Here is an 87,678-nt window from a genome sequence, read left to right as displayed (position 1 = left end):
CGGCGGCTTCGCCGGTCCGCGCGGCGGCGGTCGTCCCGGCGGCGGCTTCGGTCCCCGCGCCGGCGGCGGTCGGGGCCGCGGCGGCACGCAGGGCGCCTTCGGCCGTCCGGGCGGGCGTCCGGCCCGGGGCCGCAAGTCCAAGAAGCAGCGGCGCCAAGAGTTCGTCGACAACATGCAGGCGCCGGCGATCGGCGGCGTGCAGGCCCCGCGGGGCGGCGGGAAGACCATCCGGCTGCCGCAGGGCGCGTCGCTGACCGACTTCGCCGAGAAGATCGGCGCCAACCCGGCCTCGCTGGTGCAGATCATGCTGCACCTGGGCAAGATGGTCACCGCGACCCAGTCGGTGAACGAGGACGACCTCAAGCTGCTGGGCATGGAGCTGGACTTCGACGTCCAGATCGTCAGCCCGGAGGACGAGGACCGCGAGCTGCTGGAGTCGTTCGACATCGAGTTCGGCGAGGACGAGGGCGACGAGGAGAACCTGCAGCCGCGTCCGCCCGTGGTGACCGTCATGGGTCACGTCGACCACGGCAAGACGAAGCTGCTGGACGCCATCCGGCACGCCAACGTCCAGGCGGGCGAGGCCGGCGGCATCACCCAGCACATCGGCGCCTACCAGGTCGAGACCGAGGTCGACGGCGAGCAGCGCAAGATCACCTTCATCGACACCCCGGGCCACGAGGCGTTCACCGCCATGCGCGCCCGCGGTGCCGACACCACCGACCTGGTGGTGCTGGTGGTCGCCGCCGACGACGGCGTCAAGCCGCAGACCACCGAGGCGATCGACCACGCCACCGCGGCGGGGGTGCCGATCGTGGTCGCGGTCAACAAGATCGACGTGCCCGGCGCCGACCCGCAGCGGGTGCGCGCCCAGCTGACCGAGTACGGCCTGGTCGCCGAGGAGTACGGCGGGCAGACCCTGTTCGTCGACGTGTCGGCCAAGCAGCGCACCAACATCGACGGGCTGCTCGAGGCGATCATCCTGACCGCCGACGCCGAGCTCGACCTGAAGGCCAACCCGGACATGGCCGCGCAGGGGACGGCCATCGAGGCCCACCTCGACCGCGGCCGGGGCGCCGTGGCGACCGTGCTGGTGCAGCGCGGCACGCTGAAGGTCGGCGACTCGATCGTGTGCGGCGTGGCGCACGGCCGCGTCCGGGCGATGCTCGACGAGAACGGCAACAACGTCCAGGAGGCGCCGCCGTCGCGTCCGGTGCAGGTGCTCGGCCTGACCGCCGTGCCCAGCGCGGGCGACAGCTTCCTGGTCGTCGACGACGACCGGGTGGCGCGGCAGATCGCCGACAAGCGCGAGGCGCGCAAGCGCAACGCCGAGCTGATGCGCACCCGCCGCAGCGTGTCCCTCGAGGACTTCATCAAGCAGGGCGAGCGGCAGGAGCTGCTGCTCATCCTCAAGGGCGACGTGTCCGGCTCGGTGGAGGCGCTGGAGGACTCGCTGCTGAAGATCGACGTCGGCGAGGAGGTCACCCTGCGGGTGATCCGCCGCGGCGTCGGCGCGATCACGCAGGACGACGTCAACCTGGCGCTGGCCTCCGACGGCGCGGTGATCATCGGCTTCAACGTGCGGGCCGAGCGCAACGCGCAGGAGATCGCCGACCGCGAGGGCGTGGACATCCGCTACTACTCGGTCATCTACCAGGCGATCGAGGAGGTCGAGGCGGCCCTCAAGGGCATGCTGAAGCCGGAGTTCGAGGAGGTCCAGCTCGGCACCGCGGAGATCCGCGAGATCTTCAAGGTGCCGCGGATCGGCAACGTGGCCGGGTCGATGGTCACCTCCGGCGTCGTCCAGCGCAACGCCAAGGCGCGGCTGGTCCGCGACGGCGTCGTGGTGGCCGACAACCTCTCCGTGGCGTCGCTGCGGCGGTTCAAGGACGACGCCGCCGAGGTCCGCGAGGGCTTCGAGTGCGGTATCGGCCTCGGCTACAACGACATCAAGATCGGCGACGTCATCGAGTGCTTCGAGATGCGGGAGAAGCCGCGCGACTGACGTCGGCGGCCGAGCCCGCGTCGCGAGGCGCGGACGGGCCGCGGGCCGTGGCGACACGGCCCGCGGCCCCGTCGCCGAAAATCGCGTGCCGGGACGCCGGGTGGATCTCTTAATCTGGCGTCATCACGGCCCCGGCCCGGTCGGCCGGGCCGCGCCGTCACCGCGACCGGTTCGGGCGCTCCCACGGGCGGGCGCTTGCGCCCCCGGCCCGCTCCGGACGCGCCGTCCCGCAGGGGACGGCCTCGACACCCCCGCGCCCCGCGGGGCATAGCGAAATCCCGAGGTGACCGACCAGGTGTACGTGGGTGCGCTGACGCTCGACCTGCTGCTCGGCGACGTGCGATCGCTCAAGGAGAAGCGCTCGGTCGTGCGTCCGATCATCGCCGAGGTGAACCGGCGCTTCCCCGCGGTGGCCGTCGCCGAGACCGGCGCGCTCGACCTGCACCGGCGGGCGGAGATCGCGGTCGCGGTGGTGTCGGCCACGGCGAGCAACTGCACGCAGGTGCTGGACTCCTGCGAGCGGCTCGTCGCGGGCCGTCCGGAGATCGAGCTGCTGTCGGCCAGGCGGCGGCTGTTCAACGACGAAGACTGAGCGGGGTGCGGGGGCGGACCACCGATCCCCGAGGCGGGGCGCGGGCGGAACCCCCGCGCCGCCCCGGTCTCGCCACAACCAGAGAGAAGGAGTGCGACCATGGCGGACGCAGCCCGGGCGCGCAAGCTCGCCGACCGCATCCAGCAGATCGTCGCGGAGATGCTGGAGCGGCGGATCAAGGACCCCCGGCTCGGCTTCGTGACCGTGACCGACACCCGCGTCACGGGCGACCTGCGCGACGCCACGGTCTACTACACCGTGTACGGCTCGGAGGGCGAGCGCAAGGAGACCGCGGCGGCGCTGGAGAGCGCCAAGGGCGTGATCCGCTCGGAGGTGGGCCGGCAGACCGGCGTCCGGCACACGCCCAGCATCACCTTCGTCCCGGACGCGGTGATCGAGAACGCCGCGCACATCGACGAGCTGCTCGCCAAGGCCCGCGCCAAGGACGCCGAGGTGGCCCGCGCGGCCCGGTCGGCCACTCCGGCGGGGGATGCCAACCCCTACCGCACGAGTGAGGTCGATGAGGAGCCCGACGCCACAGACGGCGGGGACGGCGGGGCGGGACACTCGTCAGATGACTGAACGGGACGGCAGGCGGCGCCCGAGGGCGTCCCGGACGCGGGCGGGGGCGCTGTGAACGGTTCGGAGCGAGGCGGTGCGGCGGGCCATCCGGCCGTGCTCGGTGCGGGTCCGCCGCCCCCGTGGCGGGGGCCGCAGGACGCGCCCGAGGCGGACGAGCCCGCCGCGGCCCCGGAGCCGTGGGCCGGCCAGTACGCCACGATGATCCGGTGCGTCGAGCGCTGGTGGGCCGGCGGCGACGGCCGCACCGAGACGGGCGGTGCTGAGACGGGCCGCACCGAGGCGGGCCGTGCTGAGACGGGTCACGCCGACGCGGAGCGCGCGGGCGGCGGCCGGTCGGACGAGGCGGCCCGCTGGTCCGGCCCGGACTGGGACCGCGCGGTCGAGCTGATCGCCAAGGTCGACGAGATCTGCCTGGCGTGCCATGTCACCCCCGACGGGGACGCGCTGGGGTCGATGCTGGCGCTGGCGCTGGCCCTGCGGGCGCTGGGCAAGCGGGTGCTGGCGTCGTTCGGCGAGCCGTTCACCGTGCCGGCGAGCCTGCGGTTCCTGCCCGGCCAGGAGCTGCTGGTCGAGCCCGGGCGGCTGCCCGCCGCCCCGCAGCTGATGATCGCGCTGGACACCGCGGCGGTGGACCGGCTGGGGTCGCTGGCGTCCCGGGCGCGCACCGCCGCGATGCTGATCGTCGTCGACCACCACGCGGCGGGCGGCGGGTTCGGCGGCTGCGGGCACGAGCAGGTGCGGCTGGTCGACCCGGACGCGGCGGCCACCGCGATGCTGGTGGACGAGCTGATCCGCCGGCTGGACGTCCCGCTCACCCGCGAGATCGCCCTCGGCCTGTACGCGGGCCTGGCCAGCGACACCGGCTCGTTCCGGTACCCCTGCACCACGCCCGGCGTGCACGCGATGGCGGGACGGCTGCTCGCCGCGGGCGTGCGCCCCGACGAGGTGAGCCGCGAGCTGTGGGACCGCGCGTCGTTCGGCTACCTGCAGGTGCTGGCGGGCGCCCTCGGCCGGGCGCGGCTGGACCGCGACGCCGCGGGCGGCCTCGGCCTGCTGTGGACGACGATCAGCCGGGCCGACCGGGTCGACCGCGGCGTGCGCTACGACCAGCTCGAAGGCGTGATCGACCAGTTGCGGCGAGCGGACGAGGCCGAGGTCGCGGTGGTGTGCAAGGAGACCGACGAGGGCGACTGGTACGTCTCCACCCGGTCGCGGGGCCGGGTGGACGTGGGCGGCGCCTGCGGCGCGCTCGGCGGGGGCGGGCACCGGACCGCCGCCGCGTTCACCGCGACGGGCGAGCCCGCCGACACCATCGACCGGCTGCGCGCCGTGCTGCGCGGCCCCGACACGGAGGAGCACGGGTGAGCGGCGGACAGGGGATCTCCGGGCTGGTCGTCGTCGACAAGCCCGCCGGCTGGACCAGCCACGACGTGGTGGGCCGCGTGCGGCGGCTGGCCCGCACCCGGCGGGTCGGGCACGCCGGCACCCTCGACCCGATGGCGACCGGCGTGCTGGTCGTCGGGGTGGGCAAGGCGACCCGGCTGCTCGGGCATCTGGCCCTGACGGAGAAGGAGTACGACGCCACCATCCGGCTCGGCCAGTCCACCGACACCGACGACGCGGAGGGGGAGGTCACCGCGACCGCCTCGGCGGCGGGGGTCACGGACGCCGCGCTGCGCGCCGGGATCGAGGCGCTGACCGGCGAGATCCGCCAGGTGCCGCCGCAGGTCAGCGCGATCAAGGTGGACGGCAGGCGCGCCTACGCGATGGCCCGGCGGGGCGAGCGGGTGGCGCTGGAGGCCCGGACGGTGACCGTGCACGCGTTCACCGTCACCGACGTGCGCCGCCACGGCGACCTGGTGGACGTGGACGCGTCCATCACCTGCTCGTCCGGCACCTACATCCGGGCGCTGGCCCGCGACCTGGGCGCCGCGCTGGGCTGCGGCGGCCACCTGACGGCGCTGCGCCGCACCCGCGTCGGCCCGTACGACCTGGCCATGGCGCGCACCCTGGACCGGCTCGCCGAGAAGCTGGAGATCCTGCCGATGGCGGAGGCGGTGGCGGCCGCGTTCCCGCGCCGCGAGGTGACGGCGGACGAGGCCCGCAAGGTCGTGCACGGCGGCCGGCTGCCCGCGGCGGGTCTCGGCCCGGGGCCGGTGGGGGTCTTCGCCTCGGACGGGACGCTGCTGGCGCTGGTGGAGGAGCGGGGCGGGGCCGCCAAGCCCCTGGCCGTCTTCGTTCCCTAGCGGACCCGGCGGACGACCCGGCGGTCATCGCCGCCGAGTAGACTCGTCGCGGTTTCGCAGGCGTCACCCGCGCCAGGGCCGCCCCCTCGGTCGTGCGGCGCGGCCGGTCATGGCAGTCTTGAGGCGACAGGAAAGTCCGGGCAGGCAGGTTCCGACGCAGGGGAGTGCAAGGTGCGGCGCTGGCATGGCCTCGAGGAGGTTCCCGCCGACTGGGGCAGATCGGTCGTCACCATCGGCGTGTTCGACGGCGTCCACCGCGGCCACCAGCGGATCGTCGGCCGGGCCGCCGAACTGGCCCGTGAGCGCGGGCTGCGGTCGGTGGTGATCACGTTCGATCCGCATCCCGACGAGGTCGTCCGGCCGGGCACCCACCCCCCGCTGCTGTCCACGACGCGGCGCCGCATCGAGCTGCTGGAGAGCCTGGGCACCGACGCCGTGGTCGTGGTGCCGTTCACGCTGGAGCTGTCCAAGGTGCCGCCGGACGAGTTCGTGCAGTCGGTGCTGGTGGACCGGCTGCACGCGGCGCACGTGATCGTCGGCGCGGACTTCCGGTTCGGCCACAAGGCCAAGGGCGACGTGGCGCTGCTGAAGGAGCTGGGGGAGAAGTACGACTTCACCGCCGAGGGCATGCCCCTGGTCGCCAACGGCGACACCATCTCCTCCACTTACATCCGCGCCCGGCTGGACGCGGGCGACGTCGAGGGCGCCGCGCACGCGCTGGGCCGTCCGCACCGGGTGGAGGGCGTGGTGGTGCGCGGCCACATGCGGGGGCGCGCGCTCGGGTTCCCCACCGCCAACCTGGAGACGCAGCCGCACACCGCGATCCCCAGCGACGGCGTCTACGCCGGGTGGCTGGTGTGCGACTCCGAGCGCTACCCGCGGTTCCGGTGGCCGGCCGCGATCTCCATCGGCACCAATCCGACGTTCGAGGGCGGCGGCGAGCGCACCGTCGAGGCGTACGCGCTGGACCGCGACGACCTCGACCTGTACGGCGAGCACATGGCCGTGGACTTCCAGGCCCGCCTGCGCGACACGCTGAAGTTCGACTCGGTCGACGCGCTGATCGAGCAGATGCACCGGGACGTCGCGCGCACCCGCGAGATCATCGCCGCCGCGGACCGGTAGGGCGGCGCGGCGGCGCCCGCCGGCGGGCGGCCGGCCGCACGGGACGAAGCCAGATGATCACCGTGCGTTCCGCGCGGTGGTCGTCGCACGTGCCGGACGTGGTACGGTGAAGAGTCGCCGGAAGCATACCGGCCAGCGGGCTGCACCCTCATGCGGCTCGCCCATGTTCCAGAACGCATCATGCGGACCCGGACGCCCGCTCGTCGGGATCTGCGGATGACGATCTCATCGAAGGAGCCACGTGCCGCTCGACAGCGCTACCAAGCAGAAGATCATCGCCGAGTTCGCGACCAGTGAGGGTGACACCGGTTCGCCGGAGGTCCAGGTCGCGCTGCTGACCAGGCGGATCAACGACCTCACCGAGCACCTGAAGGAGCACAAGCACGACCACCACAGCCGCCGCGGGCTGCTGCTGCTGGTCGGTCAGCGTCGCCGGCTCCTGAAGTACCTGCAGAACAAGGACATCAACCGCTACCGGCGGCTGATCGAGCGTCTCGGTCTGCGCCGCTAGGACGGCGGAGGGAGCGGCTCGCTCGGGGCCGCTCCCTCCGGCTTTTTCCCCGGCGGGGGTGAAACCGCCTCCGACGGGATAACTGAACACAGAAGAGAGCCTCGCGGACACTCCCTGGTGCGGGCCGGTCCTCGGTAGTGGCTCCCGGATCATGCCCTTCGCCGGAGGCGGGCGAAGGCGCACCACCAGATCATCGCGTGGGCTCCGATCCGGGCGCTTCGATCGAAGACCGGCACAGCGCGACATCCACGGGAACCGGGCTGCGAGGACGCACGAGAGCAAGGAGATTCCCGTGACCGAGATTTCCGTGAGCCAGAGCGCGCGCATGGAGGGGGCGCTCAGCTCCCAGGCCGTCATCGACAACGGCCCGCTCGGCACCCGCGTGGTCCGGTTCGAGACCGGTCGACTGGCCCGGCAGGCCACCGGTTCCGCCGTCGCCTACCTCGACGACGAGACGATGGTGCTGTCGGCCACCACCGTGTCCAAGAAGCCCAAGGAGGGCCTGGACTTCTTCCCGCTGACGGTGGACGTGGAGGAGCGGATGTACGCGGCCGGGCGCATCCCCGGCTCGTTCTTCCGCCGCGAGGGCCGCCCGTCCGAGGACGCCATCCTCACCTGCCGCCTGATCGACCGGCCGCTGCGCCCGTCGTTCGTCAAGGGGCTGCGCAACGAGATCCAGGTGGTGGCCACCGTCCTGGCGCTGCACCCCGAGCACCTGTACGACGTGGTGGCGATCAACGCGGCGTCGCTGTCCACCCAGCTGGCCGGGCTGCCGTTCTCCGGCCCGATCGGCGGCGTGCGGGTCGCGCTGATCGACGGCCGCTGGGTCGGCTTCCCCACGCACTCCGAGCTGGAGCGGGCCACGTTCGACATGGTGGTCGCCGGGCGGATGCTGGAGGACGGCGACGTCGCGATCATGATGGTGGAGGCCGAGTCCACCCGCGACACCCTGGCGCTGGTCGCCGAGGGCGCCGCCGCCCCGACCGAGGAGGCGGTGGCCGAGGGCCTGGAGGCCGCCAAGCCGTTCATCGCCGCCCTGTGCCGGGCGCAGTCGGAGCTGGCCGCCAAGGCCGCCAAGCCGGCCGTCGAGTACCCGCTGTTCCCCGACTACCAGGACGACGTGCTGGAGGCGGTCAACGCCACCGTGGCCGCCGAGCTGGCCGAGGCGCTGACCATCGCCGACAAGCAGACCCGCGAGAACCGTCTCGACGAGATCAAGGCGGCCGCGCTGGAGAAGCTGGCCCCCGACTTCGAGGGCCGGGAGCGGGAGATCCCCGCCGCGTTCCGCGCCGTCACCAAGCGGCTGGTCCGCGAGCGGATCATCCGCGACGGGGTGCGCATCGACGGCCGCGGCGTCAAGGACATCCGCCGGCTGTCGGCCGAGGCGCACGTGATCCCGCGGGTGCACGGCTCGGCGCTGTTCGAGCGCGGCGAGACCCAGATCCTGGGCGTGACGACGCTGAACATGCTCCGGATGGAGCAGACGATCGACACGCTCAACCCCGAGCGCACCAAGCGCTACATGCACCACTACAACTTCCCGCCGTACTCCACCGGCGAGGTCGGCCGGGTCGGCTCGCCCAAGCGCCGCGAGATCGGGCACGGCGCGCTGGCCGAGCGCGCCCTGATCCCGGTGCTGCCCAGCCGCGAGGAGTTCCCGTACGCGATCCGGCAGGTGTCGGAGGCGATCGGCTCCAACGGCTCCACCTCGATGGGCTCGGTGTGCGCGTCCACCATGTCGCTGCTGGACGCGGGCGTGCCGCTGAAGGCGATGGTGGCCGGCATCGCGATGGGCCTGATCCACGAGGACGGCGAGTACGTCACGCTGACCGACATCCTCGGCGCCGAGGACGCCTTCGGCGACATGGACTTCAAGGTCGCCGGCACCCGCGACCTGATCACGGCGCTGCAGCTGGACACCAAGCTGGACGGCATCCCCGCCCAGGTGCTGGCCGCCGCGCTGCGCCAGGCCCGCAGCGCCCGCCTGGCGATCCTGGACGTGATGGCCGAGGCGATCGAGGAGCCCGCGGAGATCAGCCCGAACGCGCCGCGCATCATCACCATCAAGGTCCCGGTCGACAAGATCGGCGAGGTGATCGGCCCCAAGGGCAAGATGATCAACTCGATCCAGGACGACACCGGCGCCGACATCACCATCGAGGACGACGGCACCATCTACGTCGGCGCGGTCGACGGCCCGTCCGCCGAGGCCGCCCGGCAGGCGATCAACGCGATCGCCAACCCGCACATGCCCGAGGTGGGCGAGCGGTACCTGGGCACGGTCGTCAAGATCACCGCGTTCGGCGCGTTCGTGTCGCTGCTGCCCGGCAAGGACGGCCTGCTGCACGTCTCGCAGATCCGCAAGCTGCACGGCGGCGCCCGGATCGAGAACGTCGAGGACGTCATCAAGGTCGGCGAGAAGATCCAGGTCGAGGTCACCGAGATCGACCAGCGCGGCAAGCTGTCGCTGGTGCCGGTCGAGGTGATCGAGCGCGAGGCGGCCGAGCGGGAGCAGGCCGCCGCCGAGGCGGCCGCCGAGCAGCCGGCCGAGGGCAAGAGCGCCGAGCAGGGCGACAACGGCGGCGCGTCCCAGTCCGAGGGCGGCCGGCGCCGTCCGCGCCGCCGCCGCACCCGCCGCGGCGGCAGCGGCGGCGACCGCAACACCTGACCTCCCCAGGCGAGCCCGCTGCGGACCTGATGACCGACCGGCCCACCCCATACGCTGGGGAGGGCCGGTCGGCCCCTTTTCGACCGGCGCGAGGCGCCGGACACCGTGCGACCCCGAGTGAATGCGAGCGACACGTGACCCTGGCGGCGAGAGCGCAGGAGCCCGGAACCACCCACGTCATCCACCCCGGCACCGACGGCTCCGGTCCGGTCAAACGGACCGTGCTGCCGGGGGGTCTGCGCGTGGTCACCGAGTCGATGCCGACGGTGCGTTCGGCGGCGTTCGGCATCTGGGCGGCCGTCGGCTCCCGGGACGAGGCCCCGGCGGACGCGGGCGCCAGCCACTATCTGGAGCACGTGCTGTTCAAGGGCACCCGCCGGCGGTCGGCGCTGGAGATCTCCGCCGCGATCGACGCGGTCGGCGGCGACCTGAACGCCTTCACCACCAAGGAGTACACCTGCTACTACGCGCGGGTCCTGGACGCGGACCTGCCGCTGGCCGCCGACGTGGTGTGCGACATGGTGGCGTCCTCGCTCAACCGGCCCGAGGACGTGGAGGCCGAGCGCGGCGTGATCCTCGAAGAGATCCACATGCGCGACGACGACCCCGGCGACCTGATCCACGACGAGTTCGCGCTCGCGCTGTACGGGGACCGGCCGCTGGGCCGCCCCATCCTGGGCACGGTCGAGTCGATCAACGCGCTGACCCGGGACCGCATCCACGCCTACTACCGCGAGCGCTACGTCCCGCCGAACCTGGTCGTCGCGGCGGCGGGCCGGGTCGACCACGACGAGGTCGTCCGGCTCGTCCAGGAGGGGTACGGCGACCGCCTCACCGGCGACGCGCCGCCCAGCCCGCCCCGGATCGGCGGCGAGCCCGCCCCGGTGTCGCCGACCGTGCGCGTGCTGGACAAGGACACCGAGCAGGCCCACATGGTGCTCGGCGGCGTCGGCGTCTCCCGCACCGACGAGCGCCGGTTCGCGCTCGGGGTGCTGAACGCGGCGCTCGGCGGCGGCATGTCCTCGCGGCTGTTCCAGGAGGTCCGGGAGAAGCGCGGCCTGGCGTACTCGGTCTACAGCTACACCTCCCAGTACGCCGACAGCGGCGTCTTCGGCGTGTACGCCGGATGCCAGCCCGGCAAGATCGACGAGGTGCTGTCCATCTGCCGGGACGAGGTCGCGGCCGTGGCCGAGCGCGGCCTGACCGACGAGGAGCTGGCCCGCGGCAAGGGGCAGCTGCGCGGCGGCATGGTGCTGGGCCTGGAGGACACCGGATCGCGGATGAGCCGCATCGCCAAGAGCGAGCTGGTGTACGAGTCGCTGCTGCCCGTCGACGAGGTGCTGGCCCGCATCGACGCCGTCACCCTCGACGACGTGCGGGCCGTCGCCCGCGACGTGCTGTCCGGCCCGCAGGCGCTCACCGTCATCGGCCCCTTCGGCGACCGCGGCTTCACCCTCTGACCGCGGCCCGCCGCGTCGGGCCGCGACGGGCGGCGCGGGTCGCCGCGCGCGGGCCGCGGGAACGCCGCGGACGGCGGCCTGAGATAGGCTCGGTGACCGGTTCGAACAGGAGGGAAATGTGATCAAAGTCGGGGTGCTGGGCGCACGCGGGCGCATGGGCGCCGAGGTGTGCCGGGCCGTCGAGAAGGCGGACGACATGGAGCTGGTGGCCGCCGTCGACCAGGGCGACGCGCGCGACCCGCTCGCCGCCGCGGACGTCGCGGTCGACTTCACCCATCCCGACGCGGTCATGGACAACGTGCGCTGGTGCGTCGAGCACGGCCTGCACGTGGTGGTGGGCACCACGGGCTTCGACGCGGCCCGGCTGGACACCGTGCGGTCGTGGCTGACCGCGCACGGCAAGGGAAACGTGCTCATCGCCCCCAACTTCGGCATCGGCGCCGTGCTGATGATGCACTTCGCGCAGAAGGCCGCCCCGTTCTTCGAGTCCGTCGAGATCGTCGAGCTGCACCACCCGAACAAGGCGGACGCGCCGAGCGGCACCGCGCACCGCACCGCCGAGCTGGTCGCCGCGGCGCGCGGCGAGGCGGGCACGGGCCCGTCGCCGGACGCCACCACGTCCGCGCTGCCGGGCGCCCGGGGCGCCGACGTCGACGGGGTGCGGGTGCACGCCGTCCGGCTGTCCGGCCTGATCGCCCACCAGGAGGTGCTGCTGGGCGGGCACGGCGAGGTGCTCACCGTCCGGCACGACGCGATGAACCGCGAGTCGTTCATGCCGGGCGTCCTGCTGGGGGTCCGTTCGGTCGCGAACCTTCCGGACCGTCTCACCGTCGGCATCGAGTCTCTGCTGGGGCTGTGACGCGACAACATCTGATCTTCGCGGGCGAGCCGTGGGACTACCTCGCCGAGGACGAGGCGATCGACCACGAGCATCCGGCGGTGCAGCTGGTCGCCTCGGAGCTGCGCACCGGTGACGACGTCGCCTACGCGCGCGCCGCGTTCGAGTTCGTCCGCGACCGGGTGAGCCACTCCCTCGACGCGCGCGACCGTCGCGTCACCTGGCGCGCCTCCGACGTGCTGGAGCAGCGGACGGGCCTGTGCTTCGCCAAGGCGCACGCCCTCGCGGCGCTGCTGCGGGCCGGGGGCGTCCAGGCGGGCCTGTGCTACCAGCGCCTTCGCGACGGCGACGGGTTCGTCCTGCACGGGCTGGCCGCGGCGCTGATCGACGACCGCTGGGTCCGGCTCGACCCGCGCGGCAACAAGCCCGGCGTCGACGTGCGGTTCTCCGCCGCCGAGGACTGCCTGGCCTACCGGCCCGACCCGTCCCGGGGCGAGGTCGACTACCTCACCGTCTACCCGGCGCCGCACCCCGCCGTCCTGGAGGCGCTGAAGAGCCACGACGACTGTGTCGCCATGTGCGAGAACGGGGGCCTGCCCTCCGGGCTGGACTGACGCGCTCCGCGGCTCCCGTACGGCCGCCCGCGGGCCGGGACCGCGGCCTCCATCGGTCCGCCGATGGGCGGGCCCGCGGGCGCCCGGCCGCCGCTAAGTCTGGGAGGACGGCGGAAGGGCGAAGCCGTGCTTGTGGAAGAGGGCGCGGGCGGTCGGCGACGTGAGCCAGGCGACGAAGGCGCTCGCCTCCTCGACGTGGTCGCCGTCCTTGACGGCGGCGGCCGGGTACGCGGCGGTGGCGTTCTGGGCCGCCGGGATCGGCACGCTGCTGGTGGCGATGCCGGCGGAGCGCAGGTCGGTGATGTAGACGAGCCCGGCGTCGGCCTCGCCGGTGCGGACGCGGTCGAGGACGGCGCGCGCGTTGATCTCCTCGGACGTCCACCGCACCCGCAGGCCGGCGCGGTCGAGGACCTGCCGCGCGTAGCGTCCGACCGGCGTGGACTCCGCGCCGATCGCGACGCGCAGCCCCGGCCGGGTCAGGCTGGACAGGCCGCGCAGGCGCCGGGGGTTGCCGGGGGCGACCGCGATGGTCAGCGAGTTGCGGGCGACGATGCGGCGGCGCCCGGTGAGGTAGGCGTCCACCTCGTTCATCGCCGCCTCGTCCGCGGTGATCAGCACGTCGCCGGTGTCGCGGTCCCGCAGCCGGGCCGCCATCTCCTGGGAGCCGCCGAAGACGGTCTCCAGCCGCACGTCCGGGCGGGTCTGGGTGTAGGCGGTGGCGAGCTCCCCGAGCACCTCGGTGAGCGACGAGGCGGCCAGCACGGTGAGCGTCCTGGGGCCGGACGGGCGGCCGCAGCCCCCCGCGACGCCCACCAGGCACAGCAGGACGAGGACGGCGCATGCGGCGCGCCGCCGCCGGCGGGGGGTATCGGGCATATGCCTTCATCTTAGGGATGGCTCCGGTTCGCGCCGGTGATTCGCCGCCGGTGTGTCAGAGCCCGCGGCTAGTGTGCGTGCCGACGGACGTGCTCGAGGCGTGCCGAGATTCCGCACGCGGCCGGACGCGTGCGCAGACGGACCTTTCCCTTCGGACGGAGGCGTGGATGTCGCTCGACCTGATGGAGATGCTGCCCGACGACTGGCGGCGTCGGCTGGCCCCGCTGCTGGACGACGACGCGATGCGCGAGCTGGGCGCCTTCGTCGCGGAGGAGTACGAGACCCGCACCGTGTATCCGCCGCGCGAGGACCTGTTCAACGCGTTCCGGCGCTGCCCGTTCGACCGGGCGCGGGTGCTGATCCTCGGCCAGGACCCCTACCACGGGGCCGGGCAGGCGCACGGGCTGAGCTTCAGCGTCCGCGAGGGCGTGCGGCTGCCGCCGTCGCTGCGCAACATCTTCAAGGAGCTGGCCGCCGACCTGGGCGTTCCCGTTCCCGCGTCCGGCGACCTGACGCCGTGGGCCGAGCAGGGGGTGCTGCTGCTCAACGCGGTCCTGACGGTGCGGGAGGGGCAGGCGGGCTCGCACGCGGGCAAGGGCTGGGAGGAGTTCACCGACGCCGCCATCCGCGCGCTGAACGACAAGACCGACCGGGTGGTGTTCGTGCTCTGGGGCGGGTACGCGCGCAAGAAGGCCCCGTTGGTCACGGGCGCCCACCACGTCGTGCTGGAGGCGGGGCACCCCAGCCCGCTGAGCGCCAAGAAGTTCTTCGGCAGCAGGCCGTTCAGCGCCGTCAACAAGGCCCTCGCCGACGCGGGACAGCCGGAGATCCGCTGGGAGCTGGTCGCGCGCGACCCGGCCTAGAGCGCCAGGCCGACGCCGAGGAGGGCGCCGAACGCCAGCTGCAGGCGGCCGGTCTGGCCCAGCACGGGGATGAGGGCCCGGCCGGTCGCGCCGCCCATCACGGCCTGCGCGGGCGGCACCGACAGCGGCGCGGCCAGCAGGGCGAGCAGGGCCCACGGGCGGGGGGCGGCGACGGCGAGCACGATCGTGAACGGCAGGGCGGTGCACGCCGCGTACAGCAGGCGGGTGCGGCGGTCGCCGAGGACGACGGCGAGGGTCCGCTTGCCGGACGCGGCGTCGGTGGGGATGTCGCGCAGGTTGTTGACGACCAGCAGCCCGCAGGCGAGCAGCCCGACGGGCACCGCCGCCGCCCACGCCTCCCACGGCAGGGTCTCGGTCTGCACGTACACGGTGCCGACGACGGCGACCAGCCCGAAGAACACGAACACCGACAGCTCGCCGAGCGCCCGGTACCCGTAGGGGTTCGAGCCGCCGGTGTAGAACCAGGCCGCCAGGATCGCGGCGGCGCCGACCAGCAGGAGCCACCAGGTGGTCGCCGCGGCCAGCGCCAGGCCGGCCACGGCGGCGGCGAGGAAGCAGCCCAGGGCGGCGGCCAGCACCTGGCGGGGCGAGGCGGCCCTGGAGCCGACGAGCCGCAGCGGCCCCACGCGCTCCTCGTCGGTGCCGCGGACGCCGTCGCTGTAGTCGTTGGCGTAGTTGACGCCGATCTGCAGGGACAGCGCGACGAACGCGGCGAGCAGGGCCCGCCACCACACGAACCCGTCCTGGCCGATCGCGACCCCTGTGCCGACGGCGACGGGGACGATGGAGGCGGGCAGGGTGCGGGGCCGGGATCCGGCGACCCATTGGGAGAGCGTGGCCACGGTGACCTCTGTTCGGGGACTCTTCTCGGGGACGCGGTGCGACGAGCGCGGGGTTTACCGCCTAGATTCTGGCCGATGCGGGCCGCCGCTTGCGCCCGGACCCCCGCCGCCCGGCCCCAGGCGCAGCGTCATCACCAGGCCCAGGGCGAGGACGGCGCCCGTCGCCAGCACGGCCCGTTGCGTCGCCGCGGCCAGGCTCTCGTCGGCGGCCTTCGCGACCGCGCCCATGCCCGGCGCGCCGTGCAGCTCGCGCGCGTACGTCCCGGCGCTGTGCCGCAGCTCGTGCACGATCGCCGCCTGCCGCGCCGCGGGCAGCGGGCCGTCCTGGAGCCGGTCGGCCATGGCGCCGCCGAGGGCGGTGGTGAACACGGCGCCGACGAACGCGATGCCCAGCGCGGCGCCGACCTGCCGGGACGTGGACTGGGTGCCGGCCGCCTGGCCCGCCAGCGGCGCCGGCACGTCCGCCAGCGACACGTTGGTGAGCTGCGCGGCGGTCAGGCCGAGCCCGAGCCCGTACAGCAGCATCCACGGCGCCAGGCCGAGGCCGCCGGTCGTCGGGCCGAGGACGGCCGCCAGCGCGGCGACGGCGGCGACCTCCAGGGCCAGGCCGAGCTGGACGACCCGGTGCGGGCCCCGCCGCCGCGCGAGCCGTCCGGCGGCGCCGCCCGCCAGGAAGGCGCCCGCCGCCAGCGGAAGGATCGCCAGGCTGATCTGCAGGGGCGCGCTGCCGTGCACGCCCAGCAGGAACAGCGGCAGCACGAACAGCAGGCCGAGCTCGCCCACGTTGACCAGCGCCAGGGCCAGGTTGCCGCGGCGGAATCCGGCGATCCGGAACAGGGCGAGGTCGAGCACCACCGGGCGGCCCGCGGCGGCCCGCGCGCGTTCCACCAGCACCAGGCCGGTGAGCAGCACCGCGGCCAGGCCCAGCATGATCGGGACGGGGGACAGCCCGGTCGCGGGCCACTCGATCGGGCCGGCGGAGAACGCGCGGGTCGCCGTCCACCAGCCGTAGTTCTGGCCTTCGATCAGCCCGCACACCAGCGCGCCGAGCCCCAGCACCGACAGCGCGCCGCCCGCCCAGTCGATGTCGCGCAGCGCGGCCGGCCGCCGGTCCGCGCCGCGCGCTCCGTCCGCGGCGTCCGGACGCGGCGCCCGGGTCTCCGGCATGAACAGCAGCGCCCCGGCGACCAGCGCGGCGCCGAACAGCAGGTTCACCCCGAACGCCCACCGCCAGTCCGCGGCGGACGCCACGGCGCCGCCCAGCAGCGGGCCGAGCGCGGCCATGCCGCTGATGAGCGAACCGTAGACGCCGAACGCCACGGCCCGGTGCCGTCCGGTGAACGCGGCGTGCACTGTCGACAAGGCGGCGGGCAGGATCATCGCGGCGCCCACGCCCTGCAGTCCGCGCGCGCCGATGAGCGCCGAGCCGTTCTGCGCCAGCGCGGCGGCGGCGCTCGCCGCCGTGAACACGCCCACGCCCGTGACGAACAGGCGCCGCCGGCCGTACAGGTCGCCCGCCCGGCCGAAGGGGATGAGCAGCGCCGCGAACACCAGCGCGTACACCGACGTCACCCACTCGGCGTCGGTGCCGGTGAGGCCGAGCCCCGCGATGATCTGCGGCAGCAGGACGCTGACGATCGTGGCGTCCACGACGATCAGCGCGACGCCCAGGCTGATCACGACCATGCCGAGCCAGCGGCGGCGGCCGGCCGTACGGGCCGACGGGGGCGCGGTCGGCGAGGTCAGAGGCATGGACATGGGCACGGCTTCCAACATAAGGGCGGGTCCGCGCGGGCCCGCACCGCCCCCGTGTTTACGGCTCCGCCCGCCCCCGCGGTTCGCGGATGTCGGTGTGCAGGCGGATCTGGCGGACGGGTTCGCCCATGTCGAGGGTGCGGGACGACCCGTCCGGCGCCCATCCGGCCGAGCCGAGGAACGTCCGCATCGCCTCGTCCGCCTCGAACACCCAGGTGATCAACGTTTCGGCGCCGTCCTCGCGCAGCAGGTCGACGGTGGCGGCGAGCAGGCGGCTGCCGTGCCCGGCTCCGGTGTGCGCGGGGTCGACCAGCAGCGTCAGCAGCTCGGCGGTGCCGGGGGCGGCGTCGGCGTCCTCGGCGGGGGCGTGCGCGGCGAACCCGACGACCAGGTCGAACGCCCCCGGCGGGCCGGGCGGCGGCCCTCCGGCGGACGAACCGGCGACCGCGACCAGCACCCGGTGCCGCGGGCTCGGCGGAGCGCTGATCGACTCCGCCCACCGCTCCCGCCACACGTCGCGGGCCGCCGGGCTGGTCACCTCGTCCAGCACCGCGCCGGGCAGCAGGTCGCGGTAGAACGCCCGCCAAGCGCGGACCTGGATGTCGGCGACGGCGGCCGCGTCCGTGCGGCGGGCGGGCCGGACGCCCACGTCGGCCATGAGGCTCCCGTCCTCTCGTCGAGCGTGACGCGGTCACGCTACCGGTCGCGCCGGGCGGGCGCGGCCGCGGCGGCGCGGCGGCGCGCCCGGTACGCGCGCGTCTTGGTGCGGTTGCCGCACACGCGCATCGAGCACCATGCGCGCGAGCGGTTCTTGGAGGTGTCCAGGAACGCCCACAGGCACGTGTCGTCCTGGCAGACCTTCAGCCGGGGCCAGGTGCCGTCGGCCGCCGACGCCGCGACCGCCGCCGCGACGCCCGCCAGCCCGGCCGCGACCCCGGAGCCGAGCGGCACGAGCACGGGCCGTCCCTCCGCCAGCGAGATCCGCAGCGGCAGCCGCGCCAGCGCCTCCTCCAGTTCCGGGGGCGACTGGGGGCGGGCGGCGGGGGAGTGGTGGGCGAGCATGGCGGCGCGCAGGCCCTCCCGCAGGACGGCGGCGGTCGCGACGTCCTGCTCGGTGGCATGGAGGCGGCCGCCTCCCGGGGGCAGCCCCTGGGCTTCGAGCCAGCGGGCCAGATCGTCGGGCGCGGCGATGTGGTCGACGCCCCGCTCGACGTCGAGCGTGTTGACGAAGTCCCGCAACAGCAGGGCGGGGCCGGATTCCGCGAGTCGCATCTCGGCCATCACCCTCTCCGTCTCCTCCCGCGACCCTACCAGCCGCGACACCGGTGTCCCGAGTTGATCGGTTGCGCCGTTGCGCGACACCGGCATACGGTGATGACCGGTGTCGACGAAGGAGGCGGACGGTGACCCCGACGGTGACCAACCTGGTGATCGACTGCGCCGATCCCGGCGCGCTGGCGGCGTTCTGGGGAGAGCTCTTGGACCTGAAGGTCGCCTCCCGCGAGGACGACTGGATCGACCTCGAAGGGCTCGGGTCGGGCGGTCCGGTGCTGTCTTTCCAGCGGGTCCCCGAGGGCAAGGCGGTCAAGAACCGCCTGCATCTGGACCTGGGGGTGCCGGACATCCGCGCCGCGGGCGAGCGCGCCCGGCGGCTGGGCGCGCGCCCGGCGGGCGAGCCGCTGGGCGACCCGGCGCGCCCGTTCCAGGTCTGGCACGACCCGGAGGGCAACGAGTTCTGCTTCGTCACCCACGAGGACGGGCCGCAGGACGGCTAGGAGGCGGCGCCGAGGACCGCGTCCAAGGCGGCGGCGAGGCGGCGGACGCCTTCGGCCAGCTCGGTCTCGGACGCGGCAGAGGCGTAGCTGAGCCGCAGGGACGGGCCGGACGGCTCGGCGGGGAAGAACGGCCGTCCGGCGCTGACGAGCACCCCGCCGCGCAGGGCAGCGTCGGCCAGCCCGACGTCGTTCACGCCGTCCGGCAGCCGCGCCCACAGGTGCATGCCGCCGGACGGCCGGGTGACCCGCAGGTCGGGCAGGTCGCGGGCGAGCGCGGCCAGCAGCGCGTCCCGCCGGGACTTCAGCGCGGCGCGGACGGCGCGCAGGTGGCGGGGCCAGCCCGGGGAGCTGACCAGTTCGAGCAGCGTCTCCTGGAGCGGGCGGGCCGGGAAGAAGTGCTCCACCACCTGGGTGGCGCGGATCCGCTCGGCGACCGGGCCGCGGGCGATGACGGCGCTGACCCGCAGGCTCGGCGCGGTCGCCTTGGTGAGCGAGGCGATGTGCACGACGCGGCCGTCGGCGTCCTGGGCGACCAGCGGCGGCGGCCCCGGTTCGATGCCCAGGTGCCGGGCGAAGTCGTCCTCGACCACGAACGCGCCCGCCGCCCGCGCCACCGCCAGCACCTGGGCGCGGCGCTCGGCGGCCAGCACCGCGCCGGTCGGGTTGTGGAAGGTCGGCTGGCAGTACAGCGCCCGGGCGCCGGTCATCGCGAACGCCTCGGCGAGCAGGTCGGGGCGCAGCCCGTCGGCGTCCACCGGGACCGGCACCGGGTGCAGCCCGCTCGCCCGCGCGACCGCGGTGGCGCCCACGTAGGTCGGCGACTCGACCAGCAGCGGCGCGCCCGGCGGCAGCAGCGCCCGCAGCACCGTCGCGATCGACTGCTGCCCGCCCGCGGTGATCAGCACGTCGCCGGGGGCGACGTCCCCGCCGACGGCGCGGGCGAACCAGGCGCGCAGCTGCGGCAGCCCGCCCAGCGGCGGCGCCTCCCAGGCGTCCGGGCGGCGCGCCGCGCGCGCCGCCGCCGCGGCGATCGCGCGCACCGGCTGCAGCGTCGGGTGCAGGTACCCGCCGCTGAGCGGCACCACGCCCTCCGGCGGGGCCTGCAGCAGCCACGCCACCCCGCCCGCCTCGATGGCGCGGTCCCCGAGCGCGACCGCCTGCCAGCCGTAATCGGCGGGCTCGGGCGCCTTGGCGGGGCGTTCGGCGACGTAGGTTCCGCTGCCCGGACGGGTGACCACGACGCCCTCGGCGGCCAGCAGCGCCAGCGCGCGCGCCACCGTGACCGGGCTGACCTTGTGGCGTTCGACCAGGGCGCGGCTGGACGGCAGCCGGTCGCCGGGACGCAGCCGGCGCGCCTCGGCGCGCAGCGCGTCGGCCAGAGCGGCCACACTGCTATCCTTATGCATGAGAGATGACGATAGCGCTACTGCACCCGCGCCGATAGCGTTGCACGGCCTCGGGCTGGCCGGGCTCGGCGTGCTGAGCTACTCGTTCACCTTCCCCGCCACCGCGTTCGCGCTGGAAGGGCTCCACCCGTACCTCATCGGCGTCGGACGCTCCGCCGTGGCGGCCGTCCTCGCCGCGCTCGTCCTGCTGGCGGTGCGCGCCCGTCCGCCCCGCCGCGGCCAGGTGCCCGCTCTGGCGGCGGTCGGCGGCGGAGTGATCTTCGGTTTCCCGGTGCTCAGCACCCTGGCCCTGGACCACGGCGCCTCGTCCGCGCACGCCGCCGTCGTGGTCGGCCTGCTGCCCGCCGCCACCGCCGTGGTCGCGGTGCTGCGCGCGGGGGAGCGACCCTCCCTGGCGTTCTGGCTGGCCTGCGGCGCCGGCGCCCTCTGCGTGACCGGCTTCGCGCTCGTCCGCGGCGCGGGCCGCTTCACCCCCGCCGACCTGCTGCTGTTCGGCGCGCTGGTCGCCGGCGCCGTCGGCTACGCCGAGGGCGGGCGGCTGGCCCGCGACATGGCGGGATGGCGGGTGATCTCCTGGGCCACGGTGCTCAGCGCCCCGATCAGCGTCCCGGTCACCGCGTACCTCCTCGTCACCACGCACCTCCAGTGGACGGTCCGCACCGCCAGCGGCTTCGGGTACGTGGCCCTGTTCTCCGCCTACCTGGGGTTCTTCGCCTGGTACGAGGGCCTGGCCCGGGCCGGCATCGCCCGCGCCAGCCAGGTGCAGCTCGCCCAGCCCGTCCTGACCGTCCTGTGGTCGGGCCTCCTCCTCGGCGAGCTGATCGACGCGTCGACCCTGCTGACCGCGGTCGCCGTCCTGGTCTGCGTGGCCCTCACCCAGCGCGCCCGCGTCGGCCCCGGACGCCCGTCAGGCCGCACCGTCGCCCCGCGCGATGACCTGCGCAACGAGAGGCCGAGCGTCACCTCACGGTGACCGCACCCGGCCTGAAGGGCTGGGGATGCAGCCCGTGTCGAATCGTCCGGCACGTTCGGAGGCGACGCCCACCGGGGTCGGGAGGCGGGGCGACGCCGCGCAGGCGCCGTCCAAGGGGGCGATCCGATCGAGACGGACCCTTTGACCGAGCCGGGGGCCGGTCGAAGGGCGTTCGCCGCATTCGGTGCGCTTTGGAGCACTTCGGCGGCCGCGCTACCGTGTGGGGCGGCGTTCCGACATACCGGCTGATCAGGGGCGGGGTCGAGGACCCGACCGGCGCGCCGCGGGGTCGGGGTCTGCGCCGAGAGGACGACCGGGAGCGGGCCGTCGTCGGGCGAGTCGGCCGCCGGCCGTCGAAGATCTTGGCGGCTGGGACGGCGCGCTTCATGTTCCAGAACGTACGTCTTCACCAGTTCACGACGGTCGCCGCCGAGCGGCGGCGTCGGGCCGGATCGGCACCGAGCGCACGGCGGAGCGAAGGGAATCGGGGGAGCAGGGCCGATGGGTGTTCAGCGGGCCGGAGGGCGGGACGGCGACCGCCTCAGCGAGTTGTCGGCCGAGTTCGCCGAGTGGCGGATCGGCAGGGGCGGGTCCGGGCACTGGTGGGCGGTCCGGGGCAACCGGCTCGTCCGGACCCCGGACGTGGAGGAGCTGCGCGCCCGGCTGCGGGAGCTCGGCGCCGCGATCGACCATGAGAACGGACAAATTTGACGAAGCTCGCAACGGTCGCGCCAGATGAGTCATCCGTGTTATCCGATCGAGTCCGGATAGTGGCCTGACTGGACCCGTATCACGTAAATCGCGTGCAAACATGTGCTTCAGAGAAGCCGTCGCCACGCGTACCCCCGAGCGTGTGGCGACGGCTTCGTCCACGTTCTGAGGCCGTCGTTCTGAGGCCGTCGTTCTGAGGCCGTCGGCGGCGCGGCCGCGCGCCCGCGGGCGCCGCGCGGCGCCGTGTCCGAAAGTCCCCGGTCGATCCCGCTTGCCAGCGAAGGGACCTGCGGGTCCACGGGGGTCCGCCGTAGCGGTACCGTTCGTTGCATGGCACCCAGCACAACGAGTGACGCACCGTTCGGGCGGCTGCTGACCGCGATGGTCACCCCCTTCCTGCCCGACGGCCGCGTCGACTACGACGGAGCCGCCCGGCTGGCGGCCCATCTGGTCGACGAGCAGCGCTGCGACGGTCTGGTCGTCAACGGCACGACCGGCGAATCGCCCACCACCGGCGATGCCGAGAAACAGCAACTGGTACGCACCGTGGTGGAGGCGGTCGGCGACCGCGCCGTGGTCGTCGCCGGTGCCGGGACCAACGACACCGCGCACAGCGTCGAGCTGGCCCGCCAGGCCGAGGAGGCCGGGGCCCACGGACTGCTGGTGGTCACGCCGTACTACAACAAGCCGCCGCAGGAGGGCCTGCTGCGGCACTTCACCGAGGTGGCCGACGCCACCGACCTGCCGGTGATGCTGTACGACATCCCGGGCCGCACCGGGGTGCCGATCCACACCGACACCCTGCTGCGCCTCGCCGAGCACCCGCGCATCCTGGCGGTCAAGGACGCCAAGGGCGACCTGTTCGCCGGGTCGCAGGTGATGGCCCGCACCTCGTTGGTGTTCTACTCCGGCGACGACGCCCTCAACCTGCCCTGGCTCGCGGTGGGCGCCGTCGGGTTCGTCAGCGTGATCGGCCACGTGGCGGGCGCCGATCTGCATGAGATGATCGAGGCCTACCGGGCCGGGGACCGGGAGCGGGCGCTGGCGATCCACCGCCGGCTGCTGCCCGTCGTCACCGCGATCATGACCCGTACGCAGGGCGCCATCGCCGTCAAGGCCGCGCTCAACCTGCTGGGCCTGCCCGGCGGCACCGTCCGCGCGCCGCTGGTGGACGCCTCGCCCGAGTTCGCGGCGCGCCTGCGGGAAGACCTGATGATTGGGGGAGTCAAAGTGCCGGAAGCCAGCGTTCCGGAGGTCGATGCGTGAGCCATCCGCACCCGGATCTGGCGCCGCCCCCGCCGTTGGCGGAGGGCGGGCTGCGTGTCGTCGCGCTCGGCGGGCTGGGCGAGATCGGCCGCAACATGACCGTCTTCGAGCACGACGGCCGGCTGCTGGTGGTCGACTGCGGCGTGCTGTTCCCGGAGACCGAGCAGCCGGGCGTCGACCTGATCCTGCCGGACTTCGAGTACATCCGCGGGCGGCTGGACGCGATCGACGCGCTCATCCTGACGCACGGCCATGAGGACCACATCGGCGCGGTCCCCTACCTGCTGCGCGAGCGGCCCGACATCCCCGTCGTCGGGTCGCGGCTGACGCTGGCGCTGCTGCAGGCCAAGCTCGCCGAGCACCGGATCAAGACCGTGCCGGTCGAGGTGGCGGAGGGCGACCGCCGCTCGTTCGGCCCCTTCGACTGCGAGTTCCTCGCCGTCAACCACTCCATCCCGGACGCGCTCGCCGTCGCGGTGCGCACCGCCGCCGGGCTGGTGCTGCACACCGGCGACTTCAAGATGGACCAGCTGCCGCTGGACGGGCGGCTGACCGACCTGCCGGGGTTCGCCCGGCTGGGCGCCGAGGGCATCGACCTGCTGATGTCGGACTCCACCAACGCCGAGGTCCCGGGGTTCGTCACCAGCGAGCGCAACATCGGCCCGGTGATCGACGACGTGTTCCGCACCGCGCAGGAGCGGATCATCGTGGCGTGCTTCGCCTCGCACGTGCACCGGGTGCAGCAGGTGCTGGACGCCGCGGTCGCCAACGGCCGCAAGGTGTGCTTCATCGGCCGGTCCATGGTGCGCAACATGGGCGTGGCGCGCGAGCTCGGGTACCTCACCGTGCCCGACGAGATCATGGTGGAGCAGAAGGAGATCGACAACGTGCCGCCCGACCGGCTGGTGCTGGTGTGCACCGGCTCGCAGGGCGAGCCGATGTCGGCGCTGTCGCGGATGGCCAACCGCGACCACCAGATCCGCGTCACCGAGCGCGACACGGTGGTGCTCGCGTCCTCGCTGATCCCCGGCAACGAGGAGTCGGTCAACCGGGTCATCAACGGGCTGACCCGGTGGGGCGCCCGCGTGGTGCACAAGGGCAACGCGCTGGTGCACGTGTCCGGCCACTCCTCGGCGGGCGAGCTGCTGTACGTGCTCAACGTCACCAAGCCCAGCAACTTCATGCCGATCCACGGCGAGTGGCGGCACCTGCGGGCGCACGCCAAGCTGGCGTCGCTGACCGGCGTGCCGGACGAGAACATCGTCATCGCCGAGGACGGCGTGGTGGTGGACCTGGTGGACGGCAAGGCCCGGATCGTCGGCGCGGTGCCCGCCGGCTACGTGTACGTGGACGGGCTGTCGGTGGGCGAGGTCACCGAGACGTCGCTGAAGGACCGGCGGATCCTCGGCGAGGAGGGGTTCGTCTCCATCGTGGTGGCGGTCGACTCCACCTCGGGCAAGCTGCTGGCCGGGCCGGAGATCCACGCGCGCGGCGCGGGCATCGTCGACGAGGACTTCGACGAGGTGCTCGACCGCATCGAGGCGGTGCTGCGGGACGCGGCCGCCGACGGCGTCAACGACTCCCACCAGCTCAGCCAGCTCATCCGCCGCACGGTCGGCAAATGGGTCAACGAGACCTACCGGCGCCGCCCGATGATCGTCCCGGTGGTCGTCGAGGTCTGACCGGGCCTCGCCCGACCGGGCGTCTGCCCGGCGCTGCCCCTGCGCGTGACCGCTGGGCCTGACGATGCAACACGCCGCCCGCGGAATCTGCGGAACGCGTGTGGTCCTTGGTTAGTCTCATCATCATGGCCACACGTGCGTCCGGGGGAGCGAGGGGGGCTGCTGGGCGTGGTCGAGCGGCCTCGGGGTCGTCGCGCACCCGGTCGGCCGCGGCGCGCAGACCCTCCGGTTCACCGGCTCCGCGCAAGCGCCCGGGCGGCGGCGCCAAGGGCGGCGGCGGCCGCGGGCCGGCGAGGCGCCCCCCGCAGAGGCCCGATCCGATCCCGCAGCTGTTCATCGGTCTTTTCAAACTGCTGTTCAAGCTTTACCACCTGCTGGCGGTCGCGGTCGGGTCGGTGTTCCGCGCGTACGGGCGCGGGGCCAGGGAGCTGGACGCCGAGCACCAGCGCGACGGGCTGGGACTGGCGCTGCTGGGCGGCGCCATCGTGCTCGCCTCGGTCACGTGGTGGCGGCCCGACGGCGTGGTGACCCGGGCCCTGGAGCAGGTGGTGCGCGGCGGGCTCGGCGTGGTGTGCATGGGCCTGCCGGTGCTTCTGGCGGTGCTGGCGTGGCGCGTGCTGCGCCACCCCGAGCACAACGACGAGAACCCGCGCATCGTCATCGGCATGACGGCGCTGGGCGTCGGGCTGCTCGGCATCCTGCACATCGCCGCGGGCGCCCCGTCCCCGGCCGACGACATGGCGGGCGTGCGGGAGGCGGGCGGCGTCGTCGGGTGGCTGGCCGCCGCGCCGCTGCGGGCCGCGCTCAGCGGCTGGGTGGCGGTGCCGCTGCTGCTCCTGCTGTCGGCGTTCGGCCTGCTGGTGGTCACGGCCACGCCGATCAACCGGGTGCCCGAGCGGCTGCGCGACCTGTGGGCGGTGGCGACGCTGCAGGGGCGTCCGGCGCGTCCCCGCCGGCGTCCCCCGGCCGAGGACGACCCCGGCGCGGACGACGAGGAGCGGCCGAAGGCGTCCAAGCCCGGGCGCCGCCGCCGCAAGCCGTCCCCGGGCGACGACGAGCTCGAGGTCGGCGAGCACTCCAAGCCCTACGACACCCCGGTCCTCGAGGACGCGCCGCGCAAGACCGCGTCGCCGCGCGACCTGGCCGACGACCTGTTCGCCCCGGACCCCTTCGCCCCGTCGGCGTCCGCGCCCTCGTCCGCGCCCTCGCCCGCGGCCGTCCCCGCCCCCCGGCCGGACCCCGAGACGGTGGTCGCCGAGCCGGCGCCCGAGCCCGCGACGGTCGAGGTGCCGGATCCGACGCCGGCGCCGCGCCGCGCCGAGCAGCTGCCGCTGTCGTCGTCCGGGGAGATCTACGAGCTGCCCGACCCGTCGCTGCTGCGGCCCGGCACCGCGGCCAAGCCGCGCACCAAGGCCAACGACATGGTGGTGCAGGCGCTCACCGAGGTGCTGGAGCAGTTCGACATCGACGCGCAGGTCACCGGGTTCACCCGCGGGCCGACGATCACGCGGTACGAGATCGAGCTGGGCCCGGCGGTGAAGGTGGAGAAGGTCACCGCGCTGACCAAGAACATCGCCTACGCGGTCAAGAGCGCGGACGTGCGGATCATCTCCCCGATCCCCGGCAAGTCCGCGATCGGCGTCGAGATCCCCAACGTCGACAAGGACATCGTCAGCCTGGGCGACGTGCTGCGCTCGCCCGCCGCCGTCAACGAGCACCACCCGATGATCGTGGGGCTGGGCAAGGACGTCGAGGGCCGCACGGTGGTGGCGAACCTGGCGAAGATGCCCCACATCCTCATCGCGGGCGCCACCGGCGCCGGAAAGTCGACCTGCATCAACGGGCTGATCACGTCGATTCTGATGCGGGCGACGCCGGACGAGGTGCGGATGATCCTGGTCGACCCCAAGCGGGTCGAGCTGACCATGTACCAGGGGATCCCGCACCTGATCACCCCGATCATCACCAACCCCAAGAAGGCCGCCGAGGCGCTGGAGTGGGTGGTCGGGGAGATGGACCGCCGCTACGACGACCTGGCCGCGTCCGGGTTCCGGCACATCGACGACTTCAACAAGGCGGTGCGGGCCGGACGGCTCACCGCGCCGCCCGGCAGCGAGCGCGTCTACCAGCCCTACCCGTACCTGCTGGTGATCGTGGACGAGCTGGCCGACCTGATGATGGTGGCGCCGCGCGACGTCGAGGACTCCATCGTCCGCATCACCCAGCTGGCCCGCGCCGCCGGGATCCACCTGGTGCTGGCCACCCAGCGGCCCAGCGTGGACGTGGTGACCGGCCTGATCAAGGCGAACGTGCCGTCGCGGCTGGCGTTCGCCACCTCCTCGCTGTCCGACAGCCGGGTCATCCTCGACCAGCCGGGCGCGGAGAAGCTGGTCGGCCAGGGCGACGCGCTGTTCCTGCCGATGGGCGCCAGCAAGCCCATGCGGATCCAGAACGCCTTCGTCTCCGAAAAGGAGATCCACGCGGTCGTCGACCACTGCAAGAAGCAGATGGAGCCGTCCTACCGCGAGGACGTCACCGAGGCGGCGGGCCCGAAAAAGCAGATCGACGAGGACATCGGCGACGACATGGACCTGCTGCTGCAGGCCGTCGAACTGGTCGTCAGCACGCAGTTCGGGTCGACGTCGATGCTGCAGCGCAAGCTGCGCGTCGGATTCGCCAAGGCGGGACGGCTCATGGACCTGATGGAAAGCCGCGGCATCGTCGGTCCCAGCGAAGGGTCAAAGGCCCGCGACGTTCTCACCAAACCGGACGAACTGCCCGAAGTGCTGGCGAAACTGCGCGGTGAATCCTGACCGCCGCGGATCCCGGACGACACCCGCCGGCGGCCGCGGGAGCGCGCAGACGATCGCCCCGCCCCGGGCGGTCGCGGCCGTTTATGATCACCATCCGTGTCCGCGATGATCCGCCGTGCGATCACCGCCGCGCACGGGCATGATCTTCGATGGGCGGGGGAGCGCCGCGACGACGCCTTCGATTCGGGCGCCCCATCGGCATGGCGGATTGATGCGAAATCTTGCCCAGTTTCGAACGTGTTGCCTGTCGCTCAGCGGGCATTGCGATTTCTAGACTGGTGTCACAGGAGTGTGGACACGGTCCATGGCGCGCTCTGAGGGAGGCCCGGCGTGAGCATTGGTGAGACCTTGGCGAGGGAGCGTCAGAAGGCCGGTCTCACCGTCACGCAAGTGAGTCTGCGAACGCGGATCCGGGAAACCGTGATCCGCGGCATCGAGCGTGACGACTTCAGCGCCTGCGGCGGCAACTTCTACGCCCGCGGGCACATCCGCAGCATCAGCAGGGTGATCGGCATCGATCCCGAACCGCTGGTGCAGGAGTTCGACGCCATGCACGGCGGAGCGCCCGCGCCGATCCCGGCGGCGACCGCGTTCGAACCGGAGAACCCCGTGCCGTTCCGCGAGCGGCGCGCGCCGAACTGGAGCGCGGCGATGGCGCTGGCCCTCGCCCTCGTCGTCATCTACGGCGTGTTCCAGGTGTTCAGCGGCGACTCCGCGCCCCGCACCGCCCGGCAGGTCGCCGGGGCCCCGGAGCAGCCGGTGGCCACGCCGTCCCCGACGCGCACGCAGCGGGCCGAGGACCCGGTGGCGGTCGCGCCGCGCAAGAACGTGCAGCTCGCGGTGCACGCGCACCGCACGACGTGGCTGAGCGTGCAGGGCGACAAGGGACGCAACCTGTTCAGCGGCACGCTGCGCCCGGGCCAGTCGCGCGAGTGGACGGCCAAGAAGAAGATCAGCATCATCATCGGCAACAGCTCCGGGGTGCGGCTGACCGTCAACGGCAAGGACCTCGGCACGCCCGACCAGAACGGCGGCGTGGTGCGGCTCAGCTTCACGCCCGACGATCCCGACGCGGCCTGAGCTTCCGGTGACGGGCCGAGGGCCCCGAGCGGTCTTCGCCGGGCCCTCGGCCCGTTACCGTTAGGGACATGTCGACACGCCGTACGGTCTCCCTCGTCACCCTCGGGTGCGCGCGCAACGAAGTGGACTCCGAAGAGCTCGCCGCCCGCCTGGAGCAGTCGGGGTGGGACCTGACCGACAACGCCGACGACGCCGACGTGGTCGTGGTGAACACCTGCGGCTTCATCGAGGCGGCCAAGAAGGACTCCATCGACACGCTGCTGGCCGCGCACGACTCGGGGGCCAAGGTCGTGGCGGCGGGCTGCATGGCCGAGCGGTACGGCAGGGAGCTGGCCGACGCGCTGCCCGAGGCGGACGCGGTGCTCGGCTTCGACGACTACGCGGCGATCGGCGACCGGCTGGACGACGTGCTCGCCGGGCGCCGGCTCACCCCGCACGCCCCGCGCGACCGCCGCACGCTGCTGCCGATCACGCCCGTGGAGCGGGCGGCGTCCGTCCCGAACGTCGCCGTCCCCGGGCACGGCGCGGTCGCCGAGGCGCCCGAGGGCGTCGGCCCCGCGTCCGGTCCGCGGGTGCTGCGGCGCCGGCTGGACGGCGGACCGGTCGCGCCGCTCAAGCTGGCGTCCGGCTGCGACCGCCGCTGCTCGTTCTGCGCGATCCCCGCCTTCCGCGGCGCGTACGTGTCGCGCCCCCCGGCCGAGGTGCTGGCGGAGGCGCGCTGGCTGGCCGAGCAGGGGGCGCGCGAGCTGGTGCTGGTCAGCGAGAACTCCACCTCCTACGGCAAGGACCTGGGCGACCTGCGCGCCCTGGAGAAGCTGCTGCCGCGGCTCGCCGCGGTCGACGGCGTCGCGCGGGTGCGCGTCAGCTACCTGCAGCCCGCCGAGCTGCGGCCCGGCCTGATCGAGACGATCTGCGGGACGCCGGGCGTGGCGCCGTACTTCGACCTGTCGTTCCAGCACGCCGCCGCTCCGGTGCTGCGCCGCATGCGCCGGTTCGGCGACCGGGAGCGCTTCCTGGAGCTGCTCGACCGGATCCGCGCGCTGGCGCCGGAGGCGGGCGTGCGGTCCAACTTCATCGTCGGGTTCCCCGGGGAGACCGACGACGACCTCGACGAGCTGGTCGCGTTCCTGAACGCGGCGCGGCTGGATGCGATCGGCGTGTTCGGGTACTCCGACGAGGACGGCACCGAGGCCGCGGCCCTGGACGGCAAGCTGCCGCCCGAGGAGGTCGCCGCCCGGGTGGAGGAGGTGTCGGCGTTGGCCGAGGAGCTGACCTCGCAGCGCGCCGAGGACCGCGTCGGGTCGCGGGTCGAGGTGCTGCTGGAAGAGGAGACGCCGGACGGCGCGTTCGAGGGACGCGCCGCGCATCAGGCGCCCGAGGTGGACGGCACGGTCGTCGTCCGCGGAGCCGCGGCCGCCGTCGGCGACGTCGTCGCGGCCACGGTGACCGGCAGCGAGGGCGTGGACCTCCTGGCGGACGTGTCATGATCCCCGGAGCCCCCGACCCGGTGGCGGGCCCGGCGGCGCCGGGCGGCCCGTCCGCTCCCGCCGGCCCCTCCGGCCCCCGCGTCAGCGTCTACAACATCGCCAACGGCCTGACGGTGCTGCGCATCCTCATGGTGCCGGTGTTCGTCTGGCTGCTGCTCCAGGACGGCACGGCCTGGCGGCTGGCGGCGTTCGCCGCGTTCGCGCTGGCCTCCGTCACCGACAAGATCGACGGCGATCTGGCGCGCAGCCGGGGCCTGGTCACCGACTTCGGCAAGATCGCCGATCCGATCGCCGACAAGGCGCTGACCGGAGCCGCGCTGATCGGGCTGTCGGCGCTCGGGGAGCTGTGGTGGTGGGTGACCGCCGTGATCCTCGTCCGGGAGATCGGCGTCACCGTCCTGCGGTTCGTGGTGATCCGGTACGGCGTGATCCCGGCGAGCAAGGGCGGCAAGCTGAAGACGCTGCTGCAGGTCGTCGCGATCGGCCTGTACATCCTGCCCGGTCCGTTCGACCCGGTGCGCTGGGCGGCCATGGGCGCCGCCGTGGCGGTCACGGTGGCGACGGGCGCGGACTACGTCGTCCGGGCATGGCGGCTGCGCCGCGACGCGCGGCCGGCGGCGCCGTGACGCCGCCGGAGCGGGTGTCGGGGCTGACATACGCGGAGGTGGGCGCCACCGCCCGCGGCGCCCTGCCCGGCGGCTACCGGCACCTGCGCCACCGCACCGTGATCGGATCGGGGCGGCACGTGCTGCGCGAGGCGGCGGACGCCGTCCTGGAGTTCTGGATGCACCGCGGGGCGGGCGTGCGCATCGAGGCCTCGGCGCGCCGGGCGGCGCCCGGCGTGTACGTCGAGTCGCGCATGGGCATCGGCCCGCTGAGCCTGTCGGCGCCGTGCCGCGTGGTGTGGGCCGAGGACGGCGAACGCCGCGCGGGCTTCGGCTACGGCACGCTGCCCGGCCATCCCGCGACGGGCGAGGAGTCGTTCGTCGTGGAACTGGACGACATGGACGACGTGTGGTTGGAGGTGACCTCCTTCAGCCGTCCGGCCGGAAGGCTGATGCGCGCCGCGGGCCCGCTCGCGCCGATGTTCCAACGGGTCTACGCCCACCGCCTCGGCACGACCCTGCGCCGCCTGGTCCGCTGAAGCGCAGTCCGCCCCGCGCGTTCGGCCGGCCAGGCCGCAGCACGCGCGGATGCACGATGCGCAGTGTCCGTCCGGCACAGACCCCACGTCCCAGAATGAGCCACGGGCATGCCGATACTGTGCTGCAGAGCTCTAGGAGACAAGCTCAACACCGTCGGCATGTGCCTGGCGGCCTTATCGCCAACCGCCTGTGTCAGCGTGATCCGGAGGCCCCGAGCAGCAGGACGACCGTGAGCTCGCGCGAGGTGAGGCGGCGGCCGAGCGAGCCGAACCGGGCCCGACCTTCAGGACCTGCTCATGATGAGGATGGTCGCCTCGGCGGGGTCGCCCTTCGGCACGCGCACCCGCACGTGTTCCGGCATCGCACCGTGGCGCGGCGCCCCGGCGAGGACGACCGTCCAGTCGCCGTTCGCGTCCTGCTCGGCTTGCTGGACGCGAACGCCGTCCGCCTCGTAGCCGTGCGCGAGGACCGCGGCCTTGGCGGCGTCCACGGCCTCGTCCCGGTCGAGGGACGCATTGCGGTCGTCCCCGCCGGTGCGACGCCGCCACCGGCGGTGCACGCTGCGGAACAACTCGACCACGGCGGCGTCGGCCCGGTTCCCGATGATCCCGCCGAGGGCGGCCACGCCGAGGTACGAGGCGGCGTGCACGGCGATTTCGAGCACCTCGGGCCGCGCGAACGCGGGGGCGCTGCGCTCGGGGTGCGGGAGGGACGGCGGACGCGGCGGCAAAACGGCATCGCACGTGACGCAACGCGGCGGCTCGCCCGTCCAGCGGGTGCCCCCGCACTCGGTGCAGGTCCGGATCGTTGCGGCACGGTCCTCGGACGGGGCGCGCAGCCGGGAGTCGTCAGGGACGTCGCGTCTCATACAGCGCAGCTTCCGACGCCCGGGCCGCCTCGGCAAGCGGATTAGCACTGTCACGGCGGGGTGGCCGTCACCGGCCTGCCGCCCCGGCGCGAGTAGATTCGTGCGTACCGCTGGGAGGAGGGGGCGATGCGGGTCGAGCTGCTCACGGTCGGGGACGAGCTGCTGCTCGGCGACACGGTCAACGGCAACGCCGCGTGGCTGGGACGGCGGCTGGCCGACCACGGCGTCGAGGTGACGCGCAGCGTGGTCGTCGGCGACGATCTGGACGAGATCGTCGAGGCGGTCACCGAGGCGCTCGACCGGGCGGACGCGGTCATCACCACGGGCGGCCTCGGCCCCACCAGCGACGATCTGACCCGCGACGCGCTGGCCAAGGCGGCGGGCGTGGCGGTCGTCCGCCATCCGGACCTGGAACGGCGGCTGCGGGAACGCGCGGCCGCCGCCGGACGCGAGCTGCGGCCGACGGCGCTGCGCATGGCGGACGTCCCCGAAGGCGCCGGGCTGCTGGCCAACTCGGCGGGCAGCGCCCCGGGCCTGCGGGTGGAGCTGCCGGGCGGGACGGTGTACGCGCTGCCCGGCGTCCCGTCCGAAATGCGCACGATCATGGAGGAGGTCGTGCTGCCCGAGCTGGCGGGCGCCCGCGGGCCCGCGCCGACGGCGCGCCGCATCCTGCGCACCGCCGGGCTCTGGGAGTCGGAGCTCGCCGAGGCGCTGGCCCCGGTGGAGGCGCTCGACGGCGTCGCGCTGGCGTACCTGCCCGCGCCGGCCGAGGTGCGGATCCGCGTCGCCGCCGCGCCGGACCGGCTGGACGACGTCGAACGGCGCGTGCGCGCGCTGCTCGGACCGGGCGCGGTCTACGGCGTGGACGACGAGACGCTGGACCGCGTCGTGCACCGCCTGCTGGCCGAGCGGTCGGCGACGGTGGCGGCGGCCGAGTCGCTGACCGGCGGGCTGATCGGCGCCGAGCTGAGCCGGATGCCCGGGGCGTCGGAGACGTTCGTCGGGGGAATGGTGACGTACTCCACGGCGTTGAAGGAGAAGGCGCTCGGCGTCCCGGCCGACCTGCTGGCCCGGCACGGCGCCGTGCATCCGGACGTGGCCGCGGCCATGGCGTCCGGCGTGCGGGAGCGCCTCGGCGCGACGTACGGCGTCGCGGTCACCGGCGTGGCGGGGCCCGATCCGCAGGACGGTCGACCGGTCGGCACCGTATATGCGGGGGTGGCCGGTCCCGAACGGCCGCCCCTGGTCATCGCGCCGCGGCTGCCCGTGCCCGGCGACGGCGCGCGGGCGCGCGAGGCGATCCGCGCGATGACCGTCGTGCACGCTCTTGAGCTGCTGCGACGAGTCCTGCTGGACCTGCCGGCCCAGCCCGGTGCGGATCCCGGCGGCGGCCGCGCTCGCGAAGATCGGGAAGTCTGAGGCTGATTACAGCGTTACGTTCCGAGCGAACACGAAATCCACGGTCTGCCACCCCCGCGTCCAAGCCGGGTACGGTGGAACCGTCAGTTGGTCCACACTGAGGGAGGGAGCGAGACGATGGTCCTGCTTCGCCAGCTGCTCGGTGACGTACTGCGGCAGCTGCGGCTGCGCCAGGGACGCACCCTCCGCGAGGTGTCCGCGGCGGCACGGGTTTCCCTCGGCTATCTCTCCGAGGTCGAGCGGGGACAGAAAGAAGCCTCTTCGGAACTGCTCTCCTCGATCTGCAAGGCCCTGGGGGTCCCGCTGTCGCACGTGCTACGCGAAGTCGCGGACCAACTGGCCTTGGCCGAGCTGCAGCACGAGCCGGTGCTGACGGGCGCACCGCCCGAGCACGAGCGCATCGCCGACGAGCGGATCCCGTCCGAACGCATCCCGGCCACCCCGGAGGAGATCACCGGCGAATTCCGCGCCGACATGGTCGCGGCCTGAGCGCGGACACGGCGGCCCGTCCCGGCCGCCCGCGCGGCCGTCGGCCGCGCCATCGCGCCATGTCCGCCTGCCCCGATGCCCGCGGGTGAGAGCGGGCGGCGTCGTCCGATGTGGGCGGGCTCACGGGTTAATCAGGCAATTATGGGCATCTTGGCTCTGTTGTCGCCGACAAAGGGCAACCACTCGGAAGGAGCCCGACATGGCAACGGTCAAGAGCCCGCTGAACGACGAAGCGCGTAAGATCACGGCGGAGGCGCTGCAGGGCGCCCTGATCGATCTGATCGATCTCTCGCTGTTCGCCAAGCAGGCCCACTGGAACCTCAACGGCCGCAACTTCAAGATCGTCCACGAGCACCTGGACGAGGTCGTGGAGCTGGCCCGCACGTACACCGACGAGGTGGCCGAGCGCGCCATCGCCCTCGGCATCAACCCCGACGGCCGGGTCCGCACCGTCGCCGACCGCACCCGCATCCCCCAGCTGGAGCCCGGGTACGTGGCCGACGACAAGGTGGTCGCCGCGGTGACCGACGTGCTGGCCCAGATGATCGAGCGGTTCCGTGAGCGGGTGCGCGCGACCGACGAGCCGGACCCGGTCACCCAGGACCTGCTCATCCAGGCCACCCGCGAGCTTGAGAAGCAGCACTGGATGTTCCAGGCCCAGGTGTGACGGCGGTGTCCGTGCCGCGACGGGCGCACGAGACCAGCGCGCGACGACGCCCCGGCCCGAGCGGCCGGGGCTGTGCGCTGGCGGGGCGCCTGTCGGCCGGACGGCCGTGAAGGCGCGGCGCCTCGAGGGACGCGCCGCCGAGAACTTCCCCGTGATCCCTCGCCCCTCACTCAGCCGTTTCCGCGTCGAAAAGCGCGCTCAGAAGCGTCTGACGGCACGTCAGCACGAAGTTCGTCGTCGATAGCGCGTCCCAACGCTGCCGAGCACGCCTCCACGATCCTCAGCTCGCTAGTCCTGCATTTCGTTCGGCCGGGTGTGGCGCAGTCGCGGCGCCGACGTCGATGTCGAGGTCGTCCCCGTGGCTGATGCTGTGGAGGTACGGGACGGGTCATGTGCCTCGCGTGAACCGATCGGCCGCATGAGGACAGCGGTGCCCTGGAGGTCGCCACCGCGGCAGCGCCGGGGAATGATGATCGCATGACTGCACTGGGCATGGTGTTCCGGCCGCAGGTGCCGCCGGAGCGGCTCCGAGACGTGGCGGTGGCCGCCGACGAGGCGGGACTCGAACAACTCTGGCTCTGGGAGGACTGCTTCTTCGAAAGCGGGATCGCTTCGGCCGCCGCAGCGTTGGCGTGGACGCGGCGGGTCCGCGTCGGAGTGGGGCTGCTGCCGGTGCCGTTGCGGAACGTCGCACTGGCGACGATGGAGGCCGCGACGCTGTACCGGCTGTTCCCTGGCCGCGTCGCGCTGGCGGTCGGGCACGGCGTGCAGGACTGGATGCAGCAGGTCGGCGCCCGCGCGGAGTCGCCGTTGACGCTGCTGCGCGAGCATCTGACGGCGATGCGGGCGCTGCTGCGCGGCGAACGGGTCACCACCCAGGGCCGGTACGTCCGCCTCGACGACGTCGCGCTCGACTGGCCGCCGCCCACGCCGCCCGCGCTCCTCGCCGGGGCGACGGGTCCGCGCACGCTGCGGCTCACCGGCGAGTGCGCCGACGGCACGGTGCTCACCGCCGACACCGGGCCGGACGCGCTGCGGCGGGCGCGCGAGCTGATCGAGGAGGGACGCAAGGCGGCGGGCCGCGACGGAGACCACGAGATCGTCGTCTACCTGCACGCCGCCACCGGGCCGGACGCGGCCGCGCGGCTGCGGGCCGAGTTCGACCGCGGGACGTGCCCGACGCCGTTCGGGGCGGCGGGCGACGCGGCCGCGATCGCCGAGGCGGTCGTGCGGCTGGCGGAGGCCGGCGCCGACACGGTCGTCCTGCAGCCCACGGCCGACGAGCCCGACCCCGTGGGGTTCGCGCGTTTCACCGCCGAGCAGGTCCGCCCGCTCGTCCCCTGACCTGGGCGGGTCACTCCTCGATGACGCGGACCTGGGCGCGGCCGCGGCAGCCGTCCGGCAGAGACGCGAACGCCGGGTAGCGGTCGTCGCCGGTGTCCAGGCCGCGCAGGCCGCCTCTGGCAGGACTCGGTGACCGGTGCAGCCGCCGCGTCACCGCAGGATCGACGCCGCGGCCGTCAGTTCGGGGTCGGAGTCCATCGGCACGGCACCACTCGATCGGCCGGACGCCCCGACACACAGGCGGCCACCCGTCCGGGGGACAGTGCCCGGCGGGCGCCGACCGCCCGAAGGGCGGTGCGCCGAACGCGGTGCCTCCGATGACGGCTACGGCGTGCCGGATGACGGGGCGGGCTGGCAACGGGGGCACCAGAAGGTGGCCCGCTCGCCCTGGCCGGAGCCCTGGGCAGCGCGTTCGATGCGGGTGCCGCAGCGGCGGCAGGGACGGCCCGCGCGGCCGTACACCCAGTGCTCGTGACCGGGTCGCCGGTCGCCGGTGGTGATGTGGCCGTAGCGGTCCTTGTTGGCGTCCAGCAGCCGGTGCGCCAGCTCCACCAGCCCCGGCAGGTCGGGCACGGCGCCGGTCGGCGTCCACGGGTGGACGCCGCGCAGGAACAGCACCTCGGACTTGTAGACGTTGCCGATCCCGGCGAGGCGGCTCTGATCGAGCAGGGCCTCGCCGATCGCCCGCGCGGGCTGCTCGCGCAGCCGCCGGACGGCCTCGGCGGCCGACTCCGCGCCCCACGCGGCGTCCAGCAGGTCAGGGCCGAGATGCCCGACGGCGCGGTCCTCCTCGGCGGTGCGCAGCAGCTCCACGACGCCGAGGGAGTAGCCGAGCGCCAGCCACTCGGCGTTGCCGAGGACGAGGCGGATGCGGTGGTCGCGCGGCACCGGCCCGGCCCGGCGCACCCGCCACACGCCGTCCATCATCAGGTGCGTGTGCACGGTGACGCCGCCGTCGACCCGCACCAGCAGGTGCTTGCCGCGCGCCACGGCCTCCAGGACCGTGCGGCCCCGCAGGTCGGCGGTCGCCAGCCGGGGCACCCGGAAGTCGCTGCGCGTCAGGGGACGCCCGGCGAGCGCCTCGTGCAGGCGCCGGGCGGTCTGCCAGACGACGTCGCCCTCGGGCATGGTGCGCCGCCCTTGCGGGCGTCCCTCAAATGAGGGACGGGCTCTCCCACGCGGCCGGGTCCTCGGTCAGCTTGCGCACCGGCTCGGGCAGCTCGCCCGACGCGATGTGGGCGAGGGTGACCCGCTCCAGGATGGCGCGCTCACTGGCGCGCAGCGCGATCCACACCTCCTGCAGCGAGCGGGCCGGCCCCTGGTAGCCGACGTGCTCGGGGCGCTCGCCCCGCACGCCGAGCAGCGGCCCGTCGATCGCGCGGATGATGTCGGCCAGGGAGATCTGGTCGGCGGGCCTGGCCAGCCAGTAGCCGCCTTCGGGGCCGCGCTGGCTGCGGACCAGGCCGGACCGGCGCAACTGGCCGAGGATGTTCTCCAGGAACTTGGGCGGGATCTGCTGCGCCTCGGCGAGCTGAACCGCTGTCACCGGGTGACTCCCGGCCACAGCCAGCTCCGCGGCGGCCCGCAGCGCGTAGTCGACCCGGGCGGACAATCGCATGTGAGCATTATCCCTTGCCGATCGGACTGGTTGGGTCATACCCCCGGTCCCGGTGCCCGCGAGCCGCGGAGACCGGGACGCCGAGAACGGTGATCGGGCAGGTCGGCGCCCATGCGCTCGGCTGCGGCACGTCCTCCCGCGCCTCCGCCGCGGCGGTCGCGGGAGGACGTGCCGCCGGTCAGGCGAGGCCGAGGAGCTCGGCGGCGGCCTGGGCGTTGGCGTGGGCGGCGCCGTAGGTGGCCAGGTGGACGGCGCCGTCCGGACGCCACACCGGCAGCCCCATCTCCACCACGACGGTGTCGGGACGCGCGGCCAGCAGCGCCCGGGTCAGGGCGCGCTGGCCCGCGTGGCGGTGCGCGTCGCGCAGCACGATCACCAGCCCCCGGCCGTCGGCGCGTTCGAGCACGGCCGTCGCCTCCTCCGCCGAGCCCTCGGCCTTGACCGCGTCCGGCGCCCAAGGGCCGAGCCCCCACGGCGTCGGGCCGACCGCGATGTTGCCGGTCGCGGCCACCTCCACGACCAGGGGGGCGCCCCCGTTGCCCCGCCAGTCCGGCAGCTCGCCGCCCGACACCCGCACGGCCCGGCGCGCGGCCTCCAGGCCGGTCGCGCGGTCGGCGGTGCCGGGAACCCGCTCGGCCAGCCAGTCCCGCAGCGCGCGGGTGCGCGCCGCCGCGTCCGCCAGCCGCTCCTCGGGCAGCCGCCCGCCGCGCACCGCCTCCACGATCGCCGCCAGCACGGCGCGCAGGCTGTCGTGGTACTCGCGCGACCCCAGGCACAGCAGGTCGGCGCCCGCGATGAGGGCCCGCACGGCCGCCTCGGGGATGCCGATCTCGCCGCTGGCGCCCTCCATGTCGAGCGCGTCGGTCACGATCACCCCGTCGTAGCCGAGCCGGCCCCGCAGCAGCCCGGTGATCGCGTCGGGGGAGAGCGTGGCGGGGATCCCGGCGGTGACCGCCGGGAGGTCCAGGTGCCCGGTCATCACCGCCCGCGTGCCCGCCTCGATCGCCGCGCGGAACGGCACCAGCTCCCGGCGCTCCAGCAGCTCCATGTCGGCGTCCACGATCGGCACGCCCAGGTGGGAGTCCTCGACGGTGGCGCCGTGGCCGGGGAAGTGCTTGGCGCACGCGGCCACACCGCCCTCCTGCGTGCCGGCCACGGCGGCCGCGGCGTGCCGGGCCACCAGCTCGGGATCGGAGCCGAACGAGCGGGTGCCGATGATCGGGTTGTCGGCCGCGGTGTTGACGTCCACCGACGGGGCGAAGTTGAGGTTCACCCCCACCTCGGCCAGCTCGGCGCCCAGCGACCGGTACACCCGGCGGGTCAGCTCCGGGTCGTCGACGGCGCCGAGCGCGGCGTTGCCCGGATACGGGCTGGCCGTCACGTGCCCGGTGAGGCGGGTGACGTCGCCGCCCTCCTCGTCGATGGTCACCAGCGGGTCGCCCGCCTTGCGCAGCTCCGCGGTGAGCGCGGCCAGCTCCTCGGTGCCCGGCACGTTGCCGTTGATGGCGAAGACGGTGACACCGCCCAGGCCCTTCTCCACCTCCTCCATCAGCCAGCGGGGCGGCAGCGCCCCGGGGAAGGCGGACAGCAGCGTGCCTCGCGCCAGCCGTTCGATCTCCGAGTCGCTCATCGACATCCCCCCGCTCGCTTCGTGGCGCTGTCCGGGCGCCGCCTTGCCTTCTCACCTGCTCGCCGGTCGTCGGCCCGGAGAGGGCCGTGCCCTTCCGGCTCGCCCATCTGTGTCTCCCGCTCGCCCGCGGGACGCTGTGGAGGCGTCGTCGTCCCTCCTCGCTCCTTCGTCACTGGTCGGTCCAGGCGGCGCGTCTCTTCGTCTCGCTCAGCCCTGTCTCCCGCTCACCTGGGGGACGCTGTGCAGGCGCCGTCGTCTCTCCTCGCTCCTTCGCCGCTCGTCGGTCCAGACGGCGCCGCGCACCTCCGGCTCGCTCACCCCTTCACCGCCCCGGCGGTCAGGCCCGCCACCATCCGGCGCTGGACCAGCAGGAAGAACGCGATGACCGGCAGGGTCAGCAGCGTGGAGGCGGCCATGATCGGCCCCCAGGCGTTGCCGCTGCGGCCGAAGAAGAACTGCAGCATGATCGGCAACGTGTACTTGTCCTGGTCGTCGAGGAAGGTGAAGGCGAAGATGAACTCGTTCCAGGCGGTGATGAACGAGAAGATGCTCGTCGCCACCAGCCCCGGCGCCACCAGCGGCAGCAGCACGGTGAAGAAGGTGCGGACCGGCCCGGCGCCGTCGATGGCCGCGGCGTCCTCCAGGTCGCGCGGCACCGCGGCGACGAACCCGCGCAGCATCCAGATCGCGAACGGCACCGCGAAGGCGATGTAGACCACCAGCAGCCCGGCCAGGCTGTCGAGCATGTTCAGCCGCTTGAGGTCCAGGAACAGCGGGATGACCAGCGCCTCGATCGGCACCATCTGCACCACCAGCAGCATGATCAGGAAGGTGGTGCGGAAGCGGAACCGGAACCGCGCCACCGCGGTGGCGGCCAGCAGCGCCAGCAGGCTCGACACCAGCACGGTGCCCAGCGCGAGCAGGGCGCTGTTGCGCAGGTACGCCCAGAACGGCACCTCGGCGATGCCGCCGTTCAGCACCAGGTCGAAGTGCTCGAGCGTGGGGTGCGCGGGCAGCGGCTTCGGCGTGGTGCTGAAGATCTCGGTGTTGGGCTTGAACGCCGTCGACACCATCCACAGCACCGGGAACACGGCGATCGCGAAGACCAGCAGCCCCGCGGCGTTCAACGCGATCTTGCGCAGGCCCTTCATTCCGTCTCCCCCTGCCGCACCATGACGCGCACGTACACGGCGGTGACGACCAGCAGGATCGCCGTCAGCACCAGCGCGATCGCCGACCCCATGCCGAGCTTGGGATTGAGCGACCCGAACGCCTCGGAGTAGGCGTACAGGGACAGGTTGAACGCGTCCCGGTTCGCCATCCCCGCCATGATGAAGAGCTGGGTGAACACCTTGAAGTCCCAGATCACGCTCATCACGACCAGCACCATGAAGATCGGCTTGAGCAGCGGGAAGGTGATCTTCCAGAACGCGCGCCACGGGCCCGCGCCGTCCACCCGCGCCGCCTCGTACAGCTCGCCCGGCAGGCTCTTGAGCCCCGCGAGCACCGAGACGGCCACGAACGGGCACGACTGCCACACCACGCACACCGTCAGCACGGTGTAGGTGGGCAGCGGGCTGGCGAACCAGTTGAAGTCGCTCCAGCCGCCGCCGACCAGCGCGTCCGGCAGCAGGTCCAGGAACCAGTTGACCAGTCCGCCGGTGGTGCCGAACAGCCAGGAGAAGATGATCGCTGCGGTGACCGGCGGGGTCGCCCACGCCACCATCACGCCGCCGGCGACGAACCGCGACATGCGCCGGCCGAGCCGGTTGAGCAGCAGGCCCGTCAGCGTGCCGAGCACGAGGGTGGCCGACACCGCCACGATCGCGAACAGCACGGTCTGCCGCAGCGTCTGCCAGAAGAACGGGTCGCCGAGGATCGCCTCGAAGTTCGCGGTGCCGACGTTCTCGGCGGGCTCGCCGCGCAGCTGCCGGTTGCCGACCTTCTGGAACGACATGATCCCGAGCTGGACCACCGGCCAGAACATCAGCACGGCGATGACGACGACGGTCGGCGCGATCAGCAGATAGGGGCCGTGGCGGCGGCCGGTTCGGCGGCGGCGCGGCCGCCGGGCCCGGCCGGAGGGTGCCTTCCGGCCGGGCGCCTTGCGCACCGCCGGGGCGGTGTCGATCATCGCGTCAGCTCCCGATCACGGGTTGAGCAGCGTGTTGGCCTGCTCGTTGGCCTTCTTCAGCTCCTCCGCGGCGGGGCGGCCCTGCATGATGGCCTTGACCGCGTTCGGCAGCACCTTCTTGGCCTGCTCGAACTCGCCCCAGCCCGCGCTCATCGGCGGGAACTTGGTGTTGCGCGCGATCTCGGTGAAGGCCGCCAGCGCGGGATTGCTGAAGCTGACGTCCGAGCGCATCGAGGAGAAGCCGCTGTAGTCGGCCCACGCCTTGGCGTTCTTGGCGTTGTTGAGGACGGTGATGTAGTCGAACGCCGCGTCCTTGGCCTTGCTGTCGGCCCACACCGCCAGGTCCGAGCCGCCCGCCATGACGGGCGCGTTGCCGCCGTTCTTGGCCGGGATGGGGAACACGCCCCACTTGTCGGCGTCCTTGTCGGAGATCTTCTTCATCTCCTTCAGCGCCCAGCTGCCGTCGATGTACATGCCGAGCTTGCCGAGCGCGAAGTCGCGCTGCGGGCCCTCCAGCTCGTTCTTGCCGATGTACTTGGCCGGGGCCACCTTCTCCTTGGTGACCAGCCCGGTGTAGTACTCGATGGCCTCGACGGCCTGCGGCTGGTCGAGCTTGCCGACGAACTTGCCGTTCTCCTTGACGGCGACCTCGCCGCCGTTGCCCCAGATGAAGCTGAGCAGCGCGTTGGTCTGGTCGCTGGGCGCGCCGATGCCGGGCACCTTCTTGGCGTCCTGGATCTTCTTGGCGGCGGCGGTCAGCTCGGCCCAGTTCTTCGGCGGCTGGATGTTCAGCTCCTCGAACCAGTCCTTGCGGTACCAGACGGCGCGCACGCCGCCGTACCACGGCACGGCGTAGGTCTTGCCGCCGGAGCGGTCGTTCTCCAGGGCGGTCTTGTTGAGCTTGTCGTGGTCGGCCCAGGACTCGAACCGGTCGGTGATGTCGGCGAGGCTGCCCTGCTCGATGTGGGACTGGACGTCGGTGTTGCCCAGCTCGGTGACGTCGGGGCCCTCGCCGCCCGCCGCGGCCTTCTGGAACGTGGTGGCAACTTGTGGCCAGGGCACGTACTTGACGACCACGTCCGTGTTCGGGTGCTTCTGTTTGAACTCGGCCTCGACGCCCTCCAGGAATTCCGTCTGCTCGGGCGTCCCGTCGCCCATCATCCAGACCTTGAGCTGAGCGGGGCTCTGACCTGCGCCGTCGCTGTCGTCGCTGCCTCCGCCGCAGGCCGCGGCGGCCAGGGCGAGCGCGGCCGTGGCGGCCGCTGCCTTGATGTACTTCACTGGGGGTCCTTTCCGGCTCAACCAGCGGGCGGGCCTGCTCGACGTGTCGCGGGGGATGCGGCGGAACCGGCGGGGAAACCCGTAGGGTCCCAGCCATGCCGCCGAATCGCCCTCGTGACACCCTGCTTCGGTCGGCGCTGTGGTGCGGCCTGGTCCGGCACCGGGGGCGGTCCGGCCGCTTGGGCGTAAACTAACAAGAAAGTTTCCTAAACAAAACCGTCTGTTAGCGGATTGAGACGTTGGAGGGTGGGCTGATGGCTGGGCGCCCGGGAACGCCGCGGCTGCTGCGCGAGCTGAACGACCGCGCCGCGCTCGAACTGCTGGTCACGCGGGGGCCGTTGACGCGTGCGCAGATCGGCGCGCATACCGGGTTGTCCAAGGTCACTGCATCACAGCTGCTGGCCAGATTGGAAGAGCGGGGGCTGGTGCAGGTGGTGGGCGAGCGCGCCGGGGGGCGCGGGCCGAACGCCGCGCTGTACGCCGTCGTGCCGTCCAGCGCTTACGTGGCGGGCATCGAGGTGGGCCCGGACGGGGCGACCGCCGCCGTCGCCGACATCACCGGCGAGGTCGCCGCCAAGGTCACCGTGGACCCCAACGGCGCCGACGACCCCGTCAAGACCGTGCACGACGCCGTGGTGCGGGCGTGCCGCTCGGCCAAGATCGCGCTGCGCCGCCTCACCGCGCTGGTCATCGGCACGCCCGGCGTCGTCGACCCGCGCACCGGCGACGTCAAGTTCGCCTTCGACCTGCCCGCCTGGCACGAGGGCGTGCTCGCCGCCCTGCAGACCGACCTGCGCCGCCCCGTCGCCATCGAGAACGACGTCAACCTCGCCGCCCTCGCCGAACGCGCCTACGGGGCCGCGCGGGGCGCCGACGACTTCGCCCTGATATGGCTGGGACGCGGCATCGGCCTGTCGGTCATGCTGGGCGGCCGCCTGCACCGGGGACGCTCCGGCGGCGCGGGCGAGCTCGGCTACCTTCCGGTGCCCGGGGCGCCCCTGCCGATGGGCTCGGCCCGCCGCGACAACGCCGAAGGCGTCACCACGTCCACCTCCTGGGGCATCCCGGCCCTGGCCGGGGGCTACGGCTCCCTGGTCAGCGCCGACGCGGTGCTCGACCTGGCCCGCTCGCACGGCCTGGACGAACCCACCGCAGTCGACTGCGTCCGCGTCGCCGCCGCCGACGAGGAGCGGGGCGGCGCGTTCCTCGACGAGCTCGCCGAACGCATCTCCTACGGCGTGACGTCGGTGAACATCGTCCTCGACCCCGGGCTGGTGGTGCTGTCGGGGCAGCTGGGCCGCGCCGGCGGGCGCCCGCTGGCCTCCCGCATCGAACGCGCCGTGGGCCGCTACAGCCCGACCCAGCCCACGGTGACCGTCACCGAGGTCGACGGCGACCCCGTGCTGCGCGGCGCCCTGCACGCCGCCCTGGAACGGGCCCGGGAAGAGGTGTTCTCCGCGCCCGCGGGGTGACGGCGGCGGCTTCCGGGGCCGCCGGGCCCGGGTGGGAGGCGCCTCCGCGCGGGACGGCCGCGGAGGCGCCGAAGGTCACCGTGCGGGACGGCGGACCGGCGGATGCTCCCGCCGCCGCCGGGGGTCCCGCAGGGCGCGGTCGAGAACGGTCTGACTGATGATCTGTCGCTTGCGCCGCTGCGCGGCGACCCACCGTGTCGTCGGTGTCATGTCGACTCCCCGTTCCGCGGTGACGCGGTTCTCGCGCCACCGCACCCCCTGCGTTTCGATGATCTCAGGAGGCCGGCCTCGGCGGATCCGCCGGAGGGAGGAGATCGCGCCCGATCCCGTCAGACCTTCCGCCGAGACGCCGTGAAACCCTGGGAGCACGGCCGCGGACGCCTTCCCGGCCGCGAGCTGATCAAGGAGACTCGTCGTCATGGCACTGCGCGACCGGCTGCGACGCCTCCTGCAGCGGCCCGGCACCGTCGACCTGCGGCCGTTCCAGGCCGTGGTCGCCGAGGCCGCCGCCCGCGAACCCGACGTCCGCGGCCTCACCGACGAAGCCCTCACCGCCGCCGCCCGCGCCCTCGACCCGGGGGACGACGCGTCGCTGTGCGCGCTGGGACGGGAGGCGGCGCGGCGCACGCTCGGCGAACGGCCGTACGACGTGCAGCTCCTCGGCACCCTCGGGCTGCTGTCCGGGCACGTGGTGGAGATGGCCACCGGCGAGGGCAAGACCCTCGCGGGCGCGCTCGCCGCCGCCGGACACGCCCTGCGCGGCCACCGGGTCCACGTCATGTCGGTCAACGACTACCTGGCGCGGCGCGACGCCGAATGGATGGGCCCGCTGTACGCGATGCTCGGCGTCTCGGTGGGCTGGGTGGGGCAGTCGTCCACCCCGGACGAGCGCCGCCGCGCCTACGCCGCCGACGTCACCTACGCCCCGGTCAGCGAGATCGGGTTCGACCTGCTGCGCGACCGGCTGGCCACCGACCCCGCCGACCTCCTCCTGCCCGCGCCCGGCGTCGCGCTGATCGACGAGGCGGACTCCGTGCTGGTGGACGAGGCGCGCGTGCCGCTCGTCCTGGCCGGCGCGACCGACGCGGCGGAGGCCGACCGCACCTTCGCCGAGCTGGCGCGGCGGCTGCGGCCCGGCCTGCACTACGCCGCCGACGACGAGGGCCGCAACGTCCAGCTGACGCCCGCCGGGGCCCGCGCCGTGGAGGAGGCGCTCGGCGGGATCGACCTGTACGCGCCCGAGAACCTGGACACGCTCACCGCCGTCAACGTGGCGCTGCACGCCGAGGTGCTGCTGCAGCGCGACGTCGACTACATCGTCCGCGACGGCGCGGTGAAGCTCATCAACGCCTCGCGCGGACGGGTGGCGCTGCTGCAGCGCTGGCCGGACGGCCTGCAGGCGGCGGTCGAGGCCAAGGAGGCCGTGGCGGCGTCCCCGAGCGGCGAGATCCTCGACTCGATCACCGTCCAGGAGCTGGTCGGCCGGTATCCGGTGCGCTGCGGCATGACCGGCACCGCCCTCGCCGTGGCCGAGCAGCTCCGCGAGTTCTACGACCTGGAGATCGCGGTGATCCCGCCCAACCGCCCGTGCGTGCGGGCGGACGAGCCGGACCGGCTGTACGCCACCGCCGCCGACAAGGAGGTCGCGATCGTCGACGAGATCGCCGCCGCGCACGCCGCCGGGCGTCCCGTGCTCGTCGGCACCCTCGACGTCGCCGAATCCGAACGGCTGGCCCGCTGCCTGGAGCGGTCCGGCCTGCCGTGCGTCGTCCTCAACGCCAAGAACGACGCCGAAGAGGCCGCGATCATCGCCCGCGCCGGGGCGTACGGCGCGATCACCGTCTCCACCCAGATGGCCGGACGCGGCACCGACATCCGCCTGGGCGGCGGCGCCCCGCCCGGGGCGGACCCGTCCGCCTCCCCGCCGCCGGTGTCCGAGGAGGAGCGCGAACGGGTCGCCGCCCTCGGCGGGCTGCTGGTGATCGGGACGGGCCGCCATTCCAGCAGCCGCCTGGACGACCAGCTGCGCGGCCGCGCCGGACGGCAGGGCGACCCGGGCGGCTCGGTGTTCTTCGCCAGCCTGGAGGACGACCTGGTCACCCGGTACGCGCCCGACGAGTCCCACGGCGGCCCCGTGGCGCCGGACGGCCGCGTGGACGACAAGAACGCGCGCTGGATCGTCGCCCACGCCCAGCGCGTCGCCGAAGGCGTGGACCTGGAGATCCACCGCAACACCTGGCGCTACCACCACCTCATCAGCCTGCAGCGCCGGGAGGTGCTCGCCGAACGCGACGAGGTCCTGCACGGCGACCGCGCCGACCGGGTGCTGGCGGAGCTGCGCCCCGAGCGGCACGCCGAGCTCGTCGCGGCGGTCGGCCCGGAGCGGGTCGCCGCCGCGGCCCGCCAGATCATGCTGTTCCACCTCGACCGCTGCTGGGCCGAGCACCTGGCCTTCCTCGCCGACCTGCGCGAGGGCATCCACCTGCGCTCGCTCGGACGCGGCCTGGACCCGCTGGTCGAGTTCCACCGCGAGGCCGTCCCGGCGGGCAAGCGCCTCCCAGAGCGGGCCCGGGAACGGGCGGCCGAGACCTTCGACGCCCTCGCCGTCGTCGACGGGGAGATCGACATGCCCGGGGCGGGACTGGTCCGGCCGTCCGCGACCTGGACCTACGTCGTCCACGACAACCCGTTCGGCTCCCTGGACGAACGCGCCTTCCGCGGCCTCGTCGCCATGTTCCGCCGCCGCTCCCGCTGACCCCGCGCACCCGCGCCGCTCGAGGCGCGGCCGGGCCAGCGGTCGCGACCCGCGCCGACGGCGTCCCACGTCGCGGGCGGCGCGGGTCAGGCGCGCAGGCGCAGCCCTCGCGGCGTCGGGTGGAACCCGGCGGCCTCCAGGGCGGCGGCCAGCGGCGAGCGGCTGATCGACTCGCCGTCCGCGCGTTCGACGGTCAGCCTGCCGAGCGCGCCCTCCCGGACCGCCAGGGCCAGCGCGTCCACCGCCGGCTGCAGCTCCCGCGGGTCGTCGGACCAGGTCAGCAGCGTGCGCCCGCCGCGTTCGACGTACAGGACGAGACGCCCCTCCACCAGCACCACCAGCGCGCCCGCCTTGCGGCCCGGCTTGTGCGCGCCGGGGGTCTCCCCGTCGCGTTCCGGCCACGGCAGCGCCGCCCCGTACGGGTTGGCCGGGTCGGCCGCCGCCAGCACGAGGGCCCGGGGGCCGTCCCCCGGCGCGGGCGTCTCCCACGGGTCGGCGGGCTCCCGCGGCCGCAGCGCCCGCAGCCGGTCGACCGCGCCGGGCAGCGCGAACTGGGCCGCGCCGAGGCCCTCCACGAAGTAGCCGCGGCGGCACCGTCCGCTCTCCTCGAACGCCCGCAGCACCGGGTACACCGCCGCGAACCCGCCCGGAGCGCGTTCGGCGGCCACCGCGCCCCTGACGACGACGCCGTACCGCTCCAGCAGGGCGTCGGCCAGCGCGTGCGCCCGGCGGGTGGCGTCGGTCTCCCGCTCGGGCAGCGCCCACCAGCGGCCCGCGACCGTCGGCGGGCCCGTGCGCGACGGCAGCACCGGACGGCCACGGCGGCGGGTGGCCCGCGCCCGGTGCGCCGGACGCCCCGACCCGAGGGACGCCCGCAGCGGCGCCAGGGTGTCGTTGGTCAGCAGCCCCGCCCACACCAGGTCCCACACGGCCGCGACGAGCTCTTGGTCGGACGCGGTGACCGCGGCGTTGACCCGGTCGGACAGGGTGCGGAAGAACAGCGCGCCGCCCTGCTCGGACGGGCCGAGGGCGTCCAGCACCGCCCGGTGCGGCGGCGTCAGGGTGATCGGCAGCGGCTCGGGCAGCAGCAGCGGCGCGGTGTCGGCCAGATGCAGCGACACCCACCCGTCGCCGCCCGGCAGCCCGCCCTGCCCGGCCCAGATCACCTCGCCCGCCGAGGTCAGCTCGTCCAGCATCGCGGGCGAGTACCCGGGGACCCGCGAGGGCAGCACCAGCGTCTCCAGCGCGGACGCCGGCACGGCCGCGCCCTGCAGCTGCTCGATCGCCTGCACCAGCGCGTCGATGCCGCGCAGCCGCGACCCGCCCGCGATGCCGTGCCAGGCGGGCAGGAACCGGCCCAGCGCCTCCGGCGGCGACGGCTCCACCTCGGCGCGCAGCCGCGCCAGCGACCGCCGCCGCAGCGTCCGCAGCACGCCGGTGTCGCACCACTCGCCCGTCGGCGGACCGGAGACCGCCTCCACGGGCAGGAACTCGCCCTCCACCACGCGTCCCTCGCCGGCCAGCCGCCGCAGCGCATCGGTCACCACGGCCACGCCGAGCCCGAACCGGGCGGCGACGTCGGCCGCCCGGAACGGGCCGTGCGTGCGCGCGTACCGGGACACCAGGTCCCCCAGCGGGTCGTCCACCGGCTCCAAGAACGCCTCGGGCACCCCCACCGGCGGCGGCACGCCCAGCGCGTCGCGCAGCCGCGCGGCGTCCTCGACCGCCGCCCAGCAGTCGCGCCCGGCGACCCGCACCCGGATCGCCCGCCGGCTCCGCTCCAGCTCCTCGGCCCACCGCGCCGCCCGATCGGCGTCGCGCTCGGGGTCGCGCTCGGGGTCGCCCTCGGGAACGTCCGTGCGCGCGGCGAGGTCGGCGGCGGTCAGGGGACCCAGGTCGCGCAGCAGGTCGGCGACGCCTTCCACGCCGCGGGCGCGGCGGTCGGGCGTCAGCCGCTGCAACGCGCGCTCGGTCTCGGCGACGACCTGCGGGTCCAGCAGCTCCCGCAGGTCGGCCTGGCCGAGCAGCTCCGACAGCAGCGCCGTGTCGAGCGCCAGCGCCTGGGCGCGGCGTTCGGCCAGCGGGGAGTCGCCCTCGTACATGAACGCGCCGACGTAGCGGAACAGCAGCGACCGGGCGAACGGCGACGGCTCGGGCGTCTCCACCTCCACCACCCGCGTCCTGCGGCCCGACAGGTCGCGCATCACCTGCGTCAGCCCCGGGACGTCGAACACGTCCTGCAGGCACTCGCGCATCGTCTCCAGCACGATGGGGAACGAGGGGTACTTGCTCGCCACCGCCAGCAGCTGCGCGGCCCGCTGCCGCTGCTGCCACAGCGGCATGCGCCGGTCGGGGCGGCGGCGCGGCAGCAGCAGCGACCGCGCCGCGCACTCGCGGAACCGCGCGGCGAACAGCGCCGACCCGCCCAGCTCGTCCACCACGGCGCGTTCGACGTCCTCGGGGTCGAACACGGCGAGGTCCGCGCCCGGCGGGTCGTCCATGTCGGGGATGCGGATCACGATGCCGTCGTCGGCGTGCATGGCCTGCGCGTCCACCCCGTACCGTTCGCGCAGGCGTCCCGCGATGGCCAGCGCCCACGGCGCGTGCACCCGCGCCCCCAGCGGCGAGTGCACCACCATGCGCCAGTCGCCGAGCTCGTCGCGGAACCGTTCGACGACGATCGTGCGGTCGTCGGGGACGTGCCCGGTCGCCTCCCGCTGCTCGGCCAGGTAGGACACCAGGTTGGCGGACGCCCACTCGTCCAGCCCGGCGGCCCGGACGCGGGCGCGGGCCTCGTCGGCGGGCATCCGGGCCAGCTCGCGGGTGAACGCGCCCAGGGCCCGCCCCAGCTCGGCGGGACGCCCGGGGGAGTCGCCGTGCCAGAACGGCAGTTTGCCCGGCTGTCCGGGGGCGGGGGAGACCAGCACCCGGTCGGGGGTGATGTCCTCGATGCGCCAGGAACTGGCCCCCAGTACGAACACGTCGCCGACCCGCGACTCGTACACCATCTCCTCGTCCAGCTCCCCGACCCGGGAGGACTTCTCGCCGACGAGGAACACGCCGAACAGGCCGCGGTCGGGAATCGTGCCCCCGCTGGTGACCGCGAGGCGTTGCGCCCCGGGGCGCGCGCGCAGCGTGCCGGTGACCCGGTCCCACACCAGGCGCGGCCGCAGCTCCCCGAACTCGTCGCTGGGGTAGCGTCCGGCCAGCATGTCCAGGGTCGCCTCCAGGGCCGAGCGGGGGAGCGCGGCGAACGGGGCGGCCCGCCTGACGACGGCCTCCAAATCGTCGACGGTCCACTCGTCCATGGCGACCATGGCGACGATCTGCTGGGCCAGCACGTCGAGCGGGTTGCGCGGATACCGCAGCTCCTCGATCTCCCCGCGCCGCATCCGCTCGGCCACCACGGCGGTCTGGAGGAGGTCGCCCCGGTACTTGGGGAAGATGACGCCCTTGGACACCGCGCCCACCTGGTGCCCGGCCCGTCCCACGCGCTGCAGCCCGCTGGCCACCGACGGCGGCGACTCCACCTGCACCACCAGGTCGACGGCGCCCATGTCGATGCCCAGCTCAAGACTGGACGTGGCGACGACCGCGGGCAGCCGCCCCTGCTTGAGCGCCTCCTCGATGCCGGCCCGCTCCTCCTTGGAGACCGAGCCGTGGTGAGCCCGCGCGACCTCCCTGGGCGCTCCCTGGGACACACCCGCCTGCGCCATCACGTCCGCAGGCATCCCCCGCGGCTTTTCGCCTTGCGTCCGGACTTCTTCCTGGCTTCCGTTGCCGGGCCAGGCTCGGCCTTGGCCGCCATCGGTGTCGTCCCCGGGGGCGCGGCCGTCGTCGCCGCCTGTCAACGCCCGCCGCACATCCTCCATGCTGAGGCGGCCCAGGCCGATGCCGCCGTTCTCGGACGGCACCTCGGCCTCGTGGTGGAGCGAGACGTCCTCCGGCGGGTGCAGGCGTTCGTACGCCAGTTCGTTGAGGCGGCCGCACAGGCGCTCGGCCAGGCGGCGGGAGTTGGCGAACACCAGGGTGGAGCGATGCGCCTCGATCAGGTCGAGCAGGCGGTCCTCCACGTGCGGCCAGATGCTGCGCCGCCGCGGGTCCGCGGCGCCGGAGACGTCCGCGGACTGCCCGATCTCGCCCATGTCCTCGACGGGGACGACGATGTCGAGGTCGAACTCCTTGTCGGCGGGCGGCTGCACGACCGTCGCGGGCCGGGTGCCGCCCAGGAACGCCGCCACCTCCTCCGCCGGCCGCACCGTCGCGGACAGGCCGATGCGCTGCGCCGGGCGCTCCAGCAGGGCGTCCAGGCGCTCCAGCGACAGCGCCAGATGCGCGCCGCGCTTGGTGCCGGCGACCGCGTGCACCTCGTCGACGATCACGGTGTCGACGCCGCGCAGCGCCTCGCGGGCCCGCGAGGTGAGGATCAGGAACAGCGACTCCGGCGTGGTGATCAGGATGTCCGGCGGCCGGACGGCGAGCCTGCGGCGCTCGTCGGCGGGCGTGTCGCCGGACCGGACCCCGACGCGGACCTCCGGCTCGGGCAGGCCCAGGCGGCGGGCGGCCTGCCGGATGCCGGTCAGCGGGGCCCGCAGGTTGCGTTCGACGTCCACGGCCAAGGCCTTCAGCGGGGACACGTAGAGCACCCGGCAGCGGCGCCGCGGGTCGGCGCGCTCGGCCGCCGGGGCGCCCGCGGCCAGCCGGTCCAGGGACCACAGGAACGCGGCCAGCGTCTTGCCCGAACCGGTGGGCGCCACGACCAGGGTGTGGTCGCCGCTCGAAATCGACTCCCACGCGCCCGCCTGCGCCGCGGTGGGCGCGGCGAACGCTCCGGTGAACCACGCGCGCGTGGCCGGGGAGAAGCGTTCGAGCACGTCAAAGGTCATGCAGCCATCCTGCCTCGCAGGACTGACAGCTCGCGCCCGAGTGGCCCCAGCCACCCTGCCCGGCGTCGTTCGGCGGGCGCCCGGACGTGCTCGGACAGGCCCCCTCGGGGGTCACCGAGCCGGTCGGCCGAGGCCCGGTCGGATAGCGTGGAGGGGTGCGCCTGACACAGTTCTGGGAGCGGATGAGCGAGCAGTTCGGCGAGACGTACGCGGAGAGCGTCGCCAAGGATTACGTCATGGCCGAACTGGGGGGCCGCACCATCGAGCAGGCCCTGGCCGACGGCGAGGACGCCAAGAAGGTCTGGCAGGCCGTCTGCGCGACGTTCGACGTCCCCCAGCACCTGCACTGACACCGGCCGCGCGCCCTCGGCGTCCTCGCCGCCGACCTCGCTCGAACGTCGGTGGCCCCGGTCGGATTCCGGCGCGGATCACCCGTAGACGGCCATGGCGGTGACCAGGCCGATCGCGACGTTGGCCACGCCGAGCAGGACCACGGCGGGCTCCAGCTTGGGCTCCTTCACGCAGCCGCGCACGTCCACCCCGACCAGGCGGTCGAAGACCAGCACGGCTATGGCCTGCGCGATGACGCCGACGCCGCCGAACACGGCCACCCGGATGAGCCCCTCCAGCAGGTCCCCGCCCGCCGAGTAGATGGACACGGCCACGATGAGGCCGATGCCGATCGTCGCCGCACAGGCCAGGAACGTCGCGTTGGGGCTGCGGTCGCGGCGGATGATGGAGATCAGCCGGCCGGGCGTGGTCCAGTCCACGATGTAGAAGCCCAGGACGAACAGGGCCAGGCCGACGGCGGCGTAGGCGAAGATCGCCCCGACGCCCTCGATGAGGATCTGCCCGAGTTCGTCGTCGAGCGCGAGTGACATCGTTCTCCTTACGGGGATTCGCTGATCCGGTTACAGGGGGATGCGGTGCGGCACGAAGGACGAGGTGTCGTCGGTGATGAGCCCGGCGGTCTCGCGGATGCCCAGCCCCGCCGACTCGTCATGGACGACCCACGCGCCGAGCACCGGACGCTGCCCGTCGAAGTCGGGCAGGGGGCAGAACTCCTGGAAGACGAACCCCTCTCGCCCGTACCTGCCCTCGGTGCGATGCTCGGTGCCGTCGGGCGTGACGATGCGCATGTTGGCGCCCTCCCGCCCCAGCAGCGGCTTCTGCACGTACGAGGTGAGGTCTGACGGCGTGTTGAGGTAGGCGGGCAGCAGATTGGGGTGGCCGGGGAACAGCTCCCACAGCAGCACCAGGAGCGCCTTGTTCGACAGCACCATCTTCCAGATGGGTTCGATCCACGCCGTGGTGGCGGGGACGTGCTCGCCGAACGGCTCGGCGACGATCCACTCCCAGGGGTACAGCTTGCAGAGCGTGCGGATCTCGTTGTCGTCCAGGTCGACGAACCGCCGGCCGACTGGGTCCCACCCGATGTCCTCCATGGCGAGCGCCACACCCGGCAGGCCCGCCTCTTGGGCGGTCTCCTGGATGTAGGCGATCGTCATGACCTCTTCGCCGGTCTCGTCGCCGTTGGTCCAGGCGAAGTGCACGGGACCCTTGGCCAGACCGGGCGCGATCTGCTTCCACCGGTCGACCAGGCGTTCATGGATGGAGTTCCACTGGTCGTCGCCGGGGAAGACGTCCTGGAGCCAATACCACTGGACGATGGAGCTCTCCACCAGCGAGGTGGGGGTGTCGGCGTTGTACTCCAGCAGCTTGGCGGGGCCCGTGCCGTCGTACCAGAGGTCGAACCGCCCGTACAGGTGCGGGTCCCGGCGGCGCCACGACTCCTCGATGAGAGGCGCCACCCGGTCGGGGATGCCGAGGACGTGGTAGCGGCCGGTCGTCACCACATGGTCCACCACCTCCAGGCACATGCGGTGCAGCTCCTCCACCACCTCCTCCAGGGCCAGCACCTCGTCCATCTCGAAGACGTAGTGCACGGACTCGTCCCAGTAGGGGCGGCTGAGGTTCTCGGGGTGGGCGGTCTTGTGGAAGGCCAGTCCCTGAGCCTCGATCCGGGCGGGCCAGTCGGGTCGGGGCGTCGAGCGGACGCGTCGCAACGTCAGCCTCCGCTGCGTCCGCTGCCGCCGAACCCGCCGCGGAGGGTCTTGCCGCTGCTGGTCTTGATCTTGCCCCTGCTCGGCGCGTAGCGGCTGCCCCCGGAGACATAGGTGCCGCCGGTGCTGCTGCCGCCGGAGTTGTAGCCGGAGTCGTCGGAGACGCGCTTGGGGCCGTAGTACCAGAAGTAGCGGCCGTAGTCGGGCGAGGTAAAGGGGTAGGTCCGCTCGCAGTAGTAGTCGGGAACGACCCTGTAACTGCCTGATCCGAGGGCCGTGAACGACAGGCGGTCGACGCAGTACGCCGTCGTCGTCTTGCCGCACGCCGCCAGCGTGAGCGATAGAGCGCTGACCATGCCGATCTTCACCGCCCGGGAGCTGAGCCGGGGCCGCGGGAGGTCCTGTTGGGGCATGGGACACGTCCTTACAAAAAGATCTGGGGGCTCTGCGACGGGGTGCCGCCTGGAAGGCCGGAGGCGCCCTCCGTCATGGGATCCGCATCGCGGAGCCACAGACTAAGGGTGTTCGATCGTGTGACGGAAGTGAGCGCCGTCCCGGTTCCACTGCGATCGACCCGTCGCGCACCGTGGCGAGGGCCTGCTCAGTCGGGAAGCGGCAGATGCGCGTACAGGTCCATCGGGTCGACCGTGGCGGGCAGGCCGCTCACCTGGCCGTCGCCCACCTCCACCACGCGCCACCGGCCGTCCTCGCGGCGCGCCAAGTCGGTGGTGATGAACCGGCACCCCAGGCTGCGCACGGCGGACGCCACCGCCTCGTAGTCCGGCGGCTCCGGCTCCACGTCAGGGGTGTCGGGATGCGGGCCCACCACCGCGGGCTCGCCGTCCACCCACCACACCCGCGCCTCGCCGGAGCCGTCGAACCGCTCGTACTCGCGCACCACGATCCCGCCCGCCAGCGCGTCGCCCTGCAGCGCCATCATCTTCTCGACGACCGAGCGCAGCTGCGTCGTGTTCTTCACGTCGGGCACGAAGCACGCCTGCTCCCACTCGTGCTTGCGGGACTTGACGTAGTCCTTGACGACGGCGGGCCCGGCCCGCAGGGGCCGTACCAGCTCGGCCAGGTCTCCCGGGTCCCCGTACGGCTCGACGGGCCGCCACACGCTGCGCGGGGTGAGGCCGGCGAACGTGTCGTGCCAGCCCGGCAGCTCGTGCGCGCGCCGGTAGTCGTCGGGGTGGGTGAGCAGCACGGCGCCCCGCTGCTTGAGCGCGGCGGCGAGGGCGGCGTACTCGGCGCTCGTCACCATCCACCCGCGGTACCAGACGGGCCCGAGGTCGTCGGGGACGGCCCGCACCGCTCCGTCGGCGTCGCCTCGTTGGAGGGCGTCGTGGTCGATGAGGGCGATCTCGCCGTAGTGGTCCCGTACGGCGGCGGCCTCGCGCGAGAAGTAGGGATCGACGCGCCGGGGGTGGAGCGGATCGACGCAGAAGAGAACGGTCAGCGTCATGGGCAAACCCTCCGTAACTGCGCCAGCGTACGGGCTCGGGGACGCGCGACGCACGGAGTTTCCCGGTCAAATCGCCACGCGATCCCATGATCGAACGGATGTTCGGTAAAGTGGGGCCCGCGTGCGGCGTTGTCCACACGTCGGCCGGCACCTCGAAACTGTCGGTGGCTCCCCGTAACGTCACCCGTGACACGGCCGGGGTCACCGGGCCGCGACAGCACCGGACAGACAAGGGGCACCTCTGATGGCAGCGAACGACCGGGAGAAGGCTCTCGAGACGGCACTGGCCCAGATCGAGCGGCAGTTCGGCAAGGGCTCGGTGATGCGGCTGGGCGACGAGGCCCGGGCACCGGTCGAGGTGGTGCCGACCGGGTCGATCTCCCTCGACATCGCCCTGGGCGTCGGCGGCCTGCCGCGCGGCCGCATCGTCGAGATCTACGGCCCCGAGGGCAGTGGCAAGACCTCCATCGCCCTGCACGCGGTGGCGAACGTGCAGAAGAAGGGCGGCATCGCCGCGTTCGTGGACGCCGAGCACGCCCTCGACCCCGAGTACGCCCGCAAGCTCGGCGTGGACATCGACGCCCTGCTGGTGTCCCAGCCCGACACCGGCGAGCAGGCGCTGGAGATCACCGACATGCTGATCCGGTCCGGCGCCATCGACATCGTGGTCATCGACTCGGTGGCCGCGCTGGTGCCGCGCGCCGAGATCGAGGGCGAGATGGGCGACAGCCACGTCGGCCTGCAGGCCCGGCTGATGTCGCAGGCGCTGCGCAAGCTCACCGGTGCGATCAACTCGACCAAGACCACCGCCATCTTCATCAACCAGCTGCGCGAGAAGGTCGGCGTGATGTTCGGCTCGCCCGAGACCACCACCGGCGGCCGGGCGCTGAAGTTCTACGCCTCCGTCCGCCTGGACGTGCGCCGCATCGAGACCCTCAAGGACGGCACCGAGCCCGTCGGCAACCGGGTGCGCGTCAAGGTCGTCAAGAACAAGCTGGCCCCGCCGTTCCGCGTCGCCGACTTCGACCTGCTGTACGGCCAGGGCATCAGCCGGGAGGGCGGCCTGATCGACCTGGGCGTCGAGCACGGCTTCGTCCGCAAGTCCGGCGCCTGGTACACCTACGAGGGCGACCAGCTCGGCCAGGGCAAGGAGAACGCCCGCAACTTCCTCAGGGCCAACCCGGACATCGCCGACGAGATCGAGAAGAAGATCAAGGAGAAGCTGGGCGTCGGGCCCCGCCTCGACCGGGAGGCTCCGGAGACCGCCGGGGCCGCCGCCGCCCCGTCGGCCCCGTCCGCCGCGCCGCGCAAGGGCGCCAAAAGCGTCAAGCCCGGTGATTCCTGACAAGGAATCCGCCGATCCGGGTGACTCTTGACGAAGACTGGGCGATGATCTCGTGTGAAGGGCGGCGGCGCCTTGCCCGGCACCGGCGGACCGGTGCGCGGTCCTTCCCCGATGGCGCCGCCGCTCCCGAGAGCCCGCGATGAGCGCTCACCGAGTCCCGCCCGAGGACGACACCATCCCGCCCTCCGCCGACGAGTCCGCCGGGACGCCCGCTTCGGCGGCGGACGACCTCCCCTGGACGCCGGCTGGCGCCGCGCCGGCCGACGAGGGTTCCGCGCCTGCCTGGCTCGCCCCCGCCGACGGCAAGCTCTGGGGAGAGCCTCCACGCGCGCCGAAGAAGGAGTGGACGCCCACGGGCAATCCCTGGGGCGAACCTTCCGACGACGACCGGCCCCGCGGCACCGAAACCGGCGGGACCGCCGACGACGCGCGCAGCGACACTTTCCCTTGGGCGTCGCGTTCGGAGGACCCTGCGTGGAGCCCGCCGTCGCGGGAGACCAACCTCTGGGAGGCTCCCGCCCGCAAGCCGGACAGCCCGGCGTCGTCCCCCACGCCCTCCGAACCATCCGACGCGGCCTCTGGCTCTTCCGCCACAGCCTTTGAGTCGTCAGCGGCGGCCGAATCGAGCCGTCAGGCACCCGGTCGTACCGGGAGCAGTGGGACCGCCGATGAGGCAGGCCGCCGTGCCTTCCCTCGGGCGTCGTCTTCCGAACGTCCCGCCTGGACCCCGCCGTCGCCGAAGAGCAGTCCGTGGGAGGGGCCCGGCCACACGCCGGACAGTCCGACGTCCTCCGGTACGACCTCCCAGCCATCCGCAATGGCCGCGAGGGATTCCGCCACGGTCCCTGAGCCGTCAGCCCCTCTGGAGCCCGGCGGCACCGGGAGCGATGGGGGTGTCGACGACGCGCGTAGCGACGCTTTCCCCTGGGCGTCGCGTTCTGAGGGTCCTGCGTGGACTCCACTGTCGCGGGAGGCCAATCCCAGGGAGGCTCCCGCTCGCAAGCCGGACAGCCCGGCGTCGTCCCCCACACCCTCCGAGCCATCCGCCGTGGCCTCTGAGCCTTCCGCTACGGTCCCTCAGCCTTTCGGTGCGGCGGCTGGGCCTTTCGCGGCAGCCGAATCGACCCGCTTGGAGCCTGGCGGCGCGGGGAGCGGTGAGAGCGTTGATGACGCGCGCGGCTCTTTTCCCTCGGCGTCGCGTTCTGGGCGCCGCCCTGCGCGGACCTCGCCGTCGCCGGAAAGCAATCCGTGGAGGACTCCTGGTCGCACGCCGGGGAGGTCCACACCCGCCAGGTCTTTCGACACGGCCTCTACGCCTTCTGCAGGGGCCGAATCGCCCCGTCCGGAGTCCGGTGGCGCCTCGCGGTCGCCGACCGCTGGCCGTGACGGCCGTCGTCCACGAGCGGGCGGCCCCGCCGCACCAGCCGATGCGGAGAACGGGGGCGAAACCGTCGGCGGCGCCGGGGGTCGGAAGCGAGCGCAGCGGAGAAGCGAAGGCCGCCGACGGCAGACGGGGAGTCGGCGCCGGACGGCCGAGCGTGGCGAGCCACCCGGTCTCGCATGGCGATCGGGCGAGGACGCGGCGGCCGCCGGTCCAGGGCGCGACGCGACGGCGGAAGACCGGGCGGAGGCGCGGGCGCGGGAGATTTGCCTGCGGATGCTGACCGCGGCGCCGCGCACCCGTGCGCAACTCGCCGACGCGCTGCGTCGCAAGAAGGTGCCGGACGAGGTGGCCGAGCGCGTCCTGGGGCGGTTCGCCGACGTCGGGCTGATCGACGACGAGGCGTTCGCGCAGGCATGGGTGCAATCCCGGCACCGTGGGCGCGGGCTGGGAAAGCGTGCGCTGGCGGCCGAGCTTCGGCGCCGCGGCGTGGACGCCGAGACCGTCAGCGAGGCGGTGGAGGCGCTCGCGCCCGAAGAGGAGGAACGCACCGCCCGGGCGTTGATCGACCGGAAGCTGGCCGCGACCCGCGGCCTGGACACCGCGAAGCGGACCCGGCGCCTGGTCGGCCTCCTCGCACGCAAGGGCTACCCGCCCGGACTGGCCTACCGCGTGGTCCGCGAAGCGCTCGAACAGGAGGGCGTGAGCGACGTCCCCGAAGGCGAGTGGGACGTCGAGTGACGCCTTCGCCGACGGGGCGAGCGCCCAGGCGGCGGCACGTCATCGAGGCGCGAAGGCGGGAGGGGAGACGCCGCGGAACCTGCTGATCCCAGATCAGTGACATGGGGATGTGGTCCGGTTCCGGTGCGCCTGGCATCGCGGCGCGGCGGTGCGAAGAAGCGAGAGCGCGATAGTCCGGCGGCGGGGGTTTCGGGGCGCAGGTGGGGCCGCGTCGGACTCGAGGATGATCTCGGGGGCGACACGATCGACGTCCGGCGACCCTGGGGGCGGAGCTCAACGGACGCGTCGATCCTGACCTTGCCGATCCGCACCGGGGCGTGCCCGGTGCGGCCGCGTTCGACCCGAGGAAGCCCGCGCGGCGCGGCAGTGGTGCGACGCGCCGGCGCGGGAGACCTCGGACATATTCCGGGGCTGGAAAGGGCGGGTCCGGTCCGGTAAAGGGGCAGGTCGGAGGCTGTGCGGATGCCGGTAAGGAAGTGCTCACGTGGCCGTTCGGTTAGTCCGGAATGCCCGACGTTTGCTTGCTCATTACCTCCGTGCCGCTTACCGTTACGGCAGTGAGGAGTTACTCCGCGCACCGCGGATTGCCATACGACCGAGCACGTTCGAGCAGCTGAGAGGCATAAAGGAAAGACGACCGCCGCTGCGCAGACCGGGCCGACCGCCGCCGGTCCGGACGCCGACCGTGCACCGGCTCGGCCGCCGCGCCGCGGGTAAGTCCTCGCTGACCAGGATCCCCGTCCGGGAGGATCCACGGCCGAGGAGGGGTCTGCCTCATGGAGAGCGTCCTGTTGGGTGCCGCGCTGCTGGTGACCCTGGTCGCTCTCGTGACGGTCCTGCGACGCCCGGGCGTCGGGCGGCCCCCCGTCCCGTCCGAGGACGAGCTGGAGATGGCGCGCCGGGAGGCGGAGGAGATCCGCGCCGCCGCCACGACGGACGCCGGACGGATCCTGGAACGCGCCGAAGCACAGGCCCAGCAGATCGCCAACTCGGTGCGCGCCGAGCTCGACGAGGAGGCGCGGACGCTCCGCGACGACCTCAAGACCCTGCGCGACGACCTGGAGCGGCGGGAGGCCCGGCTCGCCGAGCGCGAGCAGCGGCTCGACGCCGAGGTGCGCCGCCTGGAGGAGTGGTCCGCCAAGCTGGCCGAGACCAAGCGGGCGCTGGCGCAGCGCAAAGAGGAGCTCAGCAGGCTGGAAGAGGAGCGGCGCCGCATCCTGGAGCGCACCGCCGGGCTGACGGCCGAGGAGGCCAAGGCCGAGCTCATCACGGCGATCGAGAACCAGGCCAAGCGGGAGGCCATCCCGATCACCCGGGAGATCGAGAACGCGGCCCGGGCCGAGGGCGAAAAGCGCGCCCGCAAGATCGTGACGTTGGCGATCCAGCGGGTGGCCAGCGAGCAGACCGCCGAGTCGGTGGTGTCGGTGGTGCACCTGCCCGGCGACGAGATGAAGGGCCGCATCATCGGCCGCGAGGGCCGCAACATCCGCGCGTTCGAGTCCACCACCGGCGTCAACCTGATCATCGATGACACGCCGGAGGCGGTCCTGCTCAGCTGCTTCGACCCGGTGCGCCGGGAGGTCGCGCGGCTGACCCTGGAGAAGCTGGTCCTGGACGGCCGGATCCACCCGCAGCGCATCGAGGAGGTGTACGAGCGCAGCAAGCGCGACGTCGAGCAGCTGTGCGTGCGGGCCGGTGAGGACGCCCTGGTGGAGCTCGGCATCACCGACATGCACCCGGAGCTGATCGCGCTGCTCGGCCAGCTGCGCTACCGCACCTCCTACGGGCAGAACGTGCTCAAGCACCTGATCGAGTCGGCGCACATCGCCGGGATCATGGCCGCCGAGCTGCGGCTGCCGGTGGAGCTGGCCAAGCGCTGCACGCTGCTGCACGACATCGGCAAGGCGCTCACGCACGAGGTGGAGGGCAGCCACGCGCTGATCGGCGCGGAGATCGCCCGCCGGTACGGGGAGCACGAGGACGTCGTGCACGCCATCGAGGCGCACCACAACGAGGTCGAGGTGCGGACGGTGGAGGCGGTGCTGACGCAGGCCGCCGACGCGATCAGCGGCAGCCGTCCCGGCGCGCGCCGCGAGTCGCTGGAGGCCTACGTCAAGCGGCTGGAACGGCTGGAGGAGATCGCCCGCGGCAAGCACGAGGGCGTGGAGAAGGTGTTCGCCATGCAGGCGGGCCGCGAGATCCGCGTGATGGTCAAGCCGGAGGCCGTGGACGACATCCAGGCCCAGGTGATCGCTCGTGACATCGCCAAGCAGGTCGAGGACGAGCTGACGTACCCGGGCCAGATCCGCGTCACGGTCGTCCGGGAGTCCCGCGCCACCGAGTTCGCTCGCTGAGCCGGTACGACCCTTCGCCGCCGTTGTCGTTCCCGCCGGCCGCTCGGGTACAGGGGGCCTCCTCAGCCTTCTTCTGGTCAGGAGAACGCGAGCGGGGAGACGCCACGTGCTTGAGTGCTGAGATCGCCTGCGGCAAGCCGTCCGTCCGGGAGTCCCACGCCACCGAGTTCGCCGTTGGGGCGTTTAGGGCCGTTCGGCGCCGTTGCCTTCCGGACCGGCTGAGTTTTCACCGGTAGGGGTGGGGCGCAGGTCGGTGCGCATGCCGCATGCGCGGTGCCTGCAGGGTCTGGGGGCGGCACGCAGGTCGGTGCGCATGCTGGACGCGGCGACGGTCTTCTGCGCGACCTCATCGGTTGTCTGCGCCCGTCCGCAGTACATCCTCGTCGTGAGCACGGCTGCGGCTCCTACACCGCCCCCGGTGACGAAACAGGACGCAGGCGCGGCGAGTCTTGCTGTGGATCGCCGGCATGCCTGGCAGGCCCGGGTGGCGGCACGCCGATCGATGTGGTGGTCCGTCGGCGTGCCGCCTCGTCGTCCGTTCCTCCCCGCTGCTCGAGCGGGAGAACGGTGTGCGAGCGTCCCGCGCGGTCAGGAGAGCGTGAGCGGGGGGACGTCGGGCGGATCGAAGCCCAGAATCTGGCCGTAGAACGCCAGCTCGGCCTCCAGGCACGCGATCACGGTGTCGGCCCGGCGGAAGCCGTGGCTCTCGCCCTCGAACGTCAGGTACGCGTGCGGGATCTTCTTGGCGGCCAGGGCCTGCGCGAAGCGTTCGGACTGGTCGGGCGGCACGATCGGGTCGTCCAGGCCCTGCAGGAGGAGGACGGGGCAGGCGGTCTTGTCGGCGCTGTTGATGGGGGACCGCTCCTCGTAGGCGCGTTCGAAGCCCGGGAGGGGGCCGATCAGGCTGAACAGGTAGCGCGACTCGAAGTCGTGGGTGGTGTCGGCGAAGCCCGTCAGGTCGCTGATGCCGTAGTAGGAGGTGGCGGCCTTGAACACGTCGGTCCGGGTCACGGCGGCCAGCGTGGTCCAGCCGCCGGCGCTGCCGCCGCGGATGGCGATGCGGGCCGGGTCGGCGACGCCGCCGTCGGCGAGGGCCTTGGCGGCGGCGACGGCGTCCTCGACGTCCACCACGCCCCATTGGCGGCGCAGGCGTTCCCGGTAGGCGCGGCCGTACCCGCTGGACCCGCCGTAGTTGACCTCGACGACGCCGATGCCGCGGCTGGTGAAGTAGGCGCGTTCCAAGTCCAGGAGGCTGGAGGCGCGGCTGGTCGGGCCGCCGTGCACGAACACCACGTAGGGCGGAAGCTCGTCGGCGGGGCCGGTCGCCGCGGGATTGGCGGGCGGGAACACCAGCGCGTGGACGGGCCGCCCGAACGGGCCTTCCAGCTGCTCCGCGCGCGGCCGGGGCAGGTAGGCGGCGTCGGGCAGGTCGGTCAGTTCGCTGCGCAGGGCCTCGGCGCGGCCGGTTTCGACGTCGACGCGCACGACGGCGGACGGCGTCGTGGGGCCCCCGGCGATCCCGACGACGGTGGTGCCGTCGGCCGACAGCGCGGGCACCCAGCACTCGTACGGGGGGACGTCGACGTCGGTCAGTTCCAACGTCTCGGGGTCGTAGACGCCCAGGCGCATGTCGCCTTCACCGTGCAGGACGGCGAGCCGGCCGTCGTCGAGCAGCGCGTAGGGCATGCCCCCGAGGGTCCACAGCGGCGCGGCGAACTCCTCCTCGGCCGGGTAGAGCGCGGTGGGCGACTCCCCGTACAGGCCCACCTGGTAGATGTTCCACCAGCCGGGCCAGTCGGAGATGACGTACAGGGACTCGGCGTCGCGCCACATCGGCGCCAGGACGGATTCCGTGAGGCCGCCCTTGACCGTGCGAGGGGAGACGGCCTGGCCGTCCTCTAGGGCCGCCACACGCAGCTCTGTGCCCTCCCACGGCATGCGGGGGTGGTTCCACTGGATCCATGCCAGGTGCTCCCCGTTGGGAGACGGCGCGGGGCTGGCGTAGAAGTCGGCGCCGCTGACCATCTCCCTGATGGCGGAGGCGTCCTGCGCTGCGCTCCCGTCCAGGGGGACGGCGACGATGGCGCGGCGGATGCCGTCCGGGGTGTGCCCCTCGCACACGCACCACACTTCCGTCTTGTCCGGGGACAGGACGTAGTCGGCGAAGCGCAGCCCCCCGGGGACGGCGGGTTCGGGCGTCAGGGGGCGCGGCTTGGCGTCGCCCGGGTCGAGCCGGTGCAGGCGCTGGTCCTCGTAGTTGGAGAACACGAGCGCGTACCCGTCGTCGACCGGCACCGGCAGGTACGAGCGCCCGCCGTACTCGTGGACGCGGGTGCGGGCGTTCCAGGGCGCCGGAAGCAGCTCGGTGCGCTGACCGTCTCGCAGATGGATGACCGTGGTACGGCCGCCCTCCTCGGGGCGGGTCTCCTGCCACCACACGTCACTGCCGTGAACGGTGGGGAAGCCGAGGCGAAGCCGAGCGCGAGCGACGTCGGCGGCAGATATGGGGGACGGCCAGGAGCCGTAGGGAAGGGTCGCACGAGCGGTCATATGCGAATCGTCCCGCATACAGACCCCTGTTGGGGCCATGAATGGGCAGTTGAACTCGGAAAGATACAAGTAGCTCACGTGGGACGCCCCGTACCAGGTCGTCCCCGGTAAGGCCGGGCCGTCCTACGGACGCCGCCTGCGCGAGGGCGGGCGGCGGCGAGAACATGAAGGGCGAGAACATGAAGAGGGCGCCGACGCTTGTGGCGGCGGCGCCCCCTGGGGTGGGAGGGGAGGAAAGTCAGGCGCTGGCACCGGTCGCGCTGCTCGTGGCGGCCATCCCCGGGGCCGGCGGGGCGCCCGTGCCGGTGCCCATGGTCGTGGCGGCCGACTTGCGGCTGCGGCGGCTGCGGCGCTCCAGCAGCGTCGCCAGCCGGCTGAGCGCCATGTTGATGGCGATATAGATGACCGCGACGACCAGGCCCGCCTGGATGAGGTTGTTGTGGTAGTTCGGCGGGATCTGCTTGAACCCGGCCTGGAGGAGCTCGGCGTAGGCGATGATGAAGCCGAGCGCGGTGTCCTTGAGCAGGACGACGAGCTGGCTGACGATCGCGGGCATCATCGCCGTGACCGCCTGCGGCAGCAGCACCAGGCGCATCACGCCGTTCTTGCGCAGGCCGATGGAGTAGGCGGCCTCCGCCTGGCCCTTGGGGACCGACAGCACGCCCGCGCGCACCACCTCGGCCAGCACCGAGCCGTTGTACATCACCAGGCCGAACACGACCGCGGCGAACGCCGGCACGGTGATCGTCCCGGCGTTGATCTCCACGCCGAAGATGGAGAAGAAGTACTCCACCGACAGGCGCTGGAACTGCCCGAACGGCGACTCGGCGATGACCGGGCTGATCTTGTTCGGCAGGAAGAACGCCAAGAAGATCAGGATCAGCAGCGGGATCGCCCGGAAGAACTCCACGACCGCCCCGGCCGGGATCCGGATCCACCAGTGGTCCGACAGCCGGGCCAGGCCGAACACGGCGCCGAACAGCAGGGCGAGCACGGAGGCGAGCGCGGCGGCGCGGAGCGTGTTCCACAGGCCGGGCAGGATCAGGTTGTCCCAGACCTGCCACTCGATGAACGGGCTCCACAGCTCGCCCTCGAACTGGCCCTTGTCGGCCAGCCGCCAGATCAGCGCCGCGACCACGCCGAGCACCGCGATCGCCGACACCACGGTCAGCACCCGGTTGCGCGCCTGCGCCCGCGGGCCCGGCGCGTCGAACAGAACGTTGGCTTCCTTGCTCATCGCGCCACCGCCATCCGCTTGGCCAGCCAACCGAAGAAGAACCCGGTCGGCAGGGTGAGGAGCATGAACCCGATCGCCACGCCGATGAACAGCGGGATGGCCCCGCTGTTGAAGGTCGGCAGGTCGAGGAGGTCCTTCATCACCGTCGCCGTCTCGGCGTAGCTCGCGGCGGCGGCCACCGTGGTGTTCTTGATCATCGCGATGAGGATGCTGCCCAGCGGGGCGATGACCGCGCGGAACGCCTGCGGCAAGATGATCATGCGCAGCGACTGGAAGAAGGTCAGCCCGATCGACCGGGCCGCCTCGGCCTGGCCGAGCGGCACCGTGTTGATGCCCGAGCGCAGCGCCTCGCAGACGAACGCGCCGGTGTACGCCGACAGCCCGGTGACCGCCCACCAGTAGTAGGTGGTGCCGGGGTCGTCGGAGAACTTCAGCGCCAGCGTGTCGTTCAGGCCCAGGGCGCACATGAGCAGCACCAGGGTCAGCGGCGTGTTGCGCAGGACGTTGACGTACGCCGCGCCGACGGCCCGCAGCACCGGGACCGGCGACACCCGGAAGCTCACCAGGACCGTCCCGATGACGAGGGAGAGCACCGCCGAGGCCGCGGACAGGCGGACGGTCGCCCAGAACCCTTCGAGGATCAGGTCGAAGTTGTCGAAGAACGGGCCGAAGTCGAAAAGCTCGCTTAGCTGTGACATGACGTTCCAGCGGTTCGGGGACGTGCCGCTGCCGCTCCGCGGGACCGCGCCCGGCGGCGGGCGCGCCCCGGAGGCGCCCGTCGCGGACGCGCGCCTCCGGGGCGGAGGACACCGGCACGGGACGGCCTCAGCCTGGACGGAACCGGACCCGGGTCGTCGGACAGGGGGCCTCGGGCGCCAGGCTCGGCCCGGGAGGCGGGCTCAGGCCGTCATCCAGCGGTCCGGGCTCAGGCGCAGCCTTCCATCTGCGGAGCGGTCGTGGCGAACTTCAGCCCCGTACCCGAGAAGTGCTTCTCCAGGAGGGTCTTGGCGGTGCCGTCGGAGTACATCTTCTGGATCGCCTGGTTGACGGCCTCGCAGGTCTTGGTGTCGCCCTTCTTGATGCCGACGCCGTACTTCTCGTCGGTGAAGGGGTCGTTGATGACCTTGAACGAGCCCTTCTGCTGGCTGGCGAACCCGGCCAGGATCAGGTCGTCGGTGCTGACCGCGTCCAGCGCGCCGGCCTTCAGCTTGGCGACGCACTCCGAGTAGCTGGAGGCGTCCACCAGCGTCACGCCGGAGATGGCCAGCTTGCCGTCCGGCGGGCCCTCGGTGACGCGGCGGAAGGAGTTGGACCCGGCGGCCTTGCACAGCTTCTTGCCCTTGAGGTCCTGGGCCTTCTTGATGCTGTTGTCGTCGGCCCGCACCATCGTGTCCTGGTGCGCGACGTAGTAGGGGCCGCCGAAGGTCACCTGCTGCTTGCGCGCCTCGGTGATGGAGTAGGTGGCCACCACCAGGTCGACCTGGCCGCCGCCGAGGAACGACTCGCGGTTGGCGGACGTGGTCTCCTTGAAGGTGATGCCGCTCTCGGGCACGCCCAGCTGCTGGGCGATGTACTTGGCGACGTCCACGTCGAAGCCCTCGAAGGTGCCGTCGGGCTTCTTCAGGCCGAGCGCGGGCTGGTCGAACTTGATGCCGATGGTGAGCTTCTTGGTCTCCTTGGCCTTGTCGACGACGCTCTTGGCCTCGGTCTTCTCGGTGTCGCTGCCACAGGCGGAAAGCGCCAGGGACAGCGCGGCGGCCGCGCCGATCACGGCGCCGAGACGACGACGTACTCGCATGCTGTGGTGCACCTCTGCTTTCTGCTGGAGCCCCGCGAACTCTCAGTGCGTGAGGATCTTGGAAAGGAAGTCCTTGGCGCGGTCGGTGCGCGCGTTGGTGAAGAACTCGTCGGGCGTGTTCTCCTCGACGATCTGGCCGTCGGCCATGAACACGACCTTCTGCGCCGCCCGCCGGGCGAAGCCCATCTCGTGGGTAACCACGATCATGGTCATTCCCTCCCGGGCCAGCTCGGTCATCACGTCCAGCACCTCGTTGACCATCTCGGGGTCCAGCGCCGACGTGGGCTCGTCGAACAGCATGACCTTGGGCCGCATCGCCAGGGAGCGCGCGATGGCGGCGCGCTGCTGCTGACCGCCCGACAGCTGGGCGGGGTACTTCTGCGCCTGGCTGGCGATCCCCACGCGATCGAGCAGTTCCATCGCGTGCTTCTCGGCCTCCTCCTTGGGCACCTTGCGCACCTTGACGGGGCCGAGGGTGACGTTCTCCAGGATCGTCTTGTGGGCGAACAGGTTGAAGGACTGGAAGACCATGCCCACGTCGGCGCGGAGCCTGGCCAGCTCCTTGCCCTCCTTGGGCAGCTCCTTGCCGTCGACCAGGATCCGGCCGCTGTCGATCGGCTCCAGCCGGTTGATCGACCGGCACAGGGTCGACTTGCCGCCGCCCGAGGGGCCGATGATGACCACGACCTCGCCGCGGTTCACCGTGAGGTTGATGTCCTTGAGAACGTGCAGATCGCCGAAGTACTTGTTGACGTTCTCGACCACGACGAGGGGGGCCGCCCCCGGATCGCCCTCCTGGGGCCCGCCTGCGACCTCGGTGACCTCCTTGTCGGTCACGTTCTCGGGCCTGCCTCCGCTGTCCGTCATGGGCTCGGACTTTACGGCATCTACGGCGCGTAACAAGCCTCCAGGCGGTACCGATACGATCACAGATGCGCACGTCGGCAGCCGATTCGCGGCCGGCGGGCGCGGCGGGCCGCCACTGCGGCCCCACAGGTCACGGTGCTGCCCCGGTCCCCTGCGACCTGCCGCGGCGGAGCGCCCCCGCGCTGTGCGACGCTCGGACCGCGCGGGCCGCGCCCTGAGCGCGCACGGCCCCCGGGACGCCGCGTACCCTTGGTGATTGCCATGACCGCATCCGCAGAAAGCCGCGCCCGTACGTACGAGATCCGTACCTACGGCTGCCAGATGAACGTCCACGACTCCGAGCGCCTGGCGGGGCTGCTGGAGTCGGCCGGCTACGTGCGCGCCGAGGGCGTCGAGCCCGACGTGGTGGTGTTCAACACCTGCGCCGTCCGGGAGAACGCCGACAACCGGCTGTACGGCAACCTGGGGCACCTGCGTCCGGTCAAGGACGGGCATCCGGGCATGCAGATCGCGGTGGGCGGCTGCCTGGCGCAGAAGGACCGCGAGGCGATCATCAAGCGCGCCCCCTGGGTGGACGTGGTGTTCGGCACCCACAACATCGGGTCGCTGCCCGTCCTGCTGGAGCGGGCCCGCGTGCAGCGGGAGGCGCAGGTCGAGATCGAAGAGTCGCTGGTGACCTTCCCCTCGACGCTGCCGACGCGGCGCGAGTCGCCGTACGCGGCGTGGGTGTCGATCTCGGTCGGCTGCAACAACACCTGCACCTTCTGCATCGTGCCGTCGCTGCGCGGCAAGGAGCGCGACCGCCGTCCCGGCGAGATCCTCGCCGAGGTGGAGGCGCTGGTCGCCGAGGGCGTCATCGAGATCACGCTGCTGGGCCAGAACGTCAACGCCTACGGCTCGGGGTTCGGCGCGCTGGGCTCGGCCCCGGACGAGGTCCGGGAGATGACCGCCGGCGGGCAGTCGGCGTTCGCCGGGCTGCTGCGCGCCTGCGGCGGCGTGGCGGGCCTGGAGCGGGTGCGGTTCACCTCGCCGCATCCGAAGGACTTCACCGACGACGTGATCGCCGCGATGGCCGAGACGCCCAACGTCATGCCGTCGCTGCACATGCCGCTGCAGTCCGGCTCGGACCGGGTGCTGAAGGCGATGCGCCGCTCCTACCGGCAGGAGCGCTACCTGAAGATCATCGAGAAGGTCCGGGCCGCGATCCCGGACGCGGCGATCACCACCGACATCATCGTGGGCTTCCCCGGCGAGACCGAGGAGGACTTCGAGCAGACCCTGCACGTGGTGCGCGAGGCGCGCTTCTCCGGCGCGTTCACGTTCCAGTACTCCAAGCGTCCCGGCACCCCGGCGGCCGAGATGGAGGACCAGGTGCCGAAGGAGGTCGTGCAGGAGCGGTACGAGCGGCTGGTCGCCCTCCAGGAGCAGATCTCCTGGGAGGAGAACAAGAAGCTGGTGGGCCGCAGCCTGGAGGTGCTCGTCGCCGAGGGCGAGGGCCGCAAGGACGGGGAGACGCGCCGCCTGTCCGGCCGCGCCCCGGACAACCGCCTGGTGCACTTCCGCGCGCCGGACGAAACCGTCCGCCCGGGCGACATGGTCACCGTCGAGGTGACGTACGCCGCGCCGCACCATCTGGTGGCCGACGGGCCGGTCCGCGCCGTCCGCCGGACGCGGGCGGGGGACGCCTGGGAGGCGCGCCAGAGCGAGCCCAAGCAGACCGTTTCGCTGGGCATGCCGACGATAGGCCGTCCCGCGGCGCAGCCCGCGTCGTCCTGCACGGCGCACTGAGGCGTGGCGCTGGTCTCCGCGGCGGTGTGCCCGCACCCGCCGCTGCTGGTCCCGGAGATGGCGGGGGCGGCCGCCGGTGAGCTGGACGGCCTGCGCGACGCCTGTGACGAGGCGGTGCGCAGGCTCGATGGGGACGTCCTCGTCGTCGTGGGGGGCGACGAACGCACCTGGCGGCCCGACGCCGACGCCGCGGCCGACTTCCGCCCCTACGGGCTGGACCTGACGCTGGGGTCGGGGCGGGACCGGCTGCCCCTGTCGTTGGCGATCGGATGCTGGCTGTTGCGGCGGGCCGAGCACACGCCGCCCGTCCAGTACCAGGCGGTGGCGTTCGACGCGTCACCGCGCGAATGCCTCGCTCTGGGCGAGCGGCTCGCCGGCGCCGCCGAACGGGTGGCGTTGCTGGTCATGGGGGACGGGGCGGCGTGCCGGGACGTCAAGGCCCCCGGCTACCTGGACGAACGCGCCGAGCCCTTCGACGAGGCCGTCGCGCGCGCACTCGGCGCGCCCCACGGCGGAGGCCGGCCGGACGTCGCCGCCCTGGCGGCCCTGGACCCGTCGCTGGCGGCCGAACTGCGGGCGGCCGGGCGGGCGGCGTGGCAGGTGCTGGCCGGCGCCGCGGGGACCGCCCCGTTCACCGCCGAGCTGCTGGCCCACGAGGCGCCGTACGGCGTGGGCTATCTGGTGGCGAGCTGGACGCGGAGCTGACCAAGCCGCTCGGGGCGCCCGACCGCCGCGGGGGCGGTCCGTCCCGCGGGGCCCGCGGGAACCGCGCAGACCCGCACCCTTGCCACAATTGAGCCCGTGACCTCACCCGACGTGATCGCCGTTGTGGGCCCGACCGCCGCCGGCAAGTCCGAGCTGGCGGTGGAGCTGGCGCTGCGGCTGGGCGGCGAGGCCGTCAACGCCGACTCCATGCAGCTGTACCGCGGCATGGACATCGGCACGGCGAAGCTCACCCGCGAGGAGATGCGGGGCGTCCCGCACCATCTGCTGGACGTGTGGGACGTGACGGAGACCGCGAGCGTCGCCGAGTACCAGCGGCTCTGCGACCAGGTCATCGCCGACGTCCGGGGGAGGGGCCGCCTCCCCGTGCTGGTGGGCGGCTCGGGCCTGTACGTGCGGGCCGCCCTCGACCACATGGAGTTCCCCGGGACGGACCCGGCCGTCCGCGCGCGCCTGGAGAGGGAGCTCGCCGAAGTGGGCCCCCACGCGCTGCACGAGCGTCTGCGGGAGGCCGACCCGGAGGCGGCCCGGGCGATCCTGCCGAGCAACGGACGCCGTGTCGTCCGGGCCCTGGAAGTGATCGAGATCTCTGGGCGGCCGTTCACCGCCACCCTTCCCGAGCACCGCTACCGGTACGACGCCGTGCAGATCGGCCTGCGCGTGCCCCGTCCCGAGCTGGACGCGCGCATCGCGATGCGGGTGGAGCGCATGTGGCGGGCGGGCCTGGTGGACGAGGTCCGCGAACTGGAGAAGCGGGGCCTGCGGGAGGGGCTCACCGCCAGCCGCGCCCTCGGCTACGCCCAGGTGCTGCGCTTCCTGGCGGGGGAGTGGACGGAGGAGCAGGCCAAGGCGGAGACCATCCGCGCCACGCGCCGGTTCGCGCGCCGCCAGGAGTCGTGGTTCCGCCGCGACCCGCGCGTGCACTGGCTGCCCTACGACGCGCCCGACCTGGTGACGCGCGCGTTGCGGATACGATCGGCAGCATGCGCTTCGTCAAGGGACACGGGACCGAGAACGACTTCGTGATCGTTCCGGATCCCGACGGCTCCCTGGACCTGACGCCCGCCATGGTGGCGCGGCTGTGCGACCGCCGCGCCGGCATCGGCGCCGACGGCGTGCTGCGCGTCGTCCGCACCAAGGCCGCGGCGGAGGCCGGCGCCCTCGCCGACGACGCCGAATGGTTCATGGACTACCGCAACGCGGACGGCTCCGTCGCCGAGATGTGCGGCAACGGCATCCGCGTCTTCGCGCGCTACCTGGTGGACGCGGGCCTGGCCGCGCCGGGCGAGTGGAACGTGGCGACCCGGGCCGGGATCCGCCGGGTGTCGCTGGGCGCGGACGGCGATGTGAGCGTCGACATGGGCGCCCCCGTCTACCTGGGACAGGGCCGCGCCGAGGTGGCCGGACGCGCCTATACCGGCGTGCGCGTGTCCATGGGGAACCCGCACCTGGCCTGCCCCGTCCCCGGCCCTGTGGCGGAGCTCGACCTGAGCCGCGCCCCGGCCGTCGACCCCGCGGTGTTCCCCGAGGGGGTCAACGTGGAGTTCTTCCGCGTTCTGGGGGACGGGCATCTGGAGATGCGGGTGTACGAGCGCGGCTCCGGCGAGACCCGCTCCTGCGGCACGGGCACCGTCGCGGCGGCCGTTGCGGCGGCCGTCGACCGGGACACCGGGACGATCCCGGAGGGCGTGTGGACGGTCGACGTGCCGGGCGGGCGCGTGACCGTCGCGTTCGACGGGCAGACGAGCCGCCTGCGCGGCCCCGCGGTCCTGGTCGCCGAGGGCGACATCCGTCCCGACTGGTGGTGACCTCCGCAGTCGGCGAGCAGTTCCCGAGAGGGTCGGGACCACTGTCCCTGACCCCCGGGACCGCGCCCCGCCTAGCGTTTTGCCCGCACACCCTCTGGTGGAAGGCACCCGCGGGTCGGGAAGGGAGCCCCGACGCCGCGGACGTGCCCGAGGGCCGGCGGCATCCTTCTGGCGGGGGGCGGTCGCCGGCCCTCCACTCTCGACGGAGCGACGTACGAGGGGCGTGATACGGACCCGCGGCACGCGGAATCGCGCAGATACCGCGTGACGCGGGTGCGTGCTGAGCGGCGAGGGTCAGTCGCCCCCGTCGGAGGCGCGGGCGCCATGGGGTCCATGGGACTCGTGGGACCCGTTGGACAGCGGCAGCCATGCCCGCACCAGCGTGCCGCCGTTCGGTCCGGGCCCGACCGTGCACGAGCCGCCCAGTTCGGCGGCGCGTTCCCGCATCGACGTCATGCCCACGCCCGAGCGCAGATCGGAGGGAAGCCCCACGCCGTCGTCCCCGACCGTGACGTGCAGATCGCCGTTGAGATGCAGCCGCACCACCGCCGCCTCCGCCTTGGCGTGCCGGTGCACGTTGGTCAGCGCCTCCTGCACGATGCGGTAGGCGGCGACCTCGGCGGCCGCGGGAAGCGTCGTCAGGTCCCCCTCGACCTCGACGTCCACCCGCGGCCCGTCCCCGGCGGACACCACCCCGCCCAGGGCGCGGATCGCACCCGCCAGTCCCAGATCGTCCAGCGCCGGCGGGCGCAGGTCGTAGACCAGGTCGCGCACCTCGCCGATGGTGCGGCCCATCATCGTCCGCAGGTTCTCCAGCAGCGGGTCCACGGCGTCGGGGTCGTTCTTGAGGGTGACGCGGGCGGTGTCCACCGCCATCGCCAGGCTCGCCAGCGTCGGCCCCAGGCCGTCGTGCAGATCGCGGCGCAGCCTGCGGCGCTCCTCCTCGCGCGCCCGCAGGATCCGCTCGCGGGAGCGCTGCACGTCGGCCGCCAGCCGCGCCGCGTTGGCCAGCTCGGCCAGGTTGCGGGCCAGGACGTTGGTGAGCCGCGGGGCCGGGGGACGCGCGGGGGCGGGCTCGAGCAGCAGCCGCCCCACCCGCTCCCCGTACCAGACCAGGGGGACGCACTGGGGCCGCTCTCCCAAGGCGCCGCTCTCGGCGGACATCAGCCGCCCGTCCCGGTCGAGCACCTCGACGGCCACTCCCGTGGCGTGCAGCGCCTCCCGCACCGTCTCCGTCGCCACGGCCAGGGCGCTGGACGGGCCGGAGGCGGTCTGCAGCTGCGTCTGCAGCCGGTCGACGATGCGGTACGGGTCGCGCTCGCCGTGGATGAGCCGGTCGACGGCGGCCTGCAGGCGGCGCCGCGCCGGCTCGAACACCGCGCCCGCCGCGATCGCGCCCACCAGCCCGGCCAGCGGCCCCCGCTCCCGGGCGACCAGGCTCGCCGCGCCCAGCAGCGCGAAGTACACGCCGGTGATCACGACGATGAGCCCGGCGTACACCAGCGTCCTGCTGATCACCAGGTCGATGTCGAACAGCCGGTACCGGGTGATGGCGATCGCGATGCACAGCGGCACGCCCGCGACCGTCACGTTGCGCACCGCGTCCGCGATCGGGGTCGTCTCCCCGATGTAGACGACGGCGACCGCCGCCGTGCCCGGGTACACCACCCAGGCGATCTGCCTGCGCACGTCGGGCGACGAACGCACGAAGCGGATCGCCACCGACGCCATCGCCAGGATCAGCGTCCCCAGGATGGTCGCGCTGATCGGCAGCGGGATGTCCTGGAACGGGTAGACCGACACGCCGTTGTGGAACCGCCGCGCCCCCGGGTCCAGCGTCAGGTGCACGCACACGATCACCGGCACCGCGCACGCCGCGACCAGCACCGGCGCGAACCGGCGGGACACCAGCCGCCCGTCGGGGAAGATCAGCGGCAGGACCAGCGTGAGCACGAACGTGTCGACCGCCCACAGCCAGTACCCCAGCCAGGTCCAGAACCAGGCCCCCGGCCAGCCGCGCAGCTCCGACAGCGGCCCGAGGTTGAGCGCCAGCACGTACACGCCCGCGGCCACGCCGCTGAGCAGCATCACCCAGCCGACGCGCAGCCCCGGGCGGTGCCGCAGCAGCAGGGCCGCCGTCGGCGTCCAGACCGCGGCCACCAGGATCTCGGGATGCCACCACACCAGCCGCCGGTCGGCGGGCAGCCAGAGGCCCAGCACCAGCGACACGGCCGTCGCCAGCACCGCGCTGAGGGCGAGCGCCCACGCCGCCCTGCCCGCCACCCGGCTCCGTTGCACCGTGCCCATGTCCACGGCTCTCCCGACCCCTCCGCGCGAGTAATGGAATGTTAAAGCGTTGAGCCGGCCGACCTGCGGTTCCTGCTGTCCGGCTTTGGACAGCCTTTTGTGCCGGAACTGGGAACTCAGAACGCGGCGTTCCGCCGTCGTCGAGGAATCACGGCCCCGCCGATCGGCAGGATCCCCCGGAGTGGTGTCGGCCCGCTCGCCGGTCCGGGCCGGACCGACCGTCGCGCCGCGGTGCGGTCGCCGCACCGTCGTCCACCACCTCTATCCGCACCGCGCCATGATCCGTTTCGGCGGCCGCCGCGTCGGCCGGCCCGCCGAGCCCGGGGCCGGGGGCGGGGCGCTGCGGACGGACGGGCTCGCTGAGCAGCGGAATCGCCATGGCGCCGCGGGCGTGTCAGGCGTCACGTTCACCGGGCGCGCCTGGGGCGGCGTCCGCCGGGGCGGGGGCTAGTACAGGTCGGAGTCGTGTGCGGCTGGTCCGTCGATGTATCGGGCGAGCCAGGCCGGCACGCGCGGACGGGGGTACGCCTCCAGGTCGTTGCGGTAATGCTCGGGCGACAGCAGCTGGTCATGGGGGAAGGGGCCGTCGCCGTAGTCGTAGTCCACGGTCGTCTCGCCGCGGTTGGTGACGGTCAACAGCAGCCGCCACCAGGGTCCGGCGGACATCTGCGCCGCGACGTGCCGCTGGTCGCGGACGAGCGCGGCGACCTGCTCCGGCACCGGGACGACGACGGTCCGGTGGTAGGACGAGAACCGCAGGTGGGAGATCTCGGCGGAGACGGTGAAGGCGAACTGCGCCCAGAACCACTCCCATTCGGGCGGTCCGAGCAGGGCCAGCTGCTGCACGATCGGCTCGATCAGCCGCGACGCCTCGGCGGCGACCGCGTCGTCGCGGCTCATGCCGGGGCCGCCGGCCGCCGGACCGCTGCCGGGCGCGGGGTTGACGATGGTGAGCCCGCCGAATTCCTGCCGGACGTGCATGCCGTCCTGTTCGAGCCACCGTGCGAATTCGGCCATGTATTCATCGGCGTTCGATCCGCCGTGCCCGGCAGGGCGCTCTCGTGACATGAACTGCTCGTAGGCCTGCTGCGGGGGGACCGAAGACGACACCTCTTCGATGCGCCCGGAGTCGCTCACCATGAAGGCCGACCGCCCCACCGGCATGTCCAAAAACGCCATGGGATCGCTTTCGTCGACCTCCACCGGCGCGTACACCATCCAGGCGCCGTCGAAGCGATCCGCCGCCAATCCCTCAGTGGGGTAATCCAGGCCGCGGGACTGGATCCATTCCACTGCCAAGGCAATCGCCTGCGCCTCATCCATCGGCCTGGCCTCCCGCCCATCGTGGAGGACACCCTACGTGCTCATCCGAGAACGCGGAAGTGCTTCCACCGCTCAAGCACCCCACCGCCGGAGACCGAGCTGTTGAGGCGGACCCGTCGCTCGCGGCGTCTGCGGGCTCGAGACCCTCGGTCGCGCCGCCGCTCTCGATTCGAGGCGGTCGCGCGCGAAGCGGCGGATCTCACAGCGCCGCCGTCTTCCCGACGCGCCTGCGCAGGATCATCCTGAAGCGATGGAGGTGCGGTTCGCCGAGGGCCATATCTGCTTTCTCCGCTACGACTTCCGCGGTGCCACGATCCATCCGGCGGGGACGGTGACGCCCGACCGCATCCGCGACGCCGACTGGAAGGCGGTCACTCCCGAGATCCGGACCACAGAGGGCGAGATCCTGTTCATTCCTCGGGAACAGCGCCCCGATCTGGAGCGATTCTGCCGCCGCCACGGCATCGCCAGGAAAGCCCGTCGTGACGTCTGGGAGGATCTGCTCGAACCGTTCCTGGACACCTGGATCGCACCCGAAGACGAACGCGCGACCGTCGAGCGGCTGCGCGAGGCCGGATTCCCTCCGGAAGAGGTCGCCGAAATCCGGCGGAGGCTCGCCCCGCTCATGCACGCCTACAATTTCGACGGCATGGTCTGGCAATGGGCCATTCTCGGCCTGTACGACCTCCTCAGCGCCGCCAACGCCCCGTTCGTCGACTCGCGTCTGCAAGACGCGCTCGGCGATCCGGCGGCCTTCTACGCCTGGACCATGGCCACGGCCGCGCGATGAGGCTGAGCGCCTAGCCGCTGGCGAGATGCGTGGTCAGGAGGGGCGGGCGGACGTCGGGGCGACGGACATGAGGGCGTGCAGCCCCTCGCCCAGAGTCTCGGGGGAGACGTCTCCGAGGATCCCCCGCTGGATGATGAAGCCGGGAAGCAGGGCCAGCAGCGTCCTTCCCACCGCGTCCGGATCAGCGTCCTGGGGGATTCGACCGGCGTCGCGCAGGTTCTCGGCGTAGGTCGTCCACAATGCCCGCACGGGCGCCATGGCGCCCTGGACGTACTCCTTGAAGCCGGCGTCTCGCATCGCCAGCGCCCAGGCGTGGGGGGCCAGCACGAACGTGCCCAGGTGCGACTCCCCGATCTCGACCACCTTCGTCGCCACCCGCTCCACGGCCTCGTCCGGGGACGGGGGCGGCTGCTCGGCGGCGATCTCGTGCAGCACCGCGCCCAGCACGGACAGGGCCTCGGCGGCGATCGCCTCGACGATCTCGGTCTTGCTCTTGAAGTACCGGTAGACCGCTCCGGCGGACAGGTTCGCCTCGGCGAAGATGTCCTGCATCGACGTCTCGTGGAAGCCCTTGCGGATGAAGCAGGCCCGGGCGGCGTCCAGGATCTGCTGCCGCCGCCGCTCCAGGTGCTCCTCGCTCACTCGCGGCATCTCCCCAATCTAAAACGAATATTCGTTCTTGACAAACCTCCGGCGAGCGGTCACCCTGGGCGTGTCCTACAGAGAACGAACATTCGCTTTTTGAGGAGGCGGTCATGCCCTCCACCACGGCGAAACGCGTCGCGGGCGTCATCGTCGGCGTCGTCGTCGTGCAGCTCGTCATGCTCGTCGCGTTCTCCTGGCCCGCGGCGCGCTCCGCACCCCGCGACCTGCCCATCGTCGTCGCCGGACCCCAGGCGTCCGCGGTGGCCCAGCGGATCGAACAGGAGCGCCCGGGCGCGTTCGACGTGACGACCCTTCCCGACGAGCGGTCGGCGCGGGAGGCCCTCGCCGACCGCGACGCCTACGGGGCGATCGTCACCACACCGCAGGGGCCCCGGATGCTCGTCGCCTCGGCCGCCTCCCCGGCCGTCGCGCAGCTGCTTCGGCAGATCGCCCAGAACATGGCGCCCGCGGGCGCGCCCGCCGCTTCCGTGGACCCCGCCGCTTCCGTGGACGACGTCGTGGCGGCCGACCCGGACGACCCCAGGGGAGCGGGCTTCGGCGCCTTGGCGCTGCCCCTGGTGATGTCCAGCCTGGCCGCCGCGGTCATCGTCAGCTTCGCCCTGCGGGGGATCGCCTCGCAGGCCACGGCGGTCGCGGGCATCGCCGTCCTCGGCGGGGCGTGCGCGGCCTGGCTCGCCCAGGACTGGCTCTCGGTGCTGCCAGGGGCGTACCTGACCGTCGCCGGAACCATGGCGCTGGCCATAGCGTCCGTGGCCGGGATGATCACGGGGCTCGTGGCGGTCCTGGGCAGGCCGGGGGTCGCCCTGGGCGCGCTGATGTTCCTGCTCCTCGGCAACCCCCTGTCGGGGGCGTCGTCGGCGCCGGAGATGCTGCCGCAGCCCTGGGGCGAGGTCGGCCAATGGCTGCCCCCGGGCGCCGCCGCCACGCTGCTGCGCTCGGTGGCGTTCTTCGACGGCGCGAAGGCGGGCGCCCCGTTGGGCGTGCTGCTCGGCTGGATCGTCCTCGGCGCCCTGCTGATGGTCCTCGGCGGGCTGCGCGGCCGCCGCGCCGAGCCTGCCGCGACCCCCTCGGGCGCGCCCGCGCCGGCGCACTGACCCCCGTTTCCCCGCCGTGCGGCCCCGGCCGGCCCTCCGCCTGCCGGGGTTGTCCCATGTATGCGCTCGGACCAGCGGTTTTGCCAAGGCCAACCCGCCGAGATCGGCTCGTCGTCCCGCGCTTACAGTGAGCGATTAGTAGCATTCCGTCACGTCGCGTGCGCGGGGAGGGGGTGGCATGACGACGTATCTGCTGCGGCGCCTGGCCGGGCACGCCGTGCTCGTCGTCCTGGCCGCCAGCCTCGCCTACCTGCTCGCCGCCGCGGCGCTGGACCCGCGGTCCAACTACGCCGACCGCAACCCGCGCCCGCCGGAGGCCGTCGTCGACGCCGAGCTGACCCGGCTCAACCTCAACGACGAGACCCCGCTGCCGCGGCGCTACGCGGTGTGGGCGCAGGGCGTCCTCCGCGGCGACTTCGGCCGCACCTGGCAGGGCGAGCCGGTCAACGACGAGCTGTGGCGACGGCTGAGCGTCAGCCTGCGGCTGCTGGCGGCGGGCGCGGTGCTCGGGGGCGTGCTGGGGGTGCTGCTGGGCGTGTACGCGGCGTCCCGCGACGGCCGCGTCCCCGAGCGGATCATCACGTTCGGCTCGTTCCTGCTGCTGGCGGTGCCGGTGTTCGTGCTGGCGGTGCTGCTGCAACTGGGCGCGCGCGAGATCAACCAGCTCACCGGGCTGCGGCTGTTCGAGTGGGTGGGGGAGGCCTCCCCCGGGGCGGGGGAGGGGACCTTCGGGCCGCTCGGCGGGTTCGGCGACCGCGTCCGGCACCTGCTGCTGCCCACGGCCACCGTCGCCCTGGCCCAGTTCGCCCTCTACTTCCGCTATCAGCGCGCCATGGTGCTGGACGTGCTGGACGCCGACTTCGTCCGCACCGCCCGCGCCAAGGGCCTGCGCCACCGGGACGCGCTGCTGCGGCACGGCCTGCGCGTGGCCCTGATCCCCATGACCACCTACTTCGCCTACACGTTCGGCTTGCTGCTGCTCGGCGCCATGTTCACCGAGAAGATCTTCGGTTGGCACGGGCTGGGGGAGTGGCTGGTCGACTCCATCACGCGCGGCGACGTCAACGTGGTCGCCGCGGTCAACTGCTGCGCCGCGGCCGCCGTGCTGCTCGCCGGGCTGCTGTCGGAGATCGCCTACGCCCTCCTCGACCCGCGCGTGCGGAGGAGGCCGGTGTGAGCGGCCGCCATGTCAGCGAGCACGGCGTCAGCGAGCACGGCGTCACCGGCCACGGCGTCGGCGACCACGGGGTGAGCGCCGACCCGCTCGACCTGCCCTCCCCGCGGGCGCTCGCGGTACGACGCCTGCTGCACAACCGGAAGGCGATGACCGGGCTCGTGCTGCTGGGGCTGCTCTTCCTGTTCGCCTTCGCCGGCCCTTTGGTCTCGCCCTGGGGGCACGACGAGGTCGACTTCACCGCCTTCCGCGAGCCTCCCTCCGCGGAGCACTGGTTCGGCACCACCGGCAGCGGACGCGACGTCTTCGCCCTCACCGTGCGCGGCATGCAGAAGTCGCTCTTCATCGGGCTGTGCGTGGCCGTGCTGTCGACCGGCCTGGCCGCGGTGGTGGGCGCCGTGGCCGGTTACGCCGGCGGTTGGATCGACCGGGCCCTGATGTGGGGCGTGGACCTGCTGCTCGTCCTGCCCTGGTTCCTGGTCGTCGCCGTGCTGTCCCCGGCCGTGGGGGGACGCTGGCCGCTGCTCATACCGCTGCTGGCCGCGTTCATGTGGATGGTGACGGCGCGCATGGTGCGCGGCATGACGCTGTCCCTGCGCCACCGCGAGTACGTGCTGGCCGCGCGGTTCCTGGGCGTCGGGGCGCCCCGCATCATCGCCCGCCACATCCTGCCCAACCTGGCCTCGCTGCTGATCGTGGACGCGAGCCTGGGCGTCAGCGTGGCCATCATCGCGGAAAGCACCCTGTCGTACTTCGGCTACGGCGTCCGGCCCCCCGATACCTCGCTCGGCACGCTCATAGCCGACGGCAGCGGCACCGCGCTCGCCTACCCCTGGCTGTTCGGGAGCGCCGCGAGCCTGCTGGTGCTCATCGTCGTCGCGGTCAACCTCCTCGGCGACGGGCTGCGCGACGTCCTCGACCCGACGCCCTCCCGGCACGGCTCCCGGCCCCGCCCCCGGCTGCGCGTGCGGCGACGCTACGGGGGGCCCGCATGAGCGTCCTGACCGTGCGGGACCTGCACGTCACCTACCCGCCGGACGTGCGGGCGGTCCGCGGCGTCAGCTTCGAGGTGGGGCCCGGCGAGGTCCTCGGCGTCGTCGGCGAGTCGGGGTCCGGCAAGACCGCCCTCGCCCTGGCCGTGCTCGGCCTGTCGCCGGCGGGCGCCCGGGTGCGCGGTTCGGTGCGGCTGCGCGGACGCGAACTGGTGGGCCGCTCCGACGCCGCGATGTCGCAGCTGCGCGGACGCGACATCGCGATGGTGTTCCAGGACCCGCTCTCCGCGCTGACCCCCGTCCACACCGTGGGCGACCAGATCGCCGAGACCATCCAGGTGCACGCGGGCGCCACCCGCCGCGCCGCGCGCGCCCGCGCCGTGGAACTGCTGGAGCTGGTGGGCATCCCGGACGCGCCCCGGCGCGCCCGCGCCTACCCGCACGAGTTCTCCGGCGGCATGCGCCGCCGCGTCATGATCGCCATGGCGATCGCCAACGACCCGGTGGCGCTGGTCGCCGACGAGCCCACCGGCGGCCTGGACGTCACCGTCCAGGCGCAGATCCTCGACGTGCTGCGGGTCGCCCGCGAGGCCACCGGCGCCGCCGTCCTGCTGATCACCCACGACCTGGGGGTGGTCGCCGGCGCCGCCGACCGCGTGATGGTCATGTACGGCGGCCGCGCCGTGGAGACCGCGCCGGTCGACCAGCTCTACCACCGGCCGCGCATGCCGTACACGATCGGGCTGCTCAAGTCGCTGCCGCGCGCCGACGGGGCGGTCCGCCCGGTCCCGATCGACGGCGCCCCGCCCTCGGCGTCCGATCCGCCGCCGGGATGCCCGTTCGCGCCGCGCTGCCCGGTGTCGGTCGCGCGCTGCGGCGACGCCCTGCCCGAACCGGTGCCGGTCGGGCCGGGCGGCCACCGCGCCGCGTGCGTCAACCTCGAGGCGACCGCGGACCTGGACGCGGTGTTCCCCCCGCGGACGGCGGCCCGTCCGGCCGAGCCCGCCCCGCGGCACCGGCGGCCGGTGGTGCTCAAGGTCGAGGACCTCGTCCGGCACTACCCCCAGCGGCACGACGAGGCGGTGCACGCCGTGGACGGCGTCACCTTCGACGTCCGCGCGGGGGAGACCCTCGGCCTGGCCGGGGAGTCGGGGTGCGGCAAGACCACCGTGCTGATGGAGATCCTCAGGCTCGCCCGGCCGCAGGGCGGCCGCATCACCGTCCTCGGCGAGGACACCGCGTCGCTCAGCGCCGCCGACCGCAAGCGGCTGCGGCGCGACCTGCAGGTGGTCTTCCAGGACCCGTTCTCGTCCCTGGACCCCCGCATGCGCGTCGCCGACATCCTCGCCGAACCGCTGGCCGCGCACGGCACGCCCAAGGCGAAGATCCCGCTCCGGGTGCAGGAGCTGCTGGGCATGGTCGGCCTGGAGAAGGAGCACGCGTCGCGCTATCCGCGCGGGCTGTCCGGCGGGCAGGCGCAGCGCGTCGGCATCGCCCGGGCGCTGGCCCTGGAGCCCCGCCTGCTCCTGCTGGACGAACCCGTCGCGGCCCTGGACGTCTCCGTCCAGGCGGGGATCTTGGAACTGCTGGACGAGCTGCGCGCCCGCCTCGACCTGTCGTACCTGGTCGTCGCCCACGACCTGGCGGTGCTGCGGCATGTCGCCGACCGCCTCGCCGTCATGTACAACGGCCGCCTCGTGGAGATCGGCGACGCCGAAGCGATCTACGAGCGGCCCGTCCACCCGTACACCCGCGCGCTGCTGGACGCCGTCCCGCAGCCCGACCCGCTGCGGGAGCGGCAGCGGCGCCGCACCCCCCTCCAGGGCGACCCGCCCGATCCCTCCGCGCCGTCCATCGGCTGCCGGTTCCTGCCGCGCTGCCCGAAGTTCGCCTCTCTGCGCAGCGCGGGGCTGCGCCGCAGGTGCGAGACCGACGACCCGTCCCTGCGCCTGCTGGACCTGTCCGTCGACCGCCAGGTCGCCTGCCACCACGCGAAAGAGGCCCGATGACCCGCCTTCTGCCCGCCCGGCCGCCCCGGCGCCCGATCCCGCGGGCGGCGTGCGCCATGCGGGCCGTTCGCATCGGGGTGCTGGCGGCGCTGCTCGCGTGGACCTGCGGATGCGATCGTCCGGTCGCCGAACCGCGGCGGATGGACGCGCGCAAGCTGCCCGCGTCCGACGTCAACCTCACGCCGCGCGCGCTGGTGCGCGACGGGGGCACGCTGCGGTGGCCGGTGCCCGAGTTCCCGACGCAGTGGAACTTCTACCACGTCAACGGCACCAAGAGCGTGGTCAGCGACGTCGTGCAGGGGCTGCTGCCGCATGTGATGCGGGTCGACGAGAAGGCGGTGCCGCGTCCGGTGCCCGAGTACGTGGAGTCGGCGAAGGTGACGTGGGAAGGCTCCGAGCAGGTCGTCACCTACCGGATCAATCCCAAGGCGCGGTGGTCGGACGGCAGGCCGATCACCTACCGGGACTTCGCGGCGCAGGCGCGGGCGCTGTCCGGGCACGACCGCCGGTACCAGGCGGCCGTCACCACCGGATACCGGTACATCCGCCGCGTCGAGCGGGGCTCCGACGACCGCGAGGCGGTCGTGCGGTTCGCCAAGCCGTTCGCGGACTGGAAGGCGCTGTTCAGCCCGCTGTACCCCGCGTCCACCATGGCGGACCCGGAGGCGTTCGGCGCCGCGTGGCAGGGGCGGATGGGGCCGACCGCCGGGCCGTTCCGCGTGGCGAAGATCGACCGCACGGCCAAGACCGTGACGGTCGTGCGCGACCCCAAGTGGTGGGGGCGTCCCGCCAAGCTCGACCGCATCGTCTACCGGGCGATGGACGCGGCGGCGATGCCGGGGGCCTTCGCCAACGGCGAGATCGACCTGATGGACATCAACGTGGACGCCGGGGCGCTGCGCCGGGCCGCCGACGTGCCGAACGCCGACATCCGCCGCGCGGGCGGCCCCGACTGGCGGCAGTTCACGCTCAACGCCGCGTCCCCGCTGCTGGCGGACGTGCGCGTGCGGCGCGCGGTCCTGCTGGGCATCGACCGCGACGCCCTCGCCCGGGCCGCGCTGGGGGAACTGGGCTGGCCCGCGCAGACCCTCGGCAACCACTTCTTCATGAACACGCAGGAGGGATACCAGGACAACTCCGGCGAACTGGGCCGCTACGACCCGGCGGCGGCGGAGCGCCTCCTCGACGAGGCGGGCTGGCGCCGCCAGGGGAAGTACCGCGTCAAGGACGGCCGGACGCTCGCGCTGCGCTTCGTCGTGCCCGCGGGCATGCCCGGCAGCAGGCAGGAGGGGGAGCTGACGCGGGCCATGCTGGCGCGGATCGGCATCCGCGTGGACGTGTGGCCGGTGCCGGTGGACGACCTGTTCGACCAGTACGTCACTCCGGGGAACTTCGACATCGTGCCGTTCTCCTGGCTCGGCACGGCGTTCCCCATGTCCGCCCTGCGCTCGGTGTTCTCCACGCCCAAGGGCGACCGCATCCAGCAGAACTACGCCCGGCTGGGCACGCCCGACATCGACGCGCTCCTGGACAAGGCCGCGCACGAGGTCGACCAGGACCGCGCCCGCCGCCTGATCAACGAGGCCGACCGGCTCATCTGGCGGCTGGCGACCGTGCTGCCGCTCTACCAGCGGCCGCAGATCGTCGCCATCCGCAGCGACCTGGCCAACTTCGGCGCGTTGGGCTTCTACGAACCCCCCTACGAGGACATCGGCTTCACCGGCCGCGGCGACGGCCCCTGAGGGTCCGCCGGACGGGTCAGGGGAAGGCGAGCTCGATGCCCTTGCGGTCGCTGGTGTAGCGGGCGTTCCACACGTACAGCTTCAGGTCGGACGGGTCGAGGTCGTCGTCGACCGGCAGGTCCGACGCGATGCGCACCACGTACGAGCCGCCCGCCGGGATGAGGGTGTCGACGCCGTCCTTGAGCAGCGGCTTGGACCCCTCCAGCCGCGCCGTGACCCGGCTGCTGTTCGGCAGCGTGCACATGCTGTAGGGGATGCCGGGCTGCGGCATGCACCGGTCGCGCGCGGACGCGGGCACGCTCGAACGCGGCATGAACAGGTCGGCGGGGTAGTCCAGCAGCACCGGACGCCGGCCCGGGTTGGTGATCACGTACTCGGCGTAGGCGTAGGTCGACCCGGCGGGCGGGGACTTGCCCTCCCCGAAGGGGCGGGGGTCGACCCCCGTCTTCACGGCCGCCAGCCCGTACTCGTACCCCTCCGGAGTGGTGAACGTCAACGAGGGCCCGGTGCGCGGAGACGGCGTGGGCGCGGGCCCGCCGCGGCTCTCCCCGGTCACGGGCGTGGAGCCGCCGGCCGCGTCCCCCTCCTCCCCGTCGGGCTGCAGGACGGCGATGCCGACCGCCACCGCGGCGATGCCGGCGGCGCCGGTGAGCGCCCCGGCCAGGCCCAGCCAGCCCGCGGTCCTCGTCTTCCGGCGGGTGCGCGGACGGTAGCTGTTGGCCATGTTCGTCCCCTGAGTCGCCTTGCGTCTTCCCGGTCGCTCCAGTACGTGTCGGTCTCAGGCCGACGCACTATACCGGACATTTCGCTTCGGTCAGACGTGCGATTCGGGCGGAGGGAGCGGCTCGGACGCGCGATCGAGGAGGAAGGAACGGTCGAGCCCGCGCAGGGACGCGTCCAGGATCTCGGCCGTGTGCGCGACGGGGAGCCGGACGCCCTGCCGGGCGAGCGCGCCGGAGATCTGCATCGCGCACCCCGGGTTGGCGGCGACGAGCAGCTCGGCCTCCGTGGCGCGCACGCCCGCCGCCTTGCGGTCGCCGAGTTCCGCCGCGGCCTCGGGCTGGAACAGGTTGTAGGTGCCGGCCGAACCGCAGCAGATGTCCGGGTCGGCGATCTCCCGGACGGTCAGTTCGGGAATCCCCGCCAGCAGCGCGCGCGGCTGGGCCCGCACACCCTGCGCGTGCGACAGGTGGCACGCGTCGTGGTAGGCGACCGTGACGGGCAGCGGATGCCGTTCCGCGCGCGGCCCCAGCTCCACCAGGTACTCGGCCAGGTCGCGCGTCTTGGCCGACAGGGCCTTGGCGCGTTCGGCCCAGGCCGGATCGTCGGCGAGCAGGTGCACGTACTCCTTCATCGCCGACCCGCAGCCCGCCGCGTTGACGACGATGACGTCCACGTCCTCGAACGCCTCGACGGTGCGGCGGGCGAACGCGCGCGCCTCCTCCTCGCGGCCCGAATGCAGTGACAGGGCGCCGCAGCAGCCCTGCCCCCGGGGGATGACGACGTCGCAGCCCTCCAGTGCCAGCACCCGTGCCGTCGCCGCGTTCACGTCGGGGAAGAACTCGCGTTGCACGCATCCGGTAAGCATGCCGACCGTGGCTCTGCGCGTCCCCCGTGCGGCCACCCGTTCGGGGAGTCTCGGCTGTGCCTTCCCAAGGGGCGGGGCCAAACGCTCCATGGCCGCGAGCGTGGGGGACACCCGTTCCAGCAAGCCGAGCAGGCCGCTGCGTTGGGCGAAGCGGCGCAGCCCGGTCCGCTGGTAGGCGCGGAGCGGACCGCGCAGCGCGCGCAGCCGTCGCGGGTAAGGGAAGAGCCGGAAGACGGCCTCTCGGAGCAGCCGTTCGGAAATGGGACGCCGGTGCTCCCGCTCCACCTCCGCGCGCGTCATCTCGATGAGCCGGTCGTACTTCACCCCGGACGGGCAGGACGTCACGCACGCCATGCAGCCCAGGCAGCGGTCGAAGTGCTCCACCATGGGCTCGGACAGCGGCGTCCCCTCGACGTGCTGCTGCATCAGGTGGATACGGCCGCGCGGGGAGTCCATCTCCTCGCCCCACAGGACGTACGTGGGACAGGTCGGCAGGCAGAACCCGCAGTGCACGCAGTCGCTGATGAGCTTGGGCAGTTCCGAGTCGTCGGGGGCGCCGGGGCGCCGCGCGGCGGCCGGATCCTTCGGGGCGGTCATCAGATGCCTCCAACGAAACGGCCGGGGGAGAGGCGGTGGTCGGGGTCGAACTGGTCCTTGACGCGCCGCATCAGGGAGAGGGCGGGCACCGGGCCCCACAGGTCGACCGCTTCCCGCACTTCCTCGGGGGCGTAGCAGACGACCGCGCCGCCGTGATGCGGGGCGAGGGCGCCGCGAAGCTTCTCCAATGCGCGCGCGACGTCCTCGGCGGTCATTTCGGGAGGCAGGCCGACATAGCCCCGTCCTGCGGCCGACCACGTGCACGCCGCCTCCGCCGGAAGGGCGCCGAGCAGGTCCCGCAGCGACGCCGGGGGTGCGCTCACGTCGATGAGCGTCGTGCCGTCCGGGTAGGCGCCCCAGCCTTCCGGGGGCTCTTCCGAGAAGGTCGCCTTGTCGCCGAGCAGGCCGGCGACGTGGGAGGCACGGGCGGCCACGCCGTCCGGCACGCCTTCAAGGAGCACGCCCAGTGCGATACCCCGCCCGGGGGACGTCCAGCACTGCAGGGCGCTCGGAACCACTGAGGAATGCAGTACGGCCTGGACCGCCTCACTGGCGCCCTCCGCGTCGTCCCCCGCAGGGGCCGTCACGTAGGCGCACGCGGCGGGCAGCGGGTGGAGCCGGAACGTGGCCTCCACGATCAGCCCCAGCGTGCCGTATGAGCCGCACAGCAGGCGCCCGAGGTCGTACCCGGCGACGTTCTTGACGACCTTGCCGCCCGACCGCGCCACCCGGCCGTCGGCCCGGACGATGGTGACCCCGATGATCAGGTCGCGGGGCGTCCCGTACAGGAGCCGCAGCGGCCCGGCCGCCCCGGTCGCGATCGTCCCGCCGACCGTCGACCCCGCGAGCGGCACGTCCAGCGACAGCCGCTGCCCCCGTTCGGCGACCGCCTCGGCCAGCCGCCGCATCGGCAGCCCGGCCTGCACGGTGACGACCAGGTCGCCCGCGGCGTGCTCCACCACCCGGTCCAGGCGGGCGGTGTCGACCAGCAGGTCGCAGCGCCGCGGCGGCAGCCCCCAGTCCAGCCGCGTCTCCCCGCCGCGCGGCACCACCGCGAGCCCGTGCTCGGCCGCCACCCGCATCACCTCGGCCGCCTCGGACACGTCCGACGGCGCCGCCACCCAGCGCGGCACGACGCCGAGCACGCCCTCCTCCGGCTCGCCGGGGCGCACGTCCGCGCAGACCTTGGCCAGGGCGTCCACCGGCTGCATCAGAACTGCTCCGCCTTTCCCTGCGCGACGAGCGGATGCACGCCCTTGCGGACGCCCGGGACCTCCCCGCACAGCCGGGGCGTCGGGAACACCTTGCCCGGGTTGCACAGCCCGGCGGGGTCGAACCCGCACCGCACCATCTGCATCGTGTCCAGGTCGGTCTCGG

73 protein-coding genes and 1 pseudogene are annotated in these 87,678 nt (G+C 73.4%); 42 read left to right on the top strand and 32 right to left on the bottom strand.

What is annotated here, in order from left to right; all coding sequences use genetic code 11:
* From infB to AR3_RS06940, 11 genes are all read left to right on the top strand, one after another.
* On the top strand, nucleotides 1-2,005 hold a 2,005-nt coding region (gene infB / locus AR3_RS06990), incomplete at its 5' end, for a translation initiation factor IF-2 (protein WP_067910231.1).
* Between the two features lie 283 nt (nucleotides 2,006-2,288).
* A complete protein-coding gene (locus AR3_RS06985; protein ID WP_227023168.1) occupies nucleotides 2,289-2,597 on the top strand; it encodes a DUF503 domain-containing protein in 309 nt (102 codons plus the stop codon).
* Between the two features lie 99 nt (nucleotides 2,598-2,696).
* Entirely contained in the window at nucleotides 2,697-3,179 is a 483-nt protein-coding gene (gene rbfA / locus AR3_RS06980; protein WP_067910228.1) for a 30S ribosome-binding factor RbfA, read from the top strand.
* 93 nt (nucleotides 3,180-3,272) lie between these two features.
* Nucleotides 3,273-4,544, top strand: coding sequence for a DHH family phosphoesterase (locus AR3_RS06975; RefSeq protein WP_227023169.1), 1,272 nt, complete (start codon nucleotides 3,273-3,275; stop codon nucleotides 4,542-4,544).
* Nucleotides 4,541-5,425 carry a tRNA pseudouridine(55) synthase TruB gene (truB, locus tag AR3_RS06970; RefSeq protein WP_083951019.1) on the top strand — a complete coding sequence of 295 codons (885 nt, stop codon included), beginning with the start codon at nucleotides 4,541-4,543 and terminating at the stop codon, nucleotides 5,423-5,425. Before AR3_RS06975 ends, truB begins: the two co-directional genes overlap by 4 nt.
* Nucleotides 5,426-5,596: 171 nt before the next feature.
* On the top strand, nucleotides 5,597-6,550 hold the full coding sequence (locus AR3_RS06965) for a bifunctional riboflavin kinase/FAD synthetase (protein ID WP_067910225.1): 954 nt from the start codon (nucleotides 5,597-5,599) through the stop codon (nucleotides 6,548-6,550).
* 241 nt (nucleotides 6,551-6,791) lie between these two features.
* On the top strand, nucleotides 6,792-7,061 hold the full coding sequence (gene rpsO / locus AR3_RS06960; RefSeq protein ID WP_067910222.1) for a 30S ribosomal protein S15: 270 nt from the start codon (nucleotides 6,792-6,794) through the stop codon (nucleotides 7,059-7,061).
* A gap of 325 nt (nucleotides 7,062-7,386) precedes the next feature.
* On the top strand, nucleotides 7,387-9,729 hold the full coding sequence (locus AR3_RS06955) for a polyribonucleotide nucleotidyltransferase (RefSeq protein ID WP_067910276.1): 2,343 nt from the start codon (nucleotides 7,387-7,389) through the stop codon (nucleotides 9,727-9,729).
* A 134-nt stretch (nucleotides 9,730-9,863) separates the two neighbouring features.
* Nucleotides 9,864-11,189 carry a M16 family metallopeptidase gene (locus tag AR3_RS06950; protein WP_067910219.1) on the top strand — a complete coding sequence of 442 codons (1,326 nt, stop codon included), beginning with the start codon at nucleotides 9,864-9,866 and terminating at the stop codon, nucleotides 11,187-11,189.
* A gap of 118 nt (nucleotides 11,190-11,307) precedes the next feature.
* Nucleotides 11,308-12,048 (top strand): 4-hydroxy-tetrahydrodipicolinate reductase, encoded by a 741-nt coding sequence (gene dapB, locus AR3_RS06945; protein ID WP_083951017.1) that lies wholly within the window; start codon nucleotides 11,308-11,310, stop codon nucleotides 12,046-12,048.
* Nucleotides 12,045-12,641, top strand: a complete 597-nt coding sequence (locus AR3_RS06940) for a transglutaminase domain-containing protein (protein WP_227023170.1) — start codon at nucleotides 12,045-12,047, stop codon at nucleotides 12,639-12,641. Before dapB ends, AR3_RS06940 begins: the two co-directional genes overlap by 4 nt.
* Before the next feature lie 93 nt (nucleotides 12,642-12,734).
* Here AR3_RS06940 and modA read toward each other — a convergent pair whose 3' ends face one another.
* Nucleotides 12,735-13,517 (bottom strand): molybdate ABC transporter substrate-binding protein, encoded by a 783-nt coding sequence (gene modA / locus AR3_RS06935; protein WP_067910216.1) that lies wholly within the window; start codon nucleotides 13,515-13,517, stop codon nucleotides 12,735-12,737.
* Between the two features lie 167 nt (nucleotides 13,518-13,684).
* Here modA and AR3_RS06930 point away from each other — a divergent pair, with 167 nt between their 5' ends.
* Nucleotides 13,685-14,380, top strand: coding sequence for a uracil-DNA glycosylase (locus tag AR3_RS06930; protein ID WP_067910213.1), 696 nt, complete (start codon nucleotides 13,685-13,687; stop codon nucleotides 14,378-14,380).
* Here the strand turns inward: AR3_RS06930 and AR3_RS06925 are convergent.
* From AR3_RS06925 to AR3_RS06910, 4 genes are read right to left on the bottom strand one after another with little or no spacing between them, the layout of a single operon-like run.
* Nucleotides 14,377-15,243, bottom strand: a complete 867-nt coding sequence (locus AR3_RS06925; protein ID WP_067910210.1) for a 1,4-dihydroxy-2-naphthoate polyprenyltransferase — start codon at nucleotides 15,241-15,243, stop codon at nucleotides 14,377-14,379. The genes AR3_RS06930 and AR3_RS06925 overlap by 4 nt on opposite strands.
* Before the next feature lie 54 nt (nucleotides 15,244-15,297).
* Nucleotides 15,298-17,001: an MFS transporter gene (locus AR3_RS06920; protein WP_067910207.1), complete on the bottom strand. Its 1,704-nt coding sequence runs from the start codon at nucleotides 16,999-17,001 to the stop codon at nucleotides 15,298-15,300.
* Between the two features lie 55 nt (nucleotides 17,002-17,056).
* Nucleotides 17,057-17,656 (bottom strand): GNAT family N-acetyltransferase, encoded by a 600-nt coding sequence (locus AR3_RS06915; protein ID WP_067910203.1) that lies wholly within the window; start codon nucleotides 17,654-17,656, stop codon nucleotides 17,057-17,059.
* A gap of 38 nt (nucleotides 17,657-17,694) precedes the next feature.
* Nucleotides 17,695-18,279: a CGNR zinc finger domain-containing protein gene (locus AR3_RS06910; protein ID WP_227023171.1), complete on the bottom strand. Its 585-nt coding sequence runs from the start codon at nucleotides 18,277-18,279 to the stop codon at nucleotides 17,695-17,697.
* A gap of 122 nt (nucleotides 18,280-18,401) precedes the next feature.
* Between AR3_RS06910 and AR3_RS06905 the strand changes: the two genes are divergently transcribed.
* Nucleotides 18,402-18,773 carry a VOC family protein gene (locus tag AR3_RS06905; protein WP_067910201.1) on the top strand — a complete coding sequence of 124 codons (372 nt, stop codon included), beginning with the start codon at nucleotides 18,402-18,404 and terminating at the stop codon, nucleotides 18,771-18,773.
* Here the strand turns inward: AR3_RS06905 and AR3_RS06900 are convergent.
* Nucleotides 18,770-20,161 carry an aminotransferase-like domain-containing protein gene (locus AR3_RS06900; protein WP_067910197.1) on the bottom strand — a complete coding sequence of 464 codons (1,392 nt, stop codon included), beginning with the start codon at nucleotides 20,159-20,161 and terminating at the stop codon, nucleotides 18,770-18,772. The genes AR3_RS06905 and AR3_RS06900 overlap by 4 nt on opposite strands.
* Before the next feature lie 16 nt (nucleotides 20,162-20,177).
* On the opposite strand from AR3_RS06900, the gene AR3_RS06895 reads away from it, so the two are divergent.
* The 9 genes from AR3_RS06895 to AR3_RS06855 all read left to right on the top strand — a co-directional run bounded on the left by AR3_RS06895 (nucleotide 20,178) and on the right by AR3_RS06855 (nucleotide 31,335).
* Complete coding sequence (locus tag AR3_RS06895) at nucleotides 20,178-21,152, top strand: DMT family transporter (RefSeq protein WP_067910195.1); 975 nt, start codon at nucleotides 20,178-20,180, stop codon at nucleotides 21,150-21,152.
* Nucleotides 21,153-21,653: 501 nt separating this feature from the next.
* Nucleotides 21,654-21,863, top strand: a complete 210-nt coding sequence (locus AR3_RS06890; protein ID WP_067910192.1) for a hypothetical protein — start codon at nucleotides 21,654-21,656, stop codon at nucleotides 21,861-21,863.
* A gap of 330 nt (nucleotides 21,864-22,193) precedes the next feature.
* A complete protein-coding gene (gene dapA / locus AR3_RS06885; RefSeq protein ID WP_067910188.1) occupies nucleotides 22,194-23,129 on the top strand; it encodes a 4-hydroxy-tetrahydrodipicolinate synthase in 936 nt (311 codons plus the stop codon).
* Nucleotides 23,126-24,811, top strand: a complete 1,686-nt coding sequence (locus AR3_RS06880; RefSeq protein WP_067910185.1) for a ribonuclease J — start codon at nucleotides 23,126-23,128, stop codon at nucleotides 24,809-24,811. Before dapA ends, AR3_RS06880 begins: the two co-directional genes overlap by 4 nt.
* A 125-nt stretch (nucleotides 24,812-24,936) precedes the next feature.
* A complete protein-coding gene (locus AR3_RS06875) occupies nucleotides 24,937-27,624 on the top strand; it encodes a DNA translocase FtsK (protein WP_067910182.1) in 2,688 nt (895 codons plus the stop codon).
* 330 nt (nucleotides 27,625-27,954) lie between these two features.
* Complete coding sequence (locus AR3_RS06870; protein WP_067910179.1) at nucleotides 27,955-28,704, top strand: helix-turn-helix domain-containing protein; 750 nt, start codon at nucleotides 27,955-27,957, stop codon at nucleotides 28,702-28,704.
* Between the two features lie 68 nt (nucleotides 28,705-28,772).
* Complete coding sequence (gene rimO, locus AR3_RS06865) at nucleotides 28,773-30,191, top strand: 30S ribosomal protein S12 methylthiotransferase RimO (protein WP_067910177.1); 1,419 nt, start codon at nucleotides 28,773-28,775, stop codon at nucleotides 30,189-30,191.
* Nucleotides 30,188-30,817 (top strand): CDP-diacylglycerol--glycerol-3-phosphate 3-phosphatidyltransferase, encoded by a 630-nt coding sequence (gene pgsA, locus AR3_RS06860; protein WP_067910175.1) that lies wholly within the window; start codon nucleotides 30,188-30,190, stop codon nucleotides 30,815-30,817. The genes rimO and pgsA overlap by 4 nt, the downstream gene beginning before the upstream one ends.
* Entirely contained in the window at nucleotides 30,778-31,335 is a 558-nt protein-coding gene (locus tag AR3_RS06855) for a DUF1990 domain-containing protein (RefSeq protein ID WP_083951016.1), read from the top strand. Before pgsA ends, AR3_RS06855 begins: the two co-directional genes overlap by 40 nt.
* 284 nt (nucleotides 31,336-31,619) lie before the next feature.
* Here the strand turns inward: AR3_RS06855 and AR3_RS06850 are convergent, their stop codons facing one another.
* Nucleotides 31,620-32,066 carry a hypothetical protein gene (locus AR3_RS06850; protein WP_067910172.1) on the bottom strand — a complete coding sequence of 149 codons (447 nt, stop codon included), beginning with the start codon at nucleotides 32,064-32,066 and terminating at the stop codon, nucleotides 31,620-31,622.
* Nucleotides 32,067-32,330: 264 nt separating this feature from the next.
* Between AR3_RS06850 and AR3_RS06845 the strand changes: the two genes are divergently transcribed.
* From AR3_RS06845 to AR3_RS06830, 4 genes are all read left to right on the top strand, one after another.
* The gene (locus AR3_RS06845) at nucleotides 32,331-33,623 is read left to right on the top strand and encodes a CinA family nicotinamide mononucleotide deamidase-related protein (protein ID WP_067910169.1); all 1,293 of its coding nucleotides are present in this window, start codon (nucleotides 32,331-32,333) and stop codon (nucleotides 33,621-33,623) included.
* A gap of 117 nt (nucleotides 33,624-33,740) precedes the next feature.
* On the top strand, nucleotides 33,741-34,112 hold the full coding sequence (locus AR3_RS06840) for a helix-turn-helix domain-containing protein (protein ID WP_067910166.1): 372 nt from the start codon (nucleotides 33,741-33,743) through the stop codon (nucleotides 34,110-34,112).
* Between the two features lie 199 nt (nucleotides 34,113-34,311).
* The gene (locus tag AR3_RS06835) at nucleotides 34,312-34,779 is read left to right on the top strand and encodes a Dps family protein (RefSeq protein ID WP_067910163.1); all 468 of its coding nucleotides are present in this window, start codon (nucleotides 34,312-34,314) and stop codon (nucleotides 34,777-34,779) included.
* A 477-nt stretch (nucleotides 34,780-35,256) separates the two neighbouring features.
* Entirely contained in the window at nucleotides 35,257-36,123 is an 867-nt protein-coding gene (locus AR3_RS06830; protein WP_067910160.1) for an LLM class flavin-dependent oxidoreductase, read from the top strand.
* Nucleotides 36,124-36,133: 10 nt separating this feature from the next.
* Here AR3_RS06830 and AR3_RS30345 read toward each other — a convergent pair whose 3' ends face one another.
* The 7 genes from AR3_RS30345 to AR3_RS06800 form a co-directional block, all read right to left on the bottom strand.
* Nucleotides 36,134-36,277 carry a hypothetical protein gene (locus AR3_RS30345; protein ID WP_157406630.1) on the bottom strand — a complete coding sequence of 48 codons (144 nt, stop codon included), beginning with the start codon at nucleotides 36,275-36,277 and terminating at the stop codon, nucleotides 36,134-36,136.
* Nucleotides 36,278-36,447: 170 nt separating this feature from the next.
* A complete protein-coding gene (locus AR3_RS06825) occupies nucleotides 36,448-37,251 on the bottom strand; it encodes a DNA-formamidopyrimidine glycosylase family protein (protein WP_067910157.1) in 804 nt (267 codons plus the stop codon).
* Between the two features lie 25 nt (nucleotides 37,252-37,276).
* Complete coding sequence (locus AR3_RS06820) at nucleotides 37,277-37,741, bottom strand: RrF2 family transcriptional regulator (RefSeq protein ID WP_067910154.1); 465 nt, start codon at nucleotides 37,739-37,741, stop codon at nucleotides 37,277-37,279.
* A 178-nt stretch (nucleotides 37,742-37,919) separates the two neighbouring features.
* Nucleotides 37,920-39,371, bottom strand: coding sequence for a glycoside hydrolase family 3 protein (locus tag AR3_RS06815; RefSeq protein WP_067910260.1), 1,452 nt, complete (start codon nucleotides 39,369-39,371; stop codon nucleotides 37,920-37,922).
* 314 nt (nucleotides 39,372-39,685) lie between these two features.
* Nucleotides 39,686-40,522 carry a carbohydrate ABC transporter permease gene (locus AR3_RS06810; protein WP_067910151.1) on the bottom strand — a complete coding sequence of 279 codons (837 nt, stop codon included), beginning with the start codon at nucleotides 40,520-40,522 and terminating at the stop codon, nucleotides 39,686-39,688.
* A complete protein-coding gene (locus AR3_RS06805; protein WP_067910148.1) occupies nucleotides 40,519-41,505 on the bottom strand; it encodes a carbohydrate ABC transporter permease in 987 nt (328 codons plus the stop codon). Before AR3_RS06805 ends, AR3_RS06810 begins: the two co-directional genes overlap by 4 nt.
* A gap of 15 nt (nucleotides 41,506-41,520) precedes the next feature.
* Nucleotides 41,521-42,786 (bottom strand): extracellular solute-binding protein, encoded by a 1,266-nt coding sequence (locus tag AR3_RS06800; protein ID WP_067910144.1) that lies wholly within the window; start codon nucleotides 42,784-42,786, stop codon nucleotides 41,521-41,523.
* A gap of 254 nt (nucleotides 42,787-43,040) precedes the next feature.
* Here AR3_RS06800 and AR3_RS06795 point away from each other — a divergent pair, with 254 nt between their 5' ends.
* A complete protein-coding gene (locus AR3_RS06795; RefSeq protein WP_067910141.1) occupies nucleotides 43,041-44,258 on the top strand; it encodes an ROK family transcriptional regulator in 1,218 nt (405 codons plus the stop codon).
* Between the two features lie 75 nt (nucleotides 44,259-44,333).
* Here the strand turns inward: AR3_RS06795 and AR3_RS32550 are convergent, their stop codons facing one another.
* The gene (locus tag AR3_RS32550; protein WP_281179232.1) at nucleotides 44,334-44,468 is read right to left on the bottom strand and encodes a hypothetical protein; all 135 of its coding nucleotides are present in this window, start codon (nucleotides 44,466-44,468) and stop codon (nucleotides 44,334-44,336) included.
* Between the two features lie 208 nt (nucleotides 44,469-44,676).
* Between AR3_RS32550 and secA2 the strand changes: the two genes are divergently transcribed.
* Nucleotides 44,677-47,013 carry an accessory Sec system translocase SecA2 gene (secA2, locus tag AR3_RS06785; protein ID WP_083951015.1) on the top strand — a complete coding sequence of 779 codons (2,337 nt, stop codon included), beginning with the start codon at nucleotides 44,677-44,679 and terminating at the stop codon, nucleotides 47,011-47,013.
* 86 nt (nucleotides 47,014-47,099) lie between these two features.
* Here secA2 and AR3_RS06780 read toward each other — a convergent pair whose 3' ends face one another.
* Complete coding sequence (locus tag AR3_RS06780; RefSeq protein WP_067910133.1) at nucleotides 47,100-51,899, bottom strand: Lhr family helicase; 4,800 nt, start codon at nucleotides 51,897-51,899, stop codon at nucleotides 47,100-47,102.
* Between the two features lie 155 nt (nucleotides 51,900-52,054).
* Between AR3_RS06780 and AR3_RS06775 the strand changes: the two genes are divergently transcribed.
* Nucleotides 52,055-52,249 (top strand): DUF3046 domain-containing protein, encoded by a 195-nt coding sequence (locus tag AR3_RS06775; RefSeq protein ID WP_067910130.1) that lies wholly within the window; start codon nucleotides 52,055-52,057, stop codon nucleotides 52,247-52,249.
* Nucleotides 52,250-52,327: 78 nt separating this feature from the next.
* On the opposite strand, the gene AR3_RS06770 is transcribed toward AR3_RS06775, so the two are convergent.
* The 4 genes from AR3_RS06770 to AR3_RS06755 all read right to left on the bottom strand — a co-directional run bounded on the left by AR3_RS06770 (nucleotide 52,328) and on the right by AR3_RS06755 (nucleotide 55,427).
* Complete coding sequence (locus AR3_RS06770) at nucleotides 52,328-52,780, bottom strand: DUF350 domain-containing protein (RefSeq protein ID WP_067910127.1); 453 nt, start codon at nucleotides 52,778-52,780, stop codon at nucleotides 52,328-52,330.
* A gap of 30 nt (nucleotides 52,781-52,810) precedes the next feature.
* Entirely contained in the window at nucleotides 52,811-53,965 is a 1,155-nt protein-coding gene (locus tag AR3_RS06765) for a glutathionylspermidine synthase family protein (RefSeq protein WP_067910123.1), read from the bottom strand.
* Nucleotides 53,966-53,967: 2 nt separating this feature from the next.
* Nucleotides 53,968-54,375, bottom strand: a complete 408-nt coding sequence (locus AR3_RS06760; protein WP_083951014.1) for a hypothetical protein — start codon at nucleotides 54,373-54,375, stop codon at nucleotides 53,968-53,970.
* 188 nt (nucleotides 54,376-54,563) lie between these two features.
* Nucleotides 54,564-55,427, bottom strand: coding sequence for an ATP-grasp domain-containing protein (locus AR3_RS06755; protein WP_067910120.1), 864 nt, complete (start codon nucleotides 55,425-55,427; stop codon nucleotides 54,564-54,566).
* Between the two features lie 244 nt (nucleotides 55,428-55,671).
* On the opposite strand from AR3_RS06755, the gene recA reads away from it, so the two are divergent.
* The 3 genes from recA (at nucleotide 55,672) to rny (ending at nucleotide 61,248) form a co-directional block, all read left to right on the top strand.
* Nucleotides 55,672-56,772, top strand: coding sequence for a recombinase RecA (gene recA / locus AR3_RS06750; protein WP_067910117.1), 1,101 nt, complete (start codon nucleotides 55,672-55,674; stop codon nucleotides 56,770-56,772).
* Nucleotides 56,773-58,417: 1,645 nt separating this feature from the next.
* Entirely contained in the window at nucleotides 58,418-58,894 is a 477-nt protein-coding gene (locus AR3_RS31660; protein WP_390098169.1) for a regulatory protein RecX, read from the top strand.
* 776 nt (nucleotides 58,895-59,670) lie between these two features.
* Nucleotides 59,671-61,248 carry a ribonuclease Y gene (rny, locus tag AR3_RS06735; RefSeq protein WP_067910108.1) on the top strand — a complete coding sequence of 526 codons (1,578 nt, stop codon included), beginning with the start codon at nucleotides 59,671-59,673 and terminating at the stop codon, nucleotides 61,246-61,248.
* A 588-nt stretch (nucleotides 61,249-61,836) separates the two neighbouring features.
* Here rny and AR3_RS06730 read toward each other — a convergent pair.
* From AR3_RS06730 to AR3_RS06710, 5 genes are all read right to left on the bottom strand, one after another.
* Nucleotides 61,837-63,798, bottom strand: a complete 1,962-nt coding sequence (locus AR3_RS06730; protein WP_067910106.1) for a S9 family peptidase — start codon at nucleotides 63,796-63,798, stop codon at nucleotides 61,837-61,839.
* Nucleotides 63,799-64,036: 238 nt separating this feature from the next.
* Entirely contained in the window at nucleotides 64,037-65,035 is a 999-nt protein-coding gene (locus AR3_RS06725; RefSeq protein ID WP_067910103.1) for an amino acid ABC transporter permease, read from the bottom strand.
* Nucleotides 65,032-65,733, bottom strand: a complete 702-nt coding sequence (locus tag AR3_RS06720) for an amino acid ABC transporter permease (protein ID WP_067910100.1) — start codon at nucleotides 65,731-65,733, stop codon at nucleotides 65,032-65,034. Before AR3_RS06720 ends, AR3_RS06725 begins: the two co-directional genes overlap by 4 nt.
* A 227-nt stretch (nucleotides 65,734-65,960) precedes the next feature.
* Nucleotides 65,961-66,833: a glutamate ABC transporter substrate-binding protein gene (locus AR3_RS06715; protein WP_067910250.1), complete on the bottom strand. Its 873-nt coding sequence runs from the start codon at nucleotides 66,831-66,833 to the stop codon at nucleotides 65,961-65,963.
* A 42-nt stretch (nucleotides 66,834-66,875) separates the two neighbouring features.
* Nucleotides 66,876-67,598, bottom strand: a complete 723-nt coding sequence (locus AR3_RS06710) for an amino acid ABC transporter ATP-binding protein (protein WP_227023184.1) — start codon at nucleotides 67,596-67,598, stop codon at nucleotides 66,876-66,878.
* Nucleotides 67,599-67,961: 363 nt separating this feature from the next.
* Here AR3_RS06710 and miaB point away from each other — a divergent pair, with 363 nt between their 5' ends.
* From miaB to dapF, 4 genes are all read left to right on the top strand, one after another.
* Nucleotides 67,962-69,488 carry a tRNA (N6-isopentenyl adenosine(37)-C2)-methylthiotransferase MiaB gene (miaB, locus tag AR3_RS06705; protein ID WP_083951012.1) on the top strand — a complete coding sequence of 509 codons (1,527 nt, stop codon included), beginning with the start codon at nucleotides 67,962-67,964 and terminating at the stop codon, nucleotides 69,486-69,488.
* A gap of 57 nt (nucleotides 69,489-69,545) precedes the next feature.
* The gene (locus tag AR3_RS06700; protein WP_174545428.1) at nucleotides 69,546-70,193 is read left to right on the top strand and encodes a class III extradiol ring-cleavage dioxygenase family protein; all 648 of its coding nucleotides are present in this window, start codon (nucleotides 69,546-69,548) and stop codon (nucleotides 70,191-70,193) included.
* Between the two features lie 111 nt (nucleotides 70,194-70,304).
* The gene (miaA, locus tag AR3_RS06695) at nucleotides 70,305-71,237 is read left to right on the top strand and encodes a tRNA (adenosine(37)-N6)-dimethylallyltransferase MiaA (RefSeq protein ID WP_067910244.1); all 933 of its coding nucleotides are present in this window, start codon (nucleotides 70,305-70,307) and stop codon (nucleotides 71,235-71,237) included.
* Nucleotides 71,195-72,019 carry a diaminopimelate epimerase gene (gene dapF / locus AR3_RS06690; protein ID WP_067910093.1) on the top strand — a complete coding sequence of 275 codons (825 nt, stop codon included), beginning with the start codon at nucleotides 71,195-71,197 and terminating at the stop codon, nucleotides 72,017-72,019. The genes miaA and dapF overlap by 43 nt, the downstream gene beginning before the upstream one ends.
* 294 nt (nucleotides 72,020-72,313) lie before the next feature.
* On the opposite strand, the gene AR3_RS06685 is transcribed toward dapF, so the two are convergent.
* Together AR3_RS06685 and AR3_RS06675 are read right to left on the bottom strand one after the other, a co-directional pair.
* On the bottom strand, nucleotides 72,314-74,326 hold the full coding sequence (locus AR3_RS06685; RefSeq protein ID WP_067910090.1) for a sensor histidine kinase: 2,013 nt from the start codon (nucleotides 74,324-74,326) through the stop codon (nucleotides 72,314-72,316).
* 447 nt (nucleotides 74,327-74,773) lie between these two features.
* Nucleotides 74,774-75,625, bottom strand: coding sequence for a hypothetical protein (locus AR3_RS06675; protein ID WP_157406628.1), 852 nt, complete (start codon nucleotides 75,623-75,625; stop codon nucleotides 74,774-74,776).
* Between the two features lie 274 nt (nucleotides 75,626-75,899).
* Here AR3_RS06675 and AR3_RS06670 point away from each other — a divergent pair, with 274 nt between their 5' ends.
* Entirely contained in the window at nucleotides 75,900-76,439 is a 540-nt protein-coding gene (locus tag AR3_RS06670; protein WP_067910081.1) for a hypothetical protein, read from the top strand.
* A 33-nt stretch (nucleotides 76,440-76,472) separates the two neighbouring features.
* Here AR3_RS06670 and AR3_RS06665 read toward each other — a convergent pair whose 3' ends face one another.
* On the bottom strand, nucleotides 76,473-77,090 hold the full coding sequence (locus tag AR3_RS06665; RefSeq protein WP_067910077.1) for a TetR/AcrR family transcriptional regulator: 618 nt from the start codon (nucleotides 77,088-77,090) through the stop codon (nucleotides 76,473-76,475).
* 104 nt (nucleotides 77,091-77,194) lie between these two features.
* Here AR3_RS06665 and AR3_RS06660 point away from each other — a divergent pair, with 104 nt between their 5' ends.
* The 5 genes from AR3_RS06660 to AR3_RS06640 all read left to right on the top strand — a co-directional run bounded on the left by AR3_RS06660 (nucleotide 77,195) and on the right by AR3_RS06640 (nucleotide 84,116).
* A complete protein-coding gene (locus AR3_RS06660; protein ID WP_067910074.1) occupies nucleotides 77,195-78,199 on the top strand; it encodes an ABC transporter permease in 1,005 nt (334 codons plus the stop codon).
* Nucleotides 78,200-78,377: 178 nt separating this feature from the next.
* Nucleotides 78,378-79,376, top strand: a complete 999-nt coding sequence (locus AR3_RS06655) for an ABC transporter permease (RefSeq protein WP_067910069.1) — start codon at nucleotides 78,378-78,380, stop codon at nucleotides 79,374-79,376.
* A complete protein-coding gene (locus AR3_RS06650) occupies nucleotides 79,373-80,368 on the top strand; it encodes an ABC transporter permease (protein WP_227023172.1) in 996 nt (331 codons plus the stop codon). Before AR3_RS06655 ends, AR3_RS06650 begins: the two co-directional genes overlap by 4 nt.
* Nucleotides 80,365-82,374, top strand: coding sequence for a dipeptide ABC transporter ATP-binding protein (locus tag AR3_RS06645; RefSeq protein WP_067910068.1), 2,010 nt, complete (start codon nucleotides 80,365-80,367; stop codon nucleotides 82,372-82,374). Before AR3_RS06650 ends, AR3_RS06645 begins: the two co-directional genes overlap by 4 nt.
* Complete coding sequence (locus AR3_RS06640; RefSeq protein ID WP_227023173.1) at nucleotides 82,371-84,116, top strand: ABC transporter family substrate-binding protein; 1,746 nt, start codon at nucleotides 82,371-82,373, stop codon at nucleotides 84,114-84,116. Before AR3_RS06645 ends, AR3_RS06640 begins: the two co-directional genes overlap by 4 nt.
* A 16-nt stretch (nucleotides 84,117-84,132) precedes the next feature.
* Here AR3_RS06640 and AR3_RS06635 read toward each other — a convergent pair whose 3' ends face one another.
* From AR3_RS06635 to AR3_RS32045, 4 genes and pseudogenes are all read right to left on the bottom strand, one after another.
* A complete protein-coding gene (locus AR3_RS06635) occupies nucleotides 84,133-84,840 on the bottom strand; it encodes a hypothetical protein (RefSeq protein ID WP_067910065.1) in 708 nt (235 codons plus the stop codon).
* 90 nt (nucleotides 84,841-84,930) lie between these two features.
* Nucleotides 84,931-86,301 (bottom strand): (Fe-S)-binding protein, encoded by a 1,371-nt coding sequence (locus AR3_RS06630; protein WP_083951011.1) that lies wholly within the window; start codon nucleotides 86,299-86,301, stop codon nucleotides 84,931-84,933.
* Nucleotides 86,301-87,512, bottom strand: a complete 1,212-nt coding sequence (locus AR3_RS06625) for an FAD-binding oxidoreductase (protein WP_067910062.1) — start codon at nucleotides 87,510-87,512, stop codon at nucleotides 86,301-86,303. The genes AR3_RS06630 and AR3_RS06625 overlap by 1 nt, the downstream gene beginning before the upstream one ends.
* Nucleotides 87,512-87,678, bottom strand: a pseudogene (locus tag AR3_RS32045) (FAD-binding oxidoreductase); the annotation flags it as partial. The gene AR3_RS06625 and the pseudogene AR3_RS32045, both read right to left, overlap by 1 nt.

It is taken from the genome of Actinomadura rubrobrunea NBRC 15275 (assembly GCF_001552235.1).
GTDB lineage: Bacteria > Actinomycetota > Actinomycetes > Streptosporangiales > Streptosporangiaceae > Spirillospora > Spirillospora viridilutea.
Note: the sequence above shows the minus strand (reverse complement) of the source record. Positions and strands in the feature narration are given on the sequence as shown.

Bases quoted from the DNA above. Each gene is read 5' to 3' on its own strand.
- AR3_RS06910 (WP_227023171.1), bottom strand. From the start codon at position 18,279: ATGGCCGAGATGCGACTCGCGGAATCCGGCCCCGCCCTGCTGTTGCGG.
- AR3_RS06635 (WP_067910065.1), bottom strand. From the start codon at position 84,840: ATGGCCAACAGCTACCGTCCGCGCACCCGCCGGAAGACGAGGACCGCG.
- AR3_RS06830 (WP_067910160.1), top strand. From the start codon at position 35,257: ATGACTGCACTGGGCATGGTGTTCCGGCCGCAGGTGCCGCCGGAGCGG.
- AR3_RS06810 (WP_067910151.1), bottom strand. From the start codon at position 40,522: ATGAAGGGCCTGCGCAAGATCGCGTTGAACGCCGCGGGGCTGCTGGTC.
- AR3_RS06660 (WP_067910074.1), top strand. From the start codon at position 77,195: ATGCCCTCCACCACGGCGAAACGCGTCGCGGGCGTCATCGTCGGCGTC.
- AR3_RS06665 (WP_067910077.1), bottom strand. From the start codon at position 77,090: ATGCCGCGAGTGAGCGAGGAGCACCTGGAGCGGCGGCGGCAGCAGATC.
- AR3_RS06825 (WP_067910157.1), bottom strand. From the start codon at position 37,251: ATGCCCGAGGGCGACGTCGTCTGGCAGACCGCCCGGCGCCTGCACGAG.
- AR3_RS06630 (WP_083951011.1), bottom strand. From the start codon at position 86,301: ATGACCGCCCCGAAGGATCCGGCCGCCGCGCGGCGCCCCGGCGCCCCC.
- AR3_RS06755 (WP_067910120.1), bottom strand. From the start codon at position 55,427: ATGACGCTGACCGTTCTCTTCTGCGTCGATCCGCTCCACCCCCGGCGC.
- recA (WP_067910117.1), top strand. From the start codon at position 55,672: ATGGCAGCGAACGACCGGGAGAAGGCTCTCGAGACGGCACTGGCCCAG.
- AR3_RS06655 (WP_067910069.1), top strand. From the start codon at position 78,378: ATGACGACGTATCTGCTGCGGCGCCTGGCCGGGCACGCCGTGCTCGTC.
- rimO (WP_067910177.1), top strand. From the start codon at position 28,773: ATGTCGACACGCCGTACGGTCTCCCTCGTCACCCTCGGGTGCGCGCGC.
- AR3_RS32550 (WP_281179232.1), bottom strand. From the start codon at position 44,468: ATGACACCGACGACACGGTGGGTCGCCGCGCAGCGGCGCAAGCGACAG.
- AR3_RS06820 (WP_067910154.1), bottom strand. From the start codon at position 37,741: ATGCGATTGTCCGCCCGGGTCGACTACGCGCTGCGGGCCGCCGCGGAG.
- pgsA (WP_067910175.1), top strand. From the start codon at position 30,188: ATGATCCCCGGAGCCCCCGACCCGGTGGCGGGCCCGGCGGCGCCGGGC.
- AR3_RS06625 (WP_067910062.1), bottom strand. From the start codon at position 87,512: ATGCAGCCGGTGGACGCCCTGGCCAAGGTCTGCGCGGACGTGCGCCCC.
- AR3_RS06670 (WP_067910081.1), top strand. From the start codon at position 75,900: ATGGAGGTGCGGTTCGCCGAGGGCCATATCTGCTTTCTCCGCTACGAC.
- modA (WP_067910216.1), bottom strand. From the start codon at position 13,517: ATGCCCGATACCCCCCGCCGGCGGCGGCGCGCCGCATGCGCCGTCCTC.
- AR3_RS06845 (WP_067910169.1), top strand. From the start codon at position 32,331: ATGCGGGTCGAGCTGCTCACGGTCGGGGACGAGCTGCTGCTCGGCGAC.
- AR3_RS06720 (WP_067910100.1), bottom strand. From the start codon at position 65,733: ATGTCACAGCTAAGCGAGCTTTTCGACTTCGGCCCGTTCTTCGACAAC.
- AR3_RS06700 (WP_174545428.1), top strand. From the start codon at position 69,546: ATGGCGGGGGCGGCCGCCGGTGAGCTGGACGGCCTGCGCGACGCCTGT.
- AR3_RS06840 (WP_067910166.1), top strand. From the start codon at position 33,741: ATGGTCCTGCTTCGCCAGCTGCTCGGTGACGTACTGCGGCAGCTGCGG.
- AR3_RS06715 (WP_067910250.1), bottom strand. From the start codon at position 66,833: ATGCGAGTACGTCGTCGTCTCGGCGCCGTGATCGGCGCGGCCGCCGCG.
- rny (WP_067910108.1), top strand. From the start codon at position 59,671: ATGGAGAGCGTCCTGTTGGGTGCCGCGCTGCTGGTGACCCTGGTCGCT.
- AR3_RS06795 (WP_067910141.1), top strand. From the start codon at position 43,041: ATGGCTGGGCGCCCGGGAACGCCGCGGCTGCTGCGCGAGCTGAACGAC.
- AR3_RS06875 (WP_067910182.1), top strand. From the start codon at position 24,937: ATGGCCACACGTGCGTCCGGGGGAGCGAGGGGGGCTGCTGGGCGTGGT.
- rbfA (WP_067910228.1), top strand. From the start codon at position 2,697: ATGGCGGACGCAGCCCGGGCGCGCAAGCTCGCCGACCGCATCCAGCAG.
- AR3_RS06760 (WP_083951014.1), bottom strand. From the start codon at position 54,375: ATGCCCCAACAGGACCTCCCGCGGCCCCGGCTCAGCTCCCGGGCGGTG.
- AR3_RS06805 (WP_067910148.1), bottom strand. From the start codon at position 41,505: ATGATCGACACCGCCCCGGCGGTGCGCAAGGCGCCCGGCCGGAAGGCA.
- AR3_RS06780 (WP_067910133.1), bottom strand. From the start codon at position 51,899: ATGACCTTTGACGTGCTCGAACGCTTCTCCCCGGCCACGCGCGCGTGG.
- AR3_RS06685 (WP_067910090.1), bottom strand. From the start codon at position 74,326: ATGGGCACGGTGCAACGGAGCCGGGTGGCGGGCAGGGCGGCGTGGGCG.
- dapA (WP_067910188.1), top strand. From the start codon at position 22,194: ATGGCACCCAGCACAACGAGTGACGCACCGTTCGGGCGGCTGCTGACC.
- AR3_RS06930 (WP_067910213.1), top strand. From the start codon at position 13,685: ATGTCGCTCGACCTGATGGAGATGCTGCCCGACGACTGGCGGCGTCGG.
- AR3_RS06890 (WP_067910192.1), top strand. From the start codon at position 21,654: ATGGGTGTTCAGCGGGCCGGAGGGCGGGACGGCGACCGCCTCAGCGAG.
- AR3_RS06955 (WP_067910276.1), top strand. From the start codon at position 7,387: ATGGAGGGGGCGCTCAGCTCCCAGGCCGTCATCGACAACGGCCCGCTC.
- AR3_RS06725 (WP_067910103.1), bottom strand. From the start codon at position 65,035: ATGAGCAAGGAAGCCAACGTTCTGTTCGACGCGCCGGGCCCGCGGGCG.
- AR3_RS06855 (WP_083951016.1), top strand. From the start codon at position 30,778: ATGGCGGCTGCGCCGCGACGCGCGGCCGGCGGCGCCGTGACGCCGCCG.
- miaB (WP_083951012.1), top strand. From the start codon at position 67,962: ATGACCGCATCCGCAGAAAGCCGCGCCCGTACGTACGAGATCCGTACC.
- secA2 (WP_083951015.1), top strand. From the start codon at position 44,677: ATGGCACTGCGCGACCGGCTGCGACGCCTCCTGCAGCGGCCCGGCACC.
- AR3_RS06915 (WP_067910203.1), bottom strand. From the start codon at position 17,656: ATGGCCGACGTGGGCGTCCGGCCCGCCCGCCGCACGGACGCGGCCGCC.
- AR3_RS06835 (WP_067910163.1), top strand. From the start codon at position 34,312: ATGGCAACGGTCAAGAGCCCGCTGAACGACGAAGCGCGTAAGATCACG.
- AR3_RS06895 (WP_067910195.1), top strand. From the start codon at position 20,178: ATGAGAGATGACGATAGCGCTACTGCACCCGCGCCGATAGCGTTGCAC.
- AR3_RS06645 (WP_067910068.1), top strand. From the start codon at position 80,365: ATGAGCGTCCTGACCGTGCGGGACCTGCACGTCACCTACCCGCCGGAC.
- dapF (WP_067910093.1), top strand. From the start codon at position 71,195: ATGCGCTTCGTCAAGGGACACGGGACCGAGAACGACTTCGTGATCGTT.
- AR3_RS06730 (WP_067910106.1), bottom strand. From the start codon at position 63,798: ATGACCGCTCGTGCGACCCTTCCCTACGGCTCCTGGCCGTCCCCCATA.
- AR3_RS06640 (WP_227023173.1), top strand. From the start codon at position 82,371: ATGACCCGCCTTCTGCCCGCCCGGCCGCCCCGGCGCCCGATCCCGCGG.
- AR3_RS06770 (WP_067910127.1), bottom strand. From the start codon at position 52,780: ATGTCACTCGCGCTCGACGACGAACTCGGGCAGATCCTCATCGAGGGC.
- AR3_RS06920 (WP_067910207.1), bottom strand. From the start codon at position 17,001: ATGTCCATGCCTCTGACCTCGCCGACCGCGCCCCCGTCGGCCCGTACG.
- AR3_RS06815 (WP_067910260.1), bottom strand. From the start codon at position 39,371: ATGAGCGACTCGGAGATCGAACGGCTGGCGCGAGGCACGCTGCTGTCC.